General features: G+C 62.2%; 101 protein-coding genes and 2 tRNA genes (2 of these 103 running past the window's edge). 75 read left to right on the top strand and 28 right to left on the bottom strand.

Annotated features, from left to right (window positions below):
• The 4 genes from ACP7BZ_RS01815 to ACP7BZ_RS01800 form a co-directional block, all read left to right on the top strand.
• Positions 1 to 552 carry the 3' portion of an AbrB family transcriptional regulator gene (locus ACP7BZ_RS01815; protein WP_426109934.1) on the top strand. It extends 504 nt beyond the left edge of the window, so only the last 552 of its 1056 coding nucleotides appear in the window; its start codon lies beyond the left edge, outside the window; its stop codon occupies positions 550 to 552.
• 126 nt (positions 553 to 678) lie between these two features.
• Positions 679 to 2610, top strand: coding sequence for an MFS transporter (locus ACP7BZ_RS01810; RefSeq protein WP_426109933.1), 1932 nt, complete (start codon positions 679 to 681; stop codon positions 2608 to 2610).
• A 208-nt stretch (positions 2611 to 2818) separates the two neighbouring features.
• On the top strand, positions 2819 to 5149 hold the full coding sequence (locus ACP7BZ_RS01805; protein WP_426109932.1) for a hybrid sensor histidine kinase/response regulator: 2331 nt from the start codon (positions 2819 to 2821) through the stop codon (positions 5147 to 5149).
• A gap of 86 nt (positions 5150 to 5235) precedes the next feature.
• Positions 5236 to 5312, top strand: a tRNA-Pro gene (locus tag ACP7BZ_RS01800).
• 460 nt (positions 5313 to 5772) lie between these two features.
• On the opposite strand, the gene ACP7BZ_RS01795 is transcribed toward ACP7BZ_RS01800, so the two are convergent.
• The 3 genes from ACP7BZ_RS01795 to ACP7BZ_RS01785 all read right to left on the bottom strand — a co-directional run bounded on the left by ACP7BZ_RS01795 (position 5773) and on the right by ACP7BZ_RS01785 (position 10019).
• Positions 5773 to 6945 (bottom strand): HD-GYP domain-containing protein, encoded by a 1173-nt coding sequence (locus ACP7BZ_RS01795; protein ID WP_426109931.1) that lies wholly within the window; start codon positions 6943 to 6945, stop codon positions 5773 to 5775.
• Positions 6946 to 8290: 1345 nt separating this feature from the next.
• Positions 8291 to 8881 (bottom strand): PAS domain S-box protein, encoded by a 591-nt coding sequence (locus tag ACP7BZ_RS01790; protein ID WP_426109930.1) that lies wholly within the window; start codon positions 8879 to 8881, stop codon positions 8291 to 8293.
• Positions 8882 to 9194: 313 nt separating this feature from the next.
• Entirely contained in the window at positions 9195 to 10019 is an 825-nt protein-coding gene (locus tag ACP7BZ_RS01785) for a PEP-CTERM sorting domain-containing protein (protein WP_426109929.1), read from the bottom strand.
• Between the two features lie 296 nt (positions 10020 to 10315).
• Between ACP7BZ_RS01785 and prsT the strand changes: the two genes are divergently transcribed.
• A complete protein-coding gene (prsT, locus tag ACP7BZ_RS01780) occupies positions 10316 to 13048 on the top strand; it encodes an XrtA/PEP-CTERM system TPR-repeat protein PrsT (protein ID WP_426109928.1) in 2733 nt (910 codons plus the stop codon).
• 12 nt (positions 13049 to 13060) lie between these two features.
• Here prsT and ACP7BZ_RS01775 read toward each other — a convergent pair whose 3' ends face one another.
• Positions 13061 to 14050 carry an NAD(P)H-quinone oxidoreductase gene (locus ACP7BZ_RS01775; RefSeq protein ID WP_426109927.1) on the bottom strand — a complete coding sequence of 330 codons (990 nt, stop codon included), beginning with the start codon at positions 14048 to 14050 and terminating at the stop codon, positions 13061 to 13063.
• A 361-nt stretch (positions 14051 to 14411) separates the two neighbouring features.
• On the opposite strand from ACP7BZ_RS01775, the gene frc (ACP7BZ_RS01770) reads away from it, so the two are divergent.
• From frc (ACP7BZ_RS01770) to oxlT (ACP7BZ_RS01755), 4 genes are all read left to right on the top strand, one after another.
• Positions 14412 to 15659, top strand: coding sequence for a formyl-CoA transferase (gene frc, locus ACP7BZ_RS01770; RefSeq protein WP_426109926.1), 1248 nt, complete (start codon positions 14412 to 14414; stop codon positions 15657 to 15659).
• A gap of 223 nt (positions 15660 to 15882) precedes the next feature.
• Positions 15883 to 17613 carry an NADH-ubiquinone oxidoreductase-F iron-sulfur binding region domain-containing protein gene (locus ACP7BZ_RS01765; protein ID WP_426109925.1) on the top strand — a complete coding sequence of 577 codons (1731 nt, stop codon included), beginning with the start codon at positions 15883 to 15885 and terminating at the stop codon, positions 17611 to 17613.
• Complete coding sequence (fdhF, locus tag ACP7BZ_RS01760; RefSeq protein WP_426109924.1) at positions 17610 to 20456, top strand: formate dehydrogenase subunit alpha; 2847 nt, start codon at positions 17610 to 17612, stop codon at positions 20454 to 20456. The genes ACP7BZ_RS01765 and fdhF overlap by 4 nt, the downstream gene beginning before the upstream one ends.
• Before the next feature lie 230 nt (positions 20457 to 20686).
• On the top strand, positions 20687 to 21958 hold the full coding sequence (gene oxlT, locus ACP7BZ_RS01755) for an oxalate/formate MFS antiporter (protein ID WP_426109923.1): 1272 nt from the start codon (positions 20687 to 20689) through the stop codon (positions 21956 to 21958).
• Positions 21959 to 22083: 125 nt separating this feature from the next.
• On the opposite strand, the gene ACP7BZ_RS01750 is transcribed toward oxlT (ACP7BZ_RS01755), so the two are convergent.
• From ACP7BZ_RS01750 to ACP7BZ_RS01735, 4 genes are all read right to left on the bottom strand, one after another.
• On the bottom strand, positions 22084 to 22485 hold the full coding sequence (locus tag ACP7BZ_RS01750; protein ID WP_426109922.1) for a roadblock/LC7 domain-containing protein: 402 nt from the start codon (positions 22483 to 22485) through the stop codon (positions 22084 to 22086).
• Positions 22482 to 23024, bottom strand: coding sequence for a GTP-binding protein (locus tag ACP7BZ_RS01745; protein ID WP_426109921.1), 543 nt, complete (start codon positions 23022 to 23024; stop codon positions 22482 to 22484). The genes ACP7BZ_RS01750 and ACP7BZ_RS01745 overlap by 4 nt, the downstream gene beginning before the upstream one ends.
• A 9-nt stretch (positions 23025 to 23033) precedes the next feature.
• On the bottom strand, positions 23034 to 23807 hold the full coding sequence (locus ACP7BZ_RS01740) for a hypothetical protein (RefSeq protein ID WP_426109920.1): 774 nt from the start codon (positions 23805 to 23807) through the stop codon (positions 23034 to 23036).
• A gap of 262 nt (positions 23808 to 24069) precedes the next feature.
• The gene (locus ACP7BZ_RS01735; protein ID WP_426109919.1) at positions 24070 to 25008 is read right to left on the bottom strand and encodes a LysR substrate-binding domain-containing protein; all 939 of its coding nucleotides are present in this window, start codon (positions 25006 to 25008) and stop codon (positions 24070 to 24072) included.
• A 135-nt stretch (positions 25009 to 25143) separates the two neighbouring features.
• Here ACP7BZ_RS01735 and gcl point away from each other — a divergent pair, with 135 nt between their 5' ends.
• The 5 genes from gcl to ACP7BZ_RS01710 are packed head-to-tail and all read left to right on the top strand — an operon-like array spanning position 25144 to position 30870.
• Entirely contained in the window at positions 25144 to 26892 is a 1749-nt protein-coding gene (gene gcl / locus ACP7BZ_RS01730; protein WP_426109918.1) for a glyoxylate carboligase, read from the top strand.
• A 12-nt stretch (positions 26893 to 26904) separates the two neighbouring features.
• Complete coding sequence (gene hyi / locus ACP7BZ_RS01725; protein ID WP_426109917.1) at positions 26905 to 27690, top strand: hydroxypyruvate isomerase; 786 nt, start codon at positions 26905 to 26907, stop codon at positions 27688 to 27690.
• An 18-nt stretch (positions 27691 to 27708) separates the two neighbouring features.
• Positions 27709 to 28620, top strand: coding sequence for a 2-hydroxy-3-oxopropionate reductase (locus ACP7BZ_RS01720; protein WP_426109916.1), 912 nt, complete (start codon positions 27709 to 27711; stop codon positions 28618 to 28620).
• Between the two features lies 1 nt (position 28621).
• Positions 28622 to 29884, top strand: a complete 1263-nt coding sequence (locus ACP7BZ_RS01715; protein WP_426109915.1) for a glycerate kinase type-2 family protein — start codon at positions 28622 to 28624, stop codon at positions 29882 to 29884.
• A gap of 56 nt (positions 29885 to 29940) precedes the next feature.
• A complete protein-coding gene (locus ACP7BZ_RS01710) occupies positions 29941 to 30870 on the top strand; it encodes a histone deacetylase family protein (RefSeq protein WP_426109914.1) in 930 nt (309 codons plus the stop codon).
• Positions 30871 to 31147: 277 nt separating this feature from the next.
• Here the strand turns inward: ACP7BZ_RS01710 and ACP7BZ_RS01705 are convergent, their stop codons facing one another.
• Complete coding sequence (locus ACP7BZ_RS01705) at positions 31148 to 32098, bottom strand: LysR family transcriptional regulator (protein ID WP_426109913.1); 951 nt, start codon at positions 32096 to 32098, stop codon at positions 31148 to 31150.
• Positions 32099 to 32231: 133 nt separating this feature from the next.
• On the opposite strand from ACP7BZ_RS01705, the gene ACP7BZ_RS01700 reads away from it, so the two are divergent.
• The 4 genes from ACP7BZ_RS01700 to ACP7BZ_RS01685 all read left to right on the top strand — a co-directional run bounded on the left by ACP7BZ_RS01700 (position 32232) and on the right by ACP7BZ_RS01685 (position 36169).
• Positions 32232 to 32567: a hypothetical protein gene (locus ACP7BZ_RS01700; protein ID WP_426109912.1), complete on the top strand. Its 336-nt coding sequence runs from the start codon at positions 32232 to 32234 to the stop codon at positions 32565 to 32567.
• A 384-nt stretch (positions 32568 to 32951) separates the two neighbouring features.
• On the top strand, positions 32952 to 34274 hold the full coding sequence (oxlT, locus tag ACP7BZ_RS01695; protein WP_426109911.1) for an oxalate/formate MFS antiporter: 1323 nt from the start codon (positions 32952 to 32954) through the stop codon (positions 34272 to 34274).
• Positions 34275 to 34351: 77 nt separating this feature from the next.
• Complete coding sequence (locus ACP7BZ_RS01690) at positions 34352 to 35134, top strand: fumarylacetoacetate hydrolase family protein (protein ID WP_426109910.1); 783 nt, start codon at positions 34352 to 34354, stop codon at positions 35132 to 35134.
• Positions 35135 to 35152: 18 nt separating this feature from the next.
• Positions 35153 to 36169, top strand: coding sequence for a 2-dehydropantoate 2-reductase (locus tag ACP7BZ_RS01685; RefSeq protein ID WP_426109909.1), 1017 nt, complete (start codon positions 35153 to 35155; stop codon positions 36167 to 36169).
• 120 nt (positions 36170 to 36289) lie between these two features.
• Here the strand turns inward: ACP7BZ_RS01685 and ACP7BZ_RS01680 are convergent, their stop codons facing one another.
• Positions 36290 to 36454, bottom strand: coding sequence for a hypothetical protein (locus ACP7BZ_RS01680; RefSeq protein ID WP_426109908.1), 165 nt, complete (start codon positions 36452 to 36454; stop codon positions 36290 to 36292).
• Between the two features lie 157 nt (positions 36455 to 36611).
• On the bottom strand, positions 36612 to 37220 hold the full coding sequence (locus ACP7BZ_RS01675; RefSeq protein WP_426109907.1) for a Crp/Fnr family transcriptional regulator: 609 nt from the start codon (positions 37218 to 37220) through the stop codon (positions 36612 to 36614).
• 200 nt (positions 37221 to 37420) lie between these two features.
• On the opposite strand from ACP7BZ_RS01675, the gene oxc reads away from it, so the two are divergent.
• The 3 genes from oxc (at position 37421) to ACP7BZ_RS01660 (ending at position 41116) form a co-directional block, all read left to right on the top strand.
• On the top strand, positions 37421 to 39142 hold the full coding sequence (gene oxc / locus ACP7BZ_RS01670; protein WP_426109906.1) for an oxalyl-CoA decarboxylase: 1722 nt from the start codon (positions 37421 to 37423) through the stop codon (positions 39140 to 39142).
• A gap of 123 nt (positions 39143 to 39265) precedes the next feature.
• Entirely contained in the window at positions 39266 to 40531 is a 1266-nt protein-coding gene (frc, locus tag ACP7BZ_RS01665; protein WP_426109905.1) for a formyl-CoA transferase, read from the top strand.
• Between the two features lie 144 nt (positions 40532 to 40675).
• Positions 40676 to 41116, top strand: coding sequence for a PAS domain-containing protein (locus ACP7BZ_RS01660; RefSeq protein ID WP_426109904.1), 441 nt, complete (start codon positions 40676 to 40678; stop codon positions 41114 to 41116).
• A 299-nt stretch (positions 41117 to 41415) separates the two neighbouring features.
• On the opposite strand, the gene ACP7BZ_RS01655 is transcribed toward ACP7BZ_RS01660, so the two are convergent.
• The 5 genes from ACP7BZ_RS01655 to ACP7BZ_RS01635 form a co-directional block, all read right to left on the bottom strand.
• Positions 41416 to 42240 carry an HAD hydrolase-like protein gene (locus tag ACP7BZ_RS01655; RefSeq protein ID WP_426109903.1) on the bottom strand — a complete coding sequence of 275 codons (825 nt, stop codon included), beginning with the start codon at positions 42238 to 42240 and terminating at the stop codon, positions 41416 to 41418.
• A gap of 2 nt (positions 42241 to 42242) precedes the next feature.
• Positions 42243 to 43562, bottom strand: coding sequence for a glycosyltransferase family 2 protein (locus tag ACP7BZ_RS01650; protein ID WP_426109902.1), 1320 nt, complete (start codon positions 43560 to 43562; stop codon positions 42243 to 42245).
• 77 nt (positions 43563 to 43639) lie between these two features.
• Complete coding sequence (locus ACP7BZ_RS01645; protein WP_426109901.1) at positions 43640 to 44542, bottom strand: alpha/beta hydrolase; 903 nt, start codon at positions 44540 to 44542, stop codon at positions 43640 to 43642.
• 93 nt (positions 44543 to 44635) lie between these two features.
• Positions 44636 to 45520 (bottom strand): KPN_02809 family neutral zinc metallopeptidase, encoded by an 885-nt coding sequence (ypfJ, locus tag ACP7BZ_RS01640; protein ID WP_426109900.1) that lies wholly within the window; start codon positions 45518 to 45520, stop codon positions 44636 to 44638.
• A 159-nt stretch (positions 45521 to 45679) separates the two neighbouring features.
• Complete coding sequence (locus ACP7BZ_RS01635; RefSeq protein WP_426109899.1) at positions 45680 to 46198, bottom strand: hypothetical protein; 519 nt, start codon at positions 46196 to 46198, stop codon at positions 45680 to 45682.
• Between the two features lie 335 nt (positions 46199 to 46533).
• Here ACP7BZ_RS01635 and ACP7BZ_RS01630 point away from each other — a divergent pair, with 335 nt between their 5' ends.
• From ACP7BZ_RS01630 to ACP7BZ_RS01615, 4 genes are all read left to right on the top strand, one after another.
• Positions 46534 to 46890, top strand: coding sequence for a KGG domain-containing protein (locus ACP7BZ_RS01630; RefSeq protein WP_426109898.1), 357 nt, complete (start codon positions 46534 to 46536; stop codon positions 46888 to 46890).
• A gap of 35 nt (positions 46891 to 46925) precedes the next feature.
• Positions 46926 to 47561, top strand: coding sequence for a hypothetical protein (locus tag ACP7BZ_RS01625; RefSeq protein WP_426109897.1), 636 nt, complete (start codon positions 46926 to 46928; stop codon positions 47559 to 47561).
• Positions 47562 to 47657: 96 nt separating this feature from the next.
• A complete protein-coding gene (locus tag ACP7BZ_RS01620) occupies positions 47658 to 48776 on the top strand; it encodes a M14 family metallopeptidase (RefSeq protein ID WP_426109896.1) in 1119 nt (372 codons plus the stop codon).
• A gap of 4 nt (positions 48777 to 48780) precedes the next feature.
• Positions 48781 to 49242 carry a CYTH domain-containing protein gene (locus ACP7BZ_RS01615; RefSeq protein ID WP_426109895.1) on the top strand — a complete coding sequence of 154 codons (462 nt, stop codon included), beginning with the start codon at positions 48781 to 48783 and terminating at the stop codon, positions 49240 to 49242.
• Positions 49243 to 49266: 24 nt separating this feature from the next.
• Here ACP7BZ_RS01615 and ACP7BZ_RS01610 read toward each other — a convergent pair whose 3' ends face one another.
• The 5 genes from ACP7BZ_RS01610 to ACP7BZ_RS01590 all read right to left on the bottom strand — a co-directional run bounded on the left by ACP7BZ_RS01610 (position 49267) and on the right by ACP7BZ_RS01590 (position 56288).
• A complete protein-coding gene (locus tag ACP7BZ_RS01610; protein ID WP_426109894.1) occupies positions 49267 to 50526 on the bottom strand; it encodes a DUF2863 family protein in 1260 nt (419 codons plus the stop codon).
• A gap of 203 nt (positions 50527 to 50729) precedes the next feature.
• Positions 50730 to 53438, bottom strand: a complete 2709-nt coding sequence (gene acnA, locus ACP7BZ_RS01605; protein WP_426109893.1) for an aconitate hydratase AcnA — start codon at positions 53436 to 53438, stop codon at positions 50730 to 50732.
• A gap of 123 nt (positions 53439 to 53561) precedes the next feature.
• Complete coding sequence (locus tag ACP7BZ_RS01600) at positions 53562 to 54170, bottom strand: hypothetical protein (RefSeq protein WP_426109892.1); 609 nt, start codon at positions 54168 to 54170, stop codon at positions 53562 to 53564.
• Positions 54161 to 55183, bottom strand: a complete 1023-nt coding sequence (locus ACP7BZ_RS01595; protein ID WP_426109891.1) for an HpcH/HpaI aldolase/citrate lyase family protein — start codon at positions 55181 to 55183, stop codon at positions 54161 to 54163. The genes ACP7BZ_RS01600 and ACP7BZ_RS01595 overlap by 10 nt, the downstream gene beginning before the upstream one ends.
• A gap of 115 nt (positions 55184 to 55298) precedes the next feature.
• The gene (locus ACP7BZ_RS01590; RefSeq protein ID WP_426109890.1) at positions 55299 to 56288 is read right to left on the bottom strand and encodes a malate dehydrogenase; all 990 of its coding nucleotides are present in this window, start codon (positions 56286 to 56288) and stop codon (positions 55299 to 55301) included.
• A gap of 355 nt (positions 56289 to 56643) precedes the next feature.
• Here ACP7BZ_RS01590 and ACP7BZ_RS01585 point away from each other — a divergent pair, with 355 nt between their 5' ends.
• From ACP7BZ_RS01585 to ACP7BZ_RS01540, 10 genes are all read left to right on the top strand, one after another.
• Positions 56644 to 57435: a GntR family transcriptional regulator gene (locus tag ACP7BZ_RS01585; protein ID WP_426109889.1), complete on the top strand. Its 792-nt coding sequence runs from the start codon at positions 56644 to 56646 to the stop codon at positions 57433 to 57435.
• Positions 57436 to 57751: 316 nt separating this feature from the next.
• On the top strand, positions 57752 to 58174 hold the full coding sequence (sdhC, locus tag ACP7BZ_RS01580; RefSeq protein ID WP_426109888.1) for a succinate dehydrogenase, cytochrome b556 subunit: 423 nt from the start codon (positions 57752 to 57754) through the stop codon (positions 58172 to 58174).
• 1 nt (position 58175) lies between these two features.
• Positions 58176 to 58565, top strand: a complete 390-nt coding sequence (sdhD, locus tag ACP7BZ_RS01575) for a succinate dehydrogenase, hydrophobic membrane anchor protein (RefSeq protein ID WP_426109887.1) — start codon at positions 58176 to 58178, stop codon at positions 58563 to 58565.
• A 2-nt stretch (positions 58566 to 58567) separates the two neighbouring features.
• The gene (gene sdhA / locus ACP7BZ_RS01570; protein ID WP_426109886.1) at positions 58568 to 60358 is read left to right on the top strand and encodes a succinate dehydrogenase flavoprotein subunit; all 1791 of its coding nucleotides are present in this window, start codon (positions 58568 to 58570) and stop codon (positions 60356 to 60358) included.
• A gap of 9 nt (positions 60359 to 60367) precedes the next feature.
• The gene (locus ACP7BZ_RS01565) at positions 60368 to 61078 is read left to right on the top strand and encodes a succinate dehydrogenase iron-sulfur subunit (RefSeq protein WP_426109885.1); all 711 of its coding nucleotides are present in this window, start codon (positions 60368 to 60370) and stop codon (positions 61076 to 61078) included.
• 111 nt (positions 61079 to 61189) lie between these two features.
• Positions 61190 to 61456, top strand: coding sequence for a succinate dehydrogenase assembly factor 2 (locus tag ACP7BZ_RS01560; protein WP_426109884.1), 267 nt, complete (start codon positions 61190 to 61192; stop codon positions 61454 to 61456).
• 99 nt (positions 61457 to 61555) lie between these two features.
• Entirely contained in the window at positions 61556 to 62857 is a 1302-nt protein-coding gene (gltA, locus tag ACP7BZ_RS01555) for a citrate synthase (RefSeq protein WP_426109883.1), read from the top strand.
• 123 nt (positions 62858 to 62980) lie between these two features.
• On the top strand, positions 62981 to 63484 hold the full coding sequence (locus ACP7BZ_RS01550; RefSeq protein WP_426109882.1) for a nuclear transport factor 2 family protein: 504 nt from the start codon (positions 62981 to 62983) through the stop codon (positions 63482 to 63484).
• The gene (gene gluQRS / locus ACP7BZ_RS01545; RefSeq protein ID WP_426109881.1) at positions 63485 to 64387 is read left to right on the top strand and encodes a tRNA glutamyl-Q(34) synthetase GluQRS; all 903 of its coding nucleotides are present in this window, start codon (positions 63485 to 63487) and stop codon (positions 64385 to 64387) included.
• 67 nt (positions 64388 to 64454) lie between these two features.
• Positions 64455 to 65426 carry a hypothetical protein gene (locus ACP7BZ_RS01540; protein ID WP_426109880.1) on the top strand — a complete coding sequence of 324 codons (972 nt, stop codon included), beginning with the start codon at positions 64455 to 64457 and terminating at the stop codon, positions 65424 to 65426.
• Between the two features lie 74 nt (positions 65427 to 65500).
• Here the strand turns inward: ACP7BZ_RS01540 and ACP7BZ_RS01535 are convergent, their stop codons facing one another.
• Positions 65501 to 66400 carry a LysR substrate-binding domain-containing protein gene (locus ACP7BZ_RS01535; RefSeq protein ID WP_426109879.1) on the bottom strand — a complete coding sequence of 300 codons (900 nt, stop codon included), beginning with the start codon at positions 66398 to 66400 and terminating at the stop codon, positions 65501 to 65503.
• 123 nt (positions 66401 to 66523) lie between these two features.
• Between ACP7BZ_RS01535 and ACP7BZ_RS01530 the strand changes: the two genes are divergently transcribed.
• The 4 genes from ACP7BZ_RS01530 to ACP7BZ_RS01515 all read left to right on the top strand — a co-directional run bounded on the left by ACP7BZ_RS01530 (position 66524) and on the right by ACP7BZ_RS01515 (position 68398).
• Positions 66524 to 66646 carry a hypothetical protein gene (locus ACP7BZ_RS01530; protein ID WP_426109878.1) on the top strand — a complete coding sequence of 41 codons (123 nt, stop codon included), beginning with the start codon at positions 66524 to 66526 and terminating at the stop codon, positions 66644 to 66646.
• The gene (locus tag ACP7BZ_RS01525; protein ID WP_426109877.1) at positions 66643 to 66834 is read left to right on the top strand and encodes a hypothetical protein; all 192 of its coding nucleotides are present in this window, start codon (positions 66643 to 66645) and stop codon (positions 66832 to 66834) included. The genes ACP7BZ_RS01530 and ACP7BZ_RS01525 overlap by 4 nt, the downstream gene beginning before the upstream one ends.
• A gap of 178 nt (positions 66835 to 67012) precedes the next feature.
• The gene (locus tag ACP7BZ_RS01520) at positions 67013 to 67447 is read left to right on the top strand and encodes a hypothetical protein (RefSeq protein ID WP_426109876.1); all 435 of its coding nucleotides are present in this window, start codon (positions 67013 to 67015) and stop codon (positions 67445 to 67447) included.
• Between the two features lie 129 nt (positions 67448 to 67576).
• Positions 67577 to 68398, top strand: coding sequence for a hypothetical protein (locus ACP7BZ_RS01515; protein WP_426109875.1), 822 nt, complete (start codon positions 67577 to 67579; stop codon positions 68396 to 68398).
• A gap of 26 nt (positions 68399 to 68424) precedes the next feature.
• Here the strand turns inward: ACP7BZ_RS01515 and ACP7BZ_RS01510 are convergent, their stop codons facing one another.
• Positions 68425 to 68799, bottom strand: a complete 375-nt coding sequence (locus ACP7BZ_RS01510) for a BlaI/MecI/CopY family transcriptional regulator (RefSeq protein WP_426109874.1) — start codon at positions 68797 to 68799, stop codon at positions 68425 to 68427.
• A 268-nt stretch (positions 68800 to 69067) separates the two neighbouring features.
• On the opposite strand from ACP7BZ_RS01510, the gene ACP7BZ_RS01505 reads away from it, so the two are divergent.
• From ACP7BZ_RS01505 to ACP7BZ_RS01480, 6 genes are all read left to right on the top strand, one after another.
• Positions 69068 to 71923 carry a 2-oxoglutarate dehydrogenase E1 component gene (locus ACP7BZ_RS01505; RefSeq protein WP_426109873.1) on the top strand — a complete coding sequence of 952 codons (2856 nt, stop codon included), beginning with the start codon at positions 69068 to 69070 and terminating at the stop codon, positions 71921 to 71923.
• A gap of 63 nt (positions 71924 to 71986) precedes the next feature.
• Positions 71987 to 73249, top strand: a complete 1263-nt coding sequence (odhB, locus tag ACP7BZ_RS01500; RefSeq protein WP_426109872.1) for a 2-oxoglutarate dehydrogenase complex dihydrolipoyllysine-residue succinyltransferase — start codon at positions 71987 to 71989, stop codon at positions 73247 to 73249.
• A 68-nt stretch (positions 73250 to 73317) separates the two neighbouring features.
• On the top strand, positions 73318 to 73674 hold the full coding sequence (locus ACP7BZ_RS01495) for a PspC domain-containing protein (protein WP_426109871.1): 357 nt from the start codon (positions 73318 to 73320) through the stop codon (positions 73672 to 73674).
• 60 nt (positions 73675 to 73734) lie between these two features.
• The gene (gene lpdA / locus ACP7BZ_RS01490) at positions 73735 to 75162 is read left to right on the top strand and encodes a dihydrolipoyl dehydrogenase (RefSeq protein WP_426109870.1); all 1428 of its coding nucleotides are present in this window, start codon (positions 73735 to 73737) and stop codon (positions 75160 to 75162) included.
• A gap of 60 nt (positions 75163 to 75222) precedes the next feature.
• Positions 75223 to 76320 carry a cell division protein ZapE gene (zapE, locus tag ACP7BZ_RS01485; protein WP_426109869.1) on the top strand — a complete coding sequence of 366 codons (1098 nt, stop codon included), beginning with the start codon at positions 75223 to 75225 and terminating at the stop codon, positions 76318 to 76320.
• Between the two features lie 49 nt (positions 76321 to 76369).
• The gene (locus tag ACP7BZ_RS01480; protein WP_426109868.1) at positions 76370 to 77044 is read left to right on the top strand and encodes a hypothetical protein; all 675 of its coding nucleotides are present in this window, start codon (positions 76370 to 76372) and stop codon (positions 77042 to 77044) included.
• A gap of 17 nt (positions 77045 to 77061) precedes the next feature.
• Here ACP7BZ_RS01480 and ACP7BZ_RS01475 read toward each other — a convergent pair whose 3' ends face one another.
• Positions 77062 to 77877, bottom strand: a complete 816-nt coding sequence (locus ACP7BZ_RS01475; RefSeq protein ID WP_426109867.1) for a PP2C family protein-serine/threonine phosphatase — start codon at positions 77875 to 77877, stop codon at positions 77062 to 77064.
• A 160-nt stretch (positions 77878 to 78037) separates the two neighbouring features.
• Here ACP7BZ_RS01475 and ACP7BZ_RS01470 point away from each other — a divergent pair, with 160 nt between their 5' ends.
• Together ACP7BZ_RS01470 and ACP7BZ_RS01465 are read left to right on the top strand one after the other, a co-directional pair.
• Entirely contained in the window at positions 78038 to 78238 is a 201-nt protein-coding gene (locus ACP7BZ_RS01470) for a YdcH family protein (RefSeq protein ID WP_426109866.1), read from the top strand.
• A gap of 82 nt (positions 78239 to 78320) precedes the next feature.
• A complete protein-coding gene (locus ACP7BZ_RS01465; RefSeq protein ID WP_426110500.1) occupies positions 78321 to 80318 on the top strand; it encodes an ATP-dependent DNA helicase in 1998 nt (665 codons plus the stop codon).
• Positions 80319 to 80342: 24 nt separating this feature from the next.
• Here ACP7BZ_RS01465 and ACP7BZ_RS01460 read toward each other — a convergent pair whose 3' ends face one another.
• A complete protein-coding gene (locus ACP7BZ_RS01460) occupies positions 80343 to 81317 on the bottom strand; it encodes an NADPH:quinone oxidoreductase family protein (RefSeq protein WP_426109865.1) in 975 nt (324 codons plus the stop codon).
• 187 nt (positions 81318 to 81504) lie between these two features.
• On the opposite strand from ACP7BZ_RS01460, the gene ACP7BZ_RS01455 reads away from it, so the two are divergent.
• The 7 genes from ACP7BZ_RS01455 to rlmD all read left to right on the top strand — a co-directional run bounded on the left by ACP7BZ_RS01455 (position 81505) and on the right by rlmD (position 90136).
• Entirely contained in the window at positions 81505 to 82125 is a 621-nt protein-coding gene (locus ACP7BZ_RS01455) for a TIR domain-containing protein (RefSeq protein WP_426109864.1), read from the top strand.
• Between the two features lie 8 nt (positions 82126 to 82133).
• Positions 82134 to 84518 (top strand): tetratricopeptide repeat protein, encoded by a 2385-nt coding sequence (locus ACP7BZ_RS01450; protein ID WP_426109863.1) that lies wholly within the window; start codon positions 82134 to 82136, stop codon positions 84516 to 84518.
• A gap of 404 nt (positions 84519 to 84922) precedes the next feature.
• Positions 84923 to 85660 carry a 5'/3'-nucleotidase SurE gene (gene surE, locus ACP7BZ_RS01445; protein ID WP_426109862.1) on the top strand — a complete coding sequence of 246 codons (738 nt, stop codon included), beginning with the start codon at positions 84923 to 84925 and terminating at the stop codon, positions 85658 to 85660.
• Positions 85657 to 86619: a protein-L-isoaspartate(D-aspartate) O-methyltransferase gene (locus tag ACP7BZ_RS01440; protein WP_426109861.1), complete on the top strand. Its 963-nt coding sequence runs from the start codon at positions 85657 to 85659 to the stop codon at positions 86617 to 86619. The genes surE and ACP7BZ_RS01440 overlap by 4 nt, the downstream gene beginning before the upstream one ends.
• Before the next feature lie 30 nt (positions 86620 to 86649).
• Positions 86650 to 87600, top strand: a complete 951-nt coding sequence (locus ACP7BZ_RS01435; RefSeq protein ID WP_426109860.1) for a peptidoglycan DD-metalloendopeptidase family protein — start codon at positions 86650 to 86652, stop codon at positions 87598 to 87600.
• Between the two features lie 84 nt (positions 87601 to 87684).
• A complete protein-coding gene (gene rpoS, locus ACP7BZ_RS01430; protein ID WP_426109859.1) occupies positions 87685 to 88689 on the top strand; it encodes an RNA polymerase sigma factor RpoS in 1005 nt (334 codons plus the stop codon).
• A gap of 97 nt (positions 88690 to 88786) precedes the next feature.
• Complete coding sequence (gene rlmD / locus ACP7BZ_RS01425; protein ID WP_426109858.1) at positions 88787 to 90136, top strand: 23S rRNA (uracil(1939)-C(5))-methyltransferase RlmD; 1350 nt, start codon at positions 88787 to 88789, stop codon at positions 90134 to 90136.
• A 66-nt stretch (positions 90137 to 90202) separates the two neighbouring features.
• Here the strand turns inward: rlmD and ACP7BZ_RS01420 are convergent, their stop codons facing one another.
• The gene (locus ACP7BZ_RS01420) at positions 90203 to 90886 is read right to left on the bottom strand and encodes a Bax inhibitor-1/YccA family protein (protein ID WP_426109857.1); all 684 of its coding nucleotides are present in this window, start codon (positions 90884 to 90886) and stop codon (positions 90203 to 90205) included.
• Between the two features lie 234 nt (positions 90887 to 91120).
• Here ACP7BZ_RS01420 and ndk point away from each other — a divergent pair, with 234 nt between their 5' ends.
• The 17 genes from ndk to ACP7BZ_RS01335 all read left to right on the top strand — a co-directional run bounded on the left by ndk (position 91121) and on the right by ACP7BZ_RS01335 (position 108412).
• Positions 91121 to 91534, top strand: coding sequence for a nucleoside-diphosphate kinase (ndk, locus tag ACP7BZ_RS01415; protein ID WP_426109856.1), 414 nt, complete (start codon positions 91121 to 91123; stop codon positions 91532 to 91534).
• 131 nt (positions 91535 to 91665) lie between these two features.
• Positions 91666 to 92835: a 23S rRNA (adenine(2503)-C(2))-methyltransferase RlmN gene (gene rlmN, locus ACP7BZ_RS01410; protein ID WP_426109855.1), complete on the top strand. Its 1170-nt coding sequence runs from the start codon at positions 91666 to 91668 to the stop codon at positions 92833 to 92835.
• Positions 92836 to 92843: 8 nt separating this feature from the next.
• A complete protein-coding gene (gene pilW / locus ACP7BZ_RS01405; RefSeq protein ID WP_426109854.1) occupies positions 92844 to 93650 on the top strand; it encodes a type IV pilus biogenesis/stability protein PilW in 807 nt (268 codons plus the stop codon).
• Positions 93651 to 93663: 13 nt separating this feature from the next.
• Positions 93664 to 94647 (top strand): helix-turn-helix domain-containing protein, encoded by a 984-nt coding sequence (locus ACP7BZ_RS01400; RefSeq protein WP_426109853.1) that lies wholly within the window; start codon positions 93664 to 93666, stop codon positions 94645 to 94647.
• A gap of 86 nt (positions 94648 to 94733) precedes the next feature.
• Positions 94734 to 95990 (top strand): flavodoxin-dependent (E)-4-hydroxy-3-methylbut-2-enyl-diphosphate synthase, encoded by a 1257-nt coding sequence (gene ispG, locus ACP7BZ_RS01395; RefSeq protein WP_426109852.1) that lies wholly within the window; start codon positions 94734 to 94736, stop codon positions 95988 to 95990.
• 1 nt (position 95991) lies between these two features.
• Positions 95992 to 97338 carry a histidine--tRNA ligase gene (gene hisS / locus ACP7BZ_RS01390; protein ID WP_426109851.1) on the top strand — a complete coding sequence of 449 codons (1347 nt, stop codon included), beginning with the start codon at positions 95992 to 95994 and terminating at the stop codon, positions 97336 to 97338.
• A gap of 43 nt (positions 97339 to 97381) precedes the next feature.
• Positions 97382 to 98056: a YfgM family protein gene (locus tag ACP7BZ_RS01385; protein ID WP_426109850.1), complete on the top strand. Its 675-nt coding sequence runs from the start codon at positions 97382 to 97384 to the stop codon at positions 98054 to 98056.
• Positions 98057 to 98128: 72 nt separating this feature from the next.
• Positions 98129 to 99283, top strand: coding sequence for an outer membrane protein assembly factor BamB (bamB, locus tag ACP7BZ_RS01380; protein WP_426110498.1), 1155 nt, complete (start codon positions 98129 to 98131; stop codon positions 99281 to 99283).
• Between the two features lie 2 nt (positions 99284 to 99285).
• Positions 99286 to 100623: a ribosome biogenesis GTPase Der gene (gene der, locus ACP7BZ_RS01375; RefSeq protein ID WP_426109849.1), complete on the top strand. Its 1338-nt coding sequence runs from the start codon at positions 99286 to 99288 to the stop codon at positions 100621 to 100623.
• Positions 100624 to 100778: 155 nt separating this feature from the next.
• Positions 100779 to 101015 (top strand): RNA chaperone Hfq, encoded by a 237-nt coding sequence (hfq, locus tag ACP7BZ_RS01370; protein WP_426109848.1) that lies wholly within the window; start codon positions 100779 to 100781, stop codon positions 101013 to 101015.
• A 42-nt stretch (positions 101016 to 101057) separates the two neighbouring features.
• Positions 101058 to 102296 (top strand): GTPase HflX, encoded by a 1239-nt coding sequence (gene hflX, locus ACP7BZ_RS01365; protein ID WP_426109847.1) that lies wholly within the window; start codon positions 101058 to 101060, stop codon positions 102294 to 102296.
• Position 102297: 1 nt separating this feature from the next.
• The gene (hflK, locus tag ACP7BZ_RS01360; RefSeq protein WP_426109846.1) at positions 102298 to 103590 is read left to right on the top strand and encodes an FtsH protease activity modulator HflK; all 1293 of its coding nucleotides are present in this window, start codon (positions 102298 to 102300) and stop codon (positions 103588 to 103590) included.
• The gene (gene hflC / locus ACP7BZ_RS01355) at positions 103590 to 104486 is read left to right on the top strand and encodes a protease modulator HflC (protein ID WP_426109845.1); all 897 of its coding nucleotides are present in this window, start codon (positions 103590 to 103592) and stop codon (positions 104484 to 104486) included. The genes hflK and hflC overlap by 1 nt, the downstream gene beginning before the upstream one ends.
• Before the next feature lie 210 nt (positions 104487 to 104696).
• Positions 104697 to 105854 (top strand): ATP phosphoribosyltransferase regulatory subunit, encoded by a 1158-nt coding sequence (locus tag ACP7BZ_RS01350; protein ID WP_426109844.1) that lies wholly within the window; start codon positions 104697 to 104699, stop codon positions 105852 to 105854.
• Between the two features lie 5 nt (positions 105855 to 105859).
• Positions 105860 to 107173 (top strand): adenylosuccinate synthase, encoded by a 1314-nt coding sequence (locus ACP7BZ_RS01345; protein WP_426109843.1) that lies wholly within the window; start codon positions 105860 to 105862, stop codon positions 107171 to 107173.
• Positions 107174 to 107199: 26 nt separating this feature from the next.
• Positions 107200 to 107739: a phosphoribosyltransferase gene (locus ACP7BZ_RS01340; protein WP_426109842.1), complete on the top strand. Its 540-nt coding sequence runs from the start codon at positions 107200 to 107202 to the stop codon at positions 107737 to 107739.
• A gap of 76 nt (positions 107740 to 107815) precedes the next feature.
• Positions 107816 to 108412 carry a MarC family protein gene (locus tag ACP7BZ_RS01335; protein ID WP_426109841.1) on the top strand — a complete coding sequence of 199 codons (597 nt, stop codon included), beginning with the start codon at positions 107816 to 107818 and terminating at the stop codon, positions 108410 to 108412.
• 57 nt (positions 108413 to 108469) lie between these two features.
• Here the strand turns inward: ACP7BZ_RS01335 and ACP7BZ_RS01330 are convergent, their stop codons facing one another.
• Entirely contained in the window at positions 108470 to 110521 is a 2052-nt protein-coding gene (locus tag ACP7BZ_RS01330; protein WP_426109840.1) for a prolyl oligopeptidase family serine peptidase, read from the bottom strand.
• A gap of 100 nt (positions 110522 to 110621) precedes the next feature.
• Positions 110622 to 112709, bottom strand: a complete 2088-nt coding sequence (uvrB, locus tag ACP7BZ_RS01325; RefSeq protein WP_426109839.1) for an excinuclease ABC subunit UvrB — start codon at positions 112707 to 112709, stop codon at positions 110622 to 110624.
• A 127-nt stretch (positions 112710 to 112836) separates the two neighbouring features.
• On the opposite strand from uvrB, the gene ACP7BZ_RS01320 reads away from it, so the two are divergent.
• The 4 genes from ACP7BZ_RS01320 to ACP7BZ_RS01305 form a co-directional block, all read left to right on the top strand.
• Positions 112837 to 114051, top strand: a complete 1215-nt coding sequence (locus ACP7BZ_RS01320; protein WP_426109838.1) for an aromatic amino acid transaminase — start codon at positions 112837 to 112839, stop codon at positions 114049 to 114051.
• 55 nt (positions 114052 to 114106) lie between these two features.
• A tRNA-Asn gene (locus ACP7BZ_RS01315) sits at positions 114107 to 114182 on the top strand.
• Positions 114183 to 114292: 110 nt separating this feature from the next.
• Positions 114293 to 114577 carry a hypothetical protein gene (locus ACP7BZ_RS01310; RefSeq protein WP_426109837.1) on the top strand — a complete coding sequence of 95 codons (285 nt, stop codon included), beginning with the start codon at positions 114293 to 114295 and terminating at the stop codon, positions 114575 to 114577.
• 87 nt (positions 114578 to 114664) lie between these two features.
• Positions 114665 to 115343 carry the 5' portion of an alkaline phosphatase D family protein gene (locus tag ACP7BZ_RS01305; protein ID WP_426109836.1) on the top strand. It continues 1040 nt past the right edge of the window, so the window shows 679 of its 1719 coding nt (coding positions 1-679); it begins with the start codon at positions 114665 to 114667; its stop codon lies beyond the right edge, outside the window.

Below are 115343 nucleotides of genomic sequence, written 5' to 3'. Positions count from 1 at the left end.
GCCGCCGGCGCCGATCTGTATGTGGCGGGCGCCGACGGCGTCCATACGGCGGGTCTGCTGCTGTTAATCGCGCTGACGGCGGCCGGCGCGCTGCTGTTGATGCGGCTCGATTCGCCCAATGCATGGGTGATCGGTCCGCTGCTGGTGGCCATCGCTTTGACGGCTGGCGGCGTGCACCTGAGCCGTCTGCCGGAATGGATGATCCACCTTGGGCAGCTGTTCATCGGCGTCGCGCTGGGCACCCGGTTTACTCCGGCGTTCGTGCACACGGCGCCGCGTTTCATGGCCAGCGCCGCCTGTTGTGCGCTATTGATGATCGTCGCCGCGGCCGGCTTTGGCGCGTTTCTGGCGGCGCTGGCCGGCATCAATCCGGCAGTGGCGGTGCTGGCGACGTCACCCGGCGGCATCGCCGAGATGTCGCTGACGGCGCGCGTGCTGCGCCTGGGCGTGCCGATCGTGACGGCCTTTCATGTGACGCGCATGGTGACGGTGGTGATGCTGATCGGTCCCCTGTACCGCGCCAGCGCGGCGTGGCGCATGCAGCGGAAGTAGCGTAAGTAGCGCGGGACGATACCAGGACGTCGGCTTTGATGCCCCGCAGTGATTTGCGGAAACACAGTTTGTCGGGGCACCGAATGTGCTGTATTTTACGGGTCTGTTCATTCCGGGCTGCCTGCCATGCGCCATTCGAGCCATTCCCCCGACGCTGCCGCTGTCACACCGCCGGCGCACCCCAGCCAGTTCGCCCTGCTGGGACAACGCCGCTTCGCGCCGTTTTTCTGGACCCAGTTCCTCGGCGCTTTCAACGACAACCTGTTCAAGACGGCACTGCTGGTGATGCTCACCTACGACGCCGCGCGCTGGACCACGATCGCCCCGGCGATGCTCAACATCGTGCTGCCGGCGCTGTTCATTCTGCCGTACGTGGTGTTTTCCGCCACCGCTGGCCAGATCGCCGAAAAATTTGAAAAGTCGCGCCTGGCGCGCGCCGTCAAATGGCTGGAGATCGCCATCATGGCGGTCGCCGCCATCGGCTGGCTCAGTCACAGCCTGTGGCTGCTGGTGCTGGCGCTGGTCGGCATGGGGGTCCATTCAACCCTGTTCGGCCCCGTCAAATATGCCTATCTGCCGCAAAACCTGCGCCCCCATGAACTGGTGGGCGGCAATGGCGTGATCGAGATGGGCACCTTTGTCGGCATCCTGCTGGGCGAAATCGGCGGCGCCCTCTTGGTGTCGCAGCGACCGTTCGGCATTGAACTGGTGGCTGGCGCCACCGTCGCCGTGGCGGTGTTTGGCCTGCTGGCGAGCTACCGTATTCCGCTCTCGCCGGCGCCGGCGCCCGATCTGGTGGTCAGCAAGAATCCGCTGGCCGAGTCGCTGCGCAACCTGGCGTTCTCGCGCCGCAACCGCACGGTGTTCCTGTCCATGCTCGGTAACTCGTGGTTCTGGTTTTACGGCGCCCTGATGCTGTCGCAGTTTCCCGTCTACGCCAAGGACTACCTGCACGGCGACCATGGCGTGTTCGTGCTGCTGCTGACGGTGTTCTCGCTGGGGATCGGCTGCGGCTCGCTGCTGTGCGAAAAACTCTCCGGCCGCAAGGTCGAAATCGGCCTGGTGCCATTTGGCGCCATCGGCCTGTCGGTGTTTGGCATCGACCTGTATTTTGCCAGCCTCGGTTATCACAACACCGTTGCCGTCGATGCTTACGGCCTGCTGCACCAGGCCGGCGTGGCGCGCATCCTCGCCGACATCGTGTTGATCGGCGTGTTCGGCGGCCTGTTCATCGTGCCGCTGTTCGCGCTGATCCAGACCCGCTGCGATCCCGCCCACGTCTCGCGCACCATCGCCGGTACCAACATCATGAATGCACTGTTCATGGTGGCGTCGGCGCTGATGGCGATGGTGCTGCTGAAACTGGGCGCGAGCATCCCGCAAATGTTCCTCGCCACCGCGCTGCTCAATGCGCTGGTGGCGCTGTATATCTTCTCGCTGGTGCCGGAATTCCTGATGCGCTTTGTGGCCTGGATGCTCATTCACACCATCCACCGGGTCGAGGTGGTGGGCGCCGAACGCATTCCCGACGAAGGCGCGGCGGTGCTGGTGTGTAACCACGTCAGTTACGTCGACGCCCTCGTGATCGTCGCCGCCAGCCCGCGGCCGATCCGCTTCGTCATGGACCACAATATCTTCAAGATTCCCCTGGCTGGCTGGATTTTCCGCACCGCCAAGGCGATTCCCATCGCGCCGGCCAAGGAAGATCCGTGGCTGATGGAGAAGGCGTATGTCGATATCGCCCAGGCCCTGCACGAGGGCGACCTGGTGTGTATCTTCCCGGAAGGTAAATTGACGCGCGATGGCGAGATCAACGAATTTCGCGGCGGCATAGCGAAAATCGTTGGCCGCAGCAAGGTTCCCGTCATTCCGATGGCCCTGCGCGGGCTGTGGGGCAGCGTGTTTACGCGCGATCCCAACAAGCTGTTCGAGCGCGTATTTACCCGCGGCGCGCGCTCCAGACTGGCGCTGGCGGTGGGCGCGCCGGTGCCACCCGCCGAAGCGACGCCGGAGCTGCTGCAGGAGCGCGTCAGTCATCTGCGCGGGGCCTGGAAGTAGGCTGGAGCGGCGCCGCGCTGGTGCCGCTCTGGTACCGATCCGGTGCCGCTCCGGTGCCGACTGCGCCACCAGCTGATACATAAATTGTGTCTTAGAGTGTGTCGCCAGAGTATTAAATTCTATTATCATGACGGTAGCCGGCCGAATCAACGCCGGTTTTACCCAAGCAAAGGTTGGACGTCATGACAAGCACACGCGCGCCGGCACGATGAAAATTCGCTCGTACCTGGCCCTCATGGTGGGCGCGATCCTGGTGCCGGTGGTGGCGTTTTCTGCCATTGCGCTCAATATGATGCTCAAGGCCGAGCGCGAGGCGGCCCTCAAGGGCGTGCGCGAAATGGCCCGCATTTCGCTGGTGACGATCGATCGCGAGTTGACCAATACGCGCAGCACCCTGCGCATGCTATCGATTTCGACCCACCTGTCGAACGGTGAATTCGGCGAATTTTACGAAAAAGCCCGCTATGCCGACCAGTTTGGCGCCACCATCACGGCGCTGCTCGACGAGCATGGCCAGCTGCTGCTCACCACATCGGTCCCTTACGGCACCGTGTTACCGCCAACTGATGCTGCCGCGCGCGTCAACGCGGCCCTCACCTCGGGGCACTGGCAGGTGTCGAACCTGCTGCGCACCGCCCTAACCAAGCGCACCGTGGTGGTGGTCGACGTGCCGGTGTTGACCCAGAGCGGCCACCGTTATGTCCTCTCGCAGGGCTATGAGATCAGCCATTTCAATGGTGTGCTGCGCCAGGTGAACGCGCCAGCGGGATGGCTGACCGGGGTGTACGACCGCAATGGCAAGGTCATCGCGCAGATCGATGGCGACGGCAAAGCGGCTGCTGTCACGGATGGCGGCAGCCCTGCCACGCCGGTGCTGCGCGCAGCGATCCTGCAAAAGACGGTGGGCGTGATTCGCACTGGCGGCGAGGCGGCCAGCGCCGTCAAGTTCTACACGGTGCTGGAGCGCTCGGCCTTGTCTGGCTGGACGGTGGCGATCGGCGTGCCGGAAGCAGAAATCGAAGCGGTGGCACGGCACGCGCTGGCGCTGTCTTTACTCGGTCTGCTGGCCGCGTTTGGCTGCGCAGGCGGCACCGCCTGGCTGTTCGTGCGGCGCCTGTCGATTTCCATTCGCGGCGCGGCGCGCTCGGCCAACAATCTCGAGCGCGGCGCTGATGCCGGCCCGGCGCTGCCATCGGGGGTCGAAGAAGTCGATGCGGTGCAGGCGGCGATCGTCGCTGCCGGCGCCGTCATCGGCCGCGAAAAGGCGCAGCGCCAGGCGGCCGAAGAGGAGCGCGCGCGCCTGTACGCCAATGAGTGCGCGGCGCGCGCGATGGCCGAGCAGCAGAACCGCGCCAAGGACGAATTTCTTGCCATGCTGGGCCACGAATTGCGCAATCCGCTCGCTGCCATTGTCAACGCCGCCCAGGTGCTCAAGGGTGGCGCCCTGTCGGCCGCCAGCAGCAACCGCGCCGGTGACATCATCGTGCGCCAGAGTGGCCACCTGACCCGCATCGTCGACGACCTGCTCGATGTCGGCCGCGTCCACTCCGGCAAAATCCTGCTGACCCGCCAGCCGCTGCGTCTCGACACCCTGGTGGCGGCCTACGCCGACAGCGCGAAAAGCGCGCGCGGCGCGCGCCACAGCATCAGTGTGCAGGTCGAGCCGGTGTGGATCGACGCCGACCCCACCCGCATCGAGCAGATCGTCGCCAACCTGGTCGACAACGCCATCAAGTACACCCCGGCCGGCGGCGCCATTGCGCTCACTGTCGGCGTTTCTGGCGACGGCACGCTGGCGCTGTTGGCGGTCGTCGACTCCGGCATCGGCATCGGTCCCGAGCTGATGCCGACGGTGTTCGACCTGTTCGTACAGGGTGAACGGGGACTCGACCGGGCCCAGGGTGGCATGGGGGTTGGCCTGGCGCTGGTGCGGCAGCTGGCGCTGATGCATGGCGGCCAGGTGGCGGTGCACAGCGCAGGCGTGGGACAGGGCAGCCGCTTCGAGGTGGCGCTGCCGGCGATCGCGGCGCCGCTGTCTGACTGGGCCGGGCCGGCCGGCGCAATCGCCCCAGCAGTCCAGGCAGCCGAGGTGGCCCAGCTGGCCCAGGCGCCCCAAGGCGCGCCGACGCGCCTGCTGCCACCGCCCGTACGCCGCGGCGAACTGTCTATCCTGGTCATCGAAGACAACGACGATGGCCGCGAGATGATGGCGATGATGCTCGAGTCGCACGGTTACCTGGTGCACACCGCCGTCGACGGCGCCGATGGCGTCGAACGGGCGCGCAGCGAATTGCCGGACATCGCCCTGGTCGACATCGGCCTGCCCGGTATCGATGGCTATGAGGTAGCGCGCCGGCTGCGCGCCAATCCGGCCACGGCGGCCATCGTGCTGGTGGCGCTGACCGGCTACGGCCTGGAATCAGACCGCCAGCGCGCGCTGGCCGCCGGCTTTGACGGCCACCTGGTCAAGCCGGTCGAGCTGGTCTTGTTGATGGCAGTGCTGGCGCAGGTGGAAGCGGGGCGTCCGATTTTGCAGTGATGGGCACGCCCGCCATGGTTGTCAGTTGCCGCCTGCAGCTTTGGCATACAAATTTGGCAAACCGTCTGCTATAATTTGGCCTCAGTCGGGGCGTAGCGCAGCCTGGTAGCGTACTTGCATGGGGTGCAAGGGGTCGAGTGTTCGAATCACTCCGTCCCGACCAATCGAATCAAAGACTTAGCGAAAGCCGGAGAAATCCGGCTTTTTCTATTTTTGCGTCGGTGCACAACGTATACGCAAAAAAAATTGGCGCAAACGGGGTTCGTGCGGGGTAATGCGGGGTTTTTGCGCACGCACATTGCGGCGGGTTTTTCGGTAGCGCGACAGTGCGCATCTGACGCCAGGAATTGTTCAGTTGCCACACAGCCCGAGAGGCGCCCTGGCCGGGCTCAGCACCTTCATTTGCGCGAGCCGGCGGCACGCAACAATAAAAATCCGCCGCTTGGTTAGTTAAGCTCTCGCTGCGGTAGTGGCGACACCACCCATGAGCGCCGTTGTCAAGACCATGTCCGGCGACCAGTGCTTCAACCGATCGATGCCTCGATGCCGTTGTAGTGCGCCGGCAACAGCACTGCGCTTGATCTGAATGGGCAGGTGATGTTCCGTCAAGGCATGCGCGACGCTTACATCTGAATTTCAATCGGGGGCAAATCCAAATGATTGACGATAGAAAATCCAAAGAGTCGTTCAGGGGGCAAGCGTTGTAGCACGGATTTATCACTCACATTGGAGGTGATGGCAAACTTGGCCTGCAGGGTATCCCGACGTGACAGACTCGAGATCGCCCTTCCTGCCGTGTCGGTGATGGCGGCCACGATGGGCGCTTTCACATGGGCAGTACGTTCAACGACGACACCCAACTCCCCCGAGGCCATTCGTACATAATCACCGGGCGGATAAATACCCATTGTTTTGATTAGGGCCATCGACATGGCTCCGCCCTTATCTTCCAGGAAAATACGCGAAATACTTTCGCGCGGTGAAAGCACAGCGCGGGAGGAATTCGGACTAATCTTGGCGGTAAACATATCGGCAATGCGTAGTAGATTGGCGATGTCGGAGACTTCTTTGCAAGCGGTCGGATAACCTGTACCGTCCGAATTTTCGTGGTGCTGTTCGACTGCAAGCAGCCAATCGCTATCGGTAACGCCAAGCGCTTTGAGTAAATTCACGGCTTTTTCGGGATGGCCGGAAATTTCTGCGCGCTGTCTTTTATCGACCGGTTCTTTCTGACCAGCTATAGTGCCTTGTAACTCGATAATCGTCATATTCATTGTAAGCGATGCCTGGACCAGACTTAACGTGCGCTCAGCCGGCCAGTCGAGATGACGCGACAATAAAATGCACACCACTGCCGTATGCACCGCGTGGGTATAACTGTAACTGGTGGCGAAATAGTTTTCATGTCGGACCACGCGATAGATACTAAAATCCTCATTTTTTTCATGCAGTATCACAATGCGCTCGGCGACTATGGCAAGCTGCGCAAGAAAAGCCCGATTTCGTTCGGGGTGCGTCAGGAGCGATTTAAGCAACCACACAATTTTCTCCCACTCTTGTAGCAGACCAACCGCCTTGACAGTTTTTCCTAAATGAGATAGCAGGATTGCGGCGCCGATGTCATCTGCAATGTTGGCATCTATATACGCACCGTGATCGAGCAATTTTGAGAGCTGTAACTCAGTATGAATGACCGCTTTTTCGTTTAGCAGAAGCCGGCCATTTATATCAAAAATATCCATTAACAGGGGCGTGCCGACATGTATGCTTGAACGAATAAGTGGCTTAAAAATCACAAAGAATTCCTTTTTAAATGTCAGTGAGCTAATGCGATGCCTGTCGCTGAAGATTATGTAAATTTAATCAATTAATTAATTAGTTAGTTCCGAATATTGTAGGCAGGATTGATTCGCAAAAAAATCAATGCATTAATAAATTTTTATTGGAAAATATATATTTATAGAATAATTAATAAAATTTTGTGATCTTTGAGGAATAATTTGTGGCAGGCGGTTTATAAAACTACCGTGCTACTTCTGCATTTTCTTCCAGGCAAGAGTCGCAAAGTAATTGAAATTTACAGTTCACGTCAGGGAGTGTAAAACAAGGCGTCTGCAGTGGCTTAGTGCGTACACTGATGCGAAAGCAATGCCGCATGGCGCTGCGGATCGAGGTTGAAAATTACATGAATAGTCTACGGATAATTGATCCAGTTGTGCCCTTGTGCTTCGTCAATCGATGCTTTAATTGCGGTGCACGCCCACTACCTCAAGTCGATACGCCCAGCGCGTGCTGCCTGCTATTCGATGAAAGCGGTCAATGTTGACGGAAAGTGATGATGCTGTTGCGGGCGCAATTGGACCGGTAAATTGCATTGCTCGTACACCCCGGTATTTGGTCGCTCTGTCATGCCGAATATAAATAGGCATCAGTGCACGGGTGCGCAGCTTGGTCCTTGAATCGAAATAGGGGGAAGCACCAAGTATCGGATTCGGTCCGCTTACTTATACGTTCGTAATTCAAATGACTTTCACAAATTGACACTTAAAATTATTCTGTGTGCCGATGATTTCAGTACGGAAAAATCCGCTGCGCTACACGTGAAATTGCGGTTTAAATACAATAAGGTATTAAATGTATCTTAACAATAAGTATTTCCGAGTAAAATACTGATACCGCCTTTAACAAATTAATGGTAGTTAAATAAATTTAAAAGATGCGTAAAAATTCTTCATGTTGCTAAAGTCGACCTCGAAAAACCGTATAGCGCGGCTCGAAATCGTACTGAGTCGCAGTCCCGTACGAATGCACGCTGGGCATGGGAAGTGCGATAGCGGGCGGCGCAGTAGGTGTTTCGAGGTCACGCAAAGTCAGATGCGAACTTTCTGTTGCAATGTCACTTCGATCCATCCCCCCGTCCAACCGCCGCCAAGCTCGCCGTTGTTCCTGCGCATAGTGATGGTGCAAATAGTGCCGTTGCACCATTTATCCAGTGAGCACATAGTTCTGGCACTGTTTGATGATATCGGGAGGCACGCCGGCGCCTGCATGATGGTCGCAGCGGTACGCAGCAGGTCGTGCGGTTTCCAGTTATCAAGTGCGCCGCCACCCAATACAAGTGTGTTCTATGCCGCCGGCTCTTCATCGGTCGGCGTGGGGTGCCGTCGCGACTCTTCTTGAACTTGCTCTGGCGGTCGCCCGCTTGCTTGCTGACCGACTTGGAATCGACATGCCCTGCCTTATTTCGCGCAGCGAAGCGCCATTTGTCGTGCCTGGTCGCGTCATGCAGGCGTCGAAGCTGGCGACCTTGCCGTCGGCGTCGATATGCCCGAATTCATGGTCGCGCATTTCCACGCCGCCTGCGGCCCGTCGCAAGAAAGCGTGGCCGGCGTGCAGGTCGCCGCTAACAAACCAGTGTCCGTACAAGCTATTGCCGCTGACTGCGGTGAGCAGGCGATCATGCACAATGCAGACGGCGGCCGGCATGGCAAACAGCCGCTTGCTCAGTTCTTGTGAGCGCTCGCGTTCGCGCCGTTTGCTGGCGAGCAGCTCGCCTTCGATGCGCAGCCGTTCGGTGATATCGCTCACGATGGCCGTGTAGCAGGTGATGTGTCCGAGATTAAAATGGGAAATCGATACTTTGGCGGGAAACTCCACCCCATTCGCACGCACCGCAGTCACCGCGTCGGAGCAGCCCGTGCGCCGCGGCGCTCGCCTGCGATGCGCAGCCATTCCGGGAGTGCCGAAAGAAAGCGGCGCCTGCTTGCACGCCGCCGCCGGGTCGCTCGTGGTGTTTGGCGTGTTGGTTCACCACGGCAAAACGCCCGGCGTGGCAGTAATGGTGTTCAGCTACAAATGGGACAGCACCGGGCAGTGCCAAGCGCGGCCTGACCAGTGCCCCTGCTGTTGGCGCTTGCAGAAGGGGGGACTGGCGCCAAGTGAACTCGATCCCAGTTGTCCGTTGACCGAACTGCATTTCCGCCATGGCGGGCGTTTCGGCGAACTCACTGGTAAAAGGCCGGCGGCGCAGGCGCCGCCGTGGCGGTCAGGCCGTGTGGCGACGGCGCGCTGCGATCAGGCCGACCAGACCCAGGCCGAGCAGGGCAATGCTGCCTGGCTCGGGTACGACGCCGGTGACCCCTTCGATAACGTCGTTCTGGCAAGTCTCACCCCAGTGCATGGCAAACGAAGTCCAGTTCATCATGTCGGTGCCGGTGATGTCGATCTCGAAGGTGACCAGGCCGCCACCGACATTGAGCGTGCCATTCTTGTTGGTATCGGTGGCCGCCGTGGCGCCCGCGGCTGCCTTGCCGATCGCTGCGCCGGTATTGACGACATCGATCTGGCCATTACGGTAGACGTTGGTGGCGGCGCCCAGCAACTGGTCGGTGGTGCGCACGTTGGCGGCGTTGATATCGCTGGCCTTGGTCTTGCCGGCTGGCGCGTTCAGTTGGTACAGCGAGACCACGGCGTTTTTAATGTCCCCGCCGGTGGTGCGGGTCGTATTGCTATCGATGTTCAGGCCGTATTTCCAGAGGGTGCCGCTGTTGGCCAGATTGTCGGTGGCGTAACGGTCCGCCGCCGTGCCGGCGGGGTTCCATGCATTCGACAGAAACAGGTCGCCATAGCCCAGCGTAACGCCATTCACGCTTGCCGAGCCCGCCTTGCCGGCGTAGCCGGTGGTGATGGCGATCTTGAGTACATTGCCAACCCGGGTGATGGTGGCACTCTGGATATCGTAGGTGCTGCCGCCAAGACTGTCGCCGGAGCCGGTGGCGCCGTTGTAGCCGTCGCTGATGGTGCCCGCCTGGACGTTGCCGAATACGAAGGCGGCAAGTGCGGCGACGGCGAATTTTTGGAATGTGCTCATTTCAGGTCCTGTGTTTTTTATTATGATCTTTATAGCATGAAACATGCCACCAATAAACTAATCTTTAAAATCAAACGTTTACGAAAATTGCCACTTTAAAAGTCATCGTTGCTGTAAGAATTACCGACAAACCTGGCGACGTTGGGCGTATTGCTATGGAATAGCGTCAGAACAAATTATTGCAGAGCAACTTTAACTATGACAACATATGCCTATCCCGCAGCTGTGGGGCCGACACGCGAAGGATCAATATGTTGTATTTGGATCACAAAAGTTTTCGACCAGCATTGATTTGCATGGCGCTCAGCAGCGCCTTGCTGATGGCCGGCTGCGGTCCCGACTCACACGAAGCGGTACGTGCCAAGGCGCTCGCTTTTCAAGCCAAGGGCGATTTGAACGCGGCCGTGATCGTGCTGAAAAATTCGCTCGAACGCGCTCCCCAGGACGGCGAATTTCGCCTGCTGCTGGCGCGCGTGTATCTCGATCAGGGCGATCCGGTCAGTGCTGAAAAAGAGGTGCGGCTGGCGATCGCTGCCAGCGAGGCGGTCGATCAAACCTTGCCGGTACTGGGACGGGCTTTAAATTTGCAGGGGAAATTTCAGCAATCTCTGGACGAAACCCAGCGCAATGTCGGTTCGAAAGATCCGGAATTGCTGTGCCTGCGCGCCGACGCTTACCTCGCCTTGAACCGTGCCGACGACGCCCGTCAGCTCTACCAGTTTGCCCTCGAAACCCGGCCCCGTTATGTCAATGCCTTGATTGGCCTGGGCCGGCTGGCCTTTCTCGACCGTGACCTGGCCGCTGCCAACGGCTTTGCCACCGATGCCATCGCCGCCCAAGCCAACAGCACCGAGGCGCTGATGTTCCGCGGTGATTTATACCGCGCCGAAAACAAGACCAAGGAAGCGCTGGCCGCGTACGGCAAAGTGTTGACCATCAATCCGTTTCACCGCACCGCCAATGTCGAGCGCGCCTATCTCGATATCGGCATCGGCGACTATCCGGCGGCGGCTGCCGAACTGAAGGCGGCGCGGCTGATCGCGCCCGGAAGTTTGCTGGTGGCGTATAGCCAGGCCTTGCTCGACTTTTCGATAGGCAAGAACGTCGAAGCCCAGGATGCCATCCGCACGGTCTTGCGGGTGGCGCCGGAACACATGCCCAGCCTGCTGCTGGCGGGCGCCATCGCCCTCAACCTGGGCTCCTTGCACCAGGCCGAACAACATTTGCGGCACTATATGGAAAAGCATCCGGACAACGCCTACGCCCGCAAGATGCTGGCGCAGTCGCTGCTCAAGCGGGGTGATTCACCGGGCGCCCTGGCGGTGCTGCGGCCCGCCTTGAATGACGGCGCCAGGGACGTGCAATTGCTGGCGCTGGCGGGCGAGTCCTACATGCAGGCGGCCGATTACGATCAGGCCGGCCATTATTTTGAACGTGCCAGCGCGCTCGACCCGAAGGCAGCCAACCTGCGCGTCTCGCTGGCGATGAGCAAGCTGGGCAAGGGCGATGCCAACGCCGCGATCACCGATCTGCAACTGGCGACCCAGCTCGACAGCAAGTCGCCGAAGGCTGGCATTGCGCTGGTCCAGGCTGAGCTGAACTTGCAGAACTACCAAGGCGCATTGCAAGCGGCCAGCGCGCTCGAACAGCAGCAGGCGGGCAATCCGGTGGTGCTGGAATTGAAAGGCAAGGCGTATCAGGGCTTGAACGATGGCGTGCGCGCCCGCGCCACCTTCGAGCAGGCGCTGCAAAAACAAGCCGATTTTTTCCCGGCGCTGGCCGACCTGGCGCAGCTCGATCTGGCGGCCGGCAAGGCCGAAGCAGCCGAGGCGCGCCTGAAAGCGTTCGTCACCAGCCATCCCGCCAGTGTCGAGGCGATGACGGCGCTGGCCGCACTGGCCGACGCCGCCGGCCGCGATGCTGATACCACCGGCTGGCTCGTCAAGGCGGTCGCTGTCGATCCGACCGCAACGGCGCCGGCGGTGAACCTGATCACCCAGTACCTCAAGCTCAAACAGACCCAGAAGGCGCTCGATATTGCCCTGCAACTGAAAGTGGCCCACCCCGATGAACCGGATCTGCTCGACTTGATGGGCAAGGCGCAGCTGGCCAATGGCGATCTGGCTGGCGCCACCGATTCGTATCGCAAGCTGACGGTGGCGCTGCCGCGCTCGGCGCAGGCGCAGATGCAACTCGGTTCGCTGCTGATGGTGACAAAAAAGGATGCAGCCGCCGAGGAAGTGTTCAAGGCGGCGCTGGCGATCCAGCCCGATTTTCCGGCCGCCCAGCTGGCCCTGATCGAACTGTATGTGCGCAAGGGCTGGCACGACCTGGCCCTGCAGCAAGCCACCCGCATCATTCGCGCCCACCCGGAGTCGGCGGCCGGCTACCAGCTCAGCGCCGACATTTTGCAGGCGAATGGCAAGAGTGCCGAGGCCATGCCGATGTTTGAAAAGTCGCTGGCGATCGCCAATCACAGCGAGGCGCTGATCAAGCTGGCCGACGCCTTGCGCATGAACAACAAGAAAGAAGACGCGGCGCGCCGCGTGGGCGCATGGTTGCAGCAGCATCCCAACGATGTCAGAGTGGAAATGTACCGCGCCACCTGCACCCTGAACGACAAGCAGTATGGCATTGCTGTCGCGCAGTTCGAGTCGCTGCGCGCGCGCAATCCGGAAAATGTGGTCGTGCTCAACAACCTGGCGATGGCTTACCACCTTGCCGGCGACCAGCGTGCCGTCGCCAGCGCCGAGCAGGCCTATAAACTGGCCGGCGACCAGCCGATGGTGATGGACACGCTCGGCTCGATTCTGGTCGAACAGGGCAATGTGGCGCGCGGCCTGCCGCTGCTGCTGCGCGCCAGCAGCCTGGCACCGCAGGCGCATGACATTCGCCTGCACGTGGCGCAAGGCTTGATCAAGTCGGGTGACCGGCCGGCGGCGCGCAAGCAGCTCGAAGCGATCACCGGGCCGCAGATCCGTTTCGCCCAGGCCGACGCGGCGCGCGCACTGCTCAAGGAGCTGCGCTAGTGCGGTGAGTGATCAGGCGGCGGCGATCACTTCCAGCACGATCTTGCCGACGTGCGAGCTCGATTCCATCAGTGCATGCGCGCTGGCCGCCTGGGCCAGCGGGAAACTCTGGAAAATCACCGGCTTGATCTTGCCCGCTTCGAGCAGCGGCCACACCTGCGCGCGCAGCTGGGCGGCGATGGCAGCCTTGAAGGCGACCGGACGCGGGCGCAGGGTCGAACCGGTCAGGGTCAGGCGGCGCATCAGGATTTGTCCCAGCGGCACGGTGGCCTTGGCGCCACCGAGCAGGGCGATGAAGACCAGCCGGCCATCGTCGGCCAGGCAGGCGATTTCACGGGGCACATAGTCGCCCGCGACCATGTCAAGAATGACATCGACTCCCTTGCCATCGGTTGCCTGTTTGATCACTTCGACGAAATCTTCCGTCTTGTAATTGATGGCGCGGTCGGCGCCCAGTGCTTCGCAGGCGCGGCACTTGTCATCCGAGCCGGCGGTGGCGAACACGGTGTGACCGAGCGCCTTGGCCAGCTGGATGGCGGTCACCCCAATGCCAGAGGAGCCGCCCTGCACCATGAAGGTTTCGCCCGGTTGCAGGCGGCCGCGGTCGTAGACATTGCTCCATACGGTAAAAAAGGTTTCTGGCAGCGAGGCTGCCTGCAGCGCCGACATGCCGGCCGGCACCGGCAGGCACAGGGCCAGGTCGGCCACGCAATACTCGGCGTAACCGCCGCCCTGCACCAGCGCGCACACCATGTCGCCTTTGGCAAAACTGCTGGCGGCGAGGTCGCCGTCGACAATCTCTCCGGCAATTTCCAGGCCGGGCAGGTCGGAAGCGCCTTTCGGCACCGGATAGTTGCCGGTGCGTTGCAGCACGTCGGGGCGGTTGATGCCGGCCGCGTGGACCTTGATCAGCACCTGGCCCGGACCGGCCACCGGCAGCGGACGTTCACACAGTTGCAGGACATCGGGCGGGCCCGGTTGGGTAATTTCGATTGCGCGCATGGCAGCTCCAGGTTTCAACAGATGACAAGCATACAAGGGCCGGGCAAAACGTGCGCTGCGGCCTCAAAATCAGGGCGCAATGACGCATTTGGCCAGCCATCCGGGTCGTCCTCCCGGGCTTCTGCCCATTCTTGACCGTGGTCAATGAGCCGCCGAGGGGCGCGTCGATATGATGCCCCTACGCCGCTGGATCATCGATAAAAAAAGACTGACAGGGACAAACAGGGCAAACCACAATCTGGCTTGCATTGTCGGGCATAATCAGAAACGTTTGGCAAAATTGCAGGGCAAGGCATCCATTGGCCGCCCCGCAATGTTTCAAACGCTTCACAAAAACAGAGACATTTATCGGAGTTGTGCCATGAGCAAAGCATTGGACGGCGTACGCATTCTCGATTTTACGCATGTGCAGTCGGGCCCGACCTGCACGCAGTTGCTGGCATGGTTCGGCGCTGACGTCATCAAGGTCGAACGGGCAGGCGAGGGCGATGCCACCCGCGGCCAGTTGCGCGACATTCCCGGCGTCGACAGCCTGTATTTCACCATGTTGAACCATAACAAGCGTTCGATCACCCTCGACACCAAGAAGCCACTGGGCAAAGAGGTGCTGGAAACGCTGATCAAGGATTGCGATGTGCTGGTGGAAAATTTCGCGCCAGGCGCGCTTGACCGCATGGGTTTTAGCTGGGAACGCATCCAGGAACTTAATCCGAAGATGATCGTCGCCTCTGTCAAGGGCTTCGGTCCGGGACCGTACGAGCATTGCAAGGTGTACGAAAACGTCGCCCAGTGCGCCGGCGGCTCGGCCGCCACCACCGGTTTCGATGACGGCCCGCCGATGGTCACCGGCGCCCAGATCGGCGACAGCGGCAGCGGCCTGCACCTGGCCCTGGGCATCGTCACCGCCCTCTACCAGCGCACCCAGACCGGGCGCGGCCAAAAGGTGCTGACCTCGATGCAGGACGCCGTGCTCAACCTGTGCCGCGTCAAACTGCGCGACCAGCAGCGCCTCGAGCGTACCGGCGTGATGGAAGAGTATCCGCAATACCCGAACGGCACTTTTGGCGACTCGGTGCCGCGTGCCGGCAATGCCTCCGGCGGCGGCCAGCCGGGCTGGATCCTCAAGTGCAAGGGCTGGGAAACCGACCCGAATGCCTACATTTATTTCGTCGCCCAGGCGCCGGCGTGGGCCGCCATTTGCCGCGTGATTGGCAAGGAAGACTGGATTTCCCATCCCGACTACGCCACCCCGCGGGCGCGCCTGCCGCGCCTGATGGAAATCTTCGCCACGGTCGAGGAATGGACCAAGACCATGACCAAGTTCGAGGCGATGGACGCCATGAACCAGTTCGACATTCCTTGCGGTCCGATCCTGTCGATGAAGGAAATCGCCGAAGAACCGTCGCTGCGCGCCACCGGCACCATCGTCGAAGTCGATCACCCCGAGCGCGGCAAATATCTGACGGTCGGCAATCCCATCAAATTATCGGACAGCCCCACCGAGGTGGTGCGTTCGCCGCTGCTGGGTGAACACACCGAAGAGGTGCTGGCCCAGCTCGGCTACACGGGGGCGCAGATTGCGCACCTGCGCAGTGAACATGTGATTTAAAAGGTGACAGCGGTTTGACCCGCTGTCGGCAGCCCCGGATGTGCATCGAGGCAAGAAAAAGGGTAGAGTAAGCTGGTGTTTGGACAGTGTAATGTTGTAATTATTGCAGTAACAAGAAAGTGATGCGGAGCGTGCCAACAGCGCGCCCAGCGTTTTATATTGAGGTGACGCCAATGAGCCGATCCCATGAAAGGCCCACCAGGGCCCTGATACAGGAAACAGTATGAGCCAAATCATTATCCCCATCAAAGTGGAGGGAGCATCGCGTCTGCGCAAGCGCGAAGCGCCCAAGGGCCGGCGGGTGGACCCGGCCGCGCTGGTCGAAGTGCAGGCGCTGCTTGGCGACAGTTCGCGCGATGCCGACATGCTCATCGAGCACCTGCACAAGATCCAGGATGCTTACCAGTGCCTGTCGGCGCCCCATCTGGCGGCGCTGGCAGCGGAAATGAAGCTGGCGCAGACGGAAGTGTACGAAGTGGCGACCTTTTATCACCACTTCGACGTCGTCAAGGAAGGCGGCACCAAGCCGGCGGCCCTGACGGTGCGCGTGTGCGACGGCCTGTCGTGTGAAATGAAGGGCGCCAAGGATTTGCTGGCGCGCCTGCCGGCGATCCTGGGCCAGGACGTGCGCGTGATCGCCGCGCCTTGTATTGGTCGCTGCGAGCAGGCGCCGGCGGCAGTGGTGGGGCAGAACCCGGTGCCGCATGCCACTGTGGAGGCGATTGCGGCCCGGGTCGAGGCCAAGGCCAGCCGCCATTCGGCCGAAGATTACACTGACTATGCCGCCTACCGCGCCGACGGTGGTTACGCCCTGTTGAACGAATGCGTGAACGGTACACGCGACGTCGAAGCGGTCATCAAGACCATGGAAGACTCGGGCCTGCGCGGCCTGGGCGGCGCTGGTTTTCCGGCCGGGCGCAAGTGGCGCATCGTCGGCAAGGAAGCCGGACCACGCCTGATGGCGATTAATATCGACGAAGGCGAACCGGGCACCTTCAAGGACCGCACCTATCTCGAACGCGACCCGCACCGCTTTATCGAAGGGGCGCTGATCGCCGCCTGGGCGGTCGGCATCGAAACGATTTATATCTATTTGCGCGATGAATACCATGGCTGCCGTGAGCTGCTCGAAGCGGAGCTGGCCAAGCTGCGCCTCGATCCGCCGATTGCCAACATGCCCGAGCTGATTTTGCGGCGCGGCGCTGGCGCCTATATCTGCGGCGAAGAATCGGCGATGATCGAATCGATCGAAGGCAAACGCGGCATGCCGCGCCTGCGTCCGCCCTACGTCGCGCAAGTGGGCCTGTTCAACCGTCCCACCCTCGAACACAATTTCGAGACCCTGCACTGGGTGCGTGACATCCTGGTCAAGGGCGGGGCCTGGTTTGCCGGTCATGGCCGCAATGGCCGCAAGGGGCTGCGCTCGTTCTCGGTGTCCGGCCGCGTGAAACAACCGGGCGTCAAGCTGGCCCCGGCCGGCATCACCATCCGCGAACTGATCGAGGAATATTGTGGCGGCATGGAAGATGGCCAGAGTCTGTACGGCTACCTGCCGGGCGGCGCCTCCGGCGGCATCCTGCCGGCGTCGATGGACAATATCCCGCTCGACTTCGACACCCTGCAAGCGTATGGCTGCTTCATCGGTTCGGCCGCCGTCATCGTGCTGTCGAACCTCGACAGCGCCACCAATGCGGCGCGCAACATGATGGCCTTCTTCAAGCACGAGTCGTGCGGCCAGTGCACGCCGTGCCGGGTTGGCACCGCCAAGACGCTGGGCCTGATCGAAAAGCCGCAGTGGGATTTGCCGATGCTGGCCGACCTGTCGCAAGTCATGCGCGACGCCTCGATCTGCGGTCTGGGCCAGGCAGCGCCGAATCCGGTCGACTGCGTGATTAAATATTTCCCGCATGAGCTGGTACAGCAGTCGGGAACCGTAGGGAGCACCACACCATGAATGCCATCACCCGCAGTGAATTTACCCAGATCGACGTGCCCACCGTGACGTTCGAGCTCAATGGCCGCAGCATCACCGCGCGCGCCAGCGAAACCCTGATCGAAGTGGCTGACCGCGAAGGCGTCGAGATCCCGCGCCTGTGTTACAAACCGGGCCTCGACGCGGTCGGCAACTGCCGTTCGTGCATGGTCGAGATCAACGGCGAGCGCGTGCTGGCGCCGTCGTGCTGCCGCTATCCGACCGAGGGCATGAAGGTCACCACCGACAGCGAGCGCGCCGTCGCCGCCCAGAAGATGGTGCTTGAACTGCTGTTGTCGGACATGCCGGAAACGGCATACACCCGCAACAATGAAGTCGACCAGTGGGCTGCCAAACTGGAAGTGGGCCGTCCCCGGTTTGAAGCGCGCGCGCGCGTCGCCGCCGATCTGTCGCATGCGGCCATGTCGGTCAATCTGGATGCGTGCATCCAGTGCACGCGCTGCGTGCGGGCCTGTCGCGACGAGCAGATGAACGATGTCATCGGCCTGTCGATGCGCGGTGAAGACACCAAGATCGTCTTCGACATGGATGACCCGATGGGTAACTCCACCTGTGTCGCCTGTGGTGAATGCGTGCAGGCCTGTCCGACCGGCGCGCTGATGCCGGCGCGCGAGGTCGCATTGAGCGTGCCCGATAAACAGATCGAGTCGCTGTGCCCGTTCTGCGGCGTCGGCTGCCAGCTGACCTACAACGTCAAGGACAATAAAATCCTCTACGTCGAGGGCCGCGACGGTCCCGCCAACCAGGGCCGCCTGTGCGTCAAGGGCCGCTACGGTTTCGATTACGCGCACCACCCGCACCGCCTGACGGTGCCGCTGATCCGTCGCAGCGATGCGCCCAAGCGCGGCGACATCGAGATGGACCCCAGCCGCGTTATGGAATTTTTCCGCGAAGCGAGCTGGGAAGAAGCGCTGGCGCTGGCCGGCGGCAAGCTGGCGCAGATCCGCGATACCCACGGCAAGCGCTCGCTGGCCGGTTTCGGTTCGGCCAAGGGCTCGAACGAAGAAGCGTACCTGTTCCAGAAGCTGGTGCGCACCGGCTTTGGCTCGAACAACGTCGACCATTGCACGCGCCTGTGCCATGCGTCGTCGGTGGTGGCGCTGTTAGAAGGGATTGGTTCGGGCGCTGTCTCCAATCCGGTGATGGACGTCGTCAAGGCCGAGGTGATCGTCATCATCGGCGCCAACCCGACCGTCAACCACCCGGTGGCTGCTACCTGGATCAAGAACGCCGTCGCCAATGGCAGCAAGCTGGTGGTGATGGACCCACGCCGCTCGGAGCTGGCGCGTATTTCGCACCGCTTCCTGCAGTTCAAGCCCGACACCGACGTCGCCATGCTCAACGCCATGATGCACGTGATCGTCCATGAAAACCTGGTCGACCAGGCGTTTATCGATAGCCGCACCATCGGCTACGACGAACTGAAAAAGAACGTCGAAGGCTACAGCCCCGAGCTGATGGCGCCGATCTGCGGCATCGATGCCGAAACCCTGCGTTACACGGCGCGCCTGTACGCCACCTCGAAAGGCTCGATGATCCTGTGGGGCATGGGCGTCTCGCAGCACGTGCACGGTACCGACAATGCCCGCTGCCTGATTGCGCTGGCCTTGATGACGGGCCAGATCGGCCGTCCCGGCACCGGCCTGCATCCGCTGCGCGGCCAGAACAATGTGCAGGGAGCGTCGGACGCTGGCTTGATTCCGATGATGTTCCCCGACTACCAGCACGTCACCGATCCGAAAGTGCAGGCCAGTTTTGAGAAAGCCTGGGGGCTGGCGCCGGACACGCTCGACAAGAAGCCGGGTTTGACGGTGGTCGAAGTGATGCACGCGATCAAGCACGGCGACATCCGCGGCATGTATGTGATGGGCGAGAATCCGGCCATGTCGGACCCTGACGCCAACCACGCGCGCGACGCCCTGGCTGCGCTCGACCATCTGGTGGTGCAGGATATTTTCCTCACCGAGACGGCGTATCTGGCCGACGTCATTTTGCCGGCCACCGCTTTCCCCGAGAAAGACGGCACTTTCACCAATACCGACCGGCTGGTGCAGATGGGCCGCAAGGCGCTCGACGCCCCCGGTGACGCCAAGCCGGATCTGTGGATCATCCAGCAGATCGCCAACCGCATGGGTCTCGACTGGCAGTACGGCCACGTCTCGGAAGTGTTCGACGAAATGCGCCACACCATGCCGAGCATCGGCGGCATTACCTGGGACCGCCTGCAAGCCGAACATGCCGTCACTTATCCGTGCGTCAAGGAAGGCGACCCCGGTACCTCGGTGGTGTTTACCGAGACCTTCCCGCGTGAATCGGGCCGCGCCAAGTTCGTCCCTGCCGATATCATTCCGGCAGCCGAACGGCCTGATACCGAGTACCCGTTCGTGCTCATCACCGGCCGTCAGCTCGAACACTGGCACACCGGTAGCATGACGCGCCGCGCCCTGGTGCTCGACGCCCTGGAACCGGATCCGGTGGCGCTGGTGCACCCGCTCGATCTGGCCGCCATGGGTGGCCAGCCGGGCGACATCGTCACCATCGAATCGCGGCGCGGCAAGGTCGGCTTGTATGCGCGTGCCGACGAGAGTTCGCCACGGGGCGCCGTGTTCGTGCCGTTCTGCTATTACGAAGCGGCCATCAACCGCCTCACCAATGCGGCGCTCGATCCGTTTGCCAAGATCCCCGAGTTCAAGTACTGCGCCATCCGCATCACCCTCGGCGGTGATGCACCGGTACAGGGCTCGTATGGCGGCGGGCAGGTGCTGATTGCCACCGAGAAGGCGCGCGCGAGCGTAACCGGCTAGGCCTACACGCCTGCGCGTGAACAAAAGCCGCCCTGTGCAAGCAGGGCGGCTTTTTCTTGACCCGCTTAATTTTCCAGCCTTTGAAATTCTTATCCGAGGTCAATGATTTACGTCTGCTGAATGGCCAATATGAATAGATACCTACTGAATTGACATGAATGTATTTACATCAGTCAATTCCAGGCAAGAGCGGGAAGACCCGCCTTTTATCGCATACCAGGAGACTACCCATGACTCGCACACCCAATCGCTGGCTTCAGCTCATCTTCGGCATTATCTGCATGGGCCTCGTCGCCAATTTGCAGTACGCCTGGACGCTGTTTGTCAGTCCGCTCGACGCCAAAAACCACTGGGGCCTGTCGGCTATCCAGCTGTCGTTTTCCATTTTTATTCTCGTTGAAACCTGGCTGGTGCCGATCGAAGGCTGGCTGGTCGATAAATTCGGTCCGCGCCCGGTGATCGCCGCCGGCGCCATTTTTGCTGCCATCGGCTGGGTCATCGACGGGTACGCCACCACCCTGACGGAGCTGTATATCGCTGCCGTGGTCGCCGGTATCGGCGCCGGTTGCGTCTACGGCACCTGCGTGGGCAATGCGCTCAAATGGTTCCCGGACAAGCGTGGCCTGGCTGCCGGTCTGACCGCCGCCGGCTTTGGCGCCGGCGCTGCCGTCACCGTCATCCCAATTGCCAACATGATCCAGACCGCAGGCTACGAGCACACCTTCATTTTCTTTGGCATCCTGCAGGGTGCGGCGATTTTCGTGCTGGCCATGTTCATGGTGCGTCCGCAACCGCCGGCAGGCATTGTCGCCTCCAGCCGCGTGGTCACCACCCGCGTCGATTACAGCACCGGCACCATGCTCAAGACGCCGCTGTTCTGGCTCATTTATGTGATGTTTGTCGCCGTCGCCGCCGGCGGCCTGATGGCCACCGCGCAGATCGGCCCGATCGCCAAGGATTATGGCCTTGCCAAACTGCCGATCAGTCTGCTGGGTATTACCTTGCCGTTGCTCACCATGACGCTGTCGATCGACAACCTGGCCAATGGCTTTACGCGCCCCCTGTGCGGCTTCCTGTCGGACCGCCTGGGCCGTGAAAACACCATGTTCGTGGTATTCCTTGGTGAAGGCCTGTCGATGCTGGGCTTGATGAAATACGGTCACGACCCGGTGCTGTTCATGACCTTCGCTGCGCTGATTTTCCTGTTCTGGGGTGAGATTTTTTCGATCTTCCCAGCCATCTGCGCCGATACCTTTGGTGTCAAGTACGCCGCCGGTAACGCCGGTACGCTCTACACTGCCAAGGGCACGGCGTCCCTGCTGGTGCCGCTGGCGTCAGTGCTGTCGGCGGGCGGCAACTGGGACCGGGCGTTCATCTTCTCGGCCTCGATCACCATCGTCGCGGCGATTGCCGCCAAGTTCGTGCTGCTGCCGCTGCGCCGCAAGTTCGTCAACGATGCCAATGCCAAGCTCGATGCGGACGCGCTCAAGCAGGCGGCCTGACGCTGCCTGATGAAAGAACGGCCTGCCTTTGGCGTCAGGTCGTTCGGTGAAGCACAGTGGGACAGGCGCGGCCTGTCCCATTTTTATATGTATTCGGCGCCGTTGCGCCGCGCCGGCGCCCGTCCTTAGCTACCCACGCCGGCCAGCACCCTCGCCATCACGCCGATCCGGTGCATGGCTTGCGCCAGGATGGCGTCGCCATCGGCAATCAAGTGAATCACCAGTTCGACATCGGGTCGCGGCACACCGTGGACGATGGCGAAGCCGTTGTCGGTGCTGATGGTGACGCTTTTGACGTTGCCCAGGCCCGCCTCGCGCGCCACCATGGCGCTGATTGCCGAGATCGAACTGGCCATGGCGGCGATGCGCGCGCCGTCGTGCTGGCCGTGCGCAGCCGCAGCCAGATCAAAACCATCGACGGTAGCGATAACGACGGCGCTCATGCCCACCAGTTCGGCCAGGCAGGCGTTGACCGCGCGCTCGGCTGTTTCACGCAGGCCGGGCGGCAGGTGATCAATTTCTGTCATGGTAAATCCAGTGGCATGCCCGCTTCGATCTGTCCCAGCAGGGTATCAATCAATAACAGCACATCGGCACGCTGACGCACGTCGATGGCGAGGATTGGCACGACCAGGCCGCGCTGCTCGAGCAGGTCGGCATAGCTGCTCAGGGGCAAGCCGCCGTCGATGTCATGGCGACCAACGCCAATCACGCACGGCAGCAACTGCAGATGGCTGGCGAAGCCGTCGAGAAACATCGCGAGGTCGCTTAACGGTGCTGGACGCGAATGGTCCATCAGGATGATCAGGCCGAGCGCCTTGTGAACCAAAATCTGCCAGAGAAAATCAAAACGCGCCTGTCCGGGCGTGCCGAACAGGCGGATGCGGTCGCCATTGTCGAGCGTGATCATGCCGTAGTCGAGGCCGACGGTGGTGCGCGCCTTGTCGACCGTGCTGTCGTGGTTGGCGACGTCGGTGACCACCGGTTCGATGTCGCTGATGGCGCGGATGGCGGTGGTCTTGCCGGCACCGACAGTCCCGGTGATCAGTAATTTATATTCTTTCATGGCGACTTTCTAGAGTCCCAGGTGACGGCGCAGGCTGGCCAGCAGGCCTTGCCGCACCGGCGCCACGGCCGTCGCCATGGCGACATTGAGCGACGCGGCGGCAGTGCCCGCGTGCGTATCCGGGGCGCGCTCTTCAATGAGCAAGCCGGCGCGCAGCAGCGTGCCGATAAAGCGGCGGCACGCCGATTCGGACTGGTCGGTCAGCGCCGCCAGTTGCGCCGTGCTGAGTGCCTTGCGCGATATCAGCGTGGCCATGCGCAGCGCCGCCGGATGTTCGTTAAGCAGGCCGACATCGGGCCAGCGCCGCAGCTGGTAGAGGCGGCCGCTGCTGACGACGGCGCTGGCTGCGGCCGTTGCCCGCGCAGAGGCGGCAGGGAGAGCAGGCGCAGGGGCCGGAGCAGCAGCAATAGTTGCAGACGCGGCGGTCACTGGCACCGCTACGCTGGCCGGGGTCGGCATCGGCGCAGGCGCTTGCGCCTGCAACAGGGACGCCTCGCGCAGCTTGAGCCACTCGCGCAACTGTTCCGGGTGCAGCGGATAGGCCAGGGTATCGGCGCCTGCCTGACCCGCGACAGCAGCGCCGACCAGGTTGACCACCACGCCCTTGAAGCCGGCCAGCAGGCGTGGATTGGCAGACCTGCCTGCCAACAGCGCGTCATACGGCGCGACATCGGCAAATGACCAGCTGAGCTTTTCCGTGTGCGCATACAGCCGCACCAGCGCGCGCAGGTAGGCGACATCTTTCGGCTCGAGCCCGATGCTGCCCAGCTTTAAGCCAGCCATGCGTCGCTCCGGCAGGGGGCCAGCAGCGACAGTGACAGCGGCGGCGGGCAGCGGGACGGTACGGACAAGGGCGGCATTATCATGGCAAATTGATCAACAACGGTAGGCGCAGCGCACGCGGCTTGGATCAGCTAACTTTCCGTTGGGAATGTTAGCACTGAAAGTAAGCAGCAATTACGTTCCCGGCGGCAATAGTTAGTTTTGATGTTTATTTGGGACAGGCGGTCCGGTCGTGCGCCAGCTTTTGTGCCGTTGCCACCGCTTAGCGGCTGGCCGCCGCCGTATTCGATGGCATCGGCCGCCGCCAGTAACCGGGCTGGGCGTAGGTGGCCCGTAAGGCATCGATAAAAAAGCGCACCTTGGCCGGCAGGTGGCGCTGCTGCATGTAGACGGCGACGATGTCGTAGTCGGGCAGGGCGAACTCGTCGAGCACGGTAATGAGTTCGCCGGCCGCCAGTTGCGCCTGGATTTCCCAGGTCGAGCGCCAGGCCAGGCCCAGCCCTTCACTGGCCCAGCGGTGCAGCAGTTCGCCGTCGTTGCAGTCGAGCTTACCCTGCACGCGCACGGTGAGCGCCTTGCCCTCCTTCTGAAAATACCAGCCGCGCTGCTGGCCGCCCTGCAAATTAAAAGCCAGGCAGTTGTGGTGGGCGAGGTCGTCGAGCGTGCGCGGAACGCCATTGCGCGCGAAGTAGTCGGGGGTGGCGCACACCACGCGGGCATTGGTGGCCAGTTTCACCGCGACGAAATTCGGATCGATGGCGCCGCCGATGCGGATGCCAACGTCATAGCCCTCGCGCACCAGATCGACCACCTGGTCGGTCAGATTGAACGAGATGCGCACTTTCGGATGGGCCGCCACGAACGCCGGCGCATGCGGCGCCACGTGCAGGCGGCCAAAGGCGGCCGGCGCCGACACGATCAAATGACCACTGGCCTTGTAGCGGCCTTCGGTGACAATGGTCTCGGCCACTTCGACATCGGCAAGCAGCTTGCGGCAATGATCGAGAAACACCTGGCCCTGCTCGGTGAGCGTCAGGTGGCGGGTGGTGCGGTGCAGCAGCTTGACGCCAAGGCGCTTTTCCAGCGCATCGATGCGCCGGCCCAGCATCACCGGGGTGATGTTCTGTTCCAGCGCGGCGCGCGCCAGGCTGCCTTTTTCGACGGCGTCGACAAAGGCTTCCATCTGTTTGAGCTTGTCCATGGTGATGATCTCCTGCAGCCATTATTCCATACCTGGAGTATCGAATGCACCGATATTTTGTCGTCTTATCAAGCACGTCCTCAAGCCCTACGATAGCACCATCGACTACCACCATTCTAATAATCGGAGAACCACATGGCAAAGATGACGGCGGCGGAAGCGGCAGTATGGGTGATGCAAAAAGAGGGCGTCAGCGTCGCGTTCGGCGTGCCCGGCGCGGCAATTAACCCTTTGTATTCGGCCCTGCGCAAGCGCGACAGCATCCGTCACATCCTCGCCCGCCACGTCGAAGGGGCCTCGCACATGGCCGAAGGCTACACCCGGGCGAAGGCCGGCAACCTTGGCGTGTGCATCGGCACCTCCGGTCCGGCCGGCACCGACATGATCACCGGCCTGTATTCGGCGCAAGCCGATTCGATACCTATACTTTGTATTACCGGCCAGGCGCCGCGGGCCCGCATCTACAAGGAAGACTTTCAGGCAGTCGATATCGAGGCCATCGCCAAGCCGGTCACCAAGTGGGCCGTCACCGTGCGCGAGCCGGCGCTGGTACCGCGCGTGTTCCAGCAGGCGTTTCACCTGATGCGCTCCGGCCGCCCCGGTCCGGTGCTGATCGACCTGCCGTTCGACGTGCAAATGGGAATCATCGAATTCGACCCCGATACCTACGAGCCGATGGAACTGTACAAACCAAAAGCGACCCGCGCGCAGATCGAAAAGGCGCTGGGCATGCTCAACGACGCCCGCCGTCCCTTGATCACCGCCGGCGGCGGCATCATCAACGCCGATGCCTCGGCACTGCTGGTGGAGTTTGCTGAAATCACCGGTGTACCCGTGATTCCCACCCTGATGGGCTGGGGCTGTATTCCGGACGATCACCCGCAGATGGCTGGCATGGCGGGCCTGCAAACGAGTCACCGCTATGGCAATGCCACCGTGCTGGCGTCGGACTTCATGATCGGCATCGGCAACCGCTGGGCCAACCGCCACACCGGCAGCATCGAGGTGTTTACCAAGGACCGCACGTTTGTTCACATCGACATCGAACCGACCCAGATTGGCCGCGTGTTCGGTCCCGATTTTGGCATCGTCTCCGATGCCAAGGTGGCGCTTGAACTGTTGATCGACGTCGCCAAAGAGTGGCGCGCGGCCGGCAAGCTCAATGACCGCAGCGCCTGGCTGGCCGAATGCCAGGAACGAAAGCGCACCATGCTGCGCAAGTCCGATTTTGATGCGGTGCCGGTCAAGCCGCTGCGCGTGTACCACGAAATGAACCAGTATTTCGGACGCGACGTGCGCTACGTCGCCAGCATCGGCCTGTCGCAGATCGCCGCCGCCCAGTTCCTGCACGTGAACCATCCGCGCCACTGGATCAATTGCGGCCAGGCCGGCCCGCTGGGCTGGACCATCTCGGCGGCGCTGGGCGTGCGGGCGTCCGACCCCACGGGCGATATCGTCGCCATTTCAGGCGACTACGATTTCCAGTTCATGATCGAAGAGCTGGCGGTGGGCGCGCAGTTCAAGCTGCCCTACATCCACGTACTGGTGAACAACTCGTACCTGGGTCTGATCCGCCAGGCGCAGCGCAATTTCGAGATGGATTACTGCGTCCAGCTGTCATTCGACAACATCAACAACGCCCTGCCCGAGATGGAAGGGCGCGGCGTCGATCACGTCGCCGTGGTCGAAGGTCTCGGCTGCAAGGCGATCCGGGTGTTCCGTCCCGAAGAGATCATCCCGGCCTTTGAGCGGGCGCGCCAATTGATGGCCGAATACAGCGTGCCGGTGGTGGTCGAAGTCATTCTCGAACGGGTCACCAATATCGCCATGGGGATGGAGATCGATGCCATCAATGAATTTAACGACGTCCTCGACGTCAAGTAAGGAGCCATCAACATGACCCGACTGGCCGCCAATTTGACCATGCTGTTCACCGAGGTCGCCTTCCTCGACCGCTTCGCCGAAGCGGCCAAAGCGGGCTTCAAGGGTGTCGAATTTTTGTTCCCCTACGCGTTCGAGGCCGACCGCATCGCCGCGCAGCTCGATACGCACCGTCTGCAGCTGGTGCTGCACAATCTGCCGGCCGGTAACTGGGAGGCGGGCGAACGCGGTATCGCCTGCGATCCCGCGCGCAGCGGGCAATTTCAGGACGGCGTCGGCACCGCCATCGCTTATGCGAAAGCGCTCGGCGTGCCGCAGCTGAACTGCCTGGTCGGCATCAAGCCGGCCAGTGTCACCGCGGACCAGGCCTATGACGCCGTGGTGACCAACCTGCGCTTTGCAGCGAACGCGCTGGCGCGTGAAAACATCGGCCTGTTGATCGAGCCGATCAACACCTTCGACATTCCCGGCTTTTATTTGAATGGCACCGAGCAGGCGCTCGGCATCATCGCCGACACCGGCGCGGCCAATCTCAAACTGCAGTACGACATTTATCACATGCAGCGCATGGAGGGCGAACTGGCCGCCACCATCGAGCGCCACCTGGCGCAGATCGGTCACATCCAGCTGGCCGACAATCCGGGCCGCTTCGAGCCGGGTAGCGGCGAAATCAATTACCGCTATCTGCTGCCGATGCTGGATGCAATCGGTTACACGGGCTGGGTCGGCTGCGAATACAAGCCGCAAAACGGCACCGTCAATGGCCTCAAGTGGATCGCTGAACACGGCATCACCGAATAATCAATAACGGAGACGGACATGAACACGAATGTCGCGACAAATGCACTCAAAGTAGGTTTTATCGGCCTGGGCATCATGGGCGCGCCGATGGCCGCCAACCTGCAGGCCGGCGGCTGCAAGCTGTATCTGCACGATCAAAAAAATCCGCCGGCGGCGCTGATCGACGGCGGCGCCACCGTCTGCACCTCGGGCGCCGAAGTGGCCAGGCGCGCCGATATCATCATCGTCATGGTGCCCGACACGCCGCACGTCGAAGCGGTGCTGTTTGACGCCGATGGCGTCGCTGCCGGCCTGACCACCGGCAAGGTGGTGGTCGACATGAGTTCGATCTCGCCGATGGCGACCAAGGAGTTTGCCAAAAAAATCAACAAGCTCGGTTGCGACTATCTCGATGCCCCGGTGTCGGGCGGCGAAGTGGGCGCGCGCGCGGCCTCGCTGACCATCATGGTCGGCGGCAGCGAGGAAACGTTCGGCCGCGTCAAGCCACTGTTTGACCTGATGGGCAAAAACATTACCCTGGTCGGCGCCAATGGCGATGGCCAGACCACCAAGGTAGCCAACCAGATCATCGTCGCCTTGAATATCCAGGCGGTGGCCGAAGCGCTGCTGTTCGCCTCCAGGGCGGGGGCCGATCCGGCCAAGGTACGCCAGGCGCTCATGGGTGGCTTTGCCGCCTCGCGCATCCTTGAAGTGCACGGCGAGCGCATGGTCAAGCGCACCTTTGCACCGGGCTTTCGCATTGAACTGCACCAGAAGGATTTGAACCTGGCGCTGCAGGGTGCCAAGGCGATGGGGGTGTCGCTGCCGAATACCGCCACCGTGCAGGAGTTGATGAATTCCTGTGCTGCCCACGGCGACAGCGGACTCGATCACTCGGCCCTGTGCCAGGCCATCGAGCGCATGTCGAATCACCCGATCGCCAAGAGCTGACATGCTGCAGCCCCAGCGCCTGTTGCGCGAAATGTTCGACGCCGCGGTCGGCGCCGCCACCAGCGCCGTCTGCCTGCCGCCGTTTTTGCCGCCCGCACCCGTCAACGGCCGCCTGATCGTGATCGGCGCCGGCAAGGGCGCCGCCGAGATGGCGCGGGTGGTCGAAGGCCATTATCCGGGGCCGCTGTCGGGCGTGGTGGTCACCCGCTATGGCCATGGCGCCCCCTGCCAGCGCATCGAGGTGCTCGAAGCATCGCACCCGGTGCCGGACGCCGCCGGCGTCGCTGCCGCCCGGCGCATCCTCGATTGTGTGGCGGGGCTGGGTGCTGACGATCTGGTGCTGTGCCTGATCTCCGGCGGTGGCTCGGCGCTGCTGGCGCTGCCGGCGGATGGCGTGACCCTGGCCGACAAGCAGGCCATCAACCAGGCCTTGCTGGCCAGCGGCGCCACCATCGCCGAAATCAATTGCGTGCGCAAGCACCTCTCGACCATCAAGGGTGGCCGGCTGGCGCTGGCCTGCGCGCCGGCGCGTGTGGTCACCCTGGTGATCTCCGACGTGCCGGGCGACGATCCGGCGCTGGTCGCCAGCGGCCCGACCCTGGCCGACGCCGGCACCTGCGCAGACGCGCGGGCGATCCTGGCACGCTACCGCATCGCGCTGCCGGCCGCCGCCCGCGCGCTGCTCGATTCGGGCGCGGGCGAGACGCCCAAGCCGGGCGATGTTCGCTTCGCCCGCAACAGCGTGCAGGTGATCGCCTCTAACCGGCTGGCGCTCGACGCTGCCGCCGCGGTGGCGCGCGCCGCCGGCATCACCGCGCACATCCTCGCCGACGATATCGAGGGAGAGGCGCGCGACATTGCCCTGATGCACGCCTCGCTGGCGCGCGCGGTGGTCTCGCATGGCGCGCCGTTTGCGCGCCCGTGCGTGATCCTGTCAGGCGGCGAGACCACCGTCACCGTCGGCGGCAGCGGCAGGGGCGGGCGCAATACCGAATTCCTGCTGGCCCTCGGCCTGGCGCTTGATGGCCACGCAGGCATCGATGCGATCGCCTGCGATACCGATGGCATCGACGGCTCCGAGGACAATGCGGGCGCGCTGCTCGGCCCCGACAGCCTGGCGCGCGCGCAGGCGCACGGTTTGCGCGCGCGGGCGATGCTGGACAATAATGACGGCTACAGTTTTTTCCAAGCGCTGGGCGACCTGGTCGTGTGCGGGCCGACGCTCACCAACGTCAACGATTTTCGCGCCATCCTGATTGTCTGATTGTCTGATTGCCTAATTGCCTGATCACATGATGGAGGCGCCTTCACAGGATGCTCATGACTACGCTCGTTTTCACCCACCAGGACTGTTTTAAGCACGATCCCGGCAGCAGCCACCCGGAGTCGCCTGCACGCTTGCACACGGTGCTCGACGTGCTGGCATCGGCCGATTTTGCCGCGCTGCGCTGGCGCGACGCCCCCATGGGCACGCGCATGCAGGCCATGCTGGTGCATGACCAGGCCTTCGTCGACACGGTGGCCGAGCTCGCCCCCGCCAGCGGCCGCGTGGCGCTCGACGGCGGCGACACCGTCATGTCGGCCGGTTCGTGGAATGCCGTCATGCGCTGCATCGGCGCGGCCTGTGCCGGCGTCGACGCCGTCATGGCGGGCGAGGCCGACAACGTCTTTTGCGCCACCCGGCCGTGCGGCCACCACGCCGAATCCGATCGGGCCATGGGCTTTTGCATTTTTAACCAGGCGGCCATCGCCGCCATCCACGCCTTGCAGGTACACGGGCTCGAACGGGTGGCGGTGGTTGACTTCGACGTCCACCATGGCAACGGCACCCAGGAAGCCTTCTATGCCCGTCCAGAGCTGTTTTATGGCTCGAGCCACCAGTCACCCCTGTACCCGGGCACCGGCAGCGCCAGCGAGCACGGGGTGGCCGACAACATCGTCAACGTGCCGCTGCCGCCTGGCTGCGGCTCGCGCCTGTTCCGCGAGAGGATGGCTGCCGAACTGCTGCCGAAGCTGCGCGCCTTCCGGCCTGATTTGTTGATCATCTCGGCCGGCTTCGATGCGCACCGCCTCGATCCGCTGGCCGGCATGAACCTGGAAGATGATGATTACCGCTGGGTCACCGAAGAACTGATGGCGGTGGCCGATGAGCTGTGTGCCGGTCGCATTGTCTCCGTGCTGGAAGGGGGCTATAGCGCCGAGGGGCTCGCCGGTGGCACCGCTGCGCACGTCAAGGCCTTGATGGGATAGCGAAGCAAAAAAGGGTGCTTTCAACGCGAACTGTGGCCCCCCGAGCGCCGCTCTGCGGAAGCTGTCGGCGCAGTCGATGCGATTGCCGTCAATGGCAGAACAATGGCCGAACAATGGCCGAACAATGGCCGAACAATGGCCGAACAATGGCCGAACGCCAGCTGCGGCTAAAGCGCGCAAAAAAAAGCCGCCATCGAATCAATGATGGCGGCGTAAATACTTCGGAGTGAAACAGGACCACTGTGCCCATTCGCCCCCGCAAAAACCTTGACTGCCGTCAAGATTCCAAATCTCCATGACTGGTCGGCGTTGGCGCCGGTATCAGCGCGCCGATCAGCTGCGCCCCCTCCTGCAGCAAAAATTCCTTGAACGCCCGCGCCACCGGTGGCAGCCGCTTGTCGATACGGTGCACCACGTACCAGTTGAGCATCAGCGGGAACCCTTGTACGGGCAGCACCACCAGGCTGCCCGTGCGCAGCTCCTGGCCGATGGTGTGGGCCGACAGAAAGCCCACGCCCATGCCGGCGATGATGGCTTGCTTGATGGTCTCCGTGCTGCGAATTTCCATGGCGATGTTTAGCTCACGCATGTATTGACCGAAACCGTCCTGCATGGAAAACCAGGTATCGGAACCCTTCTCGCGCACCACGAACGCTTCCTTGACCAGTGAGGCCATCGAAATGCGTGTGCGGCTGGCCAGCCGGTGATTGGGGGCGGCGACGATCACGTAGGGGTGCGGCGCAAACGGTTCGTTGAGGGTATCGAGATCGTGCGGCGGGCGCACCATGATGGCCAGGTCGGTGAGATTGTTGGCCAGTTCGCCCAGCAGCTCTTCGCGGTTGTGCACCGTCAGATTGAGTTTGACCCCAGGGTGGCGACGGGCAAATTCGACCAGCAGATGGGGGAAAAAATAATCGCCCGCACTGATCACCGCCACATTCAGGCGGCCGCCGGCGATGCCCTTGAAGTGCGCCAGCGCTTCTTCGGCCTCGATGAATTGGCCGATGATGGCGCGCGAATGGTATAGCAGCTCGGCACCGCCCTGGGTCAGATAGACCTTTTTGCCCAGCTGTTCGAACAGGGCCAGACCGACGTGGCCCTCGAGCGTCTTGATTTGCGTCGAGACGGCAGGCTGGGTCAAGTGCAGCTCTTCGGCGGCGCGCGAAAAACTCAGGTGGCGTGCCACCGTTTCAAACACTTTCAATTGTCGCAAGGTGGCATTTTTCATAGGGCGGCCGTTCAATGTATACATGATCGTAAATGATTATGCTTAATAACTTTAACTATTGCTAATCATTTGTGCGCGGTACATTGAACTTACTGAATTTTCACCGATGAACCGATGTCCTCCGGAGAACGCCATGTCCAGCACGCACAGCAGCAGCCCGTCCCTCAGCGCCAATGCCGACGCCCACCGCAACGCCTACAACGCCGCCTTCCACGAACTCGGTCTGCGTTTTCACTGGGATAGTGCGCGGTTTCAGGGCGGTGCCTGTGCCGACGGCGACCGCGCCTGCCTGCGCCGCTATCTGGAAACCGAGCAAGCGCACCTGCTCAAGGCCTACGACGCCGATTTCCTGGTCGACGCCATCGAAGCGGTCAAACAGCGCCGCCTGCAAGCCATGAGCGAAGCGGGCTGCCGTCCCGCCGCCTTCATCAACTGGGCACAAATCCAGCAGCACCACGCCGACATTTGATAACAAATTTCCATGTAAGCTGATTTCAAAACTTAACCGAGGTCAAGGATATAAAAAAACGCGTCTTCCACAATCGGGCATCTGTCGACGTTTGTGTAAATATGATCCCGCCACAAAAAGCTGGGACGTATGTTGGAAAAATGGCATTATATTTCTGGCATCCCAAACGTCACGCCGGGGTTCGCTTACCCGGGCAGCAGAATACATGTACGCTTGACAATAAAATCAGGGAGACGCGTAATGACAATCGAGCCACATCAGGTCAGCAGCGCCGCTGCCACGACCGATTCCACAGCAATGGCGGGGGTACGACGGGACTAACCATCTTGCCGGCCACCCGGAAGCGCACAGACGCTACTACACACCATCACGGAGACATGGAAAATGACACAAGAAACAAGCATCAACCCGGCCAAGCCCGGCGTCAACCGCTGGATGCAGCTGGTTATGGGCATCGTCTGCATGGCGATGATCGCCAACCTGCAGTACGGCTGGACCCTGTTCGTCAACCCGATTGCCGATAAATATCACTGGTCCAAGGCTGCCATCCAGGTCGCCTTCACCATCTTCATTCTCACTGAAACCTGGCTGGTACCGATCGAAGGCTGGGCGGTCGACAAATTCGGCCCCCGTCCGGTGGTGCTGTTCGGCGGCTTGCTGTGCGCCCTCGGCTGGGTCATGAACTCGTTTGCCGACACCCTCACCATGCTCTACATCGCTGCGGCGATCTCCGGTATTGGCGCTGGCGCCGTCTACGGTACCTGTGTCGGCTCGGCCCTCAAATGGTTCCCGGATCGCCGCGGTCTCGCCGCCGGTCTGACGGCGGCCGGTTTCGGCGCCGGTTCGGCGGCCACCATCATCCCCATCTCGATGATGATTGCTTCCAAAGGTTACGAGCAAACTTTCCTGTATTTCGGCCTCGGCCAGGGCTTGATCGTCATGCTGCTCGCCTTGATGATGGTGCGTCCGCCAGCACACGTGCCAGGCGCCATCAAGAAAAAAACCAAGGTGCAACAAGGCAATGCCGAGTTCACCCCATCGCAAATCGTTCGCAAACCGGTGTTCTGGGTCATGTACGTGATGTTTGTGCTGGTCGCCGCTGGTGGCCTGATGGCAACGGCGCAAATGGGTCCGATTGCGCAAGACTTCAAGATTGACGGCGTCAAGTTCAACGTCATGGGCATGATCCTGCCAGCACTGACTTTTGCCCTGGCGATCGACCGCGTGCTCAATGGCTTGACGCGTCCCTTCTTTGGCTGGGTATCCGACCAGATCGGCCGTGAAAAAACCATGTTCATCGCCTTTGCGATGGAATCGGTGGGCATCCTGGCGCTGTACTACTTTGGCCGCGATCCGATCATGTTCGTGATCCTGACCGGTGTCGTGTTCTTTGCCTGGGGCGAAATCTACAGCCTGTTCCCGGCCACCGCTGCCGATACTTTCGGCACCAAGAACGCCGCTGGTAATGCCGGCCTGCTGTACACCGCCAAGGGCACCGCCTCGATCTTCGTGCCTGTCTCGAGCATGATCACTGCCGCCACCGGCAGCTGGGAAGCCGTGTTCTTCGTCGGCTGCGGCCTGAACGCGGCGGCCGCCCTGATGGCCTGGTTCGTCCTCAAGCCGATGCGCTCGAAGTTCATGACCGAAGCGGTGACCCCGGTCGCACCCGGTTCGATCGATGTGGCAGCCGCACGGATGGCCCGCTAAACCTGCACTACGGCGCCGGCTGGCAGTGCCGGTCGGCGCCACCTTCCCGAACCATCCGGCGTACCAAAGGAATGTATATGACTATCAAACGCTGGGTTCGCTTCCAACACGGGGAAGCGATCTGCTTCGGCACGCTCGAAGGTGAAAAGATTCGGGTCCACGAGGGCGACATGTTCGCCAATCCCGAACCGAACGGCAAATCCATGCACCTGAGCGACGTCAAGCTGCTCGCTCCCGTGGTGCCGGGCAAGATGCTGGCGATGTGGAACAACTACCATGCGCTGGGCAAGAAACTGGGACTGGCGCCACCGCCGGAACCGCTGTACCTGGTCAAGACCCCCAATACCCTGCTGGCGCCTGGCGGCACGATTCGCCGCCCGCTGCTCGAAGGCAGTCCTGACGCCAAGGTGGTGTTCGAAGGCGAACTGGCCATCGTGATTGGCAAGACCGCCACCAATGTCAGTGAAGCAGCAGCGCCCGAGCACGTGTTCGGCCTGACCTGCGCCAACGACGTCACCGTCGCCGAGATCATCAGCCGCGATCCCACTTTTGCGCAATGGTGCCGGGCCAAGGGCTTCGATACCTTTTGTCCGCTGGGACCGGTGATTGCCAGCGGACTCGATCCGGCCATGCTGGTGGTGCGCACGATTCTCAACGAAGAAGTCCGGCAGGATTACCCTGTCAATGATATGGTGTTTTCAGTGGCCCAATTGGTCAGCAAGATTTCGAAAGACATGACTTTGTATCCGGGCGATGTGCTGCTGTGCGGCACGTCGGTCGGCGTGGGCTCCATGCGACCAAACAGCACGATCGAAATCGAGATCGATGGCATAGGCAAGCTCAAAAACCGGTTCGAGTAAACTAGGTGGGAGCACGTCATGAAAATTGCAATCATTGGAGCAGGAGCAATTGGGGGGTACGTCGGCGCCAAGCTGGCGCTGGCAGGCGAAGATGTCACGTTCATCGTGCGCGGTGCCAACCTGGCAGCGATCGCGGCGAACGGTATCAAGCTGATCGATCATGATGGAACAGAACACGTCGCGCCGCACGTCAAGGCGACCGACGACTACGCCGCGGCCGGTGTGCAAGAGCTGGTGATCCTGGCTTTAAAAGCGCACCAGGTCGACGCGGTGGCCGACCAGATCGGCCATTTGATAGGACCCGATACGGTGGTGGTGACGATGCAGAACGGGATCCCGTTCTGGTACTTTCACCAGCACGGCGGCAAGTTCGAAGGACACGTCGTCAAGAGCGTCGATCCCACGGGCCTGCTCGCCAGCAAGATCGCACCCCAACATATCCTCGGGTGCGTGGTCTACCCTGCAGCCGAACTGATCGCCCCAGGCGTGATCCAGCATGTGGAAGGCGAACGCTTTCCACTCGGCGAACTCGACGGCAGCAGCAGCGCGCGGGCGCTGGCCATTTCCAGCGTGTTTCAGCATGCTGGCTTGAAGGCTCCCGTGCTCGACAATATCCGTGCTGAAATCTGGCTCAAGTTGTGGGGCAATGTGTGCTTCAATCCCATCAGCGCGCTGTCACATTCGACCCTGGTTGACATCTGCCAGTATCCGCTGGCGCGCGAACTGGCAGCGGCGATGATGGAAGAAGCGCAGGCAGTGGCGGCGCAGCTGGGCATTTCGTTCCGCGTCACGCTCGACCGTCGCATCGAGGGCGCCGAGAAGGTCGGCAAACACAAGACCTCGATGCTGCAGGATGTGGAAGCGGGACGGGGGCCGGAGATTGATGCGCTGGTCGGATCGGTGGTTGAGCTGGCTCGGCTGACGGGGACGCCAACGCCGCATATCGACTCGGCGTACGCGCTCGTTAAAATGCTTGAGCGCACCATGCAGGAAGAGCATGGCGGCGTCAAACTGCAGAAACTGGTGGCCGCGTGAGATGATCTAAAAGCGCCTTTGAAGTCACCGACGCGCACATAAAAAAACGCACCGAAGACCTTGGCCTTGGGTGCGTTTTATTTTCGCCGGATTGCTGCAGTTGCAGCAATCCGGGCTTGATTACATGCCGTAGTGAAAAGCTGCGTCCGACTTGTCGCCGGTGGTTTCGGCATCGAGTTCTTCGCGCAGTTTGGTCATGAACAACGCTTCGATGATCGAGGTGATCGAGAACGATGGTGCGGGATAGGTCGAGCCGGCTGGTGCGGTGTTGTTGAAGCTGGTCATGAGAGACTCCTGAAGGTTGGTTGGATTCGATGAAGTCAATTATAAAGACCTCTTTTGCATCGCACCAATTTCATGTTCTGATATGAGATATAGCGAAAACTGATATTGGCAACATCAACAACATGGTGCCAAACGACCGAATTGGCGGCGGCGCCCGCTAGATTTTTCCCTGATTTTTTAGCCGGCTCAAGGTCTCTGGCGACAGGTTCAGATAGGACGCCAACTCCTTTTTTGGCAGCCGTTCGAACAGTTCCGGATGCTTGCGCATGAAGCGGTGCACGCGCCCCGGCGCGTCGAGCAGGTGCAGGGTGATGGTGTGCGCCATGATGCCGCTCATGAGGTTCATCACTTCGTATTCAAAGGCCAGCTTGACGGCGCTGTGACTCTCCAAAAATGCCACCCACTGCGACAGCGGCATGCGTGCCACCCGCGCCTTGGTCACGCAGACAATGCTGTACGGCGTGGGCGTGTGCAAGCGCCAGGCGGCGTAGCTTGTTTCGATGTCGCGCTCGGCCGGAAAACGCAGGATCATTTCCTTCGCTTCCTGGTTGGTGACGACCCGTTTGAGGATGCCATCAAGCACGAAATATTGCTCCATATCGTGTACGCCCTGATTGAGCAGCATGTCCCCCTTCTGATGGTCTTCGACCGTCAGAAAAGGTTCGAGTGCTTCCATTTCACTGTCGCGCAATTCTTTGAGAACCACATTCTGCTTGAGCTGGACGCGGATGATATTTCGGTCCGGATGGTTCGCTACCAATGTCATTGCTTTGATACCTTATTTGACAGGAGCCGACATCATGCGGCGAAAATTGACCTTGGTCAATGAGAGTTATCCGGCCCGCTCGCTATGATGGCCGCTAATAAAAGCCAGGCTGCCTCACGACTTTCACAGGTCAAAGAAGAACTTGTGTTGACGATTACCATGCGGCGCCTTTGACGAATCACAAGGAGGAGACATCCATCATGACAGACAGCACCCAAGCACCAGCAATGACCGACGGCTTCCATCTGGTCATCGATGCCCTCAAACACAATGACATCGACACCATCTTCGGCCTGGTCGGCATTCCGATTACCGATCTGGCCCGCCTGGCGCAAGCCGAAGGCATGCGTTTCATTGGCTTCCGCCACGAGCAGCACGCCGGCAACGCCGCCGCCATTGCCGGCTACATCACGCAAAAACCAGGCATTTGCCTGACCGTGTCGGCACCCGGCTTTTTGAATGGCTTGACCGCACTGGCCAACGCCACCACCAACTGCTTCCCGATGATTCTGATTTCCGGCTCTTCCGAGCGCGAGATCGTCGACCTGCAGCAGGGCGACTACGAGGAAATGGATCAGCTCAACGCTGCCAAGCCCTACGCCAAAGCATCTTACCGCATCAACAAAGCCGAAGACATCGGCATTGGTATCGCGCGCGCCATCCGCGCCGCCGTTTCCGGCCGTCCAGGCGGCGTCTATCTTGACTTGCCGGCGCAGCTGCTGGCGCAATCGCTCGATGCTGAACACGGCAAGCGTTCGCTGGTCAAGGTGGTCGATCCCGTCCCACGCCAGATCCCCGCACCTGATTCGGTGCAGCGTGCACTCGACCTGCTCAAGAGTGCGAAAAAGCCGCTGATCTTGCTGGGCAAGGGCGCCGCTTACGCCCAGGCCGATGCCGACATCCGCGCCTTCGTTGAAAACTCTGGCATTCCCTACCTGCCGATGTCGATGGCCAAGGGCTTGCTGCCAGACAACCACGCACAATCGGCGTCGGCCGCCCGTTCTTTTGTGCTGGCCGAAGCCGACGTCGTCGTGCTGATCGGCGCGCGCCTGAACTGGCTGCTGTCGCACGGCAAAGGCAAAACCTGGGGCGCCGTGCCGAAGCAGTTTATTCAGATCGACATTTCGCCAACCGAAATCGACAGCAACGTCGCGATTGCCGCACCGTTGATTGGCGACATCGGCTCGTGCGTCGCCGCGCTGTTGAAAGGCATTGCCGACAATGGCCACGCCAAGCCAGATACGGCCTGGACCGGTGCGATCGCTGAACGCAAGGACAAGAATCTGAGCAAGATGGCGGCCACGCTGGCCCTCAATCCATCGCCGATGAACTTTCACAGCGCGCTGCGGGCGATCCGCGACATCCTCAAGACCCGGCCTGATATCAACGTCGTCAACGAAGGCGCCAACACGCTCGATTACGCCCGTTCGATCATCGACATGTACGAGCCACGCAAACGTTTCGATTCCGGCACCTGGGGTATCATGGGGATTGGCATGGGCTACGCCATCGGCGCCGCCGTCATTACCGGCAAGCCAGTCGTCGCCATCGAAGGCGACAGCGCCTTCGGTTTCTCCGGCATGGAGCTGGAAACGATTTGCCGCTATGACTTGCCAATCGTCACGATTGTATTTAACAACAACGGTGTCTACAAAGGCACTGATCCGAACCTCAACCCGAATGTGCCAAACGATGTGCCCGTTACCTCGTTCGTCAAGGGTGCCCGTTACGACAAGATGATCGAAGCCTTTGGCGGCATCGGTTACAACGTGACGACACCGGAAGAATTGACCGTTGCCTTGAATGAAGCGATTGCTTCCGGCAAGCCGACCCTGATCAACGCGGTGATCGATCCGAACGCCGGCACGGAAAGTGGCCGCCTGACCAATCTGAATCCGCAGAGCGGCGCGAGCAAGAAATAATCAGTCAGAGTCCAGCAAGAGTCCAGCAAGAGTTACGCAAGAGTCACGCAAGAGTCATGCAACATCGCCGGCGCCCCGGGTGCCGGCAACAAGAACGATCACGCCTACTTCATGGAGACACAAATGAGCGACGCAACGAGCAACAAGCCCCTAGAGGGCATCAAGATTATCGACTTCACCCACGTGCAAGCCGGTCCGGCCTGCACCCAGCTGCTGGCCTGGTTCGGCGCCGACGTCATCAAGGTCGAGCGTCCCGGTTCGGGTGATGTCACCCGTTCGCAACTGCGTGACATCCCGGGCGTCGACGCCCTGTATTTCACCATGCTTAACAGCAACAAGAAATCGCTGACCCTGGACACCAAGACCGCTGCCGGCAAAGAAATTTTGACCAAGCTGATCATGGAATCGGACGTGCTGGTCGAGAACTTCGGCCCAGGCGCACTGGACCGTATGGGCTTCACCTGGGAACACATCAATTCGCTCAATCCGGGCATGATCGTGGCGTCCGTCAAGGGCTTCTCCGATGGCCACCATTACGAAGACTTGAAAGTCTACGAAAACGTCGCCCAGTGCGCCGGCGGTGCTGCCTCGACCACCGGTTTTGACGACGGCCCACCAACCATTTCCGCTGCTGCGCTGGGTGATTCGAACACCGGCATGCACCTGGCGATCGGCATCCTGACCGCCCTGCGCGGCCGCGACAAGACCGGCAAGGGCCAAAAGGTGGCCGTGTCGATGCAAGACTCCGTGCTGAACCTGTGCCGCGTCAAACTGCGTGACCAGCAGCGCCTGGACCGTATCGGCTACCTGGAAGAGTATCCACAGTACCCACACGGCAAGTTCTCGGACTTCGTGCCACGCGGCGGTAACGCCGGCGGTGGTGGCCAGCCTGGCTGGGTATTGAAGTGCAAGGGCTGGGAAACCGACCCCAACGCCTACATTTATTTCACCATCCAGGGCCACGCCTGGGAACCCATCACGCGCGCCATCGGCAAGCCTGAATGGGCCACCGACCCGGCTTACATGACGGCGGCGGCACGCCAGGACAAAATTTTCGACATCTTCGCCACCATCGAAGTGTGGCTGGCTGACAAGACCAAGTTCGAAGCGGTCGACATCCTGCGCAAATTCGACATCCCTTGCGCACCCGTGCTGACGATGAAAGAAATTCTCAACGATGAATCGCTGCGCGCCAGCGGTACCATCGCTGAAGTTGACCACAAGGAACGCGGCAAGTACTTCACGGTCGGCAGCCCGATCAAGTTCTCCGACACCACCGTCGAGATCACCGGTTCGCCGCTGCTCGGCGAGCACACCGATGAAGTGCTGGAAAGCCTGGGCTACAACCAGGACCAGATCGCAGCGTTGCACGATCAAAAAGTAGTGTAAGCCAGCCAGGCGGCGGCAGCCGCCTGCGACTGCGCGGCGCGTTACAGCCTGGCTGTGACGCGCCGTTTTCGTTTTAGAATCGTATCAGCCGGGGGACGCTGCCGACGACGGTGCGGCGCGTCCGCCTGGCGCAAGGAAAACGCCATGAGCAGCACTATTGATTTCAGCCATTTTGTCAGCGCCCTGGGCGACGCCGTCATCGTCTGCGATGCCGCCGGTGCCATCACCGTGTGGAACCCGGCCGCCACCCGTATCTTCGGTTTTACGGAAAGCGATGCCCTCGGGCAGTCGCTCGACCTCATCATTCCCGAGCGCCAGCGGCAGCGCCACTGGGACGGTTACCACAAGACCATGGCGACCGGCGAGACGCGCTACGGTAGCGATCTGCTGCGCGTGCCAGCCTTGCACAAGGAAGGCAAAAGCCTGTCGATTGCCTTCACGGTGGCGATGTTGCACGCCCCGGATGGCGCCGTCTCGGCCATCGTCGCCATCGTGCGTGATGAAACGCTGCGCTGGAACGAAGAGCGGGCGATCAAGGCCAAGCTGGCTCAGTTGGAGGCGGCAGCGGCTGCTGGCACTGCCTGAAACGCCGCGCAGGGCAGGGCGCGCCGGTGCGTTCGTGTGCAATTGCGCTTAATTGCGCTCAATTGCGCTCACTTGCGCTCACTGGCGCTCACTTGCGTAGCGTAGGGAGGCGCGGCGTGAGTTGTGTTGCCGGAGTTGCGTGGCCTGGGTTGCATGGCCTGAATAGTGTTGCCGTGGTTCCGTGGCCGGAGTTGCGTGGCTTCCGATGCGTTGCCTGCGTTCCGTGGCCTGAGTGCAGTTGTGCTGTGCGCCGGGCCCTGCAGGTTCGCGTGCGAGCTGTGCTGCCTGCCTCGACTGCCTCAATTGCGCTGTCGTTCGCCCTCCTCGGCAATCAGTCGCGCCGCGCCATGCAGATCGGGCGCGATGCGGGCAGGCACGCGGCCGCGCCCCAGCTGCCAGCCTGTTTCGCTGCCATTGTCGATCAACACTGTGCGGCAGCCGGCGCGGTTGCCCGCTTCGATGTCGTCGAGGCGGGCGCCGGCCATCCACGACGACGCCAGATCGATGCGGTGTTCGATAGCTGCCTGCAACATCAGCGTCGGATGTGGTGGCCGGCAGCAGCCGCGGCCCGCGCTGCCGGTGTGGCCGGCGGGCCCCACTGACCACGCTGCGGTCGGTGCGCTGCCATGGCGGCAGCGGCAGTAGCCCTGCAGCGGCAGCTGCTCGCGAAACAGCAAGTCATTGAGCCGATCGATGAACAGGCCGTGCTGGCCGGCGCCGAGGGTGTTGACGTCGTCGGTGGCTGCCGGTGTTTGACGATCGCTGACCGTGCTGGTGAGGGCGTCGGTGCGTCGTCGGCGCCGGCCATTGTCGCGCCGTCGACCTTGCGCGGCGCCGCCTTGCAGGACGGCTTCCGCCTGCGCTTCTGCTTGTGCTTCTGCCTGTGCTTCTGCTTCCGCTTCCGCTCGCGCTCCATTATGCTGCTCACTCTGGCTCTGACCAGGGCGACTGACCTCGGCCTGCGCGCCTTGTGCGGGTGGCGCAGCGCCGTCATCGAACACCATCAGCCGAAAATCGAGTTCGATCAACAAGCGCAGACCAGCGGCGGCGCCATCGCGCAGCAGACAGCGCGGTCCACTGCCTTCGAGCAGGGCGCCGAACGCGCCGATGAAAATCGCTCTCATGATCAAGCGTAGGGCACACGGTGGCGCACGGCGCCGGCCAGCCGCCAGAACAGGGCCAGTGGCGGCAGCATGGGTGCAGTGAGCAGGACAGCGCTGACATGCGAGGCACTTTTGGCGGTTCCGCGCAGGCGGCGGATCGCCAGCATGGCCGTGAGCACCAGCCAGCTGCCGCCGGCGGCCACTGCCAGCACCTCGTGACGGCGCCACAAGGCGCCAGCAGCCAATAGCAGGGCGAAGACCACGGCCAGGTCATGCCAGTGCGGCGGGCGGCCGATATGGTCCCGGTAACGCTGTGGATGTTTTTTGAAGAGCAGGGCGGCGTTGCGCAGGGCGCTTAGCTGCGTCACGCTGGCCCACCATGGGCTCGCCAGCAGCGGGTGCGCCACGGTGGCCGCCGGCACTGGCAGCACGCGGGCGCCGGCTTCGAGCAGGCGAAAATACAAGTCTGTGTCGGTGAGAAACGGATCGCCGAAGCGCTTGTCGAATCCGCCCAGCCGCTCGAGCACACTGCGCCGGTAAAACCAGTTGCAGCCGACGAAGGCGCCACCCGCGCGCTCGAAGCACTGGCGCTGCGCTTCGGTGGGGTGCGACGGCAGGCGGCAGTCGACGCTCCCTACAGCAACGTCGGCAACGTCGGCAACGTCGGCAACGTCGGCAAGGTCGGCAACGTCGGCAAGGTCAGCAGCACCGGCAGCATCGACAACCTCGGCAGCATCGACAACCTCGACAACCTCGACAACCTCGGCAACGTTGGACCGGACCGGCGTCGTGCCGGGCAGCGTGGGGACGTCAACGTTGACGTCGGCGTCGGCGTCGGCGTTGAGGCCGAGGCCGAGGCTGGTAATGGCGCGGCGCGCAGCACGATCGGTCAGGGGAGCGGTGAAGGCGGCCATGGCGTGGCGCAGCCAGTCGACGGCGGCGACCGTGTCGTCGACGGTAAAAGCAATGATCTGCGCATCAGCGGCCCGCCAGCCCAGGTTGCGGACAGCGCCCGCGCCGCGCGTACGGCCATGGTTGGGCAGGTAGCGCAGTCGTGCACCATGGGGCGCCGTGGGGCTGGTGGCGGCCTGGCGCAGACTCCAGGCCGCCACCATGCGTGCGGTGGCGGGATCAGGGTCATCCTCGACAATGAGGATGTCGTAGCGGGCCCGCAGATCCTGGCGCAGCAGGGCGTCGAGATTGCGGTCGAGCTGGTCCAGATCGCCGCTGGTGACGACCACCACGGCAAGGACGCTTGCCTGGGCTGGCGCTGCCTTGGTCGGCGCCAACCCCGGCGCAAACCCCGGCCCTGAAACCACGCTACTGTCGTTCCTTGTCGGCACGCTTGCTCTCCCGGTCTCGTCACGATCACATTGCTGTGAAAGTTAGAGCGCGTAGAGCGCTCCCAGTTCGGCCTTGCTTACCTGCCTTCGACTTTGCTCAAGCGGGTGTGATTACGGACGAACTGATCGATGGCATCGAGTGTCGGCGCCAGGCCGCGCAGCGGTGCCGCCAGCGAGCCGACCAGGGTGGTATGGCTGACGCCATCGTAATACACCTCGGTGACCGCCACGCCGCGCGCGCGTAGCCGCAGGGCCAGGCCGCCCGTGTTGCGCACCGGATTGACCAGCTTGTCCTTGTTGGCGGCGATCAGCAGGGCCGGCAAGGTGCTGCCGTCGAGATGGTTGACGGGCTGCGACTCGCGTGGCGTATTCGGGAAGTCAAACACCGGCTTGGCATCCTCGTTGACGATCGGCAGAAAGTCGTACGGTCCGGCCAGGCCGATCCAGCCGGCCAGGCGATCCGGCGCCAGCCCCTGCTTGCCCAGCCAGCGGCCATCGAGCGCCACCATGGCGGCGTTGTAGGCGCCGGCGCTGTGACCCATGACGAACAGATTGTTCGGCTCGCCGCCATAGCTGGCGATGTGGCGTGCCGTCCACGCCACCGCCTGCGCCGCGTCATCGAGGAAGTCGGGGTAGCGCACTTGTGGATACAGCCGGTAGTCGGGAATCACGGCGACGATGCCGCGCGAAGCGAGCGCGCGGCCGACGAAGGCGTAATGCTGGCGATTGCCGGAATTCCAGTTGCCGCCGTAAAAAAACACCACCACCGGCGCGCCGGGCGCGGGCCTGGCGGGGCGGTAGATATCCAGTTTCAGGCGCTCGCCGTTACCGTAGGCGATGTCGCTGGTGGTGATGGCGCCGTCGGCGGGCGACAGGGCGTTGATGGCGGTCAGCGGTGAGCAGGCCGCCAGGGCGGCAACGACGGCGGCGCCGGCTGCCAGCACATACAGGGTACGACGGGCGACGGGGGGAATACGCATGCAGGCCTCGCTAAATAATGGTCGGTGTCAATTGTAATCTTTTGACACAACAGGGCGAGCGCGCTTGGCCCCCTAGACCACCGCCTGGCACCGTTACAGCGAGGGCGCCGAAAAGGTATCGCACTGCTTGAGCTGGCCTGTTTCGATGCCCCTGGTGAACCAGCGCACCCGTTGCGCCGAGGTGCCGTGGGTAAACGAGTCGGGCACCACCTGGCCCTGCGACTGGCGCTGCAGGGTGTCGTCGCCGATGGCGGTGGCGGCGGCCAGCGCGCCTTCGACGTCGCCCTGCTCGAGAATGCTGCGGGCCTGGTTGGCGTGGAAGGCCCAGACGCCGGCGAAGCAGTCAGCCTGCAGCTCGAGCTTGACCGACATGGCATTGGCGCGCCGTTCGTTGCCCTGGCGGCGGCTGGCGGCCACCTGCTCGTCGATGCCCAGCAGGTGCTGCACGTGATGGCCCACTTCATGGGCGATCACATAGGCCTGGGCGAATTCGCTGGAGACGTGGAAGCGTTCCTGCATCAGGCGGTAGAACGCCAGGTCGATATAGACTTTCTGGTCGCCAGGGCAATAAAACGGTCCTGCCGCCGTCTCGCCGGTGCCGCAGGCGGTGCGCGTGGCGCCGCGGAACAGTACCAGCTTGGGCTTGATGTAGTCGGCGTTTTGCGCCTTGAACAGGGCGCTCCAGACGTCTTCGGTGTCGGCCAGCACGGTCGAGACGAACTTGGCCTGGCGGTCGGAGGCGGGCGGCCGCTGAGCCGGTGCCTGCGACTGCTGCACCGGCAGCTGGCCACCGCCGCTGAGGGCGCTGATGATGGTCATCGGATTGATGCCGAGGAAGTAAGAGCCGATCAATGCAATGGCAATGGTGCCGATGCCGATCGAGCCGCCGCCGAAGCTAAAACCGCCGCCGCCACCGCCGTCACCATCGCCGCGGCGGTCTTCCACATTGTCGCTTTCCCGATTGCCTTCCCATTTCATCTTTATTCTCCAGCGTAATAATTAAACGAGCGGTAGTTTACTATTTCCTGAGCAATATACCCGTTCTGGCTGCCGCGCCGGATGCTGGCCCTGCACAATCGTGTGCCCATGACGCAAAAAAACGCCGGTCTGTGGCGCCGGCGGGTGGGGGATAGGTGCTTAGTCGGGGGTGCCGTCGCTGCGGCGGCCGACATTGCTCTGCTGGTCCTGCTGATCACCGGGGGCGGCCGGCGCCTGCCGGTTGGCCGTGTTCGACAGGCCGGTGTCGTCGTTCATCTTTTCGGTGGCGTGCTGGTGGCTGCCAGCGGGGCTGCGTGGCAGCGCGCCGGCCAGGTCGTCCGACTGGCGATCGTCGGCATTGCCCAGGTGCGTCATCTCGGCTGCAGGGGCGCTGCGGCTGGCCAGATTGTCCGCTGGCGCAGCAGTGGTGCGCTGCTCGCTGGCCACGGCGGCATTCTGGTAACCCGGCTGGTGGGCGCCCGATGGCTGCGTGCCGGTTTCCTGGTAGGTGCCGCCCTGCGTGCTGGCGTGGCGATCGCTGCCGGGCTGACCTGACTGCTGGCCGCCCGCTTGCTGGCTGCCGCTATGGACCGTGCCGGTGCCGGCCGGGTTGGCCGGCAATGGTGTGCCGCCGTTGCTGGACTGGTTGTTCGCTTCACTGCGCTGGTCTGAGTTCATGTGCGTCTCCGGTGTGGTGGGTGATACGGGGTACTGGGGGAAGGACTGCGAACCGCCTGTTGAACTTGCATCATGCACTCGTCGAAGCCCGCACAGAATAGGAAAACCACGGAAGCTGTTGTAGGTGACAGCCCACGTCGGCCCGCCAGGCAAGAGGTCTTTACGGATGGATTTTTTTACCTCCTCCAGTCCTACAACGTCGACAACTGCCGTCCTATAGCTGATCCGGGGCTGGCTGCCTAACATGGTTCTCAGCCGGTCGCTCGTCCGCATGGTCGCAGGCCGGCATGGCGCGTTTGCGCGAGCGGTTTGCATTGACATCGATGGGGGGCATCATGGCAACGAGCAATCAGGACAGGGGCAGCAAACAGGGCGGTAGCGAACCGAATCATTCGGGCAGCAATCCAGGCAGCAATCCAGCCATCAAGCAAGGCGACAATCAGAGCGGTACCAAGAACCGGGGTTTCGCTTCGATGGACCCGGCGCGTCAGCGCGAAATTGCCAGCGAAGGTGGCAAGGCGGCGCACCAGAAGGGTACCGCCCACGAATTTACGTCCGAAGAGGCGCGACGTGCGGGCAGCATGAGCCATGGCAACCGGCAGGCGGCGCAGAGCGCGCCACATGCCGGTGCCGGCGCCGGTGCAGCGTCGTCGAAAACGGGCGCTCGTAGCGAGGGTAACAAGCAGTCCTGACGACCACCTGCCGGCCGCCCGCCAACGCGCGGGGCGTGAGCGTGCAGGCCACCGTCAGCCATCGGCAGGCGGTGGCGCCGCTGCGCCCTGTTGTCAGCTGCGTCGTCAGCTGCGCTGTCTGCTGTGTCGCCCGCGGTTTTGGCCCAGAACACCGCGTGAATGCGGTAGAATCGACGCGTTTTTGCGGTCGTTTGCAATCGTTCAATTGGCGCTTGCATGTTGATCGTAAGTTCTTTCTATCGTCCTATTATCCTGCGGGGAATTTTGTGGTGAAACCAGCGCTAATCCGTCAAGTCAAAAGCATGGCCATGTCCTGCGATCGTGTAGGCAACCTGTTGTTGGCCAAATTTTCTTATCAGGCAGGCAAAGATGCCTGCCTGCTGCTGCCGGCGACGATGGTGTTCTGGCTGCTCGATCACATCCCCGTCAACCAGGACCCGCAACTGAAGCAACCGCCGCCGCCGCCGCAGATCACCCAGTTCGACTGGGACGATCCGAGTACCCCGCGCGCCTTCACGGTGCAGTGCAAGGAATTTCCAGAAGCCATACGGATGACGTTTGAACTCGACCGCAAACCCGGCCTGGTGCTGCTGCTCAATCCGTCGAACGTCGAACTGATGCGTCAAATCATGGCGCACTACCACGGCGATTTGACCCGCATCGAAGACTAGGCGCGGGCAGCGTGCCGCAGCGCTGGTCTGCAGTTGCCTGTCCGATTCTTTTGCCCGCTTCACTTCGCCCCTTTCACTTCGCCATATTCTTTCGCCATGACCATTAAAATCAGCCAGATGTTCGATTCGGGATCCATTGAAGTGGTCAGCGTCGACAGCGCCGCCCATATCGATCTCAAGCTGCGCAACGATTCGCACGCCGATATCCGCCAGTGGTTCCATTTCCGCCTTCAAGGCGCGCGCGGCCAGGCGTGCACGCTGCGCTTTCTCAATGCGGGCGCGGCGACCTACCCGAAAGGCTTCGAGGGCTACCAGGTCGCTGCCAGCTACGACAGCGAAACCTGGTTCCGCGTGCCGACCAGCTTCGACGGCCAGGTCATGACGGTGCAGCACACGCCTGAGCGCGACAGCATTTATTACGCCTATTTTGAGCCGTATTCGTGGGAGCGCCATTTGCGCCTGCTCGGTGAAATCGCCGAGCATCGACTGGCGCGCGTGTGCGACATCGGTAGCACCGTCGAAGGGCGCGACATGAACCTGGTGGTCATCGGCGACGAAGCGGCCGAGAAAAAAATCTGGATCATCGCCCGCCAGCATCCGGGCGAGACCATGGCCGAATGGTTTGTCGAAGGCTTGATCGATGCGCTGCTCGACGACGCTTCGCCGATTGCCCGCAAGCTGTTGCAGCGCGCCGTGTTCTACATCGTGCCAAACATGAACCCGGATGGCGCTTTCCGCGGCAACCTGCGCACCAATGCCGCCGGCGCCAACCTCAATCGCGAATGGATGACGCCGTCGGCCGAGCGCAGCCCCGAAGTGTTGTGCGTCAAGCAGAAGATTGCCGAGACGGGCTGCGACATGTTTTTCGACATCCACGGCGATGAAGCGCTGCCCTACAATTTTGTCGCCGGTAACGAGATGCTGGCCAATTTCACCGCCGAGCGCGCCGAGCGCCAGGGCGCGTTCATCGATCGCTACATCAGCGCCAGCCCCGATTTTCAAAAGAAATTTGGTTACGCCGCCAGCAAGTACAACGCCGACATGCTGACCCTGGCCTCGAAATTCATTGGCCACACCTATCAATGCCTGTCGCTGACGCTGGAGATGCCATTCAAGGACAACGCCGACTTGCCCGACCCGTACACCGGCTGGAATGGCGCCCGCAGTAGCGCGCTGGGCGCTGCCATGCTGCAGCCTATCTTGCAGTCGCTGTAAGCGCATGGGCGTCGAAATCGAACGCAAGTTTTTGCTGGCCGGCGACGGCTGGCGCACGCTGGGCGTGGCCGTCGCCATGCGCCAGGGCTACCTGTCGTCTGACAAGGCGCGCGTGGTGCGCGTGCGCATCGAGGGCGAGCAGGCGTATCTGACCATAAAGGGGCAAAGCGTGGGCGCCACCCGCGCCGAGTGGGAGTATGCCATCCCCCTTGCCGATGCCGAACAGTTGCTGCTGCTGTGCGAGCAACCGCTGGTCGAAAAGGTCAGACGGCGCATTGCGCTGGGCCCGCACGTGTGGGAAGTCGACGAATTTTTCGGTGTCAACCAGGGACTGGTGATGGCCGAAATCGAACTGGCGTCCGAACAGCAGGCGTTTGACAAGCCTGCCTGGATCGGCGCCGAAGTGACCGCCGATCCGCGCTATTACAATTCGGCGCTGGTCAAACTGCCGTACACGCGCTGGTAGCCGTCGGCGCGGCGCCGCCGACAATCAATGAAAATGCTCGTTGCCCGCAGGGGCATCGTCCGGCATTTCCGGGTGTACCAGTTCGCCCGTGGGATCGGCAAACAGGGGCGCGCCGCAGTCATCGCAAAACTCGGTCACATAGCGTTCGCCGTGTTTCTTGATGTGGGTGATGCCCGCTTCGTTCAGGCAGGCGACGATGTCGTCGACCGGCGTTTTTTGCGTCTCATCCATGCCCAGCGCGGCCAGTCCTTCGACCGGCGTGCCGTCTTCGTCTTCCTGGCCGTACAGGGGCCAGACGATGCCATACATGACGTCCGCTTCCTGGCGCAGGGTAAAGCCGACGCGGTATTCGTCAATCTGACCGTCGGCATTTTCTTCACCAAAGCCGGCCACCACGGCGCGCAGGTCGGCCGCCTCGATGCCCAGCGTGTGCGTCAGGTAATGAACGGCGGCGCGGATCGACACCGGCCGGATGCGCTTGTCCGCTTCGCGGCAGGCGACATAATAGGCTTCCGGCAGCAGCAGTTCGACGCCGCAGCCGGGCAGCAGGCGGCTGATGCTGGCGCTGGCCTGCTCGCGCCACTGGCCCAGCGCCGCGCTGCGCTCATCGGCAAAACGGGCCAGGTGCTCGCTTTCTTGCCAACGGAAAATCGGTGCGCCTTTTGGCGCCACCACCACGCCCAGCAGGTAGCGCGTATCGGCCAGGAAAGGCGCGGTTTCCGCCTGCTTGGCGGTGGGCTTGACGTGGCTGCCCTTGAACGCCGATTGCGCCAGCTTGTGGGTCATGGCATAGGCTTCGGCATGCGTGTGCGGCAACTGGTCGATCGAATACAAATGGGGCGCCAGCGCCAGCCGCGTGTTGGCAGCGAGCAGGTGGGCGCCGAAATGCGCTGACAGCGTGGTCAGCAGTTCGCCCGGGATGGCGCCGGCACCGATCGAAAAGCGGGTCCAGGCCAGCACGGGCGCCGCTACCAGCAGCGCCTGCCAGGTGGTTTCGACGCCATCGACCAGTTCCGTCATGGTCGACGACTCGCTGACCGCTTCGGCATTTTCCAGCAGCACGTCATAGGCGTTGAGGTCATCTTTGAACAGGCTGTTGAGGGTATTGTCGATGGTGTCCTGGTGGCTCGTCTTGAGCAGCTTTTGCAAGCTCAGTTCAAGCTGCTGCTCGAGCACGCGCTCTTCGAGGCGGCTGCCCGATTGGGAAATTGATTGCGACAGGGCGATCAGGCGCTGGGCTTCGGTGGAGAGCCGGGGAGGGGATGCTTTGAATGGACGACGCATGGCTCTTGAATTAGGTAATGTGTTGCGATGAAAACGACGGTGTGCAGCGACGCGCTGCGCGGCCGCTCTGATTGCGTATTGTAGTTGATTCGGACCGTGGCCATCGCAGGCGCGCGGTGATCGGCCGCGGCGGCGTGCAAAGGAGGGGGCGAAAAAAAACGCCGGACCAGCCGGCGCTTTTGTCACGCAACTGCTGGGGCGCTTTAAGCGGCCAGCAACTGGCGCAAGACGAATGGCAGAATGCCGCCGTGCTTGTAGTAATCGACTTCGATCGGGGTGTCGATACGCAGCAAGACCGTCACTTCCTCGATGTCGCCGTTGGCACGGTGAATGACCAGGGTGGCCAGCTGCTGCGGCTTGATTTCGCCTTCCAGGCCTTTCAGGTCAAACACTTCGGTGCCGGTGATGCCCAGCGTTTCCACGCTGTCGTCGCCGATGAATTGCAGGGGCAGCACGCCCATGCCGACCAGGTTGGAGCGATGGATGCGCTCGAACGAGCGGGTGATGACTGCTTTCACGCCCAACAGCTGGGTGCCCTTGGCCGCCCAGTCGCGCGACGAACCGGTGCCGTATTCTTCGCCGCCGAACACCATGGTCGGCACGCCATCGTCCACATACTTCATGGCAGCGTCATAGATCGACATTTGCTCACCGCTAGGCTGGTGAATGGTGATGCCGCCTTCGACCGCGGAACCGTCGGCCTTGGCCGGGATCATGCGGTTTTTGATACGGACATTGGCGAAGGTGCCGCGCATCATGATTTCGTGGTTACCACGGCGTGAACCGTAGGAATTGAAATCGGCCTTGAGCACGCCCTTGGCTTTGAGCCATTTGCCTGCAGGACCATTTTCCTGGATCGAACCGGCCGGCGAGATGTGGTCGGTGGTGATCGAGTCGCCAAACACGCCGAGCGCGCGGGCGCCGGTGATGCCGGTGGCGGCCGCTTCAGGGACCATCTTGAAATTATCAAAAAATGGTGGCTCGGCGATGTAGGTCGAGGTCGGCCAGTTGTAGACCTGACCCTCGACGGTGCTCACTTTTTCCCACAGCGCGCCGGGGGCGTTCTTGACGTCGGCGTAGTTGCTCTTGAAGACGGCGGCGTTCATGGCGAACTTCATCATGGCAGCGACTTCTTTCGAGGACGGCCAGATGTCGCCCAGGTAGACGTCGCGGCCACCGGTGCCTTTGCCGACCGGTTCGGTCATCAAGTCTTTCGACATGTTGCCGGCGATGGCGTACGCGACCACCAGCGGTGGCGACGCGAGGAAGTTCGAACGGATGTTCGGGTGGATCCGCGCTTCGAAGTTGCGGTTGCCCGACAACACGGCCGAGGCGACGATGTCATGGTCGGCAATCGCCGCATTCAATTCAGGCGTCAGGTCGCCGGCATTGCCGATGCAGGTGGTGCAGCCGTAAGCGGTCACGCCAAAGCCCAGTTGCTCCATGTACGGCAGCAGGCCGGCGGCGGTCAGGTATTCGGTGACCACGCGCGAGCCGGGGGCCAGCGAAGTCTTGATGTGTGGTGCGACGGTCAAGCCCGCTTCGACGGCCTTCTTGGCCAGCAGGCCGGCCGCCAGCATCACGCTCGGGTTCGAGGTGTTGGTGCACGAGGTGATGGCAGCGATCAGGACGTCACCGTTTTTCACGTTCACGCCATTGCTGGTGGTGTAGGTGTGGGTGAGGTCGGCTGCCGCCTTGTTGAAGCCGTTTTCCGTGGTCGGCTTGGAAAACAGTTCGGCGAAATTCGATTTGACGTTGCCCAGTTCGATACGGTCCTGTGGCCGTTTCGGACCTGCCAGCGAAGGCGTGACGGTGCCCAGGTCGAGCGTGACGATGCGGGTGTAATCGATGTCGCCCGCTTTCGGGATACCGTACATGCCCTGCGCCTTGTAGTAATTCTGGAAGGCGGTGATTTCGTCGTCGGTGCGGCCAGTGCCCTGGAAGTATTCGACGGTGGCGTCGTCGACCGGGAAGAAGCCCATGGTGGCGCCGTATTCAGGGGCCATATTGGCGATCGTGGCGCGGTCGGTCAGCGACAGCGATTCGGTGCCTTCGCCGAAGAACTCGACAAACTTGCCGACCACTTTTTCCTTGCGCAGCAATTCGGTGATGGTCAGTACCAGGTCGGTGGCGGTGCAGCCTTCGCGCAGTTGACCCTGCAGGTGCACGCCGATGACGTCGGGGGTGAGGAAATACACCGGTTGACCGAGCATGCCGGCTTCGGCTTCGATGCCGCCGACGCCCCAGCCGACCACGCCGATACCGTTGATCATGGTGGTATGCGAGTCGGTGCCGACCAGGGTGTCAGGGAAATAAGTGCTGCCCTGCTTGTGGACGCCGCGTGCCAGGTACTCGAGGTTGACCTGGTGAACGATGCCGAAGCCGGGCGGCACCACGCCGAAGGTGTCGAACGCTTGCATGCCCCATTTCATGAACTGGTAACGCTCGTTGTTGCGCGAGAATTCCAGTTTCATGTTGAGGTCGAGTGCACCTTTTTCGCGGTAGTGATCGATGGTCACCGAGTGGTCGACCACCAGGTCGACCGGCACCAGCGGCTCGATGTTTTTCGGGTTGATGCCCATCTTGTGGGCGACGTTGCGCATGGCAGCGAGGTCAGCGAGCAAAGGGACGCCGGTAAAGTCTTGCAGCACCACGCGGGCGACGACGAACGGAATTTCGTCGGTGCGGTCGCCATTTGGCGCCCAGCTGGCCAGCTGGCGTACATGCTCTTCGGTGACTTTCTTGCCATCGCAGTTACGCAGCACGGACTCGAGCACGATACGGATCGATACCGGCAGGCGCGAAATGTTCACGCCCAGGCTTTTTTCCAGCGCCGGCAGCGAATAGAACTGGCCCTTCTTGCCAGCCGATAATTTGAAATCCTTGAGCGTGTTCAGGGTGTTGCGGGACATGACCTCTCCTTCAATGTTGTTGGTATAACTGATGCAGTGTCGTTGGTGGACCTGTTTGCTGATGACGGTAATGACGGTAACAACGGTAATGGCACCGGCTGTCAGGCCGGTGCCGGTGCTGATTTAATTGCTTTCAGATTTTTGCTTCGACTTCGGCGGGACTGCCAGGCGGTTGCGTTTTGGCTGCTTGTCGCCGGCGCCGGCCGGCACCACCTTGTCGTGCGCTGCCGACGCTGCGCTATCGGCCGGTTTTTCGGCTTCCTTGGCTGCCAGCTCGATTTTTTCCTGCTCGGCGTTCTTGCACTCGTTGGCCAGCTGGCGGTTCAGTTTGGCGTCGAGCAGCATGCCCTTCGACGGGATGCCGATCCAGATCAGGCCGTAGCTGGTGTTCTGGAAGCGCAGCGCGCCGGTGGTGGTGCCGACCCGTTCGAGGCGGTGAATGCGTTTTTTCCAGCGCAGGGCGATGTGGCTGTCGTCGCCTTCATGCTGGAAAATGGTCAGCGTGTTGCCCAGTTCGCAGCGGTAATCGGTGGTGATGGTGTCGCCATCATCGGCTTCCGATGGGGCACTCGCTTCCTCTTCTTTCGGTTCTGCTTTGGCTTTCTTTTTGGCCGGCGCTTTTTGGGCTGCCATGGCGGTGTTTTCGGCCATGGCAGTAGGGGCGCTGCCCACGCCGAATGCAATCAGGGCGAGGGTAGTGGCAAGGAGAGTTTTTTTCAGGTTCAGGTACATGAATTAGCTTCCGGTAGAGAGGTTGGCGATACGGCAGGCGCCAATAGCGCATTGGCGGAATCGGGCAATGCCAGGCCTGCCAGCCTGGCACGCTGCAACACCGTCCAGTAATAACGGTAACTGGCACGGTCATGCACTCGGCCATGCTGGGCAATCGGGCCCCAGCTGGCAAGCACCGCCTCGTTGAGGATGGCGGCCGCTTCGCTTACTTCCGACAGTCGCGGCGTGAATGCCTTGACGATCGGTTTGATCTGGTCCGGATGGATGCTCCACATGCGCGTGTAGCCAAATTCACCACCGGCGCGGGTGGCGTCATTGGCGACCACGGCCGTGTCGCGGATGTCGGTGGTAACGTTGTGCGACGGCACCTTGCCGTGCGCGTGGCAGGCAGCGGCAATGGCCAGTTTGGCGCGCACCACCAGCGGGTGGGTAAATTGCCCCGGCGTGCGCATGGCCGCGGCCGGCACCGCGCCGTAGTGGGCAGAGACAAAATCCATGATGCCAAACGACAGGCACTCGACCTGGGGCAGGGCGGCAATCTCCCATGCATCGTGCAGGGCGCCATGGGTTTCGATCAGCACGTGCACGGGAATCGCTGCGCGCTGACCGGCCGCCTGCGCCTGCGCGTTGATCGCGGCAATGGCGGCGACGACGTCGGCGACGCTGTCGGCCTTGGGGATGACCAGGTAGGCCAGTCTGGCGGCGGCGGCGCCGACAATGGCTTCGAGGTCGGCAGAAAAATGGGGACTGCGCACATCGTGCACGCGCGCGCCGATGCGGCCGTGGCGGTTGCCGTCGCTGTTGATCAGCTCGGCAACCAGGCGTGCGTGTTCGAGTTCGCAGCCGGTGGCGGCACCGTCTTCGCAATCGAAGGTGATGTCAAACACGGGACCGAGTTCTTGCTGCAACGCCATCGACCTGCGCATCAGTTTGCTCGAACCCGCGTAGTGATCGCAGGCCGGCAGCAACAGCGGTTGGCGTTTGCCCTGAAACAGGGCGTCGGATGGGTGCATGCTGGCAATCAGTGGAGCGAATTTGAATGAGACGGCAGCCGTGCCGCTCGAGGCGGCACGGCGCGGGCGGCGAACCGGCGGGGCAGGGTCTGCCACCGTAGACGCCGCTGGTAACTTAGGCCAGCAGGTGGGCGACGCCGTCGCGCTCTTCGGTCAGTTCCTTGAGCGTCAGGTTGATCCGCTCTTGCGAGAAGGCATCGATGGTCAGGCCCTGGACGATGCTGTACTCGCCATGTTCGACGGTGACCGGGAAACCGAACATGGTGTCTTTCGGAATGCCATACGAACCATCGGACGGGATGCCCATGGTGGTCCATTTGCCGCCCGTACCCAGGTGCCAGTCGTGCATGTGGTCGATGGCGGCGTTGGCGGCCGAGGCGGCCGACGACAGGCCACGCGCTTCGATGATGGCGCCGCCACGTTTACCCACGGTAGGCAGGAAGGTATCGCGGTTCCAGGCGTCGTCGTTGATCATGTCCTTGACCGAAGCGCCATCGATGGTGGCGAAGCGGTAGTCGGCGTACATGCTGGGCGAGTGGTTGCCCCAGACGGCCATTTTTTCGATGGCAGCAACAGGTTTGCCGGTCTTGGCCGCGATTTGCGACAGCGCGCGGTTGTGGTCCAGGCGCAGCATGGCGGTGAAGTTTTTCGCTGGCAGCGATGGTGCCGATTTCATGGCGATGTAGGCATTGGTGTTGGCAGGATTGCCCACCACCAGCACTTTGACGTTGCGCGAAGCGACGGCGTCGAGCGCTTTGCCCTGCACCGTGAAAATCTGTGCGTTCGCCTCGAGCAAGTCCTTGCGTTCCATGCCAGGGCCGCGCGGGCGGGCGCCGACCAGCAGGGCGTAGTCGACATCCTTGAAGGCGGTCAGCGGATCGCTGTGGGCGCTCATGCCGGCCAGCAGGGGGAAGGCGCAGTCGTCGATTTCCATCATCACGCCCTTGAGCGCTTTCTGGGCTTTTTCGTCGGCGATTTCCAGCAATTGCAGAATGACGGGCTGATCTTTGCCGAGCATGTCGCCATTGGCGATGCGAAACAGCAGGGAATAGCCGATCTGGCCGGCGGCGCCGGTGACAGCAACGCGCAGTGGTGTATTAGCCATGAAAATCTCCAAAGTGGGAAAGAAAACAGTCGAATCCGCCGGCGCGCCTTGCAAGACGCCCGCACCGGTCTGTAAAGGGGGCGGTTCGGGAAAACAGACATCATACCAAAATCCCCTGCGCGCGCCTGTCGCATCGGCGCACTGCATCGGCGATGAAAAACGGGTGCAGCGCACGGGCCGGCGCCGCTGTGCGCACGCTGGTGGCCCCGCTGCGGCGGCGCGCAAAACAGGATCGACCGCGAGTGTAGGCTCCTGCGCGACCCCTGTCAATTTATATCATATGTCTTATATAAGACATATAACTTTTCCCATTTTCACTAGACTGGGAAGGGCAATTGTGGTGCAATAGCGGCCTATGAATTCGCTCCCCGCCCCGGGTGCCGACGACGCCAGCAGCCCCACCGGGCCCGCCCCGTCCGCTGGTGCCAGCCTGCCCACCTTTAGCCCGCTCTACCAGCAGATCAAGGCCTTGCTGACGCAATCGCTGCAATCGGGCGAGTGGAAGCCGGGCGAGCTGATGCCCAGCGAAGTGGAGCTGGCCGGCCGTTTCAAGGTCAGCCAGGGCACGGTGCGCAAGGCGATCGATGAGTTATCGGCAGAAAACCTGGTGCTGCGGCGCCAGGGCAAGGGCACGTTTGTCGCCACCCACCACGAAGAGCGTGCCCATTTCCGCTTTTTGAAACTGATGCCCGACGCCGGCGTGCCCCATCATCCCGACAACACGATTATCGATGTCAAGCGCCTGCGCGCGCCGCCCGATGTGGCGGCGCTGCTCAACCTGAAGTCGGGCGACGCCGTGGTCTATATCAAGCGCCTGATGTCGTTCGATGGCGCCCCCACCATCCTGGAAGAGCTGTGGCTGCCTGGCGCCATCTTCAAGGGCCTCACGGCCGAGCGCATCGACCAGTACAAGGGCCCCATGTACGGCCTGTTTGAATCGGAATTTGGCACGCGCATGATCCGCGCCAGCGAAAAGCTGCGCGCCGTGGGGGCATCGGACGATGCCGCCACGCTGCTGGGAGTAGCGCCCGGTTCGCCCCTGCTGCAGGCCGAGCGGGTGTCGTTCACGTATGGCGACAAGGCCGTCGAATTGCGTCGAGGGCAATATTTGACGGTCCACCACCATTATCAAAATGACTTGTCTTGAACAGGTCTTGTCTCGCAGGCAAGGCAAATAGTGGGGTCAATGGCGGTGCAGTGCGCTGCAGCAAAGCGCGTTGGTCGCAGCGCTGTACGGGCGTACGAGGGGCGCACGAGGGGCGCGCCCAGGGTTGCTTGACAGTCAGCATAAAAAGGCTGCCGGGATTAAAATGCTGGCTGTGGCAGCGATGCCGGGGGCAAACGAAGGTGCACGAAGCAGGAAATCACAGAAACTGTGAAGCGTAGATTGTTGCAGTACAACAAATCGCCGGATGGCGGGTTTTTACATTTTGTCTTGTCAGTAGTTTCAATGGAGGTGTTTGATGTCCGAAGCCGTGAGAGAGGCTCCAAAAAAACAGCGGCCACAATTCCGTAACATTCATGTTACCGAGTTGGGCAACTATCGCATGACCCTGGCGGCGATCGTCTCGATCCTGCACCGGATCAGCGGTTTTATAATGTTCGCTGCCTTGCCGGTGATCCTGTACATGCTGCAACAGAGCTTGCTGTCGGAAGACACGTTCAAGTATTTTTCCGGCATCCTGTCGTACCCGCTGTCGAAGCTGGTCCTGCTGGGCTTGTTGTGGGCGTACTACCACCACTTCTGCGCCGGTGTCCGTCACCTGTGCATGGATGTGCATATCGGCATCGAGAAGCAATCGTCGCGCCAGAGCGCTGCCACGGTGCTGGTCATCAGCCTGCTGCTGACCTTCATTACCGCCCTCAAACTGTTCGGAGTGTTCTGAGATGGCTGACATCAAACTTTCCAATAACGCTGGCAGCAATGTCGGTCCCAAGCGCTTGGTCGTCGGCGCCCACTACGGTCTGCGCGACTGGCTGGCCCAGCGCGTCACCGCCGTCATCATGGTGCTCTACACGGCCACCCTGCTGATCGCCTTTTTGACCGGTCAAAATTTTACTTATGAAGGCTGGGCCGGGCTGTTCGCCCGCCAGTGGTTCAAACTGTTCAGCCTGGTCACCCTGGCCGGCCTGTTCTATCACGCCTGGGTCGGCGTGCGTGACATCTGGATGGACTATGTCAAGTCGGTCGGCCTGCGCCTGACCCTGCAAATCATCAGCATCGTGTGGCTCGTTGTCTGCGCCGCCTGGGCTGTACAAATTCTTTGGAGCGTGTAATCGTGGCTGCCAGCGCATTTTCAACATCAACTGCAATCCCCACCCGTCGCTTTGACGCCGTCATCATCGGCGCCGGCGGCTCCGGCATGCGCGCGTCGCTGCAACTGGCCGAAGCGGGCCTGAACGTCGCCGTGCTGTCGAAAGTTTTCCCGACCCGCTCGCACACCGTGGCAGCGCAGGGCGGCATCGGCGCCTCGCTGGGCAATATGAGCGAGGACGACTGGTACTGGCACATGTTTGACACCGTCAAGGGCGGCGACTACCTGGGCGACCAGGATGCCATCGAATTCATGTGCCGCGAAGCACCGAAAGTGGTCTACGAGCTGGAACACTTCGGCATGCCGTTCGACCGCAATCCCGATGGCACGATTTATCAGCGTCCGTTCGGCGGCCACACCGCCAACTTCGGTGAAAAGCCGGTGCAGCGCGCCTGCGCCGCCGCCGACCGTACCGGCCATGCGCTGCTGCACACGCTGTACCAGCGCAACGTGCGCGCCCGCACCCACTTCTTTGTCGAATGGATGGCCCTTGACCTGATCCGCGATGCGGACGGCGACGTCATTGGCGTCGTTGCCCTCGAGATGGAAACCGGCGAGTGCATGATCCTCGAAGCGAAGACCACGATCATGGCCACGGGCGGTGCCGGTCGTATTTTCGCCGCGTCGACCAACGCCTTTATTAACACCGGCGACGGCATGGGCATGGCGGCGCGTGCCGGCCTGCCCCTGCAAGACATGGAATTCTGGCAGTTCCACCCGACCGGCGTGGCCGGTGCCGGCGTGTTGATCACCGAAGGCGTGCGCGGCGAAGGCGGCATCCTGATCAACAGCAATGGCGAGCGCTTCATGGAGCGCTACGCGCCGACCCTGAAAGACCTGGCGCCGCGCGACTTCGTATCGCGCTCGATGGACCAGGAAATCAAGGAAGGCCGCGGCTGCGGTCCCAACAAGGACCACGTGCTGCTCGACCTGCGCCACATCGGCGCCGAGACGATCGCCAAGCGCTTGCCGTCGATCCTGGAAATTGGCCACAAGTTCGCCAACGTCGATGCCACCAAGGAACCGATTCCCGTGGTGCCGACGATTCACTATCAGATGGGCGGTATTCCAACGAATATCCACGGTCAGGTGGTCTCGCCGAAAGATGGCAACCCGGTCGCCGTCGTCAATGGTTTGTATGCGATTGGCGAATGCGCCTGCGTCTCGGTGCACGGCGCCAACCGCCTGGGCACCAATTCGCTGCTCGACCTGGTGGTGTTCGGCCGTGCTGCCGGTAACCACGTGGTGGCGTCGAACCTGAAAGCGAAAGAGAACAAGCCGCTGCCAGCTGGCGCTGCCGATTTCGCCATGAACCGTCTGAAGTCGCTGGAAAATTCCCAGGGCACGGAAAAGGTCCAGGACGTCGCCAATGCGATTCGCGCCACCATGCAAAAGTTTTGCGGCGTGTTCCGTACCACCGAGCTGCTGCAGCAGGGCTACAACGAAATCATGAAGCTCGACGAGCGCCGCAAGCACGTCTCCTTCAAGGACAAGTCGAAGGTGTTCAACACCGCGCGCGTCGAAGCGCTCGAACTGGACAACCTGATCGAAACGGCCAAGGCCACCATCAGTTCGGCACTGGCGCGCAAGGAATCGCGCGGCGCCCACGCGCAGAGCGATCACCCGACCCGCGACGACGATGTGTGGATGAAGCACACCTTGTGGTTCTCCGACGGCAATCGCCTCGAGTACAAGCCGGTCATCACCAAGCCGCTGACGGTCGATACCTTCAAGCCGAAACCACGTACTTTCTAAGGTCAGATCATGACACGCACCGTAAAACTGAAAATCTACCGCTACGATCCGGACACCGACGCCAAGCCGTACATGCAGGACGTCACGGTCGAGCTGCAAGACAATGACAAGATGCTGCTCGACGCGCTGCAGCGGATCAAGGCCGACGTCGACGATTCGCTGTCGCTGCGCCGCTCGTGCCGCGAAGGCGTGTGCGGTTCGGACGCCATGAATATCAATGGCAAGAACGGCCTGGCCTGCACCACCAACCTCAACGAGCTGACCGAGCCGATCGTGCTGCGTCCGCTGCCCGGTCTGCCGGTGATTCGCGATCTGATCGTCGACATGACGCAGTTCTTCAAGCAGTACGATTCGATCAAGCCGTATCTGATCAACGATTCGATCCGCCCTGAAAAAGAGCGCCTGCAAAGCCCCACCGAGCGCGAAGAGCTCGACGGCCTGTACGAGTGCATCCTGTGTGCCTGCTGTTCGACGTCGTGCCCGTCGTTCTGGTGGAATCCGGACAAGTTCGTCGGTCCGGCCGGCCTGCTGCAAGCCTACCGTTTCATCGCCGATTCGCGCGATGAAGCCACCGCCGAGCGTCTCGACAACCTGGAAGATCCGTACCGCCTGTTCCGCTGCCACTCGATCATGAATTGCGTCGACGTTTGCCCCAAAGGGCTGAACCCGAACAAGGCGATTGGCAAGATCAAGGAACTGATGGTGCGTCGCGCTGTCTAGTCCTTGCCTGGCTTCGTAGAATTAGAAGCGACGCACTATTTACAGTAATACTACCGTACTGCCGAAGCAGGGCAGGCGGAGTATGATGTTGACCCAACAACGGACTCACTTGTGACTACGCATCAATCCGACCCGGCCAACCGCACCCGCCTGCGCTGGCGCAGCCGCCGGGGGCTGCTTGAAAACGACTTGATCCTGACGCGGTTTCTCGACGCCCACGAGGCGACGCTGAGCGACGACGATGTCGACGCCCTGACCCGGCTGATCGATCTGGCCGATCAGCCGCTGCTGGACCTGATACTGGCGCGGGGCGAACCCGAAGGCGAGCTCGATCTGCCGAATGTACATGCCTTGCTGGTCCGCTTGCGGCAGGCATAGCAACAGCGTTAGCACAGCGCGTTACGAGCGAGCGCACGCGCCGGGCCTGTCGCCCGGTCCGTTTTTTAATAATAGATTCGCATCCCATAAGGAAGTGCCATGAATATCTCCGATACCAAAGCGACCCTGTCGTTCTCCGACGGCAGCGCTGCCATCGACATGCCAATCTACAAGGGTACGGTCGGCCCGGACGTCATCGATATCCGCAAGCTGTATGCCCAGACCGGCAAGTTCAACTACGATCCCGGCTTCATGTCGACCGCTGCCTGCAACTCGTCGATCACCTATATCGATGGCGACAAGGGCGAGCTGCAGTATCGCGGCTATCCAATCGAGCAGCTCGCTGAAAACTGCGACTTCCTCGAAACCTGCTACCTGCTGCTCAACGGCGAATTGCCAAATGCCGCCCAGGCCAAGGAGTTTTCGGCCACCGTCACCAAGCACACCATGGTGCACGACCAGATGCAGTTTTTCTTCCGCGGTTTCCGTCGCGATGCGCACCCGATGTCGGTACTGGTGGGCACGGTCGGCGCGCTCGCCTCGTTCTACCACGACTCGCTCGACATCAACGATCCGAAGCAGCGTGAAATCTCCGCCATTCGCCTGATCGCCAAGATGCCGACCCTGGTCGCCATGGCCTACAAATATTCGATCGGCCAGCCCTTCATCTACCCACGCAACGAACTGTCGTACAGCGCCAATTTCATGCGCATGATGTTCGGAAACCCGTGCGAAGAGTACGTCATCAACGACGTGCTGGTGCGCGCGCTCGACCGCATCCTGATCCTGCACGCTGATCACGAGCAAAATGCCTCGACCTCGACCGTCCGTCTGGCCGGCTCGTCGGGCGCCAACCCGTTCGCCTGTATCGCTGCCGGCATCGCCTGTCTGTGGGGCCCTGCCCACGGCGGCGCCAACGAGGCGGCCCTCAACATGCTCAAGGAAATCGGCTCGGTCGAGAACATCCCTGCCTTCATCGAGAAGGTCAAGGACAAGAACTCGGGCGTCAAGCTGATGGGCTTCGGTCACCGCGTCTACAAGAACTTCGACCCGCGTGCCAAACTGATGCGCGAAACCTGCCACGAGGTGCTTGACGAGCTCGGCCTGCATGACGACCCGCTGTTCAAGCTGGCCATGGCGCTGGAAAAAATCGCCCTGGAAGACGAGTACTTCGTCTCGCGCAAGCTCTATCCGAACGTCGACTTCTACTCGGGCATCGTGCAGTCGGCGCTGGGCATTCCAGTGTCGCTGTTCACCGGTATCTTCGCCATGGCCCGCACCATCGGCTGGATCGCCCAGTGGAACGAAATGATTGCCGATCCTGAGCAAAAAATCGGTCGTCCGCGTCAGCTGTTCATCGGCGCCACCGTGCGCGATGTGCCGGCGGTCGACAAGCGTTAATTTTCACGCGCGTTGATGCGTTCAGCGCAAACAAGCTGAAAAGCGGACTTCGGTCCGCTTTTTTTATGCCCCTGAAAAGCGGCGCGAGGCCGGTGTACAATCGGCCAACCATGTGGAGAGTTCATGAAACGCCTGATCCTTGCCTGCAGTTTGTTGTTCAGCGCCACCAGCGGATGGGCTGCCAGCGCCGACGCTGCCCTCAGCGCCAAAGTCAACGCCTTCGTTGACGCCTGGCACGATGACGCCGCCCATGCGCGCATGGCTTATTTCGACAAGATCGCCGCCGACGGTGTCTACATCGGTACCGACCGGTCGGAGCTGTGGCACAAGGCTGCCTTCAAAAAATGGGCGGCGCCGTATTTTGCCGGCAAGACGGCGTGGGCCTTCAAGGCCACGCGCCGCAATGTCTACACCAGCATTGACGGCAAGACGATCTGGTTCGACGAATTGCTCGATACCCAGATGGGGCCATGCCAGGCCAGCGGCGTGCTCAGGGCTACCGGCAGCGGCAGCGGCAGCCGATTCGCCATCGAACATTATCAATTATCGATGGCAGTGCCGAACGAGCTCGCCAAGGCAGTAACGACGCTGATCGGCCAGCACGCGTCCGGGGCACCTGCCAAATAAATGCGGGGCACGGGCTACATCGGGCGTTTTGCGCCATCGCCGACCGGTCCGCTGCATGCCGGTTCGCTGGTGGCGGCGCTGGCCAGCTATCTCGATGCGCGCGTGCATCACGGCCAATGGCTGCTGCGCATCGAAGATGTCGACGAGGGCCGCACGGTGGCCGGCGCCGGCGCTGCGGCGCTCGCGCTGCTGGCCCGGCTCGGCATGCACTGGGATGGCGAAGTTCTCTGGCAGAGCGCGCGCGCCGCGTTGTACCAGGCAGCGGCCGGGCGACTGGGACCGCTGGTCTATCCGTGCGGCTGCAACCGCCGCGAGATCGCCGATTCGCGCAGCGCCATCGCTGCCGATGGTGCCGTCATCTATGCCGGCACCTGCCGCCATGGGCTCGCTCCCGGCCGCGCCGCGCGCAGCCTGCGCCTGCGGGTGCCCGAGGCGCCGTTCGATCGCATCGGCTTTGTCGACCGCTTCGCCGGCGCCGTCACCGCGCAGCTGGCGCGCGACGCTGGCGACTTTGTATTAAAACGCGCCGACGGCTACTGGGCCTACCAGCTGGCGGTGGTGGTCGATGACGCCGAGCAGGCGGTCAGCGATGTCGTCCGTGGCGACGACCTGCTCGATTCGACCGCCCGCCAAATTTATCTGCAACAGCTGCTGGCGCTGCCGACGCCCCGTTACCTGCACGTGCCGGTGCTGCGCAACGCACTGGGCGAGAAATACTCGAAGCAGACGGGGGCGCCGGCGCTGACGCCGGCTGGCCAAGCCGAGGCGGTCGGCGCACTGATGGCGGCGGCGCAGGCGCTCGGCCTGGGCCTTTCGCCGTGCGCTCGCCTGGCCGATTTCTGGCGCGCGGCAGTGCCGGCCTGGGCGCGCCAGCTGGACGTGCGCGGCGCTGATGCTCGTTGACAAGCTGTCGTGCGACATGGAAATGACAGGCAGTGCATCATGCGCCTCCCAATCAAGGAGTTCCGTCATGATCATCAAGACCTTCGCACTGCCATTGCTATTTGTGAGCCTCGCGGCAAGTAACGTGGCCAACGCGCAGGACACCTCCGTGCTGGCCGGCGCGCTGCATAACAACCTGGCGCGTGAAAGTTCGTTTGCCGCCGAAGTGGGCTTTGCCCAGCGCCTCAACGACTACAGCTCGCTCAGTGCCGAGTACTACAACGAAGGCCACCCGAGCCGCCATCACCGCGACGGTTTTACGTCGCAGTTGTGGCTGCACACGGCGCTGCCCGAGCAGGGGCTGTCGATGGGGGTGGCGGCCGGTCCATACTATTATTTTGACACCACCACGGGCCTGGGCGCTTCCAGCGATTACCGCAATCTGCATGGCTGGGGCACGCTATTGTCGGCCAGCGCCAAGTGGCACTTCGAAAAGCGCTCGTACATGGAAGTGCGGTTTAACCACGCCAATACCCATGGCGCGGGCGACTCCAACAGCATCCTGGTGGGCCTCGGCTACGAGCTGCAAAACGTCCCCGACCGCGAGCGCCGCAAGACCGAGCGCGCGGGCGACCGCCTGCTGATGGTGCTCGGCGGCCAGGCCATCGTCAACAGTTTCGAGTCGGAGCGCGCGCGCGCCTATGGCCTCGAATACCGCGACACGCTGACCCAAAACGTCGAGTGGAGCGCAACGGCGCTCAACGAAGGGCGCATCGGCCTGGTGCAGCGGCGCGGGGTGGCGGCGCAGTTGTGGCTGCTGCGACCGCTGACCGACCGCACCGTGCTGGAACTGGGCGGCGGCGGCTACCTGATGCGCGACCAGATCAACCGCGACAGCGTCACCGAACCATCGAAAACTCACTTGGTGCCGATCGTCACATTGGGGGCGCGCTACCGGGTCTCGCCGCTGTGGCGTGCGCAGCTGAGCTTTAGCCGGGTGGTCACCGATTACCACCGTGATTCGGATATTTTGCTGGTCGGGGTGGGACGGCTGTTTTAAGGCGCTGTCGGGCGGCTCGTGCTGTTTGGTGAAGGAACTGTGGGACCGGCGACTGCGCGCCAGCGCCCCTTTTTTTATCCGCGCGCCGTTGATTCCATGTCGGCGACCTCTTCGCGCAGCCAGGCGCAAAAGCGCGCTACCTTGAGCGTGTCGCGCTGCCCGCGCGCCACCACGATGCGATAGCCGCGCTCGCACGGCGCGCTCTCACAGTCCACCATCTGCAGCGCGCCGCTATGCACATCGTCAATGGCGAGGGCGTACGAGACCAGTGCAATGCCCTGTCCGGCCAGGGCCGACTGCAGCATCACCGCGTAATTGCTGAAACTGCGCCAGAAATTGTAGTGGCCCTTGAGCGCATGGTTGTGCCGCAGCAGGGAGATCCAGTTGTCGGTGGTCACATCATGGAGCAGACGGTAGCGCGGCAGGTCGGCGATGCCGATGGCCTGCTCGCCGGCCGCCAGCAGCGCCGGACTGTAGACCGCCACCAGCCGGTCGCGCAACAGCAGGTCGGCATCGGTCGCCGTGATCGGGCCAGTGCGCAGGGCGACGTCGGTGCTGCCGTCTTCCATATTGGCCAGGGTATCGCTCGAATCGACGCGGATGTCGATCTCCGGATAGCGCCTGGTGAACCGCGGCAAGCGCGGCACCAGCCATTTGAGTGCCAGCGAATGGGTGGTCGACAGGCGCAGGATGGTTTCTTCGTCGCCCCCTTGCAGGGCCGCCACCTGGCGCTCGAGTTCGGCCAGCATGCGGCGCACGGTGAGCGCCAGTTCCTGCCCTTTTCTGGTGAGCACCAGTTGGCGCGGCTGGCGCACGAACAAGTCGAAACCCAGTACCCGCTCGAGCTGCCTGATCTGCAGACTGACCGCCGCCGGCGTCTTGTGCAGTTCCTGCGCGGCCAGCTTGAAACTGCACCAGCGCGCCGCGCAATCGAAATCAAGCAGGCCCGATATGGAACGCAGCGGTTTTTGCATAAACAAGATTTTCTTATGTGAAGAGTAAAAACAAATCGTTTGATCGTCGCCTGTCCTGCGGAGAAAATATATCGCATGCACGGCAAAATCGCCATGCACAAGTGTTTCTTAATGGAGTGCACCATGTCCCGTCTCCCGCCTGTGGTCCCTGTCAATCCGGCCGGTCGGCCAGCGGCGGCCAGCTTTGCCAGCCGATTCAAGGCTGAATTGCTCAAGTTGCTGGCGCAGCTGGCCGTGAAGTATTGAACCGATGCCTGCTCGACATCGTTGCCGACGACCGCAAACTGGAAATTGACGTCACCTTCCTGGCACCGCGCTACTGGGGGACGCTTGCCAGTACCGAGTGCAAATTCGTGCTGCTCGACATGTTGCGCGCTGAGTGGCCGCAGCACAGGGAGCGTCTGGCATCCCGGCCACAATTTACTAGTGAGTAAAAATAGCTATTTCGAGTAATCATCACGGCGCTCGAAAATACCACGCGCATTTTCAATAAAGCCCGCGATCAAAGCCGTTATGAAAAATATCAACTTTAATTGTAACTAAAAGTGAAAACGACGCGTCAAGCCGGGCATGTCGGTACGCGGCATGTGCCGGCTGCAACGAAGGGTCTTGATGGATGGTTCAATGTGGTTCGCGCCGGCCGCCGTGGCCGTCGCGCTCGCCTGTGGTGGCGCCGCCGCCCAGGAGACGTCGCTGCTGGCCGGCAGCCTCGACAATCACGAGGTCGACGAGCGCTCGTCCGCCGTGCAACTGGGCTTTGCGCAGCGCATGAACGAGGTGTTCACGGTCAGCGCCGAGTACCTCAACGAAGGCCATCCGAGCCGCCATCACCGCGACGGTCTGGCCGGCCAGGGCTGGCTGCAGATGGCTGCGCGCGACACCGGGGCCTGCTTCGGTGTCGGCAGCGGTCCCCATTTTTTAGTCGATACCACCCTGCGCTACCGCCAGAGCCGCCAGTGGCGTACCCAGCTGAGCTGGAGCCGCGTCCTCACCGACTACCACCGGGGTGCCGATATGTTACTTCTTGGGCTAGGGAAAGCGTTTTAAGGTTGCGATTGATTGTTACTGTCGATTACAAAGTTGACGTCAACTTGCCGCATGGTAATACGATAATGCGGCATCGCGGCGCTGCAGCAGGGCGTCAACGCACGTCAACTCGGCACAGAAATAATCAACATGATGAATCAGTTAATTTCGCAGTCAACCTCGCCGGCAACCTCGCCGGCAATCTCATTTGCCAGTAGTTCGCGGCTGGCCGCCATGGCGTTGCTCGGTTCGCTCGGCTGGGCTTGTCCTGCCAACAGTACGCCGACGCCGACGGCGGCGGCACCCGGCGGACTGTATGTCGGCTATTACCAGGAAGACCCGCTGGGCGATCCGCAGGGCGCGCTGCCGGGCGCCTTCGTCATGACCTTGCCGGACAACGACGCCGCCTTCCGAGGCGCCATGTTTTTCAGCGTGGCCGGCTGCCCGGGCAGCATGGCCAGCGCCGTGCGCGGCGTCAAGGCGGGCAATGCGCTCAGCGGCAGCTGGTCGGGTGATGTTGACGGCAACAACCGCGCCGGCCCGTGGCAGGGCAGTTACGACAAGGATGCGGGCGTCTACCAGGGCTTGTACGGCAACGCCGACGGCTTGCAGCGCACCGCCAATGATGGCTGCATCAGCCATTACATCGCTCCGCACGGCAATTGGGAAATGTTCCCCGCCCTGCATGCTCAGCCGCTCGACTTCCACGCTGGCGTCGTCAATGGCAGCCTGCGCTGGACCGCCATGCCAGGGACGGCGCTGGCGCTGGTGTATTTCGTCGATGTGGGGCTGGCCCAGGCCGGCATGGACAATCCGATTGCCCACCAGGTCATACTGAAAGGGGCACCGACCCGCTTTGCGCTGGCCGATGCTGCTCTGGTGAGCGGGCGCGATTACATCGCCGTCACCGTGCTGAGCAACAGTGCCGCCCGGCGCGTCGCCTTTGCCAGCAGCCGTTTTACGGCGCCTTGATCATGCTGCCCCGCAAGCGTGACCAGCTACTTGCTTTCGCGATCGAGAATGGCCTGGATCTCGGCGCGCTCTTGGTGCGTGACATGGCCGCGCAGCGCGGCCAGTACCAGCTCCTTGCCGGAACCGGCGAAGGCCTTGTGGATGAGGTCCTTGAGCAGGCCGGTCTGCAGCGCGTCCTGCCGCTGGGCGGGAGCGTAGACGTGGGCGCGCGCGCTCTCGTCGCGGAGCAATAAACCCTTGGTGTGCATCACCTGTAACTGGCGCAGCACGGTGGCGTACGCCATCTGCGGGCGCGCCGGCAGCACCGCTTGGTGCACCTGTTTGGCGGTCGAAGCACCGCGCTGCCACAGGATGCCCAGCATTTCCAGTTCGGCGGCGGTCGGTTTGAGGGGCGTGGACATGGGGGCAGAATAAATGATCTAGTTGATGCTGTCCATTGCCGGCGCCGGCACCTCGCTATCCTGCCAGTAGCACACACTTTTGCGCCGGTTTATCTGGTCTCATCCATGACGCATGGGGTTTTGCGTGCTAGACTGACGGGTCTCAAGAATTATGTAGTAACGTCCTTCCCCCACAACTTGATGTGCGATCCGCTAACCGGTCAGGCCGTGTCGCGGAAGGTTAGATTAACCCGCCAAATTCGCGAAGCGCGAACGAAAGGTGAGCAAGATGATGCAACAACAGACAGCGAACTCGTATCTGTTCGGCGGTAATGCGCCCTACGTAGAAGAGTTATACGAGGCCTATCTCGACAACCCCGGCTCGGTGCCCGACAACTGGCGTTCGTATTTCGACGCCATGCAAAACGTCCCTGCCGTCGATGGTTCCAACAAACCTGACGTCGCCCACGCCTCCGTCATCGCTTCCTTCGCCGAACGCGCCAAGGCCGGACCGATCCGCGTGGTGGCCGCGTCGAGCGACGCCGAGATGGGCCGCAAGCGCGTTGCAGTCACCCAGCTGATCGCCGCTTACCGTTACCTCGGCTCGCAGTGGGCCAATCTCGATCCCCTGCAGCGCCAGGAACGTCCGGAAATCCCGGAATTGCAGCCGGCCTTTTACGGCTTCACCGACGCCGACCTCGACACCGTCTTCAATATCAGCAACACCTATTTTGGTCAGGAAACCGCGTCCCTGCGCGACCTGCTCAACTTCTTGCGCGACACCTACTGCCGCTCGATCGGCGCCGAATTCATGTACATCAGCGACCCCGCCGAAAAGCGCTGGTTGCAGGAAAAACTCGAATCGATCCGCTCGACGCCGAATTTCTCGGCCGAGAAAAAGCTGCACATCCTCGACCGCCTGACCGCTGCCGAAGGCCTCGAGCGCTACCTGCATACCCGCTACGTGGGACAGAAACGCTTCTCGCTGGAAGGCTCGGAATCGTTCATCGCCTCGATCGATGAAACCATCCAGCGCGCCGGCGAAAACGGCGTGCAGGAAATCGTCATCGGCATGGCCCACCGCGGCCGTCTGAACGTGCTGGTCAACACCCTCGGCAAGTCGCCGCAAGAGCTGTTCGAAGAATTCGAAGGCAAGCACGGCGACGATCTGCCGTCCGGCGACGTCAAGTACCACCAGGGTTTTTCGAGCGATATCTCGACCGCCGGCGGCCCGGTCCACCTGTCACTGGCGTTCAATCCTTCGCACCTGGAAATCGTCAACCCCGTCGTTGAAGGTTCCGTCAAGGCCCGCATGGACCGCCGCGGTGACAAGGATGGCGCGCAAGTGCTGCCGATCCTGGTGCACGGCGACGCCGCTTTTGCCGGTCAGGGTGTGGTAATGGAAACGCTGAACCTGGCGCAGACCCGTGGCTACGGCACCGGCGGCACCGTGCACATCGTCATCAACAACCAGATCGGTTTCACCACCTCGGATCCGCGCGACGCCCGCTCGACCCTGTACTGCTCGGACGTCGTCAAGATGATCGAAGCACCGGTGCTGCACATCAATAGTGACGATCCGGAAGCGGTGGTGCTGGCGACCCAGATTGCGCTCGACTACCGGGTGCAGTTCAAGAAGGACATCGTCCTCGACATCATCAGCTACCGCAAGCTCGGCCACAACGAGCAGGACACCCCGGCGCTGACGCAGCCGCTGATGTACAAGAAAATTGCCCAGCACCCAGGCACCCGCAAGCTGTACGCCGATAAATTGATCGCCCAGGGCACCCTGCCTGCTGACGGTGGCGACAAGATGGTCACCGCGTTCCGCGATGCCATGGACGCCGGCAAGCACACGGTCGACCCGGTCATCTCCAACTTCAAGAACAAGTACGCGGTCGACTGGCTGCCGTTCCTGAACAAGAAATGGACCGACAGTGCCGACACCGCCGTACCGCTGACGGAACTCAAACGCCTGGCCGCCCGCATCACCGTGGTACCAGAAAATTTCAAGGCCCACTCGCTGGTCGAAAAAGTGCTGGGCGACCGCGCCAGCATGGGTCGCGGCGAACTGAACCTGGACTGGGGCATGGGCGAACACCTGGCCTACGCCTCGCTGGTCGCTTCTGGCTACGCGATCCGCCTGACCGGACAGGATGCCGGCCGCGGCACCTTCGTGCACCGCCACGCCGTGCTGCACGACCAGAACCGCGAACGCTGGGATGCCGGCACTTACGTGCCACTGCAAAACGTCAGCGACGGCCAGGCACCGTTCACGGTGATCGACTCGGTGCTGTCGGAAGAAGCGGTGCTGGCCTTTGAGTACGGCTACTCGACCGCCGAACCGAACACGCTGACCATCTGGGAAGCGCAGTTCGGCGACTTCGCCAACGGCGCCCAGGTCGTCATCGACCAGTTCATCAGCTCCGGCGAAGTCAAGTGGGGGCGGGCGTCGGGTCTCGTCATGATGCTGCCGCACGGCTATGAAGGTCAGGGTCCGGAGCACTCGTCGGCCCGTCCCGAGCGCTTCCTGCAACTGTGCGCTGACAACAATATGCAAGTGGTCCAGCCAACCTCGGCCGCGCAGATTTTCCACCTGCTGCGGCGCCAGATGGTGCGCCAGTTCCGCAAACCGCTGGTCATCATGACACCCAAATCGCTGCTGCGTAACAAAGATGCGGGCTCGGACCTGAGCGAACTGGCCAAGGGTGGTTTCCAGACCGTGATCGGCGAAGTCGACGACAAAATCGATGCCAAGAAGGTCAAGCGCGTGATCGCCTGTTCCGGCAAGGTGTACTACGACCTGGTCAACCAGCGCAAGACCCGCAACCAGCTCGATACCGCCATCATCCGCGTCGAACAGCTCTATCCGTTCCCGCACAAGTCGTTTGCCGCCGAGCTGAAGAAATTCCCCAACTTGCACGAGCTGGTTTGGGCACAGGATGAGCCGCAAAATCAGGGACCCTGGTTCCAGATCCAGCACAACATCTTCGAAAGCCTCGAATCGGGTCAGCGTCTGGCATATGCCGGTCGTCCCGCTTCGGCGTCGCCTGCGGTCGGTTACTACGACAAGCACTACGCGCAGCAGAAAGAGTTGCTGGAAACGGCGTTCTCGAAGCTCAAGGGCTTCATCCTGACCAAATAAAAAACCGGCGGCGCCCCCTCCCCAGATGGCGCCGCCCACATAAAACAGCTTACGGAGTTTTACATGGCACAAATCGAAGTCAAGGTCCCTCAACTGTCGGAATCAGTCGCTGAAGCGACCATGCTGACATGGCATAAAAAAGTCGGCGAGCCGGTCGCGCGCGACGAAAATCTGATCGACATCGAGACCGACAAGGTGGTCCTCGAACTGCCGGCCCCGGTCGCCGGCATCATCATCCAGATCATCAAGGGCGACGGTTCGACCGTCGTCGCCGGCGAAGTCATCGCCATCATCGATACCGAAGCGTCGGCCCAGGTCAGCCCGCTCGAAGTCAAAGCGGTGGCCACCCCGAACGCCCCCGTGCCAAGCGCCGAGACACCATCGCCACAGTCGAAGGGCGACATCGCCATGCCGGCCGCCGCCAAAATTTTGGCCGATAACGCCATGAGCACCAGCGACGTGGCGGGCACCGGCAAAGATGGCCGCGTCACCAAGGGCGACGTCCTCGGCGCCATCGCTGCCAAGCCCGCCGCTGCGCCTGTTGCAGTCGCCGCCGCCAAGCAAGCCGCCGCACCGAAAGCCGCGCTGCAGCAAGTGGCCGCTCCCGCTGCGCCGAACCTCGGTGAGCGTCCGGAAGAGCGCGTGCCAATGAGCCGCCTGCGCGCCCGTATCGCCGAGCGCCTGGTGCAGTCGCAATCGACCAACGCCATCCTGACCACGTTCAATGAAGTGAACATGCAGCCGGTCATCGACCTGCGCAACAAGTACAAGGACAAGTTCGAGAAAGAGCACGGCGTCAAGCTCGGTTTCATGTCCTTCTTCGTCAAGGCGGCTGTCGCGGCCCTGAAAAAATATCCGATGATCAATGCCTCGGTCGATGGCACCGACATCGTCTACCACGGTTATTTCGACATCGGTATCGCAGTCGGCTCGCCGCGCGGCCTGGTGGTGCCTATTTTGCGCAACGCCGACCAGATGTCGATCGCCGAAATCGAAAAGAAAATCGGTGAATTCGGCGCCAAGGCCAAGGAAGGCAAGCTGACCCTTGACGACCTGACCGGCGGTACCTTCTCGATTTCCAACGGCGGCACCTTCGGTTCGATGCTGTCGACGCCAATCATCAACCCGCCACAGTCGGCCATCCTCGGCGTGCACGCCACCAAGGACCGTGCGGTGGTCGAAAACGGCGTCATCGTCGTGCGCCCGATGAACTATCTGGCCATGTCGTATGATCACCGCATCATCGATGGCCGCGAAGCCGTGCTGGGCCTGGTCACCATGAAGGACACGCTGGAAGATCCAGCGCGCCTGCTGCTCGACCTGTAAGCGACAGCAGCACCGGCACCAGCGCGCTGCGCTTGCAGCGTGTCAACCGTTTATTGAGGAGGGGCGTCATGAACGTATCCGATGAAATCAAGCGCTTGCACGAACTGCACCAGGCTGGCGCGCTGACCGATGCCGAATTTGAACAGGCCAAGGCCAAGGTGCTCGCTGCCGCTGTCAACCTTGACAAGGGGCGTGACGGCGTCAACGGCAGCACCGAGCACGGCACCGACCTGGCCAGCGAATTTGGCCGCCTGCGCCGTTCGCGCAGCGACCGCTGGCTCGGTGGCGTCTGCGGCGGCCTGGCCAAGGTGTCGAACGTCGAGGCGTGGATCTGGCGCCTGGTGTTCACCCTGGTCGCGCTGTGCGGCTTTGGCATCGGCGTGCTGGTGTATCTGCTGATGTGGATTTTCGTGCCGGAAGAATAGGCGGGCGCCGCGTGGCGCCGCTGCACACTAACAAAGCAACATCAACATTGGAATTTCAGAATGTCTAAACAATTTGACGTCGTCGTCATCGGCGCCGGTCCCGGCGGCTACATCGCCGCCATCCGCGCCGCCCAGCTGGGTTTTTCGGTGGCCTGTATCGATGAGTGGTCGAACGCCAAGGGCGGTCCGGCGCCCGGCGGCACCTGCACCAACGTCGGCTGCATCCCGTCGAAGGCGCTGCTGCAATCGTCCGAGCATTTCGAGCACGCCGGTCACGCCTTCAAGGAACACGGTATCGATGTCGCCGGTCTGTCGCTGAACCTGCCGCAAATGTTGAAACGCAAAGACACGGTCGTCAAGCAAAACAACGACGGCATCCTGTACCTGTTCAAGAAAAACAAGATCGCCTTCTTTCACGGCCGCGGTGCGTTTGCCGGCACCAGCGATGGTGTGCATAGCGTCAATGTCACGGGCGCCAACGCCGAGACCTTGACCGCCAAGCACGTGGTGATCGCCACCGGTTCGAATGCGCGCGCCTTGCCTGGCGCACCGTTCGATGAAAAACTGATCTTGTCGAACAGCGGCGCCCTGACCATCGGCGCCGTCCCTGCCAGGCTCGGCGTGATCGGCGCTGGCGTGATCGGTCTGGAAATGGGGAGCATCTGGCGCCGCCTGGGCGCCGATGTGACCGTGCTCGAAGGCTTGCCAGTGTTCCTCGGCGCCGTCGATGAGCAAATCGCCAAGGAAGCCCATAAACTGTTCGTCAAGCAGGGCTTGAAGATCAACCTGGGCGTCAAGATCGGCGAGATTAGCACCAGCGCCGACACCGTCACCGTCGCCTATACCGACGCTGCCGGCGCCGCCCGGAGCGCCGAATTCGACAAGCTGATCATCTCGATCGGCCGCGTGCCCAACACCACCGGTTTGAATGCCGAAGCCATCGGTTTGAAACTCGATGAGCGCGGTTTTGTGGCGGTCGACGACGACTGCAAGACCAACGTGGCCAATGTGTGGGCAGTCGGCGACGTCGTGCGCGGCCCGATGCTGGCGCACAAGGCCGAAGAAGAGGGCGTTGCCGTCGCTGAGCGCATTGCTGGCCAGCATGGTCACACCAACTTCAACACGATTCCATGGGTGATCTACACGTCGCCGGAAATCTCGTGGGTGGGTCAGACCGAGCAGCAGCTCAAGGCCGCTGGCGTTGCCTACAAGGCGGGCACCTTCCCGTTCCTGGCCAATGGCCGCGCGCGTGCGCTTGGCGACACCTCGGGCATGGTCAAGGTGCTCGCTGACGCCAGCACCGATGAAATCCTCGGCGTGCACATCGTCGGCCCGCAGGCATCCGAACTGATCGCTGAAGCGGTGGTTGCCATGGAATTCCGGGCGTCGTCGGAAGACATCGCCCGCATCTGCCACGCGCACCCGTCGCTGTCGGAGTCGACCAAGGAAGCCATGCTCGCCGTTGACAAGCGCGCACTGAATTTCTAAGGGATGATTGTCCCCATGGGCCGGCCACAAGCCGGCTTTTTTTATTTCTAGAAGCTCCCCATGAATGTCCAAGAATTTTATCTCCATGCGCTCAGCGAACGCGGCTACAAGTCCGACGCCGCCCAGCAAAATGCCGTCGATCGCCTGCAGCGCAGCTATGATGAATGGGTGGCCTACAAGGACCGCCGCTCGTCGAGTTTCAAGCGCCTGATCAACCGCCCCGACGTGCCGCGCGGGGTCTACCTGTGGGGTGGGGTCGGGCGCGGCAAATCGTTTTTGATGGACAGCTTTTATTCGGTGGTGCCAGTGGTGCGCAAGACGCGCCTGCACTTTCACGAATTCATGCGCGGCGTCCACCGCCAGCTCGATGAACTCAAGGGCGTCGCCAATCCGCTCGACGAAGTGGCCAAGCGCATCGCCAAGAAATACCGCCTGATCTGCTTCGACGAATTTCACGTCTCCGACATCGCCGACGCCATGATTCTCTACAACCTGCTGTCGGCGCTGTTTGCCAATGGCGTGTCGTTCATCATGACCTCGAATTACGACCCGGACCTGCTCTACCCGGACGGCTTGCACCGCGACCGCATGCTGCCCACCATCGCCCTGTTAAAAGACCAGCTCGATGTGATGAATGTCGACGCTGGCGTCGACTACCGCAAGCGCGCCCTCGAACAGGTCGACACCTATTACACGCCACTGGGCGCAGCTGCCGACGCCGCGCTGCGCGACGCGTACGCCAAGGTGGCCGAGACTGCCGACGAAGACCCGCGCGTGTTCATCGAGCAGCGCGAGATCCGCTCGCTGCGCCGTGCCGGCGGCGTCATCTGGTTCGATTTTGCCACCCTGTGCGGCGGCCCCCGTTCGCAGAACGATTACCTGGAAATCGCCAGCCGCTTTCACACGGTGATTTTGTCGGCCATACCGGCGATGTCGGCCAGCCAGTCGTCCGAAGCGCGGCGGTTTACCTGGCTCATCGATGTGTTTTACGATCACAAGGTCAAGCTGTTGATGTCGGCTGCCGTGGTGCCGGAACAGCTCTATACCGAAGGCATGCTGGCAAACGAATTTCACCGCACCGTCTCGCGTATCATTGAGATGCAGTCGCGCGAATACATGGAAGCGGAACGGCGCGATGCCGCCGATGCCATCGCCTGATGACCATGGTAGATTCAAACGATCAACGTAGCGTTCAACTGGAAAGCGCATGAGCATGAAGTTGTGGAGTCAATCTCGGGCGGCCCTGACGGCGACGCTGGCCGCTGGCGTGCTGGCCGGCTGCATCTCGGTGCGGCCGGCAACGGTGGTGGCGCCGGTGGCAGCCACCACCAGCAAGGAAGACGCCGCGCGCAAGCTGGCGCTGGTGCAAATTGAGCGGGCGCGCGCCGAAGGGCGTTTTGTCGCTGGCGAACAGCAGTGCTATATGCGCTTCTTTACCAATATGTGCCTCGACAAGGTGCGCGAAGAGCACCGCATCGCGCTGGCCAATGTGCGCGCCATCGAGATCGAGGCCCAGCATTTCCAGCGCCAGACCAAGGTCGAAGAACGCGACGCCGCCCTGGTGGTGTCGCAACAGCAGTTCGACGAGCAGCAGGCGCGCCTGCGCGCCAATCCGCCGCCAGCGGCGAAACAGGAACCAGCGGCGGCGCCAGCGCGCCCGCCGGCCCGGCGCGACCGCCCGGCCGAGCAGGCCGCGCGCGAGCAACGTCAGCAGGCGCAGGAACAGGCCGGCGCCGCCAGCCGCGAAGCCAATATCAAGGCGTTTGAGGCGCGCCGGGCAGCCTCGGTCGAGCGTTTGCAGGAGGTTGAGCGCAAAAAGGCCGAAACGGCCAGGGCGCAGGCCGCCAAGGCGGCCGCTGAACAGGCGGCGCCAGCGCAGTAGGCGTCGATGGTGTCCGCTTAGAAGTCGCTGCCGATGGTAGTGGCGCTGGGTGCGGCTGCTGGCTTGGCTGGCTTGACCAGCTTGACCAGCTTGATGATGGCCATGCTGCAATTGCTGCCCTTGCCGTCGGCCCGTTCAGCAGCCTTGTTGATCAGCATTTCAGCGCTTTGCCGCGGCGACGCCTTGTGTACGGCGGCGCCCAGTTCGGTATCGGTGAAGAAGTGCCACAGGCCGTCGGAGGCCAGCAGGAATGCATCGCCCGCCGTCACCGCCGGGCGGTGACCAACGGTGACGAAGGGCTGCTTGCGGCTGTTGCCCAGCACGTTGACCAGCAGCTTCGACTGGCGGTGGTTGCGCGCCGCATCGGCCGCCAGCCGCTCGGTGGCGATCAGGTGCATGACGTAGCCAGCGTCACTGCTGCGCAGCTGGCAGGCACCTTTCTGGAAATGGTAGAAACGCGCATCGCCCACGTGGGCCCAGACCGCCTGGTGCGCCGGGGTCAGCATCAGCACGGCGCAACTGGCCTGCGGTTCGGTCTGGGTTGCTTCGCCATTCAGACGGATCACCAGGTGCGCTTCATGGACGATATCGCGCAGCAGCCGTTCGACCCGTTCGATGGTGGGCGTGTCGCCCGGCTTGAATTCGTCAAACAGCAGCTTGGCCGTGTGCAGCACCTGTTCCGAGGCCAGCGAGCCGCCCGCCAGGCCGGATGCCAGAACGGCCAGTACATAGCCGGGGGCGCGCGCACTGGTGAGCAGGGCGACGCGGTCGTTCTGCAGCGGCCGGTTACCGATATGCTGTGCAGTACCTGCTTCGATTTTGTATGAATTCATCGTTATGTTGGCGGTATCGTCACGGTAGATTAAACTATGCCAAGTTTCAGCCGCTACGCGGGACCCTGTTGCCGCTCGTTAATTATTAGTAGCTTAGATTGTAGCGTCCTGCGGGCGCTCATGCTGCAAAATTGTAATAATCTGTTGGGAACTGCAAACTATGTCAGACGTTCAGGAAATCCAGCGCCGCCTCATCGAGCTCGATGTAGAACACCGTGATCTCGACGCGGTGATCGATCGGTTGGAGCTTGATGGCCATCACGATCAGTTACAATTGCGTCGTCTCAAAAAGCGCAAACTGCAGCTGAAAGACCATATCACCCTGCTAAAAATGCAATTGGTGCCAGATGTTTCGGCCTGATCCGTCTTCGCTTTCATAAAGTAGCACTTTGACCGACTCTGCTTTACTTCCCGATGGCGCCGACAGCGCCGATGGTGCCGACATTACCACGGCTGCCGCGCTGGCCCCTGTCGGCAAGTGCGATGTCGAAGTCGACCGCCTGTTCGGCGCCAGCGGCCCGCTCGCGCCTGCCGTCGGCGCCTACACGCCGCGCCGCTCGCAAACCGAGATGGCCAAGGCGATTGCCCAGGCCATCGTCGAGCAAAAGACTTTAATTGCCGAGGCCGGCACCGGCACCGGCAAGACTTTTGCCTATTTGGTGCCGGCCTTGATGTGGGGCGGCAAGACGATTGTCTCCACGGGCACCAAGAACTTGCAGGATCAATTGTTTTTGCGCGATATCCCGACCGTGCGGGCAGCGCTGCGCGCGCCCGTCTCGGTGGCCCTGCTCAAGGGGCGCTCGAATTACGTCTGCCACTACCACCTCGAGCGCACCATGCAAAATGGCCGCATGACCTCGCGCGACGATGTCGGCCACCTGCGTGAAATTTCCCGCTTCATCAAAATGAGCAGCTCGGGCGACAAGGCCGAGCTCACCAAGGTGCCGGAAAACGCCAGCATCTGGAACCTCGTCACCTCCACCCGCGAAACCTGCATGGGCGCCGAGTGCCAGTATTACCAGGACTGTTTTGTCATGAAGGCGCGCCGCGAAGCGCAGCAGGCTGACGTGGTGGTGGTCAATCATCACCTGTTTTTTGCCGATGTGGCCTTGAAAGACACCGGCGTGGCCGAGCTGCTGCCATCGGCCAACACCATCATCTTCGACGAAGCGCACCAGCTGCCCGATACCGCTACCCTGTTTTTTGGCCAGACCGTGTCGACTTCGCAGTTACTCGAACTGTGCCGCGATGTGCTGGCCGAGGGCCTGGCCCACGCCAGGGGCGGGCCGGACTGGGCGAAGGTGGTGATGGCGGTCGAAAAGGCCACGCGCGACCTGCGCCTGACCTTCCCGCAAGATATTGTGCGCATGGCGCTGGGGCAGATCGCTCCATCGTCCGATTTCTTTCCGGCGCTCGACACCGTCAAGGCGCAGCTGGCGGCCATGATCGACGTGCTCGAAGACCAGGCCGCGCGCGCCGAAACGATCGAGCAGTGCCGCGTGCGCGCAGTCGAACTGGCGCAGTCGCTCGATGGCTGGAAAGCCGATGGCAAGGGCAAGATGACGGAAGGCGACGACGCCGTGCTGTGGGTCGAGGCATTCCAGTCGAGCCTGCAGCTGCACAAGACCCCCCTATCGATCGCGCCGATTTTCAATCACCAGCGCGAAGGCACGCCACGCAGCTGGATTTTTACCTCGGCCACGCTGGCCGTCAAAAACGACTTCAAGCATTTCACCGAGCAAATGGGGCTGACGGGCGAACACGCGCAAAGCTGGCCCAGCCCCTTCAACTACGAAGCGCAGGGCATCCTGTATGTGCCCACCGGCTTGCCGGATCCGAACGCCATGGGCTATACGGACGCCGTGGTCGACTGCGCGCTGCCGGTGATCGAAGCGGCCGGCGGGCGCACGTTTTTTTTGTGCACCACCATCCGCGCCGTCAAGCACGTCGCCGAACGGCTGCGCAAAGAGTTTGCCGACCGTGGCCTCGAGTACCCCCTGTTCGTCCAGGGCGAGCGCGGCCGCACAGAATTGCTCGATTCCTTCCGTAATGCTGGCAATGCGGTGCTGGTGGGCAGCCAGAGTTTCTGGGAAGGGGTCGATGTACGGGGGGAGGCCTTGTCGCTCGTCATCATCGACAAGCTGCCGTTCGCTCCGCCCGACGACCCGGTGCTGGCCGCGCGTATCGACGTCATGGAAAAGCAGGGCTTGAATGGCTTTATGCACCATACCTTGCCCGAGGCGATCATCAACCTGAAGCAGGGGGCCGGTCGCCTGATCCGCGACGAAACCGACCGTGGTGTGCTGATGATTTGCGATCCCCGCCTGATTTCCAAGTCGTACGGCAAGCGGGTGTGGCAGAGTCTGCCCCCATTCAAGCGCACCCGCTTGCAAGCCGAGGTGGTGGCGTTTTTCAATAACCCTGCGCCGCCTGCAGTCTGAGGTTGTCAGCGGTCCGCGCCTGCTTCAGGGGTGAATCACAATCTTGCCCGTCACTTTGCGCGCCGCCATGTCTTGTAGTGCCTGAGCGGTGTCGGCCAGCGCGTAGCGCGCCGACACCAGCGGACGGATTTTCCCTTGCGCCAGCCAGCCCAGCAGCTCACGCATGGCAGCCAGGTTGGCCTTCGGCTCGCGCTTGGCGAATTCGCCCCAGAATACCCCCACCAGCGAGGCGCCTTTTAGCAAGGTCAGGTTGAGCGGCAGCGCCGGAATCGCGCCGTTGGCAAAGCCGACCACCAGATAGCGCCCGCGCCAGCCGATCGAACGGAATGCCGGCTCGGCATACTCGCCGCCGACCGGATCGTAAATCACGTCCGGCCCCTTGCCACCGGTGGCCGCCTTGATCGCCTCGCGCAAGTTGTCGACGCTGTAGTTGATGGTCGCATCGGCGCCGTGCGCGCGGCACACGGCCAGCTTTTCTTCGCTCGAGGCGGCGGCAATCACGGTGGCGCCGAGCGCCTTGCCAATCTCGATGGCAGCCAGGCCAACCCCGCCGGCCGCGCCCAGCACCAGCATGGTTTCGCCCGCCTTCAGGCCGGCGCGGTCAACCACCGCGTGGTGCGAGGTGCCATAGGTGAGGGTGATGGCGGCGGCGATATCGAAGTCCATGCCAGGCGGCATTGGCATGACCGCGGCGGCGGCGGCCACCGCCTGTTCGGCGAACGCCCCCTGGGCGACGAATGCAATGACCCGGTCACCAACCTTGACGTGGCTGACGCCATCGCCGACCGCCGCGACCACGCCGGCCAGTTCGCTGCCTGGGGTGAATGGCAGGGCCGGCTTGACCTGGTATTTACCTTGAATAATCAAAACGTCAGGAAAGTTGACGGCTGCGGCCTTGACCTCGATCACCACTTCGCCCTCACCGGCCGTCAACGGCGCCAGTTGTTCCACCACCAGCGTCTCGGGCAAGCCCCAGGCCTTGCATCGCACTGCTTTCATCGTCTGCCTCCAGGTTTTTATAAAAAATAGAACGACCGTTTAGTTCTTTGATTATGCCGGATTTCCAACATGGTGGGGCGGCGTCTGCGCTGGCGGGGTGAGCTTTTGCGGCGGCACAAGGCAGCGACTGTCGTGCTTGTTACAGTCGTGACAGTGTCGTTGGCATTTTGCAAATATGGAGGCTGCGATGGCGAACCGTTACGCCTGTTTCATCAGTTACGCGCAAGGCCAGTTCGACCTGATGAACAAATTCAAGACCGAGCTCATTGCCGCCTTGCGCTGCTACCTGGAGCCGTATCTCGACAATGAAACCGAGTTATTCATCGACACCGAGCAGCTCGGCGGTGGCGATGACCTCGAACGCAAGATCGCCCGTGCCATGTGCGAGAGCGCGGCCATGATTCTCATCTACACGCCCAAGTACGAACTGCACAAATTTACCCGCCGCGAACACGCCGCCATGCAATTGATCGAAGCCGAGCGGGCCGCATGGTACGAGTTGCCCAGCCGCATGATCATTCCCGTGATCATGACGCGCCACCCCGTCTGCCTGCCGCCGCAGATCGCCAATTCGACCATGTATGTCGACTTTTCGCGCTTCACGATGGCCACGCCCGACCTGAAATCGAACCCCGAGTTCATTCCGGCCATTGAAAAAATCGTCACGCGCATCGTCCAGCACGTCGAATTGCAAAAAATATCAACGCCATCAAGTCACGATTGCAACCAATTCGTGCTTCCTGCTGTCCCACCTGAATGGCGTCCCGTGTCCAGTTCATTGCCAACTTTGTCGTTCCCAAAAAAATAAGGATAACCATGGAAAATACCCGCTTTACCTTGCCGCTGCTCCCCACTCCAGGCAGGCTGACCACGGTCTACGCTGTCGACGGCGGCGCTGCCCGCAATGCCGTGCTGACGACGATGGCCTCCCTGCTGGCCGACCGCGCGGGCGCCTGCTCGCCGGTCCTGATGATCGACTGGGACACCGAGTCGCCCGGCCTGCACCAACCGTGCGGGCGCAATGGGCGACCGGCGTCAGCGGCCCAGGCCGGGCTGCTCGAATACGTCGCCGCCTGCCGTGAGCAACTGGCCCTGCTGGCCGACGCTGGCGATGCGCCCGCAGGCAAGGCCAGCGGCAGGCCCAGCGCTGAGGCCGAATGGCGGCGCGCGCGCCAGGTCTGCGAGGCGGTCGACTGGGAACCGTTTGTCGAGCGGGTCGACGACAGCCGGCCCCTGTACCTGATGCGCGCCGGCTGCTTCGACGACAGCTACGGCGAACGGGCCGACGGCGTCGACTGGGAAGGGCTGTTTGCGGCCAGCCCCAGCCTGTACCGCTGCATTGCCGAGCATTTGGAACGGCGCTTCGCCCACATTCTGGTGGCCAGCCGGGGCGGGCGCTCGGCGGCGGTGAGTGTGTGCACCAGTTTGCTGGCCGACCGGCTGGTGATGCTGTTCTCTCCCAGCCGTCGCAGCCTCGACGGCGCCTGTGGCGTGGTGCGCCGTGCCATCGACTACCGCAGCAGTCACGAAGAAGCGCAGCGTCCCCTGCTGGTCTACCCGCTGCCCGTCGATCTCGACGGCGCCGACCAGGGACGCCGCCTGCGCTGGCGCCATGGCGACGCTGCCAGCGAAGGCAGCGATGGCAGCGGTTACCAGGCCGTGCTCGAGCAGCTCATGCGCGACAGTTACGGCCTGCCGTCGCTGTCCCTCGACAATTATTTTGACCACGTCCAGCTGCAACAGCTCAATGCGATGGCCGACCCGGTGGTGCCGCGACTGCCACTGACGGCCGACCGCCTTTCCTTGGCGCGCGCGGTGGCCGAGCTGCTCGACTGGGTCGCCGACGGCGGCCTGCCGTGGCAGGCACGCGCCGAACTGGCCGTCGGCCGCCGCATCGCCCAGGCGCGTGCCAGCGATCCGGACGCCGTCTCGCCGGCGGCGCAAACGGGCCTGGCCGCCGACCTGTTCGAACTGGGCCGCCTGCAGCTGCAGCAAGGCCGCCAGCGCCAGGCGCTCGCCAGCGTCAGCGAAGCGGCCACCGTGCAGGCCGGTTTATGGGGCGCCGGCCACGCCGATACCCGCAGTGGCCGGCTGGCGCTGGCCTTTCAGCTGCGCCAGTGCGGCCAGGCCGATGCCGCGGTGAGCGCCTATCGCCGCCTGTTCGACGAGTCTGTGCAAGCGCTGGGCGCGGGCCATGCCGACAGCCTGGCGGCACGCGCTGGCCTGGCCGCCGCGCTGGCTGACAGCGGGCAAATCGATAGCGCCCTCAGCCATGCGGAACAGGTGGTGCTGGCGTGGCGCGAGCGCGGCGGTCTCAATCACCGCGCCACCCTCGAGGCGCAGGCGGCGCATGCTACCGTGCTGGCGCAGGCCGGGCAACTGGGGCGCGCCCGCATGGTGCTCGAACAGGTGCTCGAAGGGCGCGAACGGGTGCTCGGCCGCGAGCACGCCGCTACGCTCGCCAGCCTCGCCCAGCTGGCCCTGGTGCTGCGCCAGATGGGCCACCTCGACAGCGCCCGCGCCCTCCAGGAACAATTGCTGGCGTGCCGCCGCCGCCTGCTCGGGGTAGACCATGGCGACACCATCGAGGCCGGGCTGGCGCTGGCCGACACCGTCGCCGCCCAGTGCGACCTGCAGCGCGTCGGCGAGCTGTGTGGGCCGCTGGCCGATGCCTGCCAGCGTCGTTATGGCTGCAGCCTGCCGCCCAGCCGCAGCGCCGAGCTGACCCTGGCCAGCGTGCTGGCGCAGGGGGCTGGCGTGAGCGAGCCGCCGCTGACGGCGGCGGGCCGTCCCGCTGCCAGCGCCTTCGCCGCAACCGCAACCATCATCAGCGCGCCGCACGAAAGCGGCTTTCCCCCCTTTGCGCCGCCGCGCAGCATGGTGTTAGGTGCCGCTAGCATGCGCAGTAGCACACCGAGCAGCGCGCTTGGTCGCACGCTCAGTAGCACGCGTCACGCTGATCCTGATGATATTGAACGGAGCGTGATCCACCTCGAGCAAATGGACGACCTGTCGGTCGCTGAAGCGCGCGAACTGGCCGACCGCCTGTGTGAGTCGGTGCTGACGGCGCCGGTGGCACCTCAGCTCAGGGCGCGCGGCGTGCGCGCCATTCTGGAAGTGTATTTTTATCAAGGCGACACCGATGCCCTGGTGGCCTTCATGCAGGGCGAACTGAGCGCCAAAGCCGTCAAACCACAATAAGGTGACCTCGAACAACCGTCGCGCGTGCTTCGATATCGCATTTAGTGGCGCAGCCGCGCACAGGTCCGGTCAGCGATGCCGATGCCATAGCGGACCGCGCAGCAGGTTAGTCGAGGTCGCCACAAGGCGCCATGGCGCTGGCAGATGCCGGCTGCGCCCGCGTGCGCGGGGCAGGGCGGCCGGCGGCACCGGCGCGCCGATGCTGCGGCGCCCGCTGTGTCGCCCGCATTGTCTGCCGCATTGTCGGCCGCCGTGTCGCCCGCTGTGGTGCAAGGCAGATCGGGCCTGCCTGCCAGCAGCGGCAGTGGCGGCAATTGTCCGCAGCGGGGCGCCGGTGTTCACGCTGCCAATTATGTTTTATCGGCGGTGAGCGATGGCGAGCATGCATCGGGTAAAATTGCCGCATGAGAATACTTATCAGTAACGACGACGGCTATCTCGCTCCCGGTATCGAGGCACTCGCCAGTGCGCTGGCCTCGGTGGCCGACATCGTCGTGTTCGCGCCTGACAGCAACCGCTCCGGCGCTTCGAACTCGCTCTCGCTCGACCGTCCGCTGTCGGTCCAGCAAGCGGCCAACGGCTTTTATGTGGTCAATGGCACGCCGACCGATTGCGTTCACGTGGCACTCACGGGGGTGCTCGATTATCGTCCTGATCTGATCGTCTCGGGCATCAATAATGGCGCCAATATGGGCGACGACACCTTGTATTCCGGCACCGTCGCCGCCGCCACCGAAGGGTTTTTGTTTGGTATTCCGGCAATCGCCTTTTCGCAGGCCGAGCACGGCTGGCGCGAGCTCGACTCTGCTGCGCGGGTGGCGCGTGACATCGTGCTGCGCCGCTTTGACGATTTGCGTAGCCCGTGGCTGCTGAACGTAAATATTCCGAATGTGCCGTATGAGCAAATGGGGCCGCTGCGCGCCACCCGGCTCGGTCGCCGCCACCAGTCCGAGCCGGTGATCCGCGCCGTCGATCCGCGCGGCCGCCAGATTTACTGGATCGGCCCGCCAGGGGCGACCCGCGACGCCGGGGAAGGCACCGATTTTCATGCGGTTGCTGCCGGCATGGTGTCGATCACCCCGCTACAGGTCGACCTGACCCACCGCGAGCAACTCGACAGTCTGGCGCGAGGGCTGGCATGAGCGAGCGGCGCAGCACGTTTCCCTTGCCGCTGTCGTCGGTAACAGGACCCGACCGCCGCGCCGGCACGGGGGGCAACGGCGGCGCCGCCAGCGGTGGGAAAAATAGTAACGGTGGTAACCACGGCAGCAGTGGCGCCAACGATGGCGGCAAGCGCCTCGCCACCCCGCAAACGGCGACCCGCAACGCCCTCGGCCAGAATCCTGGCCAGGGCAGCGTCAGGGTGCCAGCTTACGCCGCGCCGTCGTCGGCGGCGCCGTCGAAGTCGCATAGCCAGGCATTGCAGCGGGCCCATGAGAGCCAGCCGGTGGCGCCGCGCGCCGATCTGATGGTGTCGGCGGCAATTCGCCATGCCATGGTCACCCGGGTGGCAAAACAGGGCGTGTCGGACCAGCTGGTGCTGGGCGCGCTCGATACCGTACCGCGCCACGCCTTCATCGAGCCGGCTTTATCGGCGCAGGCGTATATCGATGCCTCGCTGCCGATCGGCCACCAGCAAACCATCTCGCAGCCGTATATCGTCGCCCGCATGATCGAAGTGATGCGCAACGGCCGCCAGCTCGAACGCGTGCTGGAGATCGGCACCGGTTGCGGCTATCAGGCAGCGGTGCTGTCATGTATTGCCAAAGAGATCTTTTCCATCGAGCGTATCAAGCCGCTCCATGAACTGGCAAAGGCCAATTTGCGTCCCTTACGCATCGCCAACCTCCGTTTGCACTACGGAGATGGTATGCTTGGCCTCCCGCAAGTTGCCCCCTTCGATGGCATCATCCTCGCCGCTGCCGGTCTGGAAGTACCTCGGGCACTGCTAGAGCAACTCGCCATCGGTGGACGACTGGTCGCGCCGGTAGGTGCGCAGGTCCAGCACCTGCACTTGATTACCCGCAGTGGCAAGGCGGAATGGCGGAGCGAAACACTGGAAGCCTGCCATTTCGTTCCTTTGCGTCCAGGCACCGCCTAGCCCTGAAATGCCAAATACACAATGATTAGAATGAAACAAACTCGCTGCCTTCTGTTGCTGACTTTGTCGCTGGGCGTCCTTTGCGCCTGCAGTACTGCCGGCCGCCGTGCGCCCATCGTCGATCGGCCCGTCACGCCGGTGGCGGTGGTGCGGCCGGCGCCGGTACAGACCCCGGCAGAAGACCGTGACGAAGCGCGTGGCGTGTACGTGGTCAAAAAAGGTGACACCCTGCTGCGCATTGCCCTCGATCACGGCCAGAACTACCGCGACATCTTGCAGTGGAACAGCCTGCCGGACCCGAATGACATCAAGGTCGACCAGGTGCTGCGGATCGCACCACCGGCACGCGGCAGCGCCGTCACCACGGCCCCGGTGACGCTGGCCGATGCACGGCCAGCGACGCCATCGGTGCCGAAAAAAGTGCAGCCCCGTGGCGAGAAAAAGCCGTACAGCGACGCCACCCTGGCGGAGATGAAGAAAGACGACGATGGCAAGGTGGATGGCAAAGCTGACGGTAAAGCTGACGGTAAAACTGACAGCCGCACCGACAAGCCGGCCAGCGCCGCCGTGCCGGCACTGGCGCCGGGCGCCGTGGTCAAGGCCGACGATGACGAAAAGCTGAGCTGGATGTGGCCGTCGGACGGCCGCATCACCGCCACCTTCGATGAAGGCAAGAACAAGGGCGTCGATATCGCTGGCAAGCTGGGCCAGCAAGTGATGGCGGCCGGCTCGGGAAAAGTCATGTACGCCGGTTCGGGTATCCGCGGTTATGGTAACCTAGTCATCGTCAAGCACAGTAACAGCCTGCTGTCGGCCTACGCTCACAACCGCGCCATCCTGGTCAAGGAGGGGCAGACCGTCACCAAGGGTGAAAAAATCGCCGAAATGGGCGACTCAGACGCCGATTCGGTCAAGCTGCACTTTGAAATCCGCCAGCAGGGCAAGCCAGTCGATCCGTCGAGGTTCTTGCCGAGCCGGTAATCGCCGCCGGCACGCACGCTGTGCGGATCAGCATCGCCAGCACTGACAGCACCGACAGCACCGACAGCATAGTGATGAAGGCCCATGACACTTCCGTCCCACCCGCTCGATGACGACACTGGCCCGGACGACGAGGCTGCTGACAGCGAACTGCCGGGCGACAGCGAGGGTGAGGGCAACGACGCCGAAACGCTGGCACCCGACATCGTCATCGCCAGCGTCGACGAACTCAAAAAAGTCTTGCAGGCCGAGCTTGCCACCGACACCACCCAGCATTACCTGAACCAGATCGGCACCCGCCCGCTGCTCTCGGCTGCCGACGAGGTGCGCATCGCCACGCTGGCCAAGGCTGGCGATTTTCCGGCGCGCCAGGCGATGATTGAACACAATCTGCGGCTGGTGGTGTCGATCGCCAAGCATTACATCAACCGCGGCGTGGTGCTGCTCGACATGATCGAGGAGGGCAACATCGGCCTGATGCGCGCCATCGACAAATTCGAGCCTGAGCGCGGGTTCCGCTTTTCCACCTACGCCACCTGGTGGATCCGCCAGAGCATCGAGCGCGCCATCATGAATCAGGCGCGCACGGTGCGCCTGCCGGTGCACATGGTGCGCGAATTAAACCAGGTGCTGCGCGCCAAGTACCACCTGGAAGCCCAGCACCACGACGGCAAGGAGGCCAGTGTCGAAGACATCGCCCACCTGGTGGGCCGTCCCATCGAAGTGGTGCAAGATATCCTGGCCTTGTCTGAACACGCCACCTCGCTCGACGCCCCGCTCGACAACGATCCCCAGTCCAGCCTGATGGACATGCTGCCTGGCGATAGCGAAGACAGTCCCGATGCCCGCGCCGAGCACCACGAAATGACCTTGCTGGTGCGCGACTGGCTCACCCGCCTGCCGGACAAACAGCGCATCGTTGTCATGCGCCGCTTCGGTCTCGACAATGACGATCCGGCCACCCTCGAGACGCTGGCCGAGGAAATGGGCGTCACCCGCGAACGCGTGCGGCAGATTCAGCAGGAAGCGCTCATCAAGCTCAAGCGGGCGATGGCCGCCCGTGGCGTGGTCCGCGATTCCTTGCTATGATGCGCGCGGGCTGCATGCCCGCGCGCAGCCCCCCTGAACCCTTGAATGCTTGTCCCATCCCGCTTCGGCGGCCGGCCCGCCGCCGGCTGCGCCCCCTATGACAACTACCCAGATCGCCATCCAATCCCTCGACATGGACGCCCGCGGCGTCGGCCACCTGCAAAACGAGGACGGCTCCTCCGGCAAGGTGATTTTTGTCGAGGGTGCCCTGCCTGGCGAGCGGGTCAGCTTTGTCAGCTTCAAGAAAAAGAAAAACTGGGAAGCGGCCCGCATGACGCAGCTGCACAAGGCATCGTCGATGCGGGTGACGCCGCCATGCCCCCATTTTGATTACTGCGGTGGCTGCTCGATGCAGCACCTGGAGCCGACCGCCCAGGTGGCGATGAAGCAGCGTGTGCTGGAAGACAACCTCTGGCACATCAGCAAGGTCAAGTCAGAAAACATCATGCGGCCCATGCACGGCCCTACCTGGGGCTATCGTTTCCGTGCGCGCCTGTCGGTGCGCCACGTCGCCAAGAAAAACACGGTGCTGGTGGGCTTTCACGAAAAGCGCTCCGCCTTCGTCGCCGACATTTCCACCTGCCTGATCTTGCCGCCGCACGTGGCGGCCATGCTGCTGCCGCTGCGCGAGCTGATCGGCGCGCTGTCCATTTACGACCAGGTGCCGCAAATCGAAGTGGCCATTGGCGAAGGGCTGACGGTGCTGGTGCTACGCATCATGGCGCCCCTGCACGGCAACGATGCCGCCTTGCTCAAGGCGTTTGCCGACCGCTGGCAGATCCAGTTCTGGCTGCAGACCAAGGGACCGGAAACGGCGGCGCCTTATTACCCGCTCGACAAACCGCTGTTTTACAGCCTGCCCGAATTTGGCGTGACGATGCCGTTCAAACCCACCGATTTCACCCAGGTCAATCACCAGATCAACCGCGTGCTGGTCGGCACCGCGCTGCGCCTGCTCGAAGTGGCCCCTGGCCACCGCGTCGCTGACCTGTTCTGCGGTCTTGGCAATTTCACCCTGCCGCTGGCGACCCTGGCACGCGAGGTGGTCGGCATCGAAGGCAGCACTGCGCTGACCGAACGGGCGCTGGAAAATGCGCGCGCCAATGGCCTCGATGGCAAGACCCATTTCGAGACGCGCAATCTGTTCGACGTCAGCACCGACGACCTGATCGCGCTGGGCAAATTCGATCGCATGCTCATCGATCCGCCGCGCGATGGCGCGATGGCGCTGGCCGAAGCGTTAGCGGGTCTGAAGGCGCGCCGTCCCGACCTGCTGCCGGAAAAAATCGTCTACGTCTCCTGCAGCCCGTCGACGCTGGCGCGCGACGCCGGCATTTTGATGCACCAAGCGGGCTATGTGCTGAAAAAGGCGGGGGTGGTCAATATGTTCCCGCATACCTCGCACGTTGAATCAATGGCCGTGTTTGAGCTGGCGCCGACGGCCTGAATGTGAATGGCACGCGCATAAAAAAAGCCGACCTCGCGGTCGGCTTTTCTATTGCTGCAAGAACGGTCAGTCGCGGCTGCCTGCACCGATGCCCAGCAGGGCCAGCAGGTTGACGAAGATGTTATACACGTCCAGGTAGATGGCCAGCGTGGCGCTGATGTAATTGGTTTCACCGCCATTGACGATGCGCTGGACGTCGTACAGGATGTAAGCCGAGAAAATACCGATGGCCAGCACCGAGATCGTCATCGACAGCGCCGACAGGCCGAGGAAGACATTGGCGACCGAAGCGAGGATCAGGATGATGAGGCCGGCAAACAGCCATTTGCCCATCATCGAAAAATCGCGCTTGGACACGGTGGCCCAGCTGGCCATGACGGCGAAGATGCAGGCGGTACCGCCAAAGGCCGTCATGATCAGGGTGCCGCCGTTACTAAAGCCGAGCGTGCGGGTGAGGATAGGCGTGAGCATCAGGCCCATGAAAAAGGTAAAGCCCAGCAGCACCAGCACGCCAACCGCGCTTTCCTTGGTTTTTTCGATGGCCCAGATGAAGCCGAAGGCAATCGCCAGGAAGGCCAGCATGCCCATCATGCCGCCCGGCATGGCCAGGTGCAGCTGGACGCCGACAACGGCGCCCAGCACCGTCGGAATCATCGACAGGGCCAGCAGCCAGTAAGTGTTGCGCAGGACGCGGTGACGCACTGCCTGGCCGCTGGATGCGACGTCAAAGCTTTGCATAGTGGGAATCATGGTGCCTCCGATTGGTAAATGATCAAACGTTTCAAGCATAGCACGTTGCGGCCCCGGTGCGCTGCCAGCCCGTATTGACAGTAGGTGGGGGCTGCCTTTTGCTCGGCAGTAACTGTACACCGGAGGGCGGGGCGCTGCAATATAGGTCATGTGGGGCATCTATGGTAAAATCAAAGGTTGATTGAGTACCTTATTTCTCGATTTAAACCTTTCTTTTTATTGGAGTTTTTACACATGGCAATCGAACGCACCCTGTCGATCATCAAACCAGACGCAGTGGCGAAAAACGTCATCGGCCAAATCTACAGCCGTTTTGAAAACGCCGGCCTGAAGATCGTCGCTGCCCGCATGACCCAGTTGTCGCGCGAACAGGCTGAAGGCTTCTACGCTGCCCACAAAGAGCGCGGCTTCTTCAAGGACCTGGTCGACTTCATGGTGTCCGGCCCGGTCATGATCCAGGCACTGGAAGGCGAAAACGCCGTCCTGTTGCACCGCGATCTGATGGGCGCAACCGATCCGAAAAAAGCTGAGCCAGGCACCATCCGCGCCGACTTCGCCGATTCGATCGACGCCAACGCCGTCCACGGTTCGGACGCTGTCGACGCTGCAAAAGTGGAAATCGCTTACTTCTTTCCAGAAGCGAAGTAATTGGCCGGATCATTGGTCAACATGCTGTCAAGCATGACCCAGTAACAAGGTAACGGCGCCGCTCCTGGCCCGTCACCGTCGCCGTTCCCTGCTGCGCCTGCGCGCGGGAACGGCCCTTTGGACTACAAAATATGACGACTCTCACCAACTTGCTGGACTTCGATCCCGCGCAACTCGTCGCTTACTGCGCCGACTTGGGTGAGAAGCCGTTTCGCGCCAAACAACTGCAGCGCTGGATTCACCAGTTCGGCGCCAGCGATTTCGACAGCATGACCGACCTCGCCAAGTCGCTGCGCGACAAGCTGCGCACGCGCGCCGAAATCCGCGCCCCGGCCATCATCAGCGACAACACCTCGCTCGATGGCACACGCAAGTGGCTGGTCGATGTCGGCAATGGCAACGCGGTGGAAACCGTGTTCATCCCGGAAGAAAACCGCGGCACCCTGTGCATTTCCACCCAGGCCGGCTGCGCCGTCAATTGCCGCTTCTGCTCGACCGGCAAGCAGGGTTTTAACCGCAATCTGTCGGTCGCTGAAATCATTGGCCAGTTGTGGATGGCCGAGTTCGAGCTGCGCCGCACCAAGGGCATCGAGCCAGGGCCGAAAGGCGAGCGGCAAATCACCAACGTTGTCATGATGGGCATGGGCGAGCCGCTGCTCAATTACGAGCCGACCGCCACCGCCCTCAAGCTGATGCTCGACGATAACGCTTACGGCCTGTCGCGCCGCCGCGTGACCCTCTCGACCTCAGGGGTGGTGCCGATGATCGACCGCCTGTCGCAAGAAGTGCCGGTGGCGCTGGCAGTGTCGCTGCACGCCTCCAACGATGGCTTGCGCGACGGCCTGGTGCCGCTGAACAAAAAATACCCCCTGCGCGAACTGATGGCCGCCTGCAAGCGCTACCTGGCATTCGCGCCGCGCGACTTCATCACGTTTGAATACTGCATGCTCGATGGCGTCAATGACAGCGACGCCCACGCGCGCGAGCTGCTGGCGCTGGTCAACGACCCGGTACTGGGCGTGTCCTGCAAATTCAACCTGATTCCTTTCAACCCCTTCCCGGAATCGGGCTTGCTGCGCTCGAAAAATCCGCGCATCAAGGCGTTTGCCCAGGTGCTGCTCGATGGCGGGCTGGTGACCACCATCCGCAAAACGCGCGGCGACGACATCGATGCCGCCTGCGGTCAGCTGGCCGGCGAAGTACAGGATCGCACCCGGGTTCAGGAAAGGATGGAGAAAATGGACGAATACAAGAGCAAGTATGGCGCCAACTTCGGGCGCATCGTGGAGATTGCCTCGTGAGTGCGGGCGTGCAGGGCCTGCTCCCACTGCGGCTGCTGACGCTGCTGGCGATGCTCATGCTGGTCGCCGGCTGCGCTGGCAGTGGCGGCGGCAATGGCTCGGGCGACCTGAAAACCGCGTCCGACCAGACCAGCACGGAAAAGCGCGCCTCCATTCGCCTGCAACTGGCGATCGGCTATTTCCAGGAAGGCAAACTGGAAGTGGCACTCGATGAAGTCAAAAAAGCCATTGCCGTCAATCCCGATTTTGCCGATGCCTATGGTGTACGTGCCCTCATCTATGCCCAGCTGGGCGAGCTCAAGCTGGCCGACGACAGTTACCAGCGGGCGCTGCGACTGTCGCCCAACAACCCGGAACTGAGCAATAACTATGGCAGCTTCCTCTGCCAGAACGGCCGCGGCGCCGAGTCGCTGCGCTATTACGATGCGGCCATTCGCAATCCCACCTACCAGTCGCCGTTCAAGGCCATGCAAAATGCTGGCAGCTGCAGCATCCGTCTGAAGCAGTACGACGTTGCCGAGCGCTATCTGCTTGACGCATTGCGTCTCGAGCCCGATCATCCTGTCACCAACGCCAATCTGGCGCGGGTGTATTACGAGCGGCGCGATTACAAGCGTGCCGGCATTTTTATCAACCGCGTGAAATCGACTGCCAAGCTCGACGACCTCGGTCCAGACGTTCTGTGGCTGGCCGTGCGCATCGACCGCCGCCTGGGCGACAAGGAATCGGAGTCGAGCATGGCGACCCTGCTGCGCCGCCACCATCCCGGTTCGGCCGAGTTTGCAGCATTTCAGCGCGGCGCATTTGATGAATGAGACAGGAAATAGCATGAGTGCAGAACGGGCAGATCGAGTAGAACAAGCAGCCGCCGGCGCCAGCGCCGACAGCAATGCCGCGCCAGGTAAGATCCTCGCCGCCCAGCGCGAATCGATGGGCTGGACGGTAGAGCAGGTGGCCGACCAGCTCAAGCTGGCGGTGCGCCAGGTGGTTGCCATCGAAGCGGGCGACAGTGCCGCTTTGCCGGGCCCGGCGGTGGTGCGCGGCTTCGTGCGCGCCTACGCCAAAATCGTTCGCCTCGACCCGATTCCCCTGGTCGCCAAGATTTCGCTTGACGTGCCCGGCATCAGCGATAGCGGTCACAGCAACCACGCCGCGCTGCGCCACGGCAAGCCGGCATCGTTTTCAGAAGTGCGCTTCCCCAGCCATGGCAAGCGCGCCGCCGTGCCCATCGTGCCCATCGTGGCGGTACTGGTGCTCGCTGGCGCAGTCGCTGCGGCCTGGCATTTCGGTTTGCTGGCCAAGCTGAGCAATCGCGCCGACACCGCCAGCACCGGCAGCGCGGTAACGGCGCCGAGTGCGCCCTCGGCCAGTGCCAGCGCCAGCACGGTAGCGGCGCCGCTGACGACCGTTCCGGTGGCCAATGTGCTGCCCGTGCAGAGCCTGCAAAATTCCACCGTGCCCCTCATTTCAGTACCGCCACCAAGCTCGGTGACGCCCGGTTCGCCGTCGGCCGCGGTGGCAGGTGTCGGTGTGCCGGCGGCTGCTGCCAGCGCAGACACCGCCGCAGCGGCCGGCGCCAACGCGCTGGTGATCGCCGTGCGTGAAGATTCCTGGATCGAAATCCGGCGGGCCAAGGGCGCGCCGCTGATCGCCCGTCTGGTCAAGGCCGGCAATACCGAGCGTTTCGACCTCACCGAGCCCGTCACCCTGGTGGTGGGCAAACCGGGCGCGGTCAGCGCCACCCTGCGCGGCGCCGCCCTCGATCTGCCCGTCGCCAGCGGCGGCGCGGTCGCCCGCGTCAGCCTGAAATAAACGCCAGCGGCCGCGCCGGATGGCGCCGCCGCCAGGTCTTCGATACCACTTTTTAGTTCACTAACCGCGTCAGCAAGCGATTTACTATGTCCTCTTCCAACTTGGCGATTCCCTCCGGTCCAATGCTCCGCCGTGCCAGCCGCAAGGTGCTGGTCTCGCACGGCGCGCGCCAGGTCTGGGTAGGCGGCGACGCCCCCGTGGTGGTGCAGTCGATGACCAATACCGACACCGCCGACGCCATCGGCACGGCCATCCAGATCAAGGAACTGGCCCGTGCCGGTTCCGAGCTGGTGCGCCTGACGGTCGACCGTCCCGAGGCTGCTGCTGCCGTGCCCGCCATCCGCGAGCAGCTCGACCGCATGGAAATCGACGTGCCGCTGGTGGGCGACTTTCACTACAACGGCCACACCCTGCTGCGCGATTACCCCGACTGCGCGCGCGCGCTGTCGAAGTACCGCATCAATCCCGGCAATGTGGGGCAGGGCGCCAAGCGCGACAGCCAGTTCGCCCAGATGATCGAAGTGGCCGCCCTGTACGACAAGCCGGTGCGCATCGGGGTTAACTGGGGCTCGCTCGACCAGGCGCTGCTGGCCCGCATCATGGACGAAAACGCCGGGCGCGCGCAGCCGTGGACGGCGCAGGCGGTGATGTACGAAGCGCTCATTACCTCGGCAATCGACAATGCCGTGCGCGCCGAGGAAATTGGCCTGGCGCGTGACAAGATCATCCTGTCCTGTAAAGTATCGGGCGTGCAAGACCTGATCGCCGTCTACCGCGAACTGGCGCGCCGCTGCGATTATCCGCTGCACCTGGGCTTGACCGAAGCGGGCATGGGCAGCAAGGGCATCGTGGCATCGACCGCCGCGCTGTCGGTGCTGCTGCAGGAAGGCATCGGCGACACCATCCGCATTTCGCTCACCCCCGAGCCGGGTGGTGACCGCACCAAGGAAGTCATCGTCGGCCAGGAGATTTTGCAGACCATGGGCCTGCGCAAGTTCGCACCGATGGTGATTGCCTGTCCCGGTTGCGGACGGACGACGTCGACCACCTTCCAGGAGCTGGCCGACAACATCCAGACCTTCTTGCGCGAGCAGATGCCGGAGTGGAAAAAATCGTACCCGGGGGTGGAAGCGATGAATGTCGCCGTGATGGGTTGCATCGTCAACGGTCCCGGCGAATCGAAGCACGCCAATATCGGCATCAGCCTGCCCGGCACCGGCGAATCACCGGCCGCACCGGTGTTCGTCGATGGCCAGAAAAAAGTGACCTTGCGCGGTGAGAATATCGTGCAGGGATTCCAGCAGATCGTGCTGGACTATGTAAAAACGAATTACGGTAAATAATATGTCTGATAATAAAAAACCTGAAAAGATTCTTGCGGTCAAAGGGATGAATGACATCCTGCCGGCCGATGCGCCGCTGTGGGAGCTGCTGGAAAACACCACCGAATCGGTGCTCAAAAGCTATGGCTATCAAAAGATCGTCACCCCGATCCTGGAAGAGACGGGTCTGTTCGCCCGCGCCATCGGCGCCGTTACCGACATCGTCGAAAAAGAAATGTATTCGTTCACCGATTCGATGAATGGCGACCTGTTGACGCTGCGTCCGGAAGGCACCGCCGGCACCGTGCGCGCCGTGCTCGAACACAACCTGGTGTACGACGGTCCCAAGCGCCTGTGGTACAAGGGCCCGATGTTCCGCCACGAGCGGCCCCAGCGTGGCCGCTACCGCCAGTTCTTCCAGTTCGGTGCCGAAGCGGTGGGTTTTACGGGGCCCGACATCGACGCCGAATTGATCATGCTGTGCCGTCGCCTGTGGGACGACCTGGGTCTGGAAAACATCCGCCTCGAATTGAACTCGATCGGTGACGCCGCCGAGCGCCTGCGCCACCGTGCCGACCTGATCGCCTATTTTGAAGCGCACAGCGAGCTGCTCGATGCCGAAGCGACGCGTCGCCTGCACAGCAATCCGCTGCGCATTCTCGACACCAAGAATCCGGCCATGCAAGACCTGGTCAACAAGGCGCCGAAACTGCTCGACTACATCGCGGGCGAATCGCTGGCCCACTTCGAGGGTTTGAAGAGCATCCTCGATCACAACAATATTCCCTATGTCGTCAACCCGCGCCTGGTGCGCGGCATCGATTACTACAACCGCACCGTGTTCGAATGGGTCACCGATGCGCTCGGCGCCCAGGGCACCGTGTGCGCTGGTGGTCGCTACGATCCCCTCATCGAAATGTTCGGCGGCAAGGCCACGCCCGCCGTTGGCTTTGCCATGGGCATGGAACGCTTGATCGAACTGATGAAAGAAGTGGGCGAGCCGAACGAGCCGTCGCTGTGCGATGTCTACCTGGTGCACCAGGGCGATGGCGCGCGCATGCAGGCATTCGTGCTGGCCGAGCGCATCCGCGATGCCGGTCTCGACGTGATCCTGCACTGCGCCACCGCCAGCGGTGCCGGCAGTTTTAAAGCGCAGATGAAAAAAGCCGATGGCAGTGGCGCTTCGTTCGCCGTCATTTTGGGCGAGGATGAAGTGGCCAATCACACGGCCACCGTCAAGGCCATGCGCGGCGCCGCCGACCAGTCGCAGCAGAGCAGCGTGGGCTTCGATGCGGTGGTCGATTACCTGGTCGACGCCGTCATTGGCGCGCACGGCCACGATCACGAGCACGTCCATTATCACCACTGATTCAACTCCTATTTTTTAAAACAATTTACTCTATTACACGACCATGGCCTACGATCACGAAGAACAAGAGCAACTGGACTCGCTGAAAGCATTCTGGAACCAGTACGGCAACCTGCTCACCTGGGTGCTGATCATCGTGCTCGGCGCTTACGCCGGTTACAATTACTGGCGCTACACCGAGCGCAAGCAGGCTGAAGAAGCCTCGGTGCTCTTCGACCAGCTGCAAAAATCGGCGCAGGCCAAGGACGCTGCCAAGGTCATCAAGGCTGCCGCCGACATCGAAGCCAAATACGCCTCGACTGCCTACGCCCCGATGGCCGCACTGGTGGCCGCCAAATCGGCGTTCGACAGCAGCGACCTGAAAACCGCCAAGGCCCAGTTGCAGTGGGCTGCAGAGCACGGCAACGAAGACATCCAGGCGATCGCCCGGCTGCGCCTGTCTGCCGTGCTGCTCGATGAAAAAGCCTACGATGAAGGCTTAAAACTGCTCGCAGGCAGTTTCCTGCCGCAGTTTGCCAGCGCGGTGGCGGACCGCCGTGGCGACATCCTGGTCGCGCAAAACAAGCTGGAAGACGCTCGCAAGGCGTATATTGCTGCCCTGGCAGGCATGAACAAGGCCGATCCAGGCCGCAAGCTGGTGGAAGTCAAGCTCGAATCGATCGGCGGCACCGCGCCACCGCGGCCGGCTGACGGCGCGGCGCCTGCCGCCGCCGCTTAAGCTGCCGCCAGCGCCGCCCTCCGACCGATTGCACCACCCCGCAAGAAAACCAGAACAAGGTAACTGACAATGATGCGTATGACCCAGAAGTTGATTGGCGTGAGTGTGCTGGCCATGATGGCCGGCTGCAGCACCTTAAATTCGCTCAATCCTTTCGCCAGTAAACCGAAAACTGCCGTGCCGGCGCCGCTGCTGGCGTTGAAAGGCAGCATGGCCGTGCGCACCGCCTGGAAACTTGACGTTGGCAAGGCCAATGGCTATATTTTTAGCCCGGCGGTTGCGGGCGACAGCGTCATCGTCGCTGGCGGCAGTGGCGCCATTGCCCGTATCGATGGCGCCAGCGGCAAGGCGCTGTGGCGCATCAAGGCGCCCACCGCGCTGTCGGCCGGCGTCGGTACCGATGGCAATGTGCTGGTGGTCGGCGGCCTCAAGGGCGCCGTCTACGCCTACGACATGAACGGCAAGGCGCTGTGGACGGCGCAGGCATCGAGCGAAGTATTGACGGCACCGGTGGTGGGCGATGGCATCGTGGTGGTGCGCAGTTTTGACAACCGCATCGTGGGCCTGGACGCCAAAACGGGCGAGAAAAAATGGACCGTGCAGCGGCCGTCGCCGCCGCTGACCATCCGCAACGCGCCTGGCATGGTGGTGGCCGGCAAGGATGTGATCGTCGCCCAGCCGGGCGGCAAGCTGGTCGCCATCCTGCTGGCGAGCGGCTCGCCGCGCTGGGAAGTGGCGGTCGGCGAAGCGCGCGGCGCTACTGAACTCGAGCGCGTCACCGATATCGGCGGCATGCCGGTGGTGATTGACAACGAAGTGTGCGCCGTCTCTTACCAGGGCCGCGTCGGCTGCTTCGAATTGAGCACCGGCAGCGCCCGCTGGACCAAGGAACTGTCGTCCAATGGCGGCGTCGCCGTCGACCAGACCAGTGTGTTCGCCGCCAACGACAAGGGTGACGTGCTGGCCTTTGCGCGCGACACTGGCGTGAGCAGCTGGAAAAACGACAAGCTCGGCTATCGCAATGTATCGACCCCGGTGTCGTATGGCCGCACGGTTGCCGTCGGCGACTACCAGGGTTACATCCACTTCATGTCGCGTGAAGACGGCACTTTTCTGGCGCGCGCCGCCACTGACGGCAGCGCCGTGGTCGCCACCCCTGTGGTGGTCGGCTCGAACCTGATTTTTCAAACACAAAATGGAACTGTGACCGCAATTGCGGTCGAATAATAATGAAGCCGGTAATAGCACTTGTTGGTCGCCCCAACGTCGGGAAATCGACCCTTTTCAACCGCCTGACCCGCTCGCGTGACGCGCTGGTGGCGGATCTGCCTGGCCTCACCCGCGATCGCCACTATGGCGAAGGGCGGGTCGGCGAGCGGCCATTCCTGGTCATCGACACGGGCGGTTTCGAGCCCGTCGCCAAGGAAGGCATCATGCACCAGATGGCCTTGCAGACCAAGCAGGCGGTGGCCGAAGCGGACGTCGTCATCTTCATCGTCGATGGTCGCCAGGGCTTGACGCCGCACGACAAAACCATCACCGACTTCCTGCGCAAATCAGGCCGTAAAGTGATGCTGGTGGTGAACAAGGGCGAGGGCATGAAGTACACCTCGGTGGTCGCCGAATTCTACGAGCTGGGCATGGGCGACGCCTACGTCATCTCGGCCGCGCACGGCGACGGCGTCTCCGACCTGGTCGAAGAAGCGCTCAACGAAGCGTTCGCCTCGCGCGCGCCCGACGCTGAAGAACTCGAACCGGCGGCACGCGGCATCAAGATCGCCATCGTCGGCCGCCCCAACGTCGGCAAGTCGACCCTGGTCAATACCCTGATCGGCGAAGAGCGCGTGATCGCCTTCGACATGCCGGGGACCACGCGCGACTCGATCGAAGTGCCGTTCGAACGCGAAGGCAGAAATTACACCCTCATCGATACCGCCGGCATCCGCCGCCGTGGCAAAGTGTTCGAAGCGATCGAGAAATTCTCGGTTGTCAAAACGCTGCAATCGATTTCCGAAGCCCACGTGGTGATCCTGCTGCTCGATGCCCAGCAAGACATCTCCGAGCAGGACGCCCACATTGCCGGCTTCATTCTCGAATCGGGCCGCGCGCTGGTGGTGGCGGTGAACAAGTGGGATGGTTTGACCTCGGACGTGCGCGATGAAATCAAGATCGACCTCGACCGCAAGCTCGATTTCCTGTCGTTCGCCAAGACCCATTTTATTTCGGCGCTGAAGGCGACCAATATCGGTCCGATGATGAAGTCGGTCGACGCCGCTTACGCTGCCGCCACCGCCGACCTGTCGACCCCGCGCCTGACGCGTGCGCTGATCGAAGCGGTGGAAAAGCAGGAACCGCGCCGCAAGGGTTCGATCCGGCCAAAGATGCGTTATGCCCACCAGGGTGGCCAGAATCCGCCGATTATCGTCATCCACGGCAATGCCCTCGATGCGATTGGCGAACCGTATAAACGCTATCTGGAAAAGCACTTCCGTGACACATTTAACCTGGTCGGCACGCCCTTGCGCATCGAATTGCGGATGGGTAAGAATCCATTTGCCCGGAAGTAGGGCGCCCGCAAAAATTCGGGCGTGTGAGACACAAACACGGTTAAAACAGGTTACAGTAGATTATCGCACTGCGGCTTCTTAGGAAAGATCATCCCGGTACTTGAAATCGCCCGAGTCGCCTCCAACTCTTTATTACAACAACACACGGAGCTTTTATGAGCAACAAAGGGCAACTGTTACAAGACCCATTTCTAAATGCCTTGCGCAAGGAACATGTGCCGGTCTCGATCTACCTGGTCAACGGCATCAAGCTGCAGGGTCATATCGAATCGTTCGACCAGTACGTCGTCCTGCTGCGCAACACCGTCACCCAGATGGTCTACAAGCACGCAATCTCCACCGTGGTACCGGCCCGCGCCGTCAACCTCAGCCTTGAGTCCGACGCTGAATAAGGCGGCGGCAGCGGTGCACGCCCACGCCCTGAAAGCAAGCGCATGCGCGCCGCTTTAGTCGGCATCGACTTCGGCGCTGGCGATTTCGATGCCAGCGTGGAAGAGCTGTCCTTGCTCGCCCGCTCGGCCGGTGCCGAGCCGATCACCACCATCACCGCCAAGCGCGCCAGCCCGGACGCCGCCTATTTTGTCGGTTCCGGCAAGGCCGATGAAATCGCCCAGGCTTGCCTGGCCGAGCACATCGAGATTGTGATTTTCAATCACGCGCTCTCGCCAGCCCAGCAGCGCAATCTGGAAAAGCGCCTCAACGTACGCGTGCTCGACCGCACCAGTCTGATTCTCGACATCTTTGCCCAGCGCGCCCAGAGTCACGAGGGCAAGCTGCAGGTCGAGCTCGCCCAGTTGCAGCATCTGGCCACCCGCCTGATTCGCGGCTGGACTCACCTGGAACGGCAAAAAGGCGGTATCGGCCTGCGCGGCCCCGGCGAAACCCAGCTCGAGACCGACCGCCGCCTGATTGGCGAACGGGTCAAGGCGCTGCGCGCGCGCCTGGTCAAGCTGCGCAAGCAACACGAAACCCAGCGCCGTTCGCGCGGTCGCAACCAGACTTTTTCCGTCTCCCTGGTCGGCTACACCAATGCCGGCAAGTCGACCCTGTTCAACGCGCTGACCAAGGCTGGCGTGTACGTCGCCAACCAGTTGTTCGCCACCCTCGACACTACCTCGCGCCGCTTGTACCTGGGCGAAGAAGTGGGCAGCGTGGTCATTTCCGACACCGTCGGCTTCGTGCGCGAACTGCCGCACCAGCTGGTGGCGGCGTTTCGCGCCACCCTCGAAGAAACCATTCACGCCGACCTGTTGCTGCACGTCGTCGACGCCGCCAGCCCCGTGCGGATGGAACAGATTGAACAGGTCAACGAGGTGTTGCGCGAGATCGGCGCCGATCACATTCCCCAGATTTTGGTGTGGAACAAGATCGACGCGGCAGGTTTCGAGCCGGCAATTGAACGTGATGAATATGATAAAATCAGTCGCGTTTTTGTCAGCGCCATCAAGGGCGACGGCCTCGATCTGTTACGCGAAGCCATCGTCGAAGCGGCCAAGGCAGCACCCATCTACCGCCCCGCAGTCGCGCGGCACGACGGCACTGACCAGGCTGCCGATGAATGGGATGGCGAAGAGGATGATCTCGACGTCGACCAGGATGACCGCGATGACCAGAGCCGCCCAGACGACCATGATGTAGCAGTCTCCCCATCCACCAACGCCGGATCACGATAGCATGCTCGTTTCTTTTCTCAGGCGCTGCGGCGCCAAGTTGTCGCTCAACGACCCGCGTTGGGGCCACAAGCCCGAAGGCGACAATAAAAAACAAGAAGGCAGAAGGCCGGGCGGCGAAGGCCCCCCTGACCTCGACCAGATGTGGCGCGACTTCAATGCCCGCATCAATCGCCTGTTCAATAAAAACGGCAATAACAACGGCGGTGGCAGTGACAACAACGGTTTCCGTCCCGACATGAAGGGCGCCAGTGTGACCGCCGGCGTCATCGCCGTGATCGTGCTCTTCATCTGGCTCGCCAGTGGCGCCTTCATCGTGCAGGAAGGGCAGGTGGGTATCGTCACCACCTTCGGTAAACTCAGTCACAAGACGGGCGCCGGTTTCAACTGGCGCTGGCCGGCGCCATTCCAGGCCCATACCACCGTGGACGTTTCGCGCGTGCGGACCGCCGAAATCGGTTATCGGGGCTCGGTGCGTTCAAAAAATGCCAAGGAAGCGCTGATGCTGACAGACGATGAAAACATCATCGACATCCAGTTCGCCGTCCAATACACCTTGAAAGATCCGGTCGCCTGGATTTACAACAACCGCGAACATGACGACGACACCGTGCGCCAGATCGCCGAAACGGCCATCCGCGAAGTGGTTGGCAAGAGCAAGATGGATTTCGTGCTGTACGAGGGCCGCGAACAGGTCGCCCTCGACACCAACCGCCTGATGCAGCAGATCGCTGACCGCTACGCCCTTGGCGTGCAAATCACCAACGTCACCATGCAAAGCGTGCAGCCACCCGAGCAGGTCCAGAGCGCCTTTGACGATGCCGTCAAGGCCGGGCAGGACCGCGCCCGTGCCAAGAGCGAAGGCGAAGCCTATGCCAACGACATCATTCCGCGCTCACGCGGCGCCGCCATCCGCCTGACCCAGGATGCCGAAGCTTACCGTTCGCAGGTGGTCGAGTCAGCCACCGGCAATGCCTCGCGGTTTAACCAGGTGGTGGCCGAATACCAGAAGGCGCCCGCTGTCACCCGTGACCGCATGTACCTGGAAACCATGCAGCAAATCTTCAGCAGCGCCAGCAAGGTGATGGTCGACGCCAAGTCGGGCAGCAATATGCTGTACCTGCCGCTTGACAAGCTCATCGCCCAGACCGCCGCCAACGACGCCGCTATCGGCGCCAAATCGGGACCGGTGCAGGTCGCGCCGGCCGCCACTCCGCCCCCACAAGAGATCATGACGACAGAATCGACACGCCAGCGTGACAGCCGCGCTACCGGCCGCGAACGGGAGAGCCGCTAATGAACCGCGTCGTCAGCCTTTTTATTGCCGCCTTTGTTGCCCTGATGTTGTTGTGGTCGTGCGTGTTCGTGGTCGATCAGACCAAGTTCGCCATCGTCTTTGCCCTCGGTGAAGTGCGCGATACCATCACCGAGCCTGGCCTGCACTTCAAACTGCCCGCACCGCTGCAAAACGTGGTGATGTTCGACAAGCGCATCCAGACGCTGGACACGCCCGATGCCGACCGTTTTATCACGGCGGAAAAGAAAAACATCCTGGTCGATGCCTTCGTCAAATGGCGCATTCTCGACCCGCGCCTGTACTACGTCAGTTTCAATGGCGACGAGCCGCGCGCGCGCGACCGCATGTCGCAAATCGTCAAGGCGGCGCTCAATGACGAAATCACCAAGCGCACCGTGCGCGAAGTCATTTCTGGCGAGCGCGGCAAGGTGATGGAGGGCATCCGCAACAAGGTGGTGCTCGAAGCGAAGCAGATCGGTATCGAAATCGTCGATGTGCGCTTGAAGCGCGTCGATTACGTCGACCAGATCAACGCCTCGGTGTACGACCGCATGAAGGCCGAGCGTACCCGCGTGGCCAACGAACTGCGTTCGACCGGTTCGGCCGAATCGGAAAAAATCCGCGCCGACGCCGACCGTCAGCGCACCGTGATTCTGGCCGAAGCGTACCGCGATGCCGAGAAACTCAAGGGCGAGGGCGATGCCAAGGCGTCCGAGATTTATGCCCAGTCGTTCGGTAAAAATCCCGAGTTTTATAAATTCTATCGCTCGCTCGAGGCCTACCGCGCCACCTTCAAAAACCATGGCGACGTCATGGTGCTCGATTCCGGTTCGGACTTCTTCAAGTATTTCCGCTCGCCGGGTGCGGGCGGTGCGGCTGCGCCTGCCAAAAAGTAAAACGGCGCGGGGACTGGCACGCGTGCCTGTCCCCATTCCCGCGACCGCGCCGGATTCAAACATGGGGACAGGCACCGCGCTACGTGCGTACCAGTCCCCTCAGCTTTATTGGCCTACCCCTCCCAATTCAGGTAAAATTGATGGTTCGGCGCATTCTTTTTGCGGCTTTGACCGCTTGCGCGACTGTTAATCATTCACTTTGTAAAGCCCATGCCGACGAATTGGCTTCTGCCTGAAAATATCGCCGATGTCTTGCCGTCCGAGGCGCGCAAGATCGAAGACTTGCGTCGCCGCATGCTCGACAACTTCCGCCTCTACGGCTACGAACTGGTGATGCCACCGCTGCTCGAATATGTCGACTCGCTGCTCAACGGCGCCGGTGCCGACACCGAACTGCGCACCTTTAAACTGGTCGACCAGATTTCCGGTCGCCTGCTCGGCCTGCGCGCCGACATGACCACGCAAGTGGCGCGGATCGATGCTCATTTACTCAACCGTGAATCGGTGACCCGCCTGTGCTATGCCGGCAGCGTGCTGCATACCCGCCCGTCGGGTCTGCACGCCACCCGTGAGCCGCTGCAGATCGGCGCCGAAATCTACGGTCACGCTGGTCTCGAAGCCGATGCCGAAATCCAGGAACTGGCGCTGGCCTCGCTGGCCATGGCCGGTTTTGCCGATGTGCGGCTGGACCTGTCGCATGCGGGCGTGCTGCGCGCGCTGCTGCAGGACGACGCCGTCGCCGCGCGCGACGAGCATGCTCTGCATGCCTTGCTGCGCGCCAAAGATACGCCGGGCCTGACAGCGCTGACCGTGGACTACGCGCCGGCCACCCGGGCGGCCTTGCTGGCCCTGCCGAACCTGTACGGCGACGTCGACGTGCTGGCCGAGGCGCGCGCGCTGTTGCCGCCGCTGCCAGGCATTACGCGCGCGCTGGCCGAACTGGCGGCGCTCGCTGCGTCCGCCCTCGGCCGCGCCGAAGTGGCGATCGACCTGGCCGACCTGCGCGGTTACCAGTATGAAAGCGGCGCCATGTTTGGCCTGTACGTGCCGGGCTTGCCGAATGCGGTGGCGCGCGGCGGGCGCTACGATCATGTCGGCGAAGCATTCGGCCGGGCCCGGCCCGCCACCGGCTTTTCGCTCGACCTGCGCGAGCTGGCGCGGCTGTTGCCGGGCGCCGAGCGCAAGCATGCCATCCGCGCGCCGTGGGGCAATGCCCCCGAACTGCGTGAACGCATCGCCGCCCTGCGGCTGGACAATGAAATCGTGATCCAGAGCTTGCCGGGTCACGAAAACGATCAGGACGAATTCGAGTGCGACCGCGCTCTCGTGTTCGAGGATGGAAACTGGATTCTTAAAAACTTGGGTTGATTGTGATGTCAAATAAAAACGTGGCAAAGAATGTGGTCGTCATCGGCACCCAGTGGGGCGATGAGGGCAAGGGCAAAATCGTCGACTGGCTGACCGACCATGCGAAGGGCGTCGTGCGCTTCCAGGGTGGCCACAATGCCGGTCACACGCTGGTCATCAAGGGCCAGAAAACCGCCTTGCAGCTGATCCCTTCGGGCATCATGCGCGAAGGCGTCGCCTGCTATATCGGCAATGGCGTGGTGGTGTCGGTGCCCGACATCATGCGCGAAATCGACAAGCTGCAAGCGATCGGCGTGGAAGTGGCCTCGCGCCTGAAAATCTCCGAAGCCTGCCCGGCGATCCTGCCGTACCACGTTGCCATCGACATCGCCCGCGAAAAAGCGCGCGGCGAGAACAAGATCGGCACCACCTGCAAGGGCATCGGTCCCGCCTACGAAGACAAGGTGGCGCGCCGCGCCATCCGCATCGCCGACATGCTCAACCCCGAGCGTTTCGCCGAAAAGCTTAAGGAAAACCTCGACTACCATAACTTCGTCCTGGTCAATTATCTGAAAGCCGATCCGATCGACTATCAAAAGACTTACGACGATGCGATGGCCCTGGTGCCACGCCTGCGTCCAATGGTCGCTGACGTGCCCAGCGCGCTGCACGCCACCTACAAAGCGGGCGGCAGCCTGCTGTTCGAAGGCGCACAGGGCTCGCTGCTCGACGTCGACCACGGCACCTATCCGTACGTGACGTCGTCGAACTGCGTCGCCGGCAACGCGTCGGCCGGCGCCGGCGTCGGTCCGGGCATGCTGCACTACATCATGGGCATCACCAAGGCCTACACCACCCGCGTCGGTTCCGGCCCGTTCCCGTCGGAACTGTCGACCGCCGATGGCGTCGGCGAGCACCTCTCGCGCGTCGGCCACGAATTTGGCACCGTCACTGGCCGCGCCCGTCGCTGCGGCTGGTTCGATGCAGCGCTGCTGCGTCGCTCGGTGCAAATCAACGGCGTCACCGGCATGTGCCTGACCAAGCTCGACGTGCTCGATGGTATCGAATCGCTCAAACTGTGCACCGGTTACACGATTGACGGCCGCGCGGTCGACATCTTCCCAGTCGGCGCCGAAGAAGCGGAGCGCTGCGTGCCCGTCTACGAAGAAATGCCAGGCTGGACCGAGAACACGGTGGGCGCCAAGTCGCTCGCCGAGTTGCCGGCCGCTGCACGCGCGTATATCAAGCGCATTGAAGAGCTGGTCGGCGTGCCGATCGACATGGTCTCGACCGGTCCTGACCGGGTTGAAACCATCGTGCTGCGTCACCCGTTCGAATAATCCTGTCCCACATAAAAGGAGTTGCCATGACCACCCCACCATCGACCGATACCGACCTGTGGGTCTCCTGGGACGAATACCACCGCCTGATCGAGCGCTTGGCGCTGAAAGTGTATGAATCGGGCTGGAAATTCGACCAGGTGCTGTGCCTGGCGCGCGGTGGCGTGCGCCCCGGCGACGTCTTTTCGCGCATTTTCGATGTGCCGCTGGCGATCCTGTCGACCAGTTCCTACCGCGAAGAAGCGGGCACCAAGCAGGGTGACCTCGACATCGCCAAGTACATGACGATGACCAAGGGCCCGCTCGCTGGCAAGATCCTGCTGGTCGACGACCTGGCCGATTCGGGCGTCACGCTCGACAAGGTCACGCGCCACCTGAAAGACAATTTCAGCGGTGTCACCGAAGTCAAATCGGCGGTCATCTGGGTCAAGGGCACGTCGTCGATCCGGCCCGATTATTTCCTCGACGAGTTGCCGCACAACCCGTGGATCCACCAGCCGTTCGAAGACTACGATGGTCTGCGTCCGCACCAACTGGCGGCATGGATGAAAAAGGGCGCGGCCTAAGCAGCTGCCGTGCCATAGCAAGGCCAGAGCGATCTGGCCTTTTTTTTCATTTCCTCACCAGCAAGGCCGTTCAGCCATGACGCAAAATTTTCTGCAAACCTTCATCCTGCTGCTGCTGGTCACCGACCCGTTCGGCAACGTGCCGATTTTCGTCAGCGCACTGGCGCCTGTCGAGCGCAGCCGCCGGCCCCGCATCGTGCTGCGGGAATGCGCCATCGCGTTCGTGGTGCTGCTGGTATTCATGTTTTTCGGCCGCCATTTGCTGACCGCCCTGCAACTGTCGGAAGTGTCGCTGCGCATCGGTGGCAGCGTGATTTTGCTCTTGATTGCCATCCGCATGATCTTCCCCCATCCGGACGGCGTGCTGGGCAAGACGGAAGGCGGCGAACCGTTCATTGTGCCGCTGGCCATTCCCGCATTGGCGGGGCCATCGGCGCTGGCCACCGTGCTGCTGTTTTCGCGCGAGACGATGGGCGAAGTGATGATCCACGTCGCCGCGCTGGCGGCAGTGGCGGTGGTGTGGCTGATCGTGTTCCTGGGCGCCGACCGCCTGCAAAAGGCGCTCGGTCCGCAGGTGATGACGGCGTTTGAACGTTTAATGGGTTTGATTTTGACGGCAATGTCGGTGGAAATGCTGCTTGGCGGTATACGCGAGTTCATTCATACCCTGTAAGCAGGCAGGGGACAGGCAGCTGCGGTGCCAGTCCCCATTGCGCCCGGGCGAACGCCATCACTTCCCGGCAGCCGGCTTCAGATAACGGTCCAGCCACCCCAGCACGCGCTGGTGCCACAGCACCGAATTGGCCGGCTTGAGCACCCAGTGATTTTCGTCCGGGAACACCAGCAGTTCGCTGGGAATGCCCTGGCGCTGCAGCGCAGTAAACGCGCCGAGTCCTTGGCTGACAGGAATGCGGAAATCCTTCTCTCCGTGGATCACCAGCATCGGCGTTTTCCACTTGGTCACATAATTAACCGGATTGAATTTCTCGTGCCGTTGCGGCGCACTAAAATAGGTGCCGCCGTTTTCCCACTCGTTGAACCACAGTTCTTCGGTCGAGTAATACATGGCCCGGTTGTCGAACACGCCGTCGTGGTTGACGATGCACTTAAAACCATTCGACCAGTTGCCCTCGATCCAGTTCATCATGTAGCCGCCATACGAGGCGCCCAGCGCGCAGGCGCGGCTGGTGTCGAGCCACGCATAGTTGGCACCAGCCGCAGCCAGACCCTTCTTCAAGTCTTCCAGCGGGGCGCCGCCCCAGTCGCCGCTGATGGCGTCGGTAAATTTTTGACCATAGCCGGTGGAACCGTGAAAATCGATGAACACGGTGGCATAGCCGGCACCGGCATAGGTCTGCGGGTTCCAGCGATAGCTCCAGCTGTTGCCAAAACTGCCCTGGGGGCCGCCGTGGACCAGGAAGGCAACCGGGTAGCGTACGCCAGGGGCGGCGTTCCACGGCTTCATGACGTGGCCGTAGACGGTATCGCCCTTGGCGCCTTTGAAGGAAAACTGTTCGAACTGGCCGAAACGCACATCGGCCAGCGCCTGCTCGTTCAGATGGGTCAGGGCGCTCCAGCCGCTGCCACTGCGGCGGTACAGCTGGGCGCCACCCGTGAGCGAAGCCTGGCTGGTCACCAGGGTGTCGCCGGCGACATCGAAGCTGCCGACATAGCCCTGGTCGGTGAGGGCCGTCACCTTGCCGCTGTCGACCGCAATCGAGAACAGCCGGTGCTGGCCCAGATCGTCGGCCGTGGCCAGCAGCGCCTTGCCGTCCGGCGCCCAGCGGTAGTCGGCTACCGAACGGTCCCAGCCGGCGGCCAGGGTGCGCTTCTTGCCAGTGGCCACATCCATTAAGACGATGTGAAAGCGGTCCGCTTCAAAGCCGGGACGCTGCATTGCCAGGTATGCCAGGGTACGGCCATCGGGCGAATAGACCGGTTTGGCGTCCCAGGCCGGATTGTCGGCGGTCAGGTTGCGCGGCGTGCCGCCTGCTGCCGGCACCGAATAGACGTCGAAATTGGTCGACCACGATTCGCTCTTGCCAGCGATACGGGCGGCGAACACGATGTTCTGGCCATCGGGGCTGAAGTGGTATTCGTCGGCGTCGCCGAACGGCTTGGAGGGGACGTCGCCATCGAGGCTGTTCGACAATGCCACCGGCGCACCGCTGAGCAGGCCGGCGCCGTCGAGCGGCGCCGAGAACAGCACGTTGTTGCGGTGATCGTTCCAGGTATCCCAGTGGCGCACGAACAGGCGGTCGTAGACCTTGCCGCTGGTTTTGAGCTTGACCTGCTCGTCGGCGCGTTTGGCGCTGCAGGCCAGATCGGGGCAGTCGCGGTAGACGGCGGCGCTAAAGGCAATCCGCTCGCCGCCAGGGGACAGGCGGAAGTTGTCGACCTCGACCGGCAAGGCGGTCACCTTGACGGCGCTGCCACCGGACGCCGGCATGCGCCAGACCTGCGCGTCGGCCAGAAAATAAATGGCGTCGCCGGCGGCCGACCAGGCCGGATCGCTGCGGCTGGTGTTGCCGCTGCTCAGTTGCACGGGAACGGCGCCCGCTGTGCTCAGGTCGAGCAGCCACAGCTGGCTGCGAGCGCGATTGTTTTCCATGTCGGTGCTGCGCACCGTGTACACCACGCGGCTGCCGTCGGGCGAGAGCACGGGGCTGCCGACGCGCTCCATGCGCACCAGGTCGTCCACGGTAAAGCCGCGCGGGGCGGCCACTGCCATCGGGATGCTCGCGGCCAGGGCGGCGGCCAGTACCACACTACGTAATTTCATCGGTTCTCCAGGAGATAGGGGCACTGGCAGCTGCGCTGCCTGTCCCGCGCTATTTGATACGAAAAGTGTGCTTAAGCGCAAGCAGGGGACGCCCTGCTGTTTATTTGCCCAGCATGGAAACAATATTGTCCGTTCCCGGCGCCCCAAACGCTTGCTGCTTGAGCAAGTGCAGCTGGTCGCGCACCTGCGCCGCCTTTTCGAATTCGAGGTTCTTGGCGTGATCGACCATCAGTTTTTCCAGGCGCTTGATTTCCTTGCTGATTTGCTTTTCGCTCATCGATTCGATCTTGGCCGTTTCCTCGCTCGACGCCAGCGTTTCGCGCGCCTGCTGCGGGCTGTAGACGCCGTCGATCATGTCGCGGATGGTCTTCTTGATGCCGATCGGGGTAATACCATTGGCCAGGTTGAAGGCGATCTGCTTGGCGCGGCGGCGCTCGGTTTCATCGATGGCTTTTTTCATCGAATCGGTGATGCGGTCGGCGTACAGAATGGCCACACCGTTCAAATTACGGGCGGCGCGGCCGATGGTTTGAATCAGGCTGCGCTCGGAGCGTAAAAAACCTTCCTTGTCAGCATCGAGAATCGCCACCAGCGACACCTCCGGCAAATCGAGACCCTCGCGCAGCAGGTTGATCCCCACCAGCACATCGAAGGTGCCCAGGCGTAAATCGCGCAGGATTTCCACCCGCTCGACCGTTTCAATATCGCTGTGCAGATAGCGTACCTTGATGGCGTGATCGGACAGGTATTCGGTGAGCTGCTCGGCCATGCGCTTGGTCAGGGTGGTCACCAGCACGCGCTCATCCTTCTTGACGCGCTCGACGATTTCCGACATCAAGTCATCGACCTGGCTGAGGGCTGGCTTGACGAAAATGAGCGGATCGACCAGCCCGGTGGGACGCACCACCTGTTCGACGACGTTGTCGGCATGGGTGTTTTCGTAATCGGCGGGGGTGGCTGACACAAAAATGGTTTGCCGCATCTTGCGTTCGAATTCCTCGAATTTGAGCGGGCGGTTGTCGAGCGCCGACGGCAGCCGGAAGCCATAGTCGACCAGATTCGTCTTGCGCGAGCGGTCGCCATTGAACATGGCGTTGAGCTGGCCGATCAGCACGTGCGATTCGTCGAGGAACATCAGGGCGTCCTTCGGCAAATAATCGATCAGGGTCGGCGGCGGCTCGCCCGGCATGGCGCCTGACAGATGGCGCGAATAATTCTCGATGCCCTTGGTAAAACCGATCTCGGCCATCATCTCCAGATCGAAGCGGGTGCGCTGCTCGATGCGCTGTTCTTCGATCAGTTTGTTTTCTTTCTGGAAGAATTCGAGGCGGTCGCGCAATTCCAGCTTGATCGTTTCAATCGCCCGCAGCACGGTCGAGCGCGGGGTGACGTAGTGCGAGCCGGGGTAGACCGTGAAGCGGGGGATTTTCTGGCGCACGCGGCCCGTGAGCGGATCGAATAGTTGCAGCGACTCGATTTCGTCATCGAACATTTCGACGCGGATGGCCAGCTCGGCGTGTTCGGCGGGGAAGATATCGATGGTGTCGCCGCGCACGCGGAAGGTGCCGCGGCCGAAATCGACTTCGTTGCGCGTGTATTGCATCTGGATCAGGCGGGCGATGACGTCGCGCTGGGCGACCTTGTCCTTGGCGCGCAGCGTCAGGATCATCTGGTGGTATTCGCTGGGATTGCCGATACCGTAAATGGCCGACACGGTGGCGACAATGATGACGTCGCGCCGCTCCATCAGCGACTTGGTGCACGACAGGCGCATCTGCTCGATGTGCTCGTTGATCGACGAGTCCTTTTCGATGAACAGGTCGCGCTGCGGCACGTACGCTTCCGGCTGGTAATAATCGTAATAGCTGACGAAATATTCGACCGCGTTTTGCGGAAAAAATTCGCGGAATTCGGCGTACAGCTGGGCCGCCAGCGTCTTGTTGGGGGCAAAGATGATGGCGGGCCGGCCGGCGCGGGCGATGACGTTGGCCATCGTATAGGTCTTGCCGGAACCGGTCACGCCCAGCAGGGTCTGAAAGGACAGGCCGTCGTTCAGGCCCTCCATCAGCCCGGCAATCGCGGTGGGCTGGTCGCCCGCCGGTGCGAACGGCTGGTGCAGTTTGAATGGCGAATCAGGGAACTCGATGACCGTCGGCGACGGCTCTAAAATGACAGGGACTTCAGCCATGCTGTGCTACCTTTGCTAGAATGGGAGTTCGCCCGCGAGCATTTCACCACAGCGCTTTGTCGCTGCCGCATCGTGCTCGCTGTCTATACAACCCTGCGGCGAACCAGCCGTTTATCAAATACAAACGATGACCTCTACAGCTTCCGCCAGTATCTTCAGTGCCATTGCGATGGCCCCGCGCGACCCGATCCTGGGTATCACCGAGGCGTTCAACGCCGACACCAATGCGGCGAAGATCAATCTCGGCGTCGGCGTCTATTATGACGATAACGGCAAGGTCCCGCTGCTCGAATGCGTGCGCCGCGCCGAAGCACTGATGGCTGAGCAGCTCAGCCCGCGCACCTATCTGCCCATCGAAGGCCTGGCGGCGTACGACAAGGCCGTGCAAGAGCTGGTATTTGGTGCCGACAGCCCGGTTATTCAAGAGAAACGTGCGATCACCGTGCAAGCCGTTGGCGGCACCGGCGCCCTCAAGATCGGCGCCGATTTCCTCAAGCGCTTCGCCCCCGAAGGCGCCGCCGTCTATATCAGCGACCCCAGCTGGGAAAACCACCGCGCGCTGTTCGAAGCGGCCGGCTTCGTCGTCAACAATTATCCCTATTACGATGCCGCCACCCACGGTGTCGATTTCGACGCCATGCTGGCGGCCCTGAAGGCCATGCCGCCGTCGTCGATCGTGGTACTGCACGCCTGCTGCCACAACCCGACTGGCGCCGACCTGACCTCGGCCCAGTGGGACCAGGTTATCGAAGCGGTCAGCGCCGGCGCGCTGGTGCCCTTCCTCGACATGGCGTACCAGGGCTTTGGCGCCGGCATCGCCGAAGATGGCGCCGTGGTGCGCCGCTTTGTCGCCGCCGGTGGCGCGCTGCTGGTGTCAAATTCGTTTTCCAAGTCGTTCTCGCTGTACGGCGAGCGTGTCGGTGCACTGAGCATTGTCGCTGCCAGCCTCGAGGAAGCAGGGCGCGTGCTCTCGCAAGTCAAGCGCGTGGTGCGCACCAACTATTCGAATCCACCGACCCACGGCGGCAAGGTGGTCGCCACCGTGCTGGCCACGCCGGAACTGCGCCAGCTGTGGGAAACAGAACTGGGCGGCATGCGCGTGCGCATCAAGCAAACCCGCGACAGCTTTGTCACCAAGCTGCGCGCCAGGGCGCCCGGCCACGACTTTGAATTCGTGCGCGAACAGATCGGCATGTTTTCCTATTCAGGTCTCACCAAGGCGCAGGTAGAACAGCTGCGCGCCGAATCGATCTACGCGGTCGACACGGGCCGCATCTGCGTGGCCGCGCTGAACTCGAAAAATATCGAGCGCGTCATTGACGCGATTGCCAAAGTCCTTTAAACTCTTGTTTCTTCGGATTGCGCAACAGTTCACTGTGGTGTAGTCAAGAGACAATTCCCTGATAGCTCAGTTGGTAGAGCGACGGACTGTTAATCCGCAGGTCCCTGGTTCGAGTCCAGGTCGGGGAGCCAGAATTTAAGGGCCGCATCGCAAGATGCGGCCCTTTTGCTTTTGTATTTTATTTTTTGTATTTTATTTTTTGTATTTTATTTTTTGTATTTTATTTTTTATCTGGATAAACATGAACAAGCTCGCCGCCACTAACGAATTTTGGGATGAATGGCAAGCAGCGGCGGTCGCCGCCGGCGTTGCCGTGCCGCTGGCCGAACTGGGCTGCCTGGTCTTGCGCACCCACCGCAAGAACCGCTGGAGCAAAGAGTTTTTAGGCGTCGAAGAAGACGGCCCGATCATGCTCGAGATGTGCCTGGAAGACCCGGCGCAGGCCGAGATGCTGTTCCTGGAAAACTTGCATCCTTACGACGCCCCCTTGCTGGCGGCCGCGCGCAGCCGCCTCGGCATCGCCTGAAGAAACGCCCCATCAGAATATTTATAATGTCGTCATACTGCTGACACACGCGCTGCCTACCATGGTGCTTTTTACAATGGAGGCAGCATGCGACTCAAGCAGACGGTGGTGGAGCAGGGTGCGGTGGCCGATAGCAGTCGCCGCAATTTCGTTATCCGCATGGCCTCGGTGGCCGCGGTACTTGGCAGCAGCGGCGCACTGAGCGCCTGCGGCGGTTCCGATTCGGGGCAAAGCGGCGACGTGGCGGCCTTCAATTACGGCGTCGCCAGCGGCGATCCACTGGCCGACCGCGTGATCCTGTGGACCCACGCAAAAACCGCCAGTGACCAGCCCGTGCGGCTGGTCTGGCAAATGGCCGCCGATGCCAGCTTTTCCTTGCTGGCAGCGAGCGGCACCACCACGGCGAGTGCCGACAGTGGCTTTACCGCCAAGGTCGATGCCAGCGGACTGACCGCCAACACCGAATATTTCTATCGTTTCGTGGCGCCGAACAACGCCGTCTCGCCGGTCGGTCGCACCCGCACCCTGCCTGTGGGCGACGTCGCCGAAGTCAAGCTGGCAGTGTTTTCGTGCAGCGACTATCCAGCTGGCTATTTCAATGCCTACGATGCGGCCACCTCGTCCGGCGCGCAATTTGCCCTGCACCTGGGCGACTATATCTACGAATACAAGGATGGCGTCTATCCGCCCGCCGCCAGCGCCGTGGCAGCGCGCATTTCGGCACCTGCCAACGAAATCGTCACGCTGGCCGACTACCGTGCGCGCC

It is taken from the genome of Massilia sp. PWRC2 (assembly GCF_049896725.1).
Lineage (GTDB): Bacteria > Pseudomonadota > Gammaproteobacteria > Burkholderiales > Burkholderiaceae_D > JAFCUW01.
This window is presented reverse-complemented; position numbering and strand designations above follow the sequence as displayed.

Coding starts and splice junctions, on each gene's coding strand:
- ACP7BZ_RS01610 (WP_426109894.1), bottom strand. CDS start 50,526: ATGCGTCGTCCATTCAAAGCATCCCCTCCCCGGCTCTCCACCGAAGCC.
- ACP7BZ_RS01440 (WP_426109861.1), top strand. CDS start 85,657: ATGAGCGAGCGGCGCAGCACGTTTCCCTTGCCGCTGTCGTCGGTAACA.
- ACP7BZ_RS01635 (WP_426109899.1), bottom strand. CDS start 46,198: ATGAACTCAGACCAGCGCAGTGAAGCGAACAACCAGTCCAGCAACGGC.
- ACP7BZ_RS01705 (WP_426109913.1), bottom strand. CDS start 32,098: ATGAAAAATGCCACCTTGCGACAATTGAAAGTGTTTGAAACGGTGGCA.
- ACP7BZ_RS01765 (WP_426109925.1), top strand. CDS start 15,883: ATGAGCCAAATCATTATCCCCATCAAAGTGGAGGGAGCATCGCGTCTG.
- ACP7BZ_RS01400 (WP_426109853.1), top strand. CDS start 93,664: ATGAGTGCAGAACGGGCAGATCGAGTAGAACAAGCAGCCGCCGGCGCC.
- ACP7BZ_RS01710 (WP_426109914.1), top strand. CDS start 29,941: ATGACTACGCTCGTTTTCACCCACCAGGACTGTTTTAAGCACGATCCC.
- rpoS (WP_426109859.1), top strand. CDS start 87,685: ATGACACTTCCGTCCCACCCGCTCGATGACGACACTGGCCCGGACGAC.
- hflC (WP_426109845.1), top strand. CDS start 103,590: ATGAACCGCGTCGTCAGCCTTTTTATTGCCGCCTTTGTTGCCCTGATG.
- ACP7BZ_RS01330 (WP_426109840.1), bottom strand. CDS start 110,521: ATGAAATTACGTAGTGTGGTACTGGCCGCCGCCCTGGCCGCGAGCATC.
- ACP7BZ_RS01620 (WP_426109896.1), top strand. CDS start 47,658: ATGACCATTAAAATCAGCCAGATGTTCGATTCGGGATCCATTGAAGTG.
- ACP7BZ_RS01535 (WP_426109879.1), bottom strand. CDS start 66,400: ATGCAAAAACCGCTGCGTTCCATATCGGGCCTGCTTGATTTCGATTGC.
- hyi (WP_426109917.1), top strand. CDS start 26,905: ATGACCCGACTGGCCGCCAATTTGACCATGCTGTTCACCGAGGTCGCC.
- ypfJ (WP_426109900.1), bottom strand. CDS start 45,520: ATGAAATGGGAAGGCAATCGGGAAAGCGACAATGTGGAAGACCGCCGC.
- prsT (WP_426109928.1), top strand. CDS start 10,316: ATGGCGCTCAGCAGCGCCTTGCTGATGGCCGGCTGCGGTCCCGACTCA.
- odhB (WP_426109872.1), top strand. CDS start 71,987: ATGGCACAAATCGAAGTCAAGGTCCCTCAACTGTCGGAATCAGTCGCT.
- ACP7BZ_RS01505 (WP_426109873.1), top strand. CDS start 69,068: ATGATGCAACAACAGACAGCGAACTCGTATCTGTTCGGCGGTAATGCG.
- zapE (WP_426109869.1), top strand. CDS start 75,223: ATGAATGTCCAAGAATTTTATCTCCATGCGCTCAGCGAACGCGGCTAC.
- ACP7BZ_RS01450 (WP_426109863.1), top strand. CDS start 82,134: ATGGAAAATACCCGCTTTACCTTGCCGCTGCTCCCCACTCCAGGCAGG.
- ACP7BZ_RS01720 (WP_426109916.1), top strand. CDS start 27,709: ATGAACACGAATGTCGCGACAAATGCACTCAAAGTAGGTTTTATCGGC.
- frc (WP_426109926.1), top strand. CDS start 14,412: ATGAGCAAAGCATTGGACGGCGTACGCATTCTCGATTTTACGCATGTG.
- ACP7BZ_RS01645 (WP_426109901.1), bottom strand. CDS start 44,542: ATGCGTATTCCCCCCGTCGCCCGTCGTACCCTGTATGTGCTGGCAGCC.
- ACP7BZ_RS01790 (WP_426109930.1), bottom strand. CDS start 8,881: ATGGCTGCGCATCGCAGGCGAGCGCCGCGGCGCACGGGCTGCTCCGAC.
- ACP7BZ_RS01320 (WP_426109838.1), top strand. CDS start 112,837: ATGACCTCTACAGCTTCCGCCAGTATCTTCAGTGCCATTGCGATGGCC.
- ACP7BZ_RS01680 (WP_426109908.1), bottom strand. CDS start 36,454: ATGACCAGCTTCAACAACACCGCACCAGCCGGCTCGACCTATCCCGCA.
- ACP7BZ_RS01520 (WP_426109876.1), top strand. CDS start 67,013: ATGGATGGTTCAATGTGGTTCGCGCCGGCCGCCGTGGCCGTCGCGCTC.
- rlmD (WP_426109858.1), top strand. CDS start 88,787: ATGACAACTACCCAGATCGCCATCCAATCCCTCGACATGGACGCCCGC.
- ACP7BZ_RS01350 (WP_426109844.1), top strand. CDS start 104,697: ATGCCGACGAATTGGCTTCTGCCTGAAAATATCGCCGATGTCTTGCCG.
- der (WP_426109849.1), top strand. CDS start 99,286: ATGAAGCCGGTAATAGCACTTGTTGGTCGCCCCAACGTCGGGAAATCG.
- oxlT (WP_426109923.1), top strand. CDS start 20,687: ATGACTCGCACACCCAATCGCTGGCTTCAGCTCATCTTCGGCATTATC.
- ACP7BZ_RS01740 (WP_426109920.1), bottom strand. CDS start 23,807: ATGGCTGGCTTAAAGCTGGGCAGCATCGGGCTCGAGCCGAAAGATGTC.
- ACP7BZ_RS01660 (WP_426109904.1), top strand. CDS start 40,676: ATGAGCAGCACTATTGATTTCAGCCATTTTGTCAGCGCCCTGGGCGAC.
- ACP7BZ_RS01715 (WP_426109915.1), top strand. CDS start 28,622: ATGCTGCAGCCCCAGCGCCTGTTGCGCGAAATGTTCGACGCCGCGGTC.
- uvrB (WP_426109839.1), bottom strand. CDS start 112,709: ATGGCTGAAGTCCCTGTCATTTTAGAGCCGTCGCCGACGGTCATCGAG.
- ACP7BZ_RS01540 (WP_426109880.1), top strand. CDS start 64,455: ATGATCATCAAGACCTTCGCACTGCCATTGCTATTTGTGAGCCTCGCG.
- oxc (WP_426109906.1), top strand. CDS start 37,421: ATGACAGACAGCACCCAAGCACCAGCAATGACCGACGGCTTCCATCTG.
- ACP7BZ_RS01700 (WP_426109912.1), top strand. CDS start 32,232: ATGTCCAGCACGCACAGCAGCAGCCCGTCCCTCAGCGCCAATGCCGAC.
- ACP7BZ_RS01585 (WP_426109889.1), top strand. CDS start 56,644: ATGAATTCGCTCCCCGCCCCGGGTGCCGACGACGCCAGCAGCCCCACC.
- gluQRS (WP_426109881.1), top strand. CDS start 63,485: ATGCGGGGCACGGGCTACATCGGGCGTTTTGCGCCATCGCCGACCGGT.
- ACP7BZ_RS01455 (WP_426109864.1), top strand. CDS start 81,505: ATGGCGAACCGTTACGCCTGTTTCATCAGTTACGCGCAAGGCCAGTTC.
- ACP7BZ_RS01615 (WP_426109895.1), top strand. CDS start 48,781: ATGGGCGTCGAAATCGAACGCAAGTTTTTGCTGGCCGGCGACGGCTGG.
- ACP7BZ_RS01745 (WP_426109921.1), bottom strand. CDS start 23,024: ATGAAAGAATATAAATTACTGATCACCGGGACTGTCGGTGCCGGCAAG.
- ACP7BZ_RS01600 (WP_426109892.1), bottom strand. CDS start 54,170: ATGTACCTGAACCTGAAAAAAACTCTCCTTGCCACTACCCTCGCCCTG.
- hfq (WP_426109848.1), top strand. CDS start 100,779: ATGAGCAACAAAGGGCAACTGTTACAAGACCCATTTCTAAATGCCTTG.
- ACP7BZ_RS01630 (WP_426109898.1), top strand. CDS start 46,534: ATGGCAACGAGCAATCAGGACAGGGGCAGCAAACAGGGCGGTAGCGAA.
- hflX (WP_426109847.1), top strand. CDS start 101,058: ATGCGCGCCGCTTTAGTCGGCATCGACTTCGGCGCTGGCGATTTCGAT.
- ACP7BZ_RS01735 (WP_426109919.1), bottom strand. CDS start 25,008: ATGGACAAGCTCAAACAGATGGAAGCCTTTGTCGACGCCGTCGAAAAA.
- gltA (WP_426109883.1), top strand. CDS start 61,556: ATGAATATCTCCGATACCAAAGCGACCCTGTCGTTCTCCGACGGCAGC.
- ACP7BZ_RS01550 (WP_426109882.1), top strand. CDS start 62,981: ATGAAACGCCTGATCCTTGCCTGCAGTTTGTTGTTCAGCGCCACCAGC.
- ACP7BZ_RS01510 (WP_426109874.1), bottom strand. CDS start 68,799: ATGTCCACGCCCCTCAAACCGACCGCCGCCGAACTGGAAATGCTGGGC.
- sdhD (WP_426109887.1), top strand. CDS start 58,176: ATGGCTGACATCAAACTTTCCAATAACGCTGGCAGCAATGTCGGTCCC.
- ACP7BZ_RS01690 (WP_426109910.1), top strand. CDS start 34,352: ATGACTATCAAACGCTGGGTTCGCTTCCAACACGGGGAAGCGATCTGC.
- ACP7BZ_RS01470 (WP_426109866.1), top strand. CDS start 78,038: ATGTCAGACGTTCAGGAAATCCAGCGCCGCCTCATCGAGCTCGATGTA.
- ACP7BZ_RS01340 (WP_426109842.1), top strand. CDS start 107,200: ATGACCACCCCACCATCGACCGATACCGACCTGTGGGTCTCCTGGGAC.
- hflK (WP_426109846.1), top strand. CDS start 102,298: ATGCTCGTTTCTTTTCTCAGGCGCTGCGGCGCCAAGTTGTCGCTCAAC.
- ACP7BZ_RS01685 (WP_426109909.1), top strand. CDS start 35,153: ATGAAAATTGCAATCATTGGAGCAGGAGCAATTGGGGGGTACGTCGGC.
- ACP7BZ_RS01515 (WP_426109875.1), top strand. CDS start 67,577: ATGATGAATCAGTTAATTTCGCAGTCAACCTCGCCGGCAACCTCGCCG.
- ACP7BZ_RS01480 (WP_426109868.1), top strand. CDS start 76,370: ATGAGCATGAAGTTGTGGAGTCAATCTCGGGCGGCCCTGACGGCGACG.
- ndk (WP_426109856.1), top strand. CDS start 91,121: ATGGCAATCGAACGCACCCTGTCGATCATCAAACCAGACGCAGTGGCG.
- ACP7BZ_RS01435 (WP_426109860.1), top strand. CDS start 86,650: ATGAAACAAACTCGCTGCCTTCTGTTGCTGACTTTGTCGCTGGGCGTC.
- ACP7BZ_RS01810 (WP_426109933.1), top strand. CDS start 679: ATGCGCCATTCGAGCCATTCCCCCGACGCTGCCGCTGTCACACCGCCG.
- rlmN (WP_426109855.1), top strand. CDS start 91,666: ATGACGACTCTCACCAACTTGCTGGACTTCGATCCCGCGCAACTCGTC.
- bamB (WP_426110498.1), top strand. CDS start 98,129: ATGCGTATGACCCAGAAGTTGATTGGCGTGAGTGTGCTGGCCATGATG.
- ACP7BZ_RS01775 (WP_426109927.1), bottom strand. CDS start 14,050: ATGCGCGCAATCGAAATTACCCAACCGGGCCCGCCCGATGTCCTGCAA.
- ispG (WP_426109852.1), top strand. CDS start 94,734: ATGTCCTCTTCCAACTTGGCGATTCCCTCCGGTCCAATGCTCCGCCGT.
- hisS (WP_426109851.1), top strand. CDS start 95,992: ATGTCTGATAATAAAAAACCTGAAAAGATTCTTGCGGTCAAAGGGATG.
- ACP7BZ_RS01805 (WP_426109932.1), top strand. CDS start 2,819: ATGAAAATTCGCTCGTACCTGGCCCTCATGGTGGGCGCGATCCTGGTG.
- ACP7BZ_RS01310 (WP_426109837.1), top strand. CDS start 114,293: ATGAACAAGCTCGCCGCCACTAACGAATTTTGGGATGAATGGCAAGCA.
- ACP7BZ_RS01475 (WP_426109867.1), bottom strand. CDS start 77,877: ATGAATTCATACAAAATCGAAGCAGGTACTGCACAGCATATCGGTAAC.
- ACP7BZ_RS01750 (WP_426109922.1), bottom strand. CDS start 22,485: ATGACAGAAATTGATCACCTGCCGCCCGGCCTGCGTGAAACAGCCGAG.
- ACP7BZ_RS01565 (WP_426109885.1), top strand. CDS start 60,368: ATGACACGCACCGTAAAACTGAAAATCTACCGCTACGATCCGGACACC.
- sdhC (WP_426109888.1), top strand. CDS start 57,752: ATGTCCGAAGCCGTGAGAGAGGCTCCAAAAAAACAGCGGCCACAATTC.
- fdhF (WP_426109924.1), top strand. CDS start 17,610: ATGAATGCCATCACCCGCAGTGAATTTACCCAGATCGACGTGCCCACC.
- ACP7BZ_RS01385 (WP_426109850.1), top strand. CDS start 97,382: ATGGCCTACGATCACGAAGAACAAGAGCAACTGGACTCGCTGAAAGCA.
- ACP7BZ_RS01595 (WP_426109891.1), bottom strand. CDS start 55,183: ATGCACCCATCCGACGCCCTGTTTCAGGGCAAACGCCAACCGCTGTTG.
- ACP7BZ_RS01420 (WP_426109857.1), bottom strand. CDS start 90,886: ATGATTCCCACTATGCAAAGCTTTGACGTCGCATCCAGCGGCCAGGCA.
- ACP7BZ_RS01345 (WP_426109843.1), top strand. CDS start 105,860: ATGTCAAATAAAAACGTGGCAAAGAATGTGGTCGTCATCGGCACCCAG.
- ACP7BZ_RS01460 (WP_426109865.1), bottom strand. CDS start 81,317: ATGAAAGCAGTGCGATGCAAGGCCTGGGGCTTGCCCGAGACGCTGGTG.
- ACP7BZ_RS01675 (WP_426109907.1), bottom strand. CDS start 37,220: ATGACATTGGTAGCGAACCATCCGGACCGAAATATCATCCGCGTCCAG.
- ACP7BZ_RS01335 (WP_426109841.1), top strand. CDS start 107,816: ATGACGCAAAATTTTCTGCAAACCTTCATCCTGCTGCTGCTGGTCACC.
- ACP7BZ_RS01590 (WP_426109890.1), bottom strand. CDS start 56,288: ATGGCTAATACACCACTGCGCGTTGCTGTCACCGGCGCCGCCGGCCAG.
- surE (WP_426109862.1), top strand. CDS start 84,923: ATGAGAATACTTATCAGTAACGACGACGGCTATCTCGCTCCCGGTATC.
- ACP7BZ_RS01530 (WP_426109878.1), top strand. CDS start 66,524: ATGTCCCGTCTCCCGCCTGTGGTCCCTGTCAATCCGGCCGGTCGGCCA.
- acnA (WP_426109893.1), bottom strand. CDS start 53,438: ATGTCCCGCAACACCCTGAACACGCTCAAGGATTTCAAATTATCGGCT.
- ACP7BZ_RS01495 (WP_426109871.1), top strand. CDS start 73,318: ATGAACGTATCCGATGAAATCAAGCGCTTGCACGAACTGCACCAGGCT.
- oxlT (WP_426109911.1), top strand. CDS start 32,952: ATGACACAAGAAACAAGCATCAACCCGGCCAAGCCCGGCGTCAACCGC.
- ACP7BZ_RS01785 (WP_426109929.1), bottom strand. CDS start 10,019: ATGAGCACATTCCAAAAATTCGCCGTCGCCGCACTTGCCGCCTTCGTA.
- lpdA (WP_426109870.1), top strand. CDS start 73,735: ATGTCTAAACAATTTGACGTCGTCGTCATCGGCGCCGGTCCCGGCGGC.
- gcl (WP_426109918.1), top strand. CDS start 25,144: ATGGCAAAGATGACGGCGGCGGAAGCGGCAGTATGGGTGATGCAAAAA.
- ACP7BZ_RS01655 (WP_426109903.1), bottom strand. CDS start 42,240: ATGAGAGCGATTTTCATCGGCGCGTTCGGCGCCCTGCTCGAAGGCAGT.
- frc (WP_426109905.1), top strand. CDS start 39,266: ATGAGCGACGCAACGAGCAACAAGCCCCTAGAGGGCATCAAGATTATC.